We start from the raw sequence: 115,343 nt of genomic DNA, 5'->3' as shown, positions 1-115,343 counted from the left end.
TGACATTGACCAACGTAATGCAGTGCTGATTTTGCGTCCTCGTAGTCAACCTTGATATACTGAGTTTTTGCTCCCAAGCTATCTCAATTATGCAGCCAATGCGCCTAGCCAAATACCTGAGCCACTGTGGCGTCTGTTCACGCCGTCAGGCCTCTCGGCTGATCGACGCAGCAGAAGTCAGAGTAAACGGTCACCCGGCAAATCACATTGATCATGTTACCGATGCCGACCATATTACCGTCAGTGGTACACCGGTCACCGGCCCGGCCCCTAAACAATTGTATCTGTACCACAAACCTGTGGGCATTGATTGCAAATTGCGCGCGGACGATCCGAGTAGTCTGATCCATCACCTCCCGCCAGGTTCGCGAGTCTATCCCATTGGTCGCCTGGATAAAGACAGTCGCGGACTGTTGCTGCTCACCAATGACGGTGAGCTATGCAACCGTCTCATTCACCCCGATCACCACCAGGAAAAAGAATATCGTGTCGTCGTCGACAGGCCATTTGATGCGCAGTTTTGCACCCGTATGAGCGCAGGTGTCCCCGTCGATGGCGTGATGACGCAAGCATGCTTGGTAGAACCGCTCACAGAGGACACCTTTACTATTGTCTTGAAGCAGGGGATGAATCGCCAGATCCGCAAAATGGCAAGGTATTGCGGCTATCGGGTGATCGATTTATATCGGACACGCATTGCTAACCTGGTACTGAATGCTGAAGTCCTGGCACCGGGGCAATATCAGCCTATCCCGTTCACGCAGCTGGTGTTAGAAGAAAAGAAAAAATAGTACCGCCCAACCAACATACTGGGCGGTAAAAGTAGCATCGGGTAACAGTATAGCGAGCTGCTGATAGCAACGCACTGCGGCATATTGTCGCACCACTACTTCTCCCTGTTATCCTGAATATTTTTCAAGGCACTGGTAATTCGCACTTTGCCCAGTTAGTTTCTGTGTTCCGATATCATCAGAGTTCATACCCTATGGAGTGGATAGCGTTTACCTGTCTGGCCGCATTTAGTCAGGCCTGGCGTAATGCACTGCAAAGTCGCCTCAGTGAACATGCCAGTGTGGCCAGTGTGACACTTGCCCGCTTTTTGCTTGCCACACCGATGGCAGCTCTTTACCTGCTTGGTCTGTACCAATGGCAGGTAGTTCCGATGCTGACCATAACGCCATCATTAATCAGCTATGTACTGGGTGCCAGTGTCATGCAGATCATTGCCACCGGACTGATGGTGATGCTATTCAAACGCAACAACTATGCCGTCGGTGTGGGCCTGGCTAAAAGCGAAGCCTTGCTTGCAGCAGTATTGGGAATGGCTTTTTTTGGTTCACATCTCAGTCCACTGGGCTGGCTTGGCGTTCTGCTCGGTGGTGTGGCTGTCCTGTTGCTCAGCGGCGTGACGTTGCGCCACTTTGCCCCCTCCACCGCACTGCTAGGACTCGCCTGCGGTGGCGCGTTTGCGCTGACCTCATTGTGGGTCAGAGAAGCCAGTCTCGCCACCGGGTTACCCTTTCCCCATAGCGCTGCCTGGGTGCTGTTATTGGTGCTTTCTTGCCAGACCTTACTATTGGCTGGCTACCTGAGTTATGCGGAACAAGACGCCTGGCATACGTTGTGGCAGCAACGCAGACTGACCAGTGCCATCAGTCTTACCAGCTGTATCGGATCTATTGGCTGGTTTAGTGCCATGAGCCTGCAACATGTGGCCTATGTCAAAACGCTTGGCCAGATTGAGGTCTTCTTTACTCTGGCCATTGCTTTTTGGTGGTTAAAAGCCCCCGTTGCCAGGCGTGATACTCTGGGACTACTGCTTATCGCACTCGCTGCCATTTTAGTAATGATGGGCTAGGTCCATGGTCTAAAGTAAATTTTCGGGGAAAAATAGCTAGCACTTCCTATACTGAAGATATCGCAACAATTATGACTGAGTGCCTTACGTGCCGATTGCACAACATTTTTATAGTCAGCCTGACGAGGTTGAACTGGTCAAAGTGAAACTGTTTAAGCAGGTCGCTTACTACTGTCTATGCTTACATTTGCTGTTTATTTTTGCCTTCTGGTATAGCCATGTTTATATTCTGGCTATCGCCAATATCGCCAGCGTTGCGGCCTGGGCTGCGGGTATTTATCTGCTCAACCAGGGGCACAGTCATCTGGCCCTCAGGGTGTTTTGTATTGAGGTGACCGCGCATTCAGTTCTGGTCTGCGCTACGCTTGGAATGGACTATGGTTTTCAGTATTACCTGTGGACCATAGCCTGCATGTTATTACTGGATATGCAACTGAAACTGCGACTCGCGATTACCCTGTCTTTAAGCTTGATTGTGTTATTTGCAGTCTTGTTTGAGCTTTACGACACGGTCAATACCACCTTTGTATTTCGCGACTACGCCCGTCCCATCCACTTTATCAATGTATTCATCTGCGGCCTGCCCATGATTTACGTCATTGGACAGATACGCGAAAGCACCTTTATTCAGCGTCGGCAGCTGGCAACTCTGGCCGCAAGAGATCCACTCACTAACTTGTTTAATCGCCGTTATGCAAAAGAGTTGATCTTAAGAGCTCATGCCAGTTGTGCGCACAATGATCAGCCTCTATGTGTCGTAATGGCCGACCTGGATCATTTCAAACAAATCAATGACCAGCTTGGTCATGATATGGGCGACGAAGTCCTGCAAACCGTTTCAGATATTCTGCATAAACATGTAACTGATCAAGATATTGCCGTGAGGTGGGGTGGGGAAGAGTTTCTGTTAGTGCTGGTCGACTGCAACCTGGAGCAAGCAGTGCATCGTCTGGAAACACTGCGCCAAACACTTGAGAGACAAAAGTTCAACGGCAATGAGCTCACTGCAACCATGAGCTTCGGAGTGGCCCTGTGGCACACCGCCCTGCCCTTTTCAGTGGCATTACAATTAGCCGATGACGCGCTGTATACCAGCAAGGCGCTGGGCCGCAATCGCGTGACAACGGCCCAGTCCAGTTAGTTCGCGGGGGTAAAGGTAATGCGGTGGCTAATTTTACCCGGTAACAAGGGAACCGCTTCACCTTGTGCATAACCACTAAAACCAGCCCGATAAAACGGCGATAAAGGATGGCCACTTTGGCCACCAGCAACACTCATGATCGCTTTATCAAGATGCCCTGGCTGGGCAATAAAGCGTTGGGAAGCGCCAAATGCGGGTTTTTGTACTGCTGGCATATAGCTGTCACCAAACCCTGCCACCACTGGCATATCGAGCAAACCACTAAGCAGTGGGATCTGCCGGCTAAATGGGTGTTTGACTTCAAGTTGATTCACCCGCCCCCATTGCCATGCTGCCATTTCGCTCCCCTCAGACTCGCGCAATTGCACTTTGGCCGCCTCATATGCTGCAAATAACAGTGCGTCCCAGTCACTGTATTTTTGCAGCCACTGTGAAGGTTGCTGAGATATCAACTGCCACACGGCTGGCTCAAGGTATCGTTTAAGAGGCGACAAGCTCCCGTCAGCCTGTTGCAGAGTATTTTCCACCGGGGAAAACAACACGTCGATAGTCTGATCACGGAACCGTCTGACCAGTGTATAACCGACTGATTCCGGACAGGCACATGCCTGCCAGTCAGCCAAATATGCAAGGTCACGTGAATAGTGCGCTTTGCGGCTGTGCAATAACTCGCTCAACAGCTGGTGCCAGGGCATCAGAAAGCGTGCCTCGTTATCGAGTTGCAGGCGCATAAAGTCGGCTTCGTTAAACTGTGATTGTGCCATCAGCCGGTCGCGGATCTGCTGAGCCCGAGCCCCCAGTGCGTAGCCCCCATCACCAAATCGTTGGTGCTGTTGTGCCGATACAACCCGGGAGTTAGCAGTCCAGATCTTACCATCCGCGGGATTTTTCACGACCGGACGGTGCGCTTCATTATGCTGCCAATCCGCGCTGTAATCCTGACTGGTAACGGCCAAATCACTGGGGGACTGTCGGGCCGGCACTGCACCTGTCGGGCGCCATGCCGCATTTCCGAGCGCATCGACAACCACCATATTCTGAACCGGAATAGCGATATGCTCAGCCCGCAGCAATGCGTCATCAACGGACATGGCTTGTTCCAGCCCAGTCAAACCAAGATTAACCGCGTAATCCCGATGTGCCACCCAGCTTAATGCATACGCTTCGCCGTGGATCTGCTTAACTGGTCCGTAGTTACTCAATGTCAGGGCAAATTCTCGACTCTTACCACCCGGTAATCGCAACACTTCAGTAACCTGCCAGGTTCTGTCACTGTGAGGGTCAAGCTTGATCCAGTCAGCGGTATCCAGGTAACCATTCGTAAATCCCCAGGCAATATGATTATTACTGCCTACGACAATTGCGGGTGCCCCTGGCAAAGTAACACCAGATACCTGCACGGGATTACCGGTAGCTGTATTGTAATTAAGTTGTGCCCTATACCAAATAGCCGGAGCGTTCAGACCCAGATGCATATCATCCGAAAGCATTGCTGCCCCTGTATCAGTATGCTTCCCGGTCACAGCCCAGTTATTGCTGCCATAAAGCGGCAGCTCCTCAATATTACGTAATACGTCAAGTTGAGCTATGTCGCCTATTTGAGGTATTAAAACATCATTTATATGGACTTCACTCCCATCAAGCGCAGCCTGGTAATTGCTAGGCTGAATAATAAAATCCACCATTTCTTTACCAAGTAAAGACTCAACCAAAATAAGTGACTCATCTCGCTTTAAGGTACTTTCTTGTAAATCCAGGTACATACTAAAAATAACCAACAGGCTGTCTTCTGGTTGCCAGGGTCTGACATCTGCGCCTAACAAAAGATATTCAAACCCCTTCACACCGCTTTGTGCTTGCCCTTCATTCACCCCCTGAGAATAACGTGCAAGCAAGGTTTGATCTGACTGAGGCAGTTGCTGCAAGATAGTCTGGCTGAGCGCACGAAACTGGTGAAATCGTAAACGCTTATCAAGCTCAATGGCCGCTTCTCCAAATAATTCACTCAGCTCTCCTGCGGCATTTCGACGCAACAAATCCATCTGAAAGAAGCGATCCTGACCATGTGCAAAACCCAGCGCATACGCGGCATCATCACGATTCTGCGCGGTGATCACACTTTGACCCAACGCATCACGCTCCAGCGCCAGCGGTGCGCTTATCGCCGTTGATTGGCCCTGCCCGTCGAGCGCAGGCAAGCTCAATGATAAGATCCCGTACACGACCGCACTGGCAGCCAGTACCAGCAAAACCAGGGTCGCCACAGTACGTCTTAACCAAGTCAGCATACTCTCTCCTTATTATGAGTGATTAATGACCTAGCCAGCTTAGCGCTAAATATTCCGGATTGCATTATCGTATTGCATGACAAGTCTGTGACTCCCCATTGAGACATATCCTTGCCGGCGATAAAAAAGCACCACCACAACAATCACTTCAGTTCGTGCGCTAAGTCACAGCACGAGTGCTATCAGCATCGACAGGATTTTTAGGCATAAATTACCTCGGGTCTTGGCGAGTTTTCATACAGACAACTATAGTTAAATGATTCAAGGATACTTTTTCACGTTTACATGCAGACCATACACGTGCTGTCGTCAAGGAAAGCTTTTTTAACCCGCTTTATAGTGGGGGCACTTTTATTGGTGATCCTGGCAGCTGGCTGGTACATCGATGGCATCAACGAACGCCGTCTGATAGAGGTTGAGAAAAACCGCACATATGAAGAGCTGAATGTTTATCGTACTCAGATAGAAGGCACATTGGCTGCCAATATCCAGCTGGTTCGAGGACTCGCTATTGCCTTAGCGCCTCAACCAAACTTGGATCAGGCGCAGTTTGAACGCTTTGCGGCTCCCTTGTTCGAGACCAGTCAAGTATTACGTAATGTGGGGGCAGCACCGGATATGGTGCTGCAAATGGTGTATCCACTCGAAGGAAATGACAAAGCCATTGGGCTCAATTACCTCACCCACCCACAACAAAAAAAAGACGCAATTAAAGCCAGAGACACTCGCAATATCGTTCTGGCAGGTCCGTTAGAGCTCATTCAGGGCGGTACGGCGTTGATCGCACGGGTCCCCGTGTATGTTGACAAAGACAGTTTCTGGGGACTTCTTTCGGTCGTTATAGATATGCCCAAACTGTATGAGCAAGTATCACTGAACAAACTAGAAGGCGACTATCTGATAGCGATTCAGGGCCGAAATGGTCTGGGTGACAGCGGTGAGTATTTCTATGGCTCACCCACCATTCAGGAGCACAACCCATTGGCATTCACCATTCATGTGCCATCAGGTAGCTGGGTGATGTACGCAGCTCCGCGCTATGGTGGAAGGCCTCATCTGCGGCCTTATGGCCTTTTCGACTGGCATTATTGACTATAGTTGTATTCTTCTTTTGCGCGTTTTCATTTTACACACGCTTGCTTTCGGAACTAAAAAATAAAACCAATGCGTTGACCAATATGGGCTCGCTGGCCAAAGTGGGAGCCTGGTCGGTTGACCTGGCGTCTCATCACATCACGTTGTCGGATGTAACACGCCAAATCTTTGCCGTACCATCACACTATCAACCTACCTGGATGAGTAGTACCGAGTTTTTCAAAGAGGGGCCCCATCGCAAGAAGTTTCAGGATCATATGACTCAGGCGATCAAATATGGCAAACCCTTTGAAGATGAATTCATTGTCCAACCACACAAAGGTCAGGAATGCTGGGTATTTATCAAAGCTCAGGCAAAACAGCACAATGGCTGGACCTCTCAGGTATTTGGTTCAGTGCAAAACATCAATGATCGCAAGCTAATGGCAATAGAGCATGAAAAAGTGGCCAGAAATAATGAGCTACTAGCACAACTCAGTACCCATGAAGCCATACTTAATAATCACACCGATCGCGCCCAGGAATTGTGTACCGACGCCGTTTGCCAGGCCGCTCGCGCGTCGCGCGCCAGTATTTGGCTGCTCAGTGACGATCACTCTCTGCTTTACCCAACCTGTTTCAGCAATACCCGAAGAGACAGCCTTCAGCATTTCCCTCCATGGCGTAAGGCGACCTTGCCAGGGCTGTTTTCTGCGGTACTCAGCAAACAAGTTATAGAAGCAAGTACAGCAACCAAACACCCGATCACCCGGCCTCTGGCCGACCAATACCTTGACCCGTTTGAAGTTGAAGCGATGCTCATCACGCCCATTCTGCATCGCGGCGCTGTGTGCGGGATACTCTGCACAGAATACGGTGATCCTTACCCGGACTGGACAGACAGTGACAGACGCTTTGTACATGCCATTGCCGCTATGTTGGCCAGTTTGTTCAGCGGGCAACAGCAGCAGCAGGCTAAACGCAAAGCCGTTATAGAAAAAGAGCTGGCCGAACAGTCTGCCAAAATTAAGGCTGATTTTCTGGCCAGTATGAGCCACGAGATCCGCACCCCGATGAACGGCATTATTGGCATGCTGGAGATACTTGGCAATTCGCAACTCACCGACACCCAACAGCGCAACCTGTCGCTTGCTCAAAGCTCGGCAGAATCACTGCTCACTATTATCAACGACATTCTGGATTTCTCTAAAATTGAAGCTGGAAAACTGAATATTGAGCAAATTGAATGCGACCTGATCCAAATTATCAGTGACTGTTTTGCAGCCTTTGCGCCACGAGCCAATGACCAGCAAACAGAGCTCTTTATCGATAGTCGTAATATGCAATATCAGTATGCTAAGACAGATCCGCACAGGCTCAAGCAAGTGCTCAACAACCTGCTCAGCAATGCCGTCAAGTTTACCGAAGGCGGTAAGGTGACTCTGACATGCTATACCGAGCGCACCAGCGACCAGTCTCGCTTGTGGTGCAGTGTAGAAGACACGGGCATAGGGATCAGCAAGCAACAGCTGAGTAAAATTTTTGATTCTTTTACACAGGCCGATCCTTCCACTACGCGCAAGTTTGGTGGCACTGGGCTTGGGCTCACCATAGCCAGACAGTTGTGCGAACTCATGGGGGGCGCTCTCAATGCATACAGTAAACCCAGTATTGGCAGCACCTTTACGTTTTATATTGAGCTCAGCGATCCACAACCAATCCGGGCGCTGGACGCCAAAAATGACAGCCTGTTTGTTATTGATGCGCACTCGCCCTCTGATCTGGCTGCACGGCATATGCTCGATGCCTGGCATATCCCAACCGAGCACTTTGAGAACGTGGCGCAAATGCTGGAGTTTTACAACACCAAAGAATCACATAAGCCCGCTCTGATCATTGCCACACAAGTGCTTAGCCGCTCGCCGGACTCAGACATACAGAGCCTGATAAAGCTGATAAAAGTAAAGCAGCTCAACTATGCTCTGTTGTGCCACACGATGCAGGAAACCGAAGCCTTCCCTCAGTTTTCATCCAATAACCTACTGCTTGCGCCCCTGACCCCGGCCAATGCTTTATCATTAGTGAAACGCAAAGAACCGATTGCCGCAAAAGTCGCCGAAGACGTCTGCCTGGATGTCGATATCCTGCTTGTAGAAGACAACAAGATTAACCAAACCGTTGCAACCACATTGCTTGAGAAACTGGGTGCCCATGTCACCTGCGCACACAATGGCCTGGCGGCGATTGGCCACCTCAAAGTACGAGAAGAGCCCTATGCTATCATTCTCATGGATTGCCAAATGCCCGAGATGGATGGCTACACTGCCACCAAAGAGATCCGTGCAGGCATTGCCGGCGAGCAACATCAGCAAACACCTATCATTGCGCTGACAGCGAATGCCATGGAAGGTGACGAAGAAAAGTGTCTGGCAGCCGGTATGGACGCCTACCTTAGCAAGCCCATCAATTTCAATGCACTGAGTAAAATGTTGCAGCGCTGGGTCGATGAAGCCAAAACCTGCTGATAAGGCTGACAAAAGTACACGTCATTCACCTGAGGCCACTATGCAAGGCCGTTCAAATCGCATAGAGTAAAGTCATGAAAAAACCTGATCTGCTGCACACTACCAGCAGCACATCTACTAGGGAAAAGATATGAATTTATCCAAGATCGAACAGCGGATCATTGGCTGTCTGCTGGAAAAGCAAACGACAACGCCAGATCAGTACCCACTCTCACTCAATGCACTGACCAATGCGTGTAATCAGAAATCGAACCGGGAGCCGGTGATGTCTCTGACCGAGTCTGACGTACTGGACACCCTGGCTCAGCTTGAACAAAAGCGCATCGTCGTTTGTGACGAAGGGCTATCCGGCAGGGTAAACAAATATCAACACCGCTTTTGCAACAGCGAATTTGGCAGCCTGAAACTGACCGAACAACAACGCGCCATTGTCTGCTTGTTGTTATTACGCGGCCCCCAGACCCCGGAGAATTACGCACTCGCAGTGGCCGACTAGCAGAGTTTGCGACGGTTGGCGAAGTAGAAACTGCACTGAATGAGCTGCAACAACAAGAACTCGCCATGCGCCTGGCCCGAGAGCCCGGCAAACGAGAATCACGCTACCAGCACCTGTTTGGCAACCCAGAGGATTACGAACAAACGGAGGTGAGTGCTTCAGAACCAAGCGTGAATCTGGATGAACTGCTGCTGGAAATCGATCAGCTCAAGCAGGAGCTGCAAACCATCAAGCAACATCTGGGTCTGTGAAAAACAGCTCAGTGCAAGAAACAGATCTAATCTGTAACAAATTAAAGTAAACTTAGAACAATCAGACATAATTGGACCAGCCGTAGAATACGGGTGGTAAGAGGAAACCCCATGCGTGAAGCGATCATCGCTGAAATGAAAGTTCAGCCTACCATTGATGTCGCGGCGGAAGTCGCCCGACGTGTTCAGTTTATTAAACAGACGCTGATTTCAGCCCATTGCCATAGTCTGGTTTTGGGGATCAGTGGGGGTGTTGACTCCTCAACCTGTGGCCGTTTGTGTCAGCTGGCAATTGACGAGCTGAATGCCGAGCAAGGTTGTCAGGGTTATCAGTTTATTGCCATGCGCCTGCCATACGGCACTCAAGCTGACGAAGAAGAGGCGCAGCAGGCGCTGGAATTTATTCAACCCAGCAAACGCTTAACTGTTAATATCAAAGCGGCTGCTGATGCTATGCACGAACAGGCACTTCAGGCTATGCAAGACAGTGACACCACAGTGCCCAATGCAACCCTGGTTGATTTTGTCAAAGGCAATGTCAAAGCCAGACAGCGTATGGTTGCACAGTATGAAATCGCCGGCCTGACACGAGGCCTGGTGGTCGGGACCGACCATAGCGCAGAAAATATCACCGGCTTTTATACCAAATTTGGCGATGGCGCCTGCGACCTGGCGCCTCTGTTTGGCCTTTCCAAACGACAGGTAAGGGCGTTAGCCGACTATCTGGGTGCCCCACAGTCTCTGGTGCATAAAACCCCAACTGCCGATCTGGAATGCGATCGCCCGGGGCTTGCTGATGAGGAAGCACTAGGCCTGAGCTATGATGACATTGATGACTTCCTGGAGGGCAAACCTGTCAGTCTGGATGTTGAGCAACTACTCATCGGCATTTATCAGAAAACACAACACAAGCGTCAACCTATCCCCACCATTTACGACAGTGAATAAGTGACAGACGTAACACCCTGTGATCTGGTCTGCGTTATCTCACGTACAAGGCCAGACGCACAACGCGGGTCTTAACTCGGGCGCTCTCTACTTGCGCGCCCTAAAACGCACTTTACTCGTTAAATCTGCAAAGAAGGATACATGCCAATGACATCGCCGATTTTGATTACCGGAGCCGCACAACGCGTAGGACTGGCGATGGTTCAGCACTTTATTGCTGAAGACATCCCCGTGATCATGACATATCGCACAAAACATCCGATCATCGATACGTTGATTGAACAAGGTGTGACTTGCATACAGGCCGACTTTAATCAGCCGGATGCCATTACAACTCTGATTGCACAAGTCCAGCAACATACCAACGCGTTAAGCGCAGTGATACACAATGCATCGAGTTGGGATTGTGAAGCAAGTAATCCAGATCACGATGCACTATTCGATACCATGATGCACATACATGCCAAGGTCCCTTATCTGCTTAATTTGGGGCTGGCACCTTTGCTGGAAAATCATCAAGGCACGGCCGATATCATTCACATCACAGATTATGTAGTCGAGAAAGGCAGTCCGAAACACATTGCTTATGCCGCCAGTAAAGCGGCACTGGATAATCTCAGTCGCTCTTTTGCCGCCAAGTATGCACCTAAGATTAAGGTCAATTCAGTGGCACCGTCGCTGATCATTTTCAACGAGGATGACAGCGAAGAATATAAGGCCAAGACACTGAAAAAATCCATCATGGGCATTGAGCCGGGCTGTCGAGAAGTGATCGACGCCGTCGAGTTGCTGCGTAAAAGTAATTACATCACCGGTCGCACCTTGGCCGTTGACGGAGGCCGCCACCTGAAATAGCAGGCCTGAGCGAATCAACTACAGTGAGTTTTATTATGCATGAAGAATTAAAAAGCAGTTTCCAGCAAATTATCACCGCCGTTGGCGAGGACAAAGATCGTGAAGGGCTGCTTGATACCCCGAAACGTGCAGCCAAGGCCATGGAATACCTGACTCAGGGCTATCGCCAGGAGCTAAGTGATGTGACCAACAATGCCGTGTTTAGTTCGGATGCTGATGACATGGTCCTCATCCAGGACATTGAGCTTTATTCAATGTGTGAACATCACCTGCTGCCATTTGTTGGTCGCGCGCACATCGCTTACATCCCCAATGGCAAGGTGTTAGGCTTATCTAAGTTTGCACGTATTGTGGATATGTACGCGCGCCGCTTTCAAATCCAGGAACAATTAACCCATCAGATTGCACAGGCAGTTGAAGAGGTTACCGGAGCCCGCGGTGTGGGCGTGGTGATCGAAGCCAAACACATGTGCATGATGATGCGTGGGGTTGAAAAACAAAATTCACAGATGCGTACTTCAGTCATGCTGGGTAACTTTCGTGAAGACGCCAAAACCCGCAATGAATTCTTACAACTACTAAAACGCTAAGGACCGCTTATGCACACGGCGATCATCAATATTACCAATCTAAGGTTACGCACTTTCATCGGTTTCAATCCCGAGGAGAGAGAGAAAAAGCAGGACGTTGTGATCAATATCGAGATCCATTACCCCGCTGATGCGGAATGCTTATTTCATGATGAAGTGGGCCATGCGCTGAACTACAAAACCATCACCAAAGCCGTGATCGCCAAAGTGGAAGACGGCCACTTTCTTTTGCTGGAAAAGCTGGTTGCAGACATTTTAACTGAATGCCACCAGCATCCGGATGTTAGTTATGCCAAAGTAAGAGTCGATAAGCCACATGCACTGCGTTTTGCCGATTCAGTCTCCTTAACGCTGGAGTGGCGTAAACCAGCATGATCTCTCTGGCAGCGGTTTACACTAACCCCGCTGCCAGTCCTATCACCACGGCATAGCGTAAGCCTTTACCTAAAAACACCAGTAACAAAAAAAGCCCAAAGCGAACCCGAAATACCCCAGCAATCAGGGTCAATGGGTCGCCAACTATGGGTAACCAGGCAAACAACAAGCTCAAGGTGCCATATTTTTGAAACTGTCTTTGCGCTTTATCCATTGCCTGTCTGGAAACCGGAAACCAGCGCCGCCCTTCAAACCTGCTAACAGCCGTTCCCAAATAGTAATTGACCACACTGCCCAGCACATTACCCGCTGTTGCACTTAGCCATAAACCCCATAAATCTCCTTGTCGCTGCACAACCAGTCCTGACAACAACAGCTCCGAAGAAGCCGGTAGCAAAGTAGCGGAAATAAAGGCAGATAAAAACAACGAAGCATACAACATAATAATGGGTGTCTACCAATGGCCTGTGTGAAACCAATTTCACTTAATACCTGTTCAATTTGAAGGAGCAAATATGGCGCTAACGGCGTTAAAAATTTCTTATTTAGAGCAACTAAATAGCAAAATTTTTGCCTTGTTATCGACCCTGTTTTCTCGCCTCAAAATAGAACACTTAATTAAGCAAATTGGTGTAATTCTGAGTTGGTCTGTTTCTGAAGAGGGCAAGCGGATACACCGCTGAAACTTGCGCTCACCTGAAAAATACGCATTAATGAACGTATTGTAACGCAAGGACCATAATAATGATAAAACGTCTCGCAATGGCCTCTTTAGTTGTCGCACTCGGCGCTCAACTTAGTGCCTGTAATGCTACACCCAGTCCCGCTCCTCACAGCAATGGCTATGAAACCTATATCCAGTCCGGGGAGCTGTTCAAACATACTCAGCTGACCGATATTGATGGGCAACCTGTGCAGTTAGCACAGGGCAAAAAGCTGGTCATCCTGTTCGCCACCTGGTGCTCTGATTCCCGGCGAACCTTAACTGAATTGAAAGCCTCTAACCTACTGGCAGATCCCACACTTCAGGTCGTAGCCATTGGCCGGGAAGAAGACGACAAAACACTCAAAGCATTTCGTGAGTCATTCTCAGTGGACTTTACACTGGTTGCAGACCCGGATAGACAAATTTATCAGCACTACGCAAATAAAGGGATCCCGCGTCTTATTCTACTGGATGAGCACAACAAGGTGGTCAAAACACTCATTGGTGAGCAGCCCGGCATTATCGAGCAGGTTCGCTGGTAATGAGTACAGATGTTGTCAGTATACTGACCATGGCCAAGGTGATCCAAACTGCCGTAGCACCGGTGTTTTTGATCACCGGTATCGCGGCGACATTAGGTGTATTATCGAATCGCCTGGCACGCATCACCGACCGCGCCAGGTTGCTCGATCGTAAGCTAAACAATAGCCAGGATGAAGAGCTCAAAAGCCACCTTACCCGCGAAATGCGCACCCTGCTCAAACGCTCTCGCTGTATTCACGTCGCGTTTAGTATGAGTGTTCTGTCTGCTTTACTGGTCTGCGCCGTCGTTATGGTGTTATTTGTCTCTCACCTGTACACGCTGTCATTGGGTGTTACCCTCTCAAGCTGTTTTATTGGTGCCATGTTGTTATTGATCTGCGCATTTGTCGCATTGCTGGCCGAAGTCTTTCTCGCCACTCGCAGTATGCGCCGGGGCATGATCTTTAAAGATATTGGCGACTAATGCCAATCCGTATTAATACCAATTTGCTTAATTAAGTGTTCTATTTTGAGGCGAGAAAACAGGGTCGATAACAAGGCAAAAACTTTGCTATTAAGTTGTTCTAAATAAGAAATTTTTAACGCCGTTAGCGCCATATTTGCTCCGTCAAATCGAACATGTATTAAGTGCAATTGGTATAATACATAATCATGTTAGACGCATTGGTGTAACCGCACAGTCAAACATTCTGCGTGTATTGGCTCAAAAGCTGTCATTGAATTGCTCAGACTGAAGCGCCAGTCTGAGCGACCGCCCCAGCCATCACCTCTTTCATTGAGCCGACACCCGCTCCCTAAATTGTCAGGCGACCTCCTTGTGATAGCAATCCGTATCGCATGCCACACTCAGAGTAGCGCCTTCATCCAGTTCATAATCAGCGTCCTGTTTTATTAAGGGACACATATAAAAAAAACCGCCCCGGGCGAACCCGGAGCGGTTTTTCAACTAATACTTAGTTAGTTGCTTACTTACGCTTACGGCGACGTAGTGCTGCAAACGGTGCTGCAAGTAACGTCAACCAAGCCAGTGAACCTGAATCGTCGTCATCATTGTCATCACCACCGGTTACGTTAGTCACGTTAACACGTACAGTTACAACCTCTGATACAAATTGTGCAGAGTCTTTCGCCTGAACCTGGAAGCTAACTTCTTTTTCGAATTCGAAGTCAATTTCACCGCTCACACGGATGGCGCCATCAGCGTCAACAGTGAACAGGTTGGTACCAGTTACGATGAACTCAGTCACAGGTGATACGTCTGCATCTGGGTCAGAGTAAGCCAGTCTGCCGATAACAGTACCCAGCTGAGCGTTCTCTGTTACAGAGAAGATTTGACCGTGGTCAACCACTGGTGCGTGTAGTGAAGGATTAAGTACTACATCAACAGTGACTTCAACCATCTCAGACTTCAGACCTACGCTGTCTTCAACCATCACTTTGAACGTGTAGCTTGGTACTGCCAGCTGGTTGATTTCGGCTGTTGTTACCAACTCACCTTTCTCGTTGATTTCGAACAGGTCAGTGCCTTCTACTTCACCGCCAACAATGCCGTCAGCTGCGCTTTCAAAGACAGAGTAGTCAAGCATGCCAACCACAGTACCCGCTGGAGCACCGTCCATCATGCTGAACGTTTGACCGTGCGCAACCACTGGCATTTCGTCATGCTCATTGGTCACTTCGATTTCAATGTCAGTCATAGTCGAAGAACCCATAGTGTCCATCGCCATTACTTTCAGCTCTACGCTCTCAACACCCATCTCAACGTCCAGGTACTCAGAGCTTACCAGAGAGATAACACCTTTGTTGTCGATAGCGAAGCTGTCCGCATACATGCCATCCAGACGGTAGCCCAGAATTGGGAACGCAGGAGACTCATCACCGAAGCTCACAGTGGCAACAGGCATTGGGTCAGCGTTTTCGCTCACGCTCAGGTCACCTTCAACAACCAGCTCAGGTAGTGCAGGTACGTCCAGGTCACCCGGAACAACTGCCATTACGTTTGTGCTCGCAGTTGATGTGAATGCAAATGGCATATCGAACTCAACAGTTGCTTTTGCACCTGGAGCCAGTTCTTTCAGCGCTTCGCCTTCACCGTCTTTCAGTGTCACAGTTGGGTTCATACCGAAGATGAAGCCGCCGCGTGCTGAATCCATTGGCGTACCGTAGATACCAGACTGCCAGTGAGCTTCACCAACGAATGCCTCAACACCAATTGGCATGCCAACCATATCTGCACTCAGACCTAACAGGTTAGAACACGCAGTGAAGGTCACTGTGTCTTCACCAGACTCGTGCAGCATAGGTGTACCCCACTCCCACTGGTCATCGCCATTGACGATTGAACCAATCAGTGTACGGCTACGACCACGTACAGCAGGGTTATTACCGGTATCGTTCAGTTTTGTCATGAACTTGTCAGCAACACCATCGTTGTTGAAGTCGAACTCAAGACGGTAGCCAGCCTGACGCAGGTGGTTAATGCCTTCTTGTAACTGCAGTGAGAAAGTAGTCGAAATACCAGAGTCACAGTTGTCGTTCAGGAACGCAGCCGTAGTCACTGCTTTGATGTCAAAGCGACGGTCATCATCTTCGCTGGTCAATACAACTTGCTCAGCTGTACCAGAGATAGCCACAGCACCGGTATTCTCAACCATCAGCGATGACATTTGCTCACCCGCTTCGATGCTGAATTCAGCTTCTTCTGCAGCTTTTGGTAGTACGTGGTATACAACGTGTAGGTCGTGGTCGCCTTCTGTTGCTTCATCATCAAAGATTAACGCACCGTCGTACTCAGCCAGGTCTAGCGCTTCAACATTTTTCGCCAGTTCATCGTTGTCGAACGGGTTCATGATGCCAAACTCAGGTAGCTTGTTTGGATCAATGGTCATTTCAACGTCAATCAGAATTGTCTGACCCGCAGGTACAACAACCTTTGCAGGATGTTCGAACGTTACAGCACCTGAATCCACATCGTTCTGATAACGGTGGTCCATACGTAGGTTATACGTACGATCTTCGTTCGAGTAGTTACGTAGTACTACAGACTTAGTATAAGTTTGTGTCTCAGAAAGGCGCTTAGCACCGAAAGACAGGGCTGCTTGCTTGGTGTCAAACTCAGGCAGGTCTACCCAAGCTGCAACCGGAGACGCAATGGCTTTTTCAACGTCAACCAGACCAGCACCGATGCGGCTGATAGGCGCCAACGGTGAATCAGGGTTTACGTTTGTTGATTCAACTGTGATGTTCAGGTCAGCGGTATTCATCAGAATCGCTTTAACTTCCAGAGCACTAAGCTCAGGACGCGCTTCTCTCACTAGCGCCAGTGCACCAGCTGTGATAGGACCAGACATTGAAGTACCAGACTTACGGTGTAGTTGATCACCCGTACCCGGAGCCGCAGCCAGGATGTTTGAACCCGGAGCCGCAATTTCAGGCTTCAGCAGGCCGTCCATTGAAGGACCACGTGATGAGAAGTCAGATACGCCACCAGGAGACGCTTTAACAACACCAGAAACACTGTAAGTGGCTTTACCGCCATCTTTCATTTGTTCTTTAAGTTTTGCACCTGCTGCGAAGTTCAGACCTGCTGACGGGATAGTCACGTTATCGTCGCTACCACCCATAGGTGCCGGCGTGCCGTCATCGTTGTTGTTCGCAATAAATACAAATACTGCGCCACGCTCTTGAGCATTCAATACTTTTTGAGTGAAGGCACAAGCACCACGGTCGATAAGTACCGCTTTACCAGTAAAGTCCATGTCTGCGAACGGGTTCGCTTCGTCGGCAAGGTCACAACCGTTTTGATTTGCTTCAGGGTAAACCAGCTCTGCAGTGTCTTGATTAAATTCGAATGCAACCTGAGGGCCAAAGCTTGCAGGCTGAACAATCGTTGCTTCACCAGCAACACTTGCGTCACCGAACAGACGCTCAAAAGTTGGGTGCGTCAAAGAAGCTACAGACAGTGCGTTAGGCGTTGTACTTGGGCCACCTACACGGAACGGAACATCATCATCGTTACCGGCAGAGATAATCATGTTTGTGCCTAGCTTAACAGCACGGTGGATCAGGTAGCCTGTACCAGAAGAAACATCAGTATCACCGAACTCACCACCCAGCGACATGTTCATCAGATCTACGCGGTCACTGATGTCGCCGTCACCATTTGGATCCATTGCTGACTCAAGTGCTTTTACCTGCGCATCGAAAGGACAACCGCCGCCACATACAGAGTAAACGTAAAGTTCAACGTCTGGAGCAATACCAGTTAAGTCGTGAGATACGTGTGTACCGTGGTCAGACAGCTCATCAGCTTCCGGGCGGTACGTAGGATCGTCTTCAATCGGATCAGGGTCATCACGCATGTGGTCGTAACCACCTACAACCATACCTTGTGGCCAGCTTACTGTTGTTGGATCTTCAGCAGCCGCTTTATAGTCATCCAGCGTACCAGCCGCTTCATTGAATACTTTGTGTGTGTAGTCGATACCAGTATCCAGTACAGCAACACGAACACCTTTACCTGTTACGTCTAAATCGTTACGTACTTTAGTAGCACCGATATAGTCAGAGCTTGCTTCAACAAACAAACGGTCTTCACGCAGCGGAAGAATACGGTCAACCATTGCGTTTTTGCTAAGCGCCTTTAATGCATCATCAGACGCTTGTACGATCAGTGTTGAGGCCAATACTTTCGTTGAGCCTAGGATTTTCACTCGCGGGTCTAGTGCACGCATTTGCTCTTTCATCTGGAACTGAGCTTGCTGCACTGATGAGAAAGTTTGTTTCGCAGCTTCAGCGCTGTACGTGCCCTCAGACATCAGGTCAACCGCTGTAGATTGCTTCAGAACAACTAGGAACGCTTCTGCTCTTTCCTGTTGCGGGTTGCCGATTGCTTCAGCTTGTACTTTCAAAGAAGCAGGAGCTGCTGGAAGCTGCGTTGCAGCCGTGGCAGATGCTGCCATCAATGCACCAGAGACAGCTGTTGCTACCGCGGTGGCTTTAAATGAATACTTGGCCATAGTTTCCCCTAGGACTTGTTGTTGAAATGATGTTTCTTTTAATTTTAGAGAGTAGATTCGCTCATCAATATAATGTGACTTCACGGTTAATTACAATATTAAACAAACAAAGAAGTTACAAATTTTGCAAGCAAATCACATGACACATCATAACTCCATGTTTATAAAGAAATTTGAAACTGTAAACAAACGTAAACCAACCCATCATCATGTTGTCACATTGATGAGTTTGTAAAACGTAATGAACAAAATACACACAAACCGACTATCTAATCTAGTTCAGAATTCCAATCTCGTCTAAGAGACTTGCAATATCTTTTATAAAGCCTTAGAACAGAGTCAGTTTTTTTTTATGAGGGGTCGAAATGAGAATCACACTTTTATTAACAAGCCTGTTAACTGGGCTGTCTTTGAATGTTCAGGCAAATTCAATATTCGAAAAGCCGGAAGATGCAATTGAATACCGTAAAGCAGCGTTTCAGCTGATCCGTTACCAGATTGGGGATATGGGCGACATGCTTAAAGGCAAAGTGCCGTTTGATGCAGAACGCTTTAAACAACGTGCGAACAATGCAGCCCAGTTGTCTGCCATGCCATGGGAAGCATTCCCGGCGGGTTCAGATAAAGGCGCAACAGATGCCCTGCCAGCTATCTGGTCTGACAGAGCAACCTTTGACAGTAAAGCACAGGCATTCGCAGATTATGCTCAAAAGCTAGCTGTAGCGGCGGAGTCGGGCGATAAGAAAGTCATTGGTGCAGCATTTAAAAACTGGGCGAAGGGCTGCAAAGACTGTCACAACTCGTTCAAAGATTAACAATCAACACAAGTAAGGCAGCGAATGCTGCCTTATCATTTAACGCTTAAACAAGGTAAACGTACCGCGAACCGGGGTTACCTGCATACAAGCTCAATCATCTAAGAAATCTAGATCATCCTCTCCCAGATTACGCTTCAGGCGTTTTTGTTCCAAGTAATCATCCAGACGACGCTTCACCCGCTTCTTTTGCTGGGCCTGCAACTCTTTGTCTAACGAGCCAAAGTCGTCTTCATAATCTTCATCTAACGGATCATAGGAAAATGTTTTACCCACGATAAGCTCCAAAACTTAAATTCGCTAATTAGTCCGGCAGTTCATGCAATGATGGCCTGCTTAAGAATAGTATTTAGCGCTAAATTCAGGCGCTGAAAAGCAAGACATTTTTATCTATACGATAAAAATTTTTTATTATGTGTTTGCGCAAAAAACACACTAGTCAAAAGCACCACTTTTTGGTCAGATTGATGAACAAAACAGCCAAAGCATCGTATAGAAAAACACAGCATTTCTATACTAATCAAAACCTTAATAAATTGGCACTGTTCTTGTTGGTTAACTTTCGTCATCAACACCCCAAGGACCACTATTATGAAAACTATACTGCTTGCTTCAACGTTGGCGTTATCTACCCAGGTAGCAGCCCACACAGATAACCATTTTTCTGTCAGCACGGATGAGTGCGCTGTTGATTTTAAAAACGACGTACAGATCACCCCTGATCAAGTCTATATCAAAAACGGTAATGGTCAGCCTGTGATGATAGATGCACAGGGCTTCCTGTTTATTGCAGATCAACCTGTTTCACTGGACCAGGATGAGCGCATGGCCATGCAGACATATGCCGATACGCTCAGAGCCGAGCTGCCCAAAGTGGCCAGTATTGCATTGCAGGGCGTAGAACTAGCTGGTGTCGCCATTGAGGAAGTGGCAACCGCATTTAATCTGCACAACTTCGATTCCTTGTCGGGCCTGATGGATGAACTGCATACAGAGATTGAAGGCGCGTTTTATCAGCAAGGCACCTTTGTGATGGGTGAGCAGGCTTTCAATGAATTCGGTGAGCAATTTGAACACCAGTTTGAAGAAAAAATAGAACAGGCAATAGAAGGCGCCATGATGGAGTCCATTGGCAGCCTGCTGGTCGCAATCGGCTCTGAAATGGTGAGCTCAGGCGGCGATATGGACCGCTTTGAGCAGCGCATGGAAAACCTGGGTGCCGAAATTGAACAAAAGATAGAGCACCAGGCAAAAGCGCTGGAGCAGCAAGCCGACGCCTTGTGTGGCAACTTCAAGACCATTGCAGAGCAAGAATCTCAGCTCAGCGCCATGATCCCCCAAATGAAAGGGTATCAGTTGTTCGCGTACCGCTAAACCTCGGTTTATCCCTGCACAGTCAGCCACACTTGCATAAGCTCAACACTTATCGCATGTGTGGCTGCTTTTTCGCTTGTGCCACCAGAGTGCCCAGCGTGCGCACATAACCTTCCATATGTTCACACCAGGGCAAGCCATAACTAATCCTCACGCAGCTACGGTAACGCTCATAGGCGCTGAATATGGCTCCCGGTGCGACGCTTATCCCAGCCTGAAGCGCAAGTTGAAAGAACAAGCCGCCATCATAGCCCTCCCCCAGGTCCAGCCACAATACACAGCCTCCTTTGGGATCGCTGACCCGGACGTGATCCGGAAAGTACTTTTGCACTGCCAGGCGCATTTTCTGCTTGTTGTCATAAAGTCGCTTACGTAACTGGCGCAGATGCCGCTGAAACTCGCCACTGGCCATAAAATCCGCCAGCGCCCATTGATTCATCATAGGAGCTGAACAACTCAGCGCACGCTTAAAGCGCTTTGCCCGGGCACTATATGGCCCGGCCAACATCCAGCCCACCCGATAGCCGGGCGCAACGGTCTTAGAAAACGACGAACAGGTCAATACTTCACCGGGCTGGGCAAAGCACTGTGCGGGTCTTATCCGCTGCTCGCCAAAATACAAGTCTCCATACACGTCATCTTCAATCAGTGTCACATCGTGAGCACGCAATAATTGCAATAACTGCTGCATCCGGGATTCAGGCATCTGGCTACCCAGCGGGTTGTTGATACTGGTAGAGAATACACAAGCTTTAATGGAATGGCGTGCCAATGCGGCACTAAGGTCGTCAAGCCACAACCCATCGTCCGGGCAGACCGGGATTTCAATCGCTTTCAGACCCAGGTTTTCGACCAGCTCAACAATGCCAAAATAACAGGGCGATTCTATCGCAACGATATCACCAGGCTGGGTCACACACTGCAGAGCAATGGCTATCGCTTCCTGCGCCCCGTTGGTGATGATCAGGTCATTGCTGTTCACGGTCAGTCCCAGTGCCAGATACTGCTGCACTATCTGTGTTTTTAGCATCATCAGACCATCAATGGCGCCATAATCTAGCATTCTCTCCTGAGCCTGACGCATGGCCTGGCGCATACTTCTGGCCAGGGCCTGTTGCGGACTGGCGGCAGCTACAGGGTTGGCAAGCCCCAGCGGGGCCACATCGGGAAGATGGATCCCCTCATATACCTGCTCAATCAGTTGCTGTTTATTCACCATCACCGGTTTTGCCGGTAACTTGCTGCGCTTGGGCGTGGCGGTGGGATGGCCGCTTTGCAAAAAGTACCCAGACTTTTCCCGGGCCACAACCTGACCCGACATCTCCAGCTGCTGGTAGGCTTGCTGTACAGTAGGAATACTGACGCGCAATCGGCCCGCCATCGCTCTGAGTGATGGCAGTTTATCACCCGGGCTCAGCAACCCCTGCTCCACCATCTCACGTATCACAGTGATCACTTGCTGATATAAATAATCGGGTTTAAGGCTTGGCTGGGTCATGACACGCTCAATCTGTATAGGTTTAAAAACACATTTTTTGTATCTGGCATATACAGAATATATCGTTAAACTGGCCACGCTGACTAGTCCTTGTTGTGAGAAGAAAGAATGAACAACGTCTTTTTGTATACGATCACTGTCCTTATCTGGGGCTCAACCTGGCTGGCGATTGAGTTTCAGCTGGGCACGGTCGACGAAGTGGTCTCTTTGTTTTACCGCTTTGCAATTTCTGCGGCCTGTATGTGGTGCTATGTGTTGATCAAGCGTCCTCCGATGCGCTACTCGCTCACTGATCATGGCTTTTTTATGCTGCTGGCACTGGGTAATTTTGGGCTAAATTATCTGCTGCTATACTGGGCGCAGGGCAGTCTGACTTCTGCCATGGCGTCTATTGCCTTTTCGTTGCTGCTGGTTGCCAATATCGTCAATACCCGGTTGTTTTTTGCCAAGCCCATCGCCGGGCGTATTTATATCGGTGCCACACTGGGGCTCGGTGGTATCGTCAGCTTATTCTGGCAGGACTTAGTAAGCGCCGATCTGAACAGCGAGGCATTCATTGGTCTGCTATTGGCACTGGCTGGCATGTTTACCGCGTCACTGGGCAATATGGTCAGTGTGCGTAACTCCAACCGCCAGATTGGCGTACTGCAGGGCAATGCCTGGGGTATGTTGTACAGTGCACTGTTTTTAGGCGGCTATGTAGCACTCAGCCCGCTACAATTTAGTATTGAGGCCAACGCCAGTTACTGGGGCTCTTTGCTATATCTGTCGGTATTTGGCACCGTTATTGCGTTTGCCTGTTATTTTCACCTACTCAAAAACATTGGGCCGGAAAAAGCCAGTTACCTAATAGTCCTGTTTCCTCTGGTGGCCGTCACACTCAGTACCTGGTTTGAAGGGTTTGTCTGGCAGCTTAACACCTTTATCGGATTTTCTCTGGTACTACTCGGCAACGCCATTGTACTCACACCCTATCAGCGTATTCGTGCCTGGATTAGTCCAGCAAGGACGACTCAGGCGGAATCCTGAGCTGCATGGCACCTTGGAGGCTACAGATTGTGACAGGTGTTTGCGCCACCAGGTCACCATCTGCCTCCACTATCAGGTTTGGTGTTGTAATGGTTAATTCAGCGCGTTTTTCACGATATACCCAGGGCAAGCGCTGGTGACATCCAACCAGCATCGCTGCAAATACCACTAGACGCTGCCACCAGACACTGGCGCTAAACCACATACATTCCAGTTGACCGTCGTGCAGCTTGGCACACGGTGCAGGCTGTAAACCAGCTGCAAAGTAACGACCATTGGCCAACAGCAACATCATCCCCCGCGTCAGCACTGGACCTTGCGACGTGGCAACGCTGATAGTCGGCGCGCAGAACAGCTGCCTGATCCCACCCCATACATAACTCAGCGCCCCGGCACGTTTGTTACCCCGCATGCCCTGTACCACCTCAGCATTAAAGCCAACCCCGGCAATATTGACGAAATAGCGCTCACCGATGGCGCCCAGATCTATCGATATACTGCGAGCAGAAAAAACAGCTGCTCTCCAGTGTCGCTCTGCGTAACCAAACTGACGGCAAAAATCATTTCCCGTGCCTGCTGGCAGGCACGCCAGTGTAACAGGTAAACCAACTATGGCATTGACAACCAAATTGATGGTGCCATCTCCGCCAACCACTACAACCTGTTGCTGGTCCTGTGCCTGCGCCCTGATCGCTTCGCAATCCTGCCCGTAGAAGCCACTCGTATCATACCAGCGAACGACCAGCTGACGTTGCTTTACCTGGGCCCGCAACCACTTTAACTGCCGTTGCAACTTCCGCCCACTTCCAGGCTTATAAACAACCAACAAAACACCCTCTCAAAAACAAAATCAACTTATCTGAATAATTACCCAAAAATAAAGGCGCAAAAAGAAAAGAATAAAAGCAAACACATGATAAAAAACAACTTAATTTAAATCCACCCATTCAAGAGATTGAATAAACAATCACAATGATGATTTACTCAAAGCAAAAACCCTGCATTTTCCATTAGTTTTTCTAATCCCTCAGCAGCAATTTTTATCGTTTTATTTTTAGTCACAATGCGCGCAAAATAACCATGTCGATACAGACAACATTGTTACTTTTAAGATTTTGAGGAGTCAGACATGCTTAATTCAGCTGCAGCGTGCAGCAACACGCAAACCACCCTAAACACAGCCACAGCGCCTGGTATCAAGCGCCGCGTTAACCTAAAGGCCTGGTTAAACACTGTGGGTAAACAACTGATGTTAAGTCAGGTGGTTATGTATAAGTAAGTCTGCCTCGGGCATGTTCCCCCCAACCGTACATGCCCTTTTTTCTGCACATCCCCCTTCACTCAATACCATAAAATACGCTTTATCGCCCAGATTTCATTCAAGGTATTAAAAAAAGCCACATTTGCGTACAAAAATTAAGCAAACAAATTAAAAACTATTTACAGCATCAAATTCGCTAAGTATTATCTTTGCCCATGGAGAGATGGCTGAGTGGTTGAAAGCACCGGTCTTGAAAACCGGCATACGTTAATAGCGTATCTAGGGTTCAAATCCCTATCTCTCCGCCATTTTTAAGTTTTTGCGCCGGAGAGGTGGCCGAGTGGCTGAAGGCGCTCCCCTGCTAAGGGAGTATAGGGTTTGTAGCCCTATCGAGGGTTCGAATCCCTCCTTCTCCGCCATTAATAATAAAAAAACCGCCTTATTGGCGGTTTTTTTATGCCCAAATTTTACCTCTTCACGAATGAGAAGGTGGGTGAGAACCCTCGACCAGGGTTCGACAATTTTGTCTGGAACAAAATTGAACGCACTTCAGTGCGGCCCGCAGGGCAAATACAGGACGTATTTTGTCATCCCTCCTTCTCCGCCATTGCTTTTAAGAGAACCGTCCCAATGTGGACGGTTTTTTTATGCCCAAAAGCGAATCCCTCACTCTTGTGCACACACCATTGCTTTTAAGAGAACCGCCTTTACTGGCGGTTTTTTTATGCCTGAAAGCGAACCCCTCACTCTTGTGTACACCGCTCTGAAGTCAACGAGCTTTCCTGCGAGCTTTCCTGGACACCCACCATAAAACGGAGAGAATTACATGTATATTGTATGCAATATTTGACAATGCGATCATAAACCGTTTATGGTTATTGGGTACGAACAGTACACAGGATTAATTTAAGGACAAAAACAATGAAACTAAAATTAAGCAGTAAAAAGCTCAAATCGCTGTCAGAACGGCACTTAGTAGAAAATAGCAATACACCGGCCATTGCGGGCGGTGCGAATACCTGGACATGCCTTAGCCACATTGGCCCACCGGGACCACCGCAACAAACCTGTAATGCGAGCGGATGGGGCAACTTTTGCTGATCGGGTTACTTTACCCTTTCGTTCAGCAAAAATAGTACAGCACACTTAGGCCCACTGGTCAGTAAATACAACCAGATACAGAAAAGCCCCGCACAATACCGGGGCTTTTAATATTGCATTGCCTGAATAGACATCATTAGAAGTCAATTGAATGCGCTAGTTTAAGTGGCTGTCCTTCAAGCTATTTTTATACCGAAGCCCTGGCTTACGCTTCAACGGCAATAATCAAACACCTTAGTTTTGTCTTGGATAAGCGCAATATTCGTGTGCGTTTTATGTATCGTCAGTCTAAGTTGCCAGTCTTCAAGTTTAGTGTCATCTGAAAGGGCATCCGCTGTATCACCAAAATAACCAAAGTTGACAGAAACAAGCACCAAATCATGTTTTTGACTCTGCTCATTATATTCCCGCGATACTTTCATCGACTGAAGCGCCGGAAAGAAGATCTTTTTAAAACAGGCATTTTTTATTGATAAAAACTGGTCCTGAGTTTCAACCTGAATTGACGCCAAAGTGTGATGGGTATTTTTTCTTACCGTATAAGCCGCGCCATCCTGAGCATTCATGGTGATACTTACAATATCCTCATGAAAGCCGTGAGGCCCTGTATTTTCGAACTCTGCGGACCTGACCACAGCGCTAAAGACAAAAAGAAGAAGTAACAATAACCTACGTCTCATACTTCCCCGCCAATATTTTAATAAACACGTTCAATTACAGAACTCCTTTGCATCAGTCATCGAGCACTTAGTATAAAAGCCTGGCGCCAGACTCACTCTCGTTCTGAATGGGCACCAACTTAACTACCCTAGCCAACTAAATCCCATCAACAGTTTCATATTCTCCTGCTGCTCTCAAAGTAAACTTAAGGTCTTCTTTGCCAACCACTTCTGAGTCAATTAAGACGTCAAAAGAAATAAAATTACCACCACTAAAGTCAAAGCATGTTGGCACTACAATTTGAAAAGCAGTCTCACCGCGAACAATGTAACTAAGATTGCATTGAGGAATACTATTTTTGTTATTTTTTCTAAATCTTTTTGGAACAATTTTAGGCGCTATTTGCTCTAGTCTCCCTTCAGAATACACAATGATGTTTGGCATTAATCCACTACTGTCAATCGTAAAGACAATACTGTAATTATCCCTTTCAAGCTTATAAGACATAACGATCTCTTTCTCAAGCTTAACCTTTGGGTTTTTGACCACTCCGCTAGCCACCTCAACAACTTTTTCGTTCCCCTCTAAAGAAATATAGCGAAAAGTATCTGTATACCGCTGGCATGACACCGTCAAAATTAAAAAAATGACTACGACTATACACCTCATGAAATGCAATCCTTTTTTCCTATACACTTACCAATTGAAAGCTTTCCTCTGGCTTAATAAAAATTTAAATGGACTGTTTGAGTACCACCATTTGCATGAACTCGGACTTACTTTAGAGATTCGATTTACAGCCTCCCCAAAATGCTAAACGGCCGTTGTGTTCCCACCCTCATCACACACCCGTATATCACTTTTTAAGTTTCTATATTGGTGCAATTCGCTGCGTTTGTGAAGTCACAAGCATCTGAGCCTGTTGTGTTTTTCATAAGAGCAATAATCACCACCTGCCGCGTACCGAGCCGCCAGTCTTAGCATCAATGCCCGGCTCCACACTCGTTGCACATTTCAGTGCTGGAATATCCGTATTCAAAAAGGGAGAGTCAGAGCGTGTCACTTTGTCTGTGTTTTAGGTCGTCAGGTTTTACCTGCGCCAGTAAGTAGCATGCACAAAACCGGCTATCTGATCACCGTGACAACCGAACACTGAGTAAAAGCATGACTAAGATTAATTGGCATTATGAGCAAATGACAAGTGGCGTTCACATTGCACTTCGTTCAGAAAAAGATTTGGTAGATGTAGAAACCGAGTTCCAGGATGTCAGCATTTTTGAAACCCGCCACCTGGGTAAAGTAATGCGCATTGACGATGGGATCCAGGTCACCACCAAAGGGGAGCACATTTATCATGAGATGATGGCACATGTGCCTATCCTCTTTCATGGTCAGGTCAAGAACGTGTTGATCGTTGGCGGTGGCGATGGCGGCAGCGCCCGCGAAGTATTAAAACACCAGAGCGTAAAAAACGTGGTCATGGTGGATATTGATGAGCAAATTATTCAACTGAGCCGCAAGTACTTGCCAGAAATTAACAATGGCGCATTTGATGATCCCAGGTTTGTACTGCGCATAGGTGATGGCGCTGACATTATCTCTCAGTACAGTGATTGCTTTGACCTGATAATCCTGGATGCGGCCGATCCGGATGGCGGTGCGTCGGAAACCCTGTTCACCCAATCCTTTTTTGGCAACTGCTTAACCGCACTAAAAGCTGACGGCATTTTAGTGGCACAAGGTGGTACGCCTTATTTTGAGCCCTATATGATGCAGTCGATGGTATCTCGTTTAACTCAGGCGTTTAACAATCCGGCAGGCATTTATATGGGCGGATGTTACGACTATTTTGGCGGCTCCCATGCGTTTATCTGGGCAACGCGCAGCGGCACCATCAACACACTGTCGCTCGCTGAACTCGAAACACGCTTTAATCAGGCCGACATTCAAACAAAATACTACTCGCCGGAAGCACACTTTGGCGCCTTCTTCTTATCTAAAGATATGCGGGATTACGTCAACCAGGCCGTAAACTGTGAAAACGTGGATGAACTGTCGATGCCTGCCGCTGGCGACTGGGATGACTATACGCCAGAAACCTCTAACCAAAATGAAGACGACTAGCGCTTAACCTGCTGATATAAAAGAAAATCAGTATACAAGTCAGAGCCACTGAAACGACCAGCGCCGTTGTCTCAGTGGCTTGTTTATTCCTGGCTCTGGCCAAACAGCCGGAGCGCAACCAGATACGTGCAGGTGCCACACAAAGCGATGAAGCCATTATTTACGCTATTTGAAAAAATAGGCCACAAAGACACATTCGACAGCCAGTTGCATGAGGCCGAACACAATCTTCCGTTTATCCGCCAGTGCGCCAAAGAGTTTTCTGGCTGGATAGCCGTTGCATTCATCATTTCTTTGCTGGGCGGCTTATTGCAAATTGTGACCTTTGACTTTCTGGGTGAGCTGGTCGACTGGCTGGATACCTCCGGTGACAAAACACACCTGAACAATAAAGGATACCAGCTGGCATTGTTCGCCGTGGCCATTGCCGTTGTGATCCCCGCACTCACCCTGGTTAAGAACCTGGTGTTTCATCAGCTGCTTGGGCCTAACCTGCAAAAAAACACCATTGTAAAACTGTACCGCACTTTAATAGCATCGCCTGCCAGTTATCACGAAGAAGACGACCCGGGATCCACAGCCATTGTGATTGTGGATACCTCCGAAGCCATCATTGATGTGGTGTTGCAGCTCTGTGGCTTTGCCGGATTTTTACTGGCATTTTTGGGCGCGCTGCTGTTTTACGTCGGCAATATAGATGGCTGGCTGACGCTGCCTTTCCTTATCTGGACAGGCCTGTTTCTGGCCTTGCTGTTTGGGCAGTGGATCCCCAACGCCAAAACCACTAACCGGCTGGAAGCCGAAAGCTGTGCACAGATCACCGGAAAATTGACTGAACGCTTTGCCCGGATCAGAACGATAAAGATGCTCTCCGGCAGCGAATACGAGCAACAGTTTGCTGAAAAATGGGCGACCCGACACCGCAGAGTGGTGGCAAAGGAATTTCGAGTTTTCTCTCATTTTGCCTCTGTGGTTGGCCTGCTAAATGGTACTTTGATTGTGGGCACAGGGGCACTGTGTATACAGCTCTGGCTCAATGGCAGCATCTCCGTTGGCGAGTTTTCTATGGTGCTGGCCCTGGTCTATCGGGTTATTTCGCTCTCGGAATGGTGTCAGGAAGAGTTTGACGCCTTTTTTGTTTCCTGGGGCCAGGTTACCGTGGGCAGAGAAGTGATTAACGAGTTTCTGGAAGATATTGAACCCATTGAAGACGCAGGTAAGTTCAATGTGTGCAGAGGAAAAATCACTTTTAAAAACGTCGAATTTGCGTATGAAAATAAAGCGCCCCTGTTCACCGATCTGTCGTTAAAAATCAAAGCCGGCGAAAAGGTGGGGATCATAGGCCCGTCAGGAGCAGGAAAATCGTCGCTGCTGAATATGCTTGCCGGCATTGACGAAATTGAAGCAGGGGCAATTTACATTGATGGCAAGAATATAGAAGACTACCCCACAGATCAGGTCTGTGGCGAGATCAGCTTTTTAAATCAGGATATTGGCCTGTTTAATCAGAGCATTTATGAAAACGTCGCATTTGGTTTAAATAACGTAAGCCGGGCGTCGGTCAGGCACGCGCTTGAACAGGCCAATGCCCTGGAATTTGTAGAAGCATACACAGACGCTCGCGGCCGTAGGGGGTTAAGCGCGTTTATTGGTGAAAACGGCGGACAACTTTCTGGCGGCCAGCGACAACGGCTGGCGCTGGCCAGAGCGATATTAAGAGATAAGAAAATACTGTTGCTGGATGAGGCAACCAGTGCCCTGGACCCGGCTTTAAAAGCCGAGTTTATCCGCTCACTTAAAACGCTGATGAAAGGCAAAACCGTCATTTCTGTTGCGCATTCTTATGATGTGCTCACCATGATGGACCGCATTATAGAGATTAAAGACGGCAAAATAATCAGAGATGGTAAACCTGCCGACGTTATCGATGCGGTTGTGTAGCACGCTTTTAGATTATTCGCTGCAAACCGACAGGCCAAACAAGCACTCCAGGCTATCGGGACAAGGTACTTTAATACACAAAGCTCAGGTGTACTAGCTCAGGCAAATGGCCTGGGCTTTTAAAGGGATTGAAACCAGGATTATTTTGCTTACTCCTTTTGCATTATGTAACGCGCCAGGCACGCCAAATCTCTCTTTGCAAACCCTTATTTTATTCAGCTCATCTCGTTGTTTTGCGATGGAACACGCTCACCATTGGACAGCTTAAACATAAACCCCAAATAACCGTAAAATCTTCGGGGTATTCCCGGTAAACTAATAAAGACATCAATGCGACTTTTTACTTAAATTAGCAAACAGTTGTGTCAGTCTACCCGCCTGAATTATAAGACAAAAGAATGAACCAAGATATCTTATCGCCTCTTCGATAAATCCTTTCACTTTAAGGTTAAAAAAGTGTAGCATTTGTGTATCATTGATTATGATACTATCTCTGCCAGCCCCTTTATTTATAGCAATTAGCCATAAAGTATAAGGTTAATAAAATTTTAATAGGGTTTTACCTGAGTTTAGATACAACACCGATAAAGACGCCAACATACCCAGCTCAAAACGAGGTCGCTTTAGCTGATCATGGTATGAAGCTTAGCGTGCTGACTGACACGCTTTTTCAGGGACAGAGACGTTTACATTAGCGGTAACGTGAACATCAAGATAATAAAAACGGAATACGAATTTGCCTTTAAAGCGCATTTTCTGATCCAACCACATTTTATTCTTACTGCTTTTTACTTCAGTAATATTAGGAGGATGCATGAATCAAAAGTCATCTCGAAGAGATTTTATAAAAAAAATGGGCATGGGTAGCCTGGTTGTTGGGTTTAACCTGCAAAGCCAAAGCTGGGCGAGCGAGCGCGATTTACTCAACTCATCACCCGAGGCGTTTGCCGAAAACTTTCCTGTGTTCGACGGCGAACTCATCACCGATGAAACCAGCCTGACTGAGGCCGCTGATGATTTTGGTCATATTCATCAATATGTCTCACGCGCGATTTTAAAGCCCGCCACCTACCAAGATATCGTCAATATGGTGACATTTGCCAATCAGCATAACGTAAAAATTGCGGTAAAAGGGCAAGGGTATTCGACCAACGGCGAAACACAAACCCAGGGCGGCGTGGTGATAGACATGGTTTCACTGGCTGAAGTCTATGACGTTCATAACCAGCAAATTACTGCTCAGGCAGGTGCTCGCTGGAGCGAGCTACTGGCAACCACAGTGCCTCAAAACCTGGGACTTCCTATCATCACCGACTTTATTGACTTGAGTGTTGGCGGCACCATTGCTGTTGGCGGGTTGGGCGCACAGTCTTATAAACACGGCTGTATGGCAGACAATATCTGCCATCTTAAAGTAGTCACAGGTAACGGGCGTTTGCTGGACTGCTCACCGTATCAAAACAGCCTGCTATTCCACTCAATGAAAGCTGGTTTAGGTCAGCTCGGGATTATCGTAGAAGCAAGCTTTGATCTTGAGCCAACACCCAGTACGGTCAGGGCATATCAACTGGTGTACGATAATCTTGAGCACTACTTAAACGACAACCAGCGCCTGTTAGATGAAGGGGTTTTTGAGGGCATTCAGGGTGGTGCAGAGCCGGATCCTGCCGGAGGCTGGCGTTATGTAATGCAGCTGGCTAAGTACTTTGAGCCCGACACACCACCTGTGGATACCGAATTACTTGATGGCTTAAATTTTGTGCCCGGAGCAGAAGTTATTCAGGATCTCCCCTACTTTACGTTTTTAAACCGTTTGGCCCCGGTTGTAGAGCAGTTAAAAGCAGCCGGGCTCTGGACTTTACCTCACCCCTGGTGTCCTTTGTTAATACCCGCCTCCAAAGCACACGCGTTTATTCAGGACACGTTAGCAAACACACCTGCCAATGATGTAGCCGGGCCGGTACTCATGTCGATGCAACAAAGAAGTGCCTTCAGTAGCCTGTTTTTCAGCGTACCAGAAGAAGAAAAGTTCGTTTACTTTTCTTTGATGCGTACCGCTATTCCGCCGACACCCGAGCGTGTTGAGCAGCTCACTCTGGCCAACAGAAGCATTTACGAAGGAGCACGCGAGCTGGGTGGCTTCCAATACCCGGTTGGCGCCATTCCCATGAGCTCAAGAGACTGGAAAAAACACTATCACAAAAAGTGGTTTTTACTGAAGCTACTGAAAAACTGGTTTGACCCTAATAATTTGTTAGGCCCGATGAGGGGAATTTTCAACAGATAAGCGGTTTCAACCAGCATGGGCACACGGCAGTGCCCTTTTTAGTTATTTGGGGCTTAGTGGGTAGTGGGATGCGTGGTAGTAATAGCAGTTAAAATAGCGTCTGATTTTATTGAATTACAACGCGTCACACTTAGTTGTTTTTAACTTCTTAGTTTAAGGTAGGTATCTATGCAAATTACTGCTCTAAATTTACAAAAATCCAATAGGTAGCCCATTTCTCGGAGTAGGGTTCAATCATATTGAGAGCACTTTTTTGACCCCCTATACTAAACAAACCCAAAATTTGTGGCTCAAGCCAAACAGTTGCCATACAGTCTTCGGGTATCGAGTCAAATTTAGTAATGAAAAGTAGCGGTGTTGCCCGCCTAAACTCATCACTTGACACAGGCCACCTCCCAATATTGTCTATATTCTCAGCATTCTTGGCTTTCCTCTGGTAGCTCCATACTTCACGAACCAATAGCGAAAATAGTGAAGTGTTATCATTAGCAATCGCCTCCCTTACGGATATAATGGATTCAAAATTTTCACCATTGATGTGCTGCCATTTCTTAATTTCGCTTTTCCAAATTGATGTGCACTTCCCTATATTTGCGAAGTGTTCCCTCATACTTTCATATTTTTTATCCGTGAATTTTTCTGTTTCACTTCCCAAGCTTTTGCAGGATAAAACCATAAAACAAAAGAATAGAAATACCCCTCTAATCATAAGGCCCTTATGGCTATGGTAACTCACTAGCCCTCTAATACACCTGTGCAGCATCGCGCTATAAGCTCTATGTACATAGCTATGAGTCAGCTTTCTTACTTCAAGATTGCTGTTGATCATGTATGCCGGATAACTCCTCTCCCAAACCGAACTAAAATCAATTGCTGAAAAGTTAAGCTGTTCCCCCCAATGAACATGCATTCATGAGGTTATCCCAAAGCCAGCATTCGCATACGCGTCGAAAAGCACTCCGGGATTTACTATTTGTGCTCCTTGCGGTCCCCAGCCAGGCGTCAGATAGCCACCATTTTTCTCCCCTAAACCTACGCCCCGGTCACTATCTTGTGTGCTTGTATCAGGGTAGCGCATTAACGCCGATTCAGAAGCCTCCATCTCATCACCCACCCAACAATCCAGGCTGATTGTCTACAATTTTGGGTGGTGTCCATGTGACTTCTCAGCTATATTTTATCTATAGGTTATCCCCTCACTACAACTAAATTTCGATAGAAAGTTAAGGAGCTCGATCATTTTATTTTGAACACCAGTTACCGATTTTAAGTCTTCAACTATCGCCACTTTCTCATCTATACCTATATCCTGTAGCAATAACACATACTTCCATTTATATGCTGCTGGCGAGTTCACTTTTACTTCCTTTCTTAGCACTTTGTGAATAGCTTCAATATCACATTGGTATGCAGAATCATACAATAGCTTTTCTTTCTCTTCCTTCGTGTAATTATCAAACATACCTTTCCGGTCACTATAAACAATTCTTTTGGCCGAAGAGAAACCTGCTTCCACAGCTTGATAAACAAACTTTTTATATTTCTCCGCATCGCTATGTTCTAAATTGAAGTGCACCACTATAGTTCAAGTTAGCTATTTTGGAGGTGCAAAATGGGTCAAAAATACTGTCATTTGAGTCATCAAGAGCGGAAGCTTATTTTTAATTGGTCTCACTATCAGGATAAAACGATACGTGAAATTGCACGTTTACTAAATCGCTCTCATTCCACTATTAGTAGAGAGCTCAAAAGGAATATCTATGACTATTACGTGCCAACATACTATCCAAATCCAGCTCATGATATGTACAAGGCCAGGATGAGTAAGCGTGCTCAACGTGAAAAGCTGAAGACTTCTGAGACACGGCTGTATGTGTTAGATAAGCTCAGGAAAGGCTGGTCCCCTCAGATTATATCAGGACGTCTCAAGCTTACTAATGAAGCTCCCTATGTGTGCCATGAATCAATCTATCAGTTCGTTTACAGTTCGCCTCCTGAACTCATAGCGTGCTTGGCTAGAAAACACAAAAAGCGCAGAAAAAAGTATCCATCACGTCGATATAGCAAAAAATGCTCAATGAAAACAAGCATCCTGGAACGGCCCACATTTATAAATGAGCGCTCCCAATTAGGCCACTGGGAGAGCGATTCCGTAGTATCTAAGCACAAGAAATCGGCACTGAATGTCATCATAGAAAGAGCAACACGGCTAGTGCATATAACCAAGCTAAGCTCCAAGAGTGCATTAGTAACAAGCAATGCAATAATAAAACGCCTAAGTTCACACCCCGCAGGATTTGTTCAATCGATTACTTATGATAATGGGTCTGAAAATGCTCAGCACATAAAGGTAAACGGGACATTGCAGTGTGATTCTTACTTTTGCCAGCCCTACCATAGTTGGGAAAAAGGAGCTGTTGAGCAGATAAATAGCCTAATTCGAAGGTATCTGCCCAAAGGTACTGATTTCTCAACTGTAACCAACAAACAGATTCAAGAAATAGAGCATAATTTAAACTCAAGGCCCAGGAGGTGCCTTGATTACAAAACTCCATTTGAAATCTATAATGAAAAAGTTGGTGCACTTCCAAGTTGAACCTGCCATACAGCCTGTACGCCAGTTTAGGGTGGATGTCCTTGTCCCTACTTGTCCCTAATACCTAACGTGGTTAATGGGAGTTTACAAAAAATGCAATCAACCAAGACGGCCGTCCTTGTTACTCCGTATATAGCTTTCTAAAAGCGCTAGATCTCTCTTTATAAACCCTTTTAGTCCATACGTTTTTCTTAGTTCATCTCTTTGTTCTTCAATATCATCCAGCGTAACCCCTTCACCATTAGATAACTTAAACATAAACCCAAAGTACACGCCTTGGTTCTTGGTAAGTGCTTCAAAAAAGTTCTCTTCAGGATTTAGAGGTTCCGGATAATTAAAGCTATTTAGCGAAGCAACATACTGTTCAACTAACTCAGCTTTTTTTCTATAAAGCTTTCTATGAAAGCCCTAAAGAATTTTTCATCAAAGATTTGCTCAATAGGCAGCACTCTGCCATCTCGCAAAACCCGATAATTCAATGGGTGTTGTATCGTTAAACAATAGTCTTCCGCCATGTCAAAATCACTCACTTCTCCCCATACCTTTGCAAGGCAGCGATCATAAATACCGTACTGAACTTGTGGTACTCTCCCTACTTTATGGTTAGATATAATTACCCCAATAGAGTATCGTTCATCGATACCATAAAAATATATAAGAGAACTATCAACCGACGGGCCTTTTTTAAACCCATAACTTTCAACAATTTTTCTAAGTTCTGTCTTTTTCATAACGTTAGTCGTGATCTTGGAACTGAACTCTAAAGAGCTCAACATTTGTTTTCCCTATTTTACCTAAAGGTAAAAATGTAGGTGATGGAGTTCTTGTGCAGTGGCACCTTCTGTTTGAATATTATTTTGAGTGGGTGTACATGTAACTCATCCAACTTCCCCGTTACTGAGTTCCTATTTTCTTTTGTGCATAATTTAGCTTCTTTAACTCAGCATCACTCAGTTCATCCTTTGCAGGCTCAAACAAAGCAATAACTTGCTTGTAATCTTTATTTTTCCATGCGGTTTGAGCATCGCTACGAATATGCAACAACTTGGTTTGCAACTCATAATCGTTGCATTCCTTTTCACGCTGAACAGAAAGTCTTTTATATGCAAACACATCATTACTTAAAAGGTCAGAGCCATATTGTGACAACTGAGAAGCCATCTTTGTTAAACAGTTTGCAACAGCTTCATGCGAGCTAGCTTGAACGGCAGAATGAATCCCAGCCTCTTTCAATTTATGAAGCCTTAACACTTCATTAAGACTGAAAGGCCTTTCTTGTCCGTTGAATGGTGCTTTTAATTGACCAATTTCGACGCCCAGTTCATAAGAACGGCTGGCGTCATATCTGATTGCAACAAAGATATCACTGCTTTCATAACGTACCGCCTCTAGAGAAGAGGAAACACAACTAAACCCATATTTATTTTCGAGAAATTTAAACTCGTTATTTACCAAGTTTTCAAAGTCGATTGAATTCATGCAAGCCTCCTTTTAACCCCCGCTTGGTGGGTGATGACATCTCTTTTTTCAAAGACACCCAACCATAAATTCATAGCCCAATTGTGGGCAGGTTCAACTTGGAAATGCAAGACTATTGAACATCGCGATTTTTATAAACTCTGAGCTGTGAAGTTCGTAAGTTTAAACTCGAAATTTCGAAAAATAATCGGTCTCAGGCAATACGAAAGCACACCTAAACCTGCATTTAGATAAATCGAAATAATACTGAAAAAGATTAGGTGCTAGCCCAGTAGGCGCTCACACTGCATCAGGTTAGTTCGTCGCTTTTTCTCCAAATGCTCACAGTAATCTGTCATTGCCTGTGTTCGCCCTACTGCACCATGGAACACTTTGGTAAATCGGGTGGTAAGTTTAAGCCAGTTGTCTGGCTCTATTTGCAATCTGGTCAGCAGCGGCTGGCTATCACTGATATATCCTCGTTTGTCTGCCCGCATACACCGGCCTGTTAATTCAACCAGCTGAATATAGTAGGTCAGTTCAAACGGGAGGCCACCTGGCATGTTTGCTCTGGGGTTGCCTGCAAAGCGTCGCAGGCTTTTAGGTTGCTTGCCCTGCCGAGCGCACTCAATGCGTTTTTTGATACTGGTATAATCCGAAGTTTCCGGAGTCTCTGCCATTTGGGCTCTGACTGGGTTCAGGTCAACATAGGCCATACATGCTGCCAGTGCCGCTTCATCCAGCAAGGCTTGTGACTTAAATCGCCCTTCCCAGAACCGACCTGTACAACCATCTTCTTTATTGGCTCTGCGGGCTATGTCTTCATTCAATACCCGCATAAACCAGCTGATACTCGCAAGGCGTATTCTGAACTCACTAATATCCGCATCCAGCATACTGCGCTCTGACTCGCTCAGCTCATCACCATTAACGAATTTTTGCGTCAGCCAGTTACCTTTAAACAACTTATGCCAGCGAATCACTATCGCTTTATCTGATAACCTTTGTGCTTTCTTATCATCCACATACAACACAAGGTGTGTGTGATTGCTCATCACCGCATAGCCACACACCTCAATACAAAACACTTTTGCCAGCATCAGTAGTTTTTCCTCGACCCAGTCTCGCCGGTGCTCATATGAGCGGCCTGTGAAGCGATCTTCGCCGCATAAAAATGCCCGACGAACACACCGAGAAATACAGTGATAATATTTGGTATCCGATAAACTGACCTGTCTCTTCCTTGCCATTGGCATAATCTAGCATCCTCAATCCATGAGTAATACCTAAAGGTAGACGGCGTAAACCCTGTACGCCAATTTTAGGTGGCTGCCCATGTAACTTTTGCTTTATTTGGCCATTCTTGTTCCCTGCTTTACCCCCAACTCTCAATAATTGCTGTTTTGCTGCGCATCGTGAATACCCATTCCTTGCCTGCTTTTTCTTTTTCAAACAAGTTAAGCTCAACCAGGCCGTTTAAGGCATCTCGTGCGGTATTGTATGAGCAGCCCAAGTTTTCTTTCACATTAACCGCTGTAAACTGCTTGGTCTTACCGCTTTTTGCTACCATAAACAGCGTTTTTTGTTTGTCACTGAGCTTACTGAACAGGCCCGAGTCCCATAGCCAGCGGGTGAACGCTTCAGATTCTCTCAGGTTATTCTCATAGGCGTGCTTAAACTCGCCAATCGCACGACCTACAATTTTGCACTGGTAGTCAATGAAGTAGGTTAGATCCAGGTCATCCGTTTCAGTGTATAAGTAGCTTTTTCCATATTGGATAGGGGCTGCTTTAAGTAGCACGCTGATGGCTATATACCTGAAAGCCGCATAGTCATTTTTGAACATGTACCAGTAAAATAACGAGCGCGCTACACGGCCATTTCCATCCCTGAATGGGTGCTCAAAGCCAATCACAAAGTGCATAACGATTGCTTTAATAAGTGGATGCAAATAGTGACTGCTTTCGACATCCTGATGGTCCTGATTTACCCAAGCAATAAACTGCTCCAGCCGCTCGTGAATTCGGTTGGCTGGCGGTGGGGTGTGTACCGTGTTGCCCTCAGCATCAGCCACTTCAACATCATCTGTCTGCCTGAACGCGCCGGGGTGGTATTTTTCATCATCTATCGACTCCACACCGATTTGGTGCATGGACTGAATAAGGTCAATAGACAACCGTTTGTGGCGGTTTTGCCAGGCGAATTGCATCATTTTAAAATTGCCAATGATCATTTTCTCGTCTGGCGTCCTTGGCTTTCTTGCTCGCTTGAGCAGATCTTTTGCCACTTTTGTTGTGGTAGCAGCCCCTTCCAGTTGGCTGCTACTAATGGCTTCGTCCTCGATCAGGTCATTAAGCAGATATTCAAAGTGTTTTTCTTCGCCTACTTTACTGCACATGTACTCGAGTGAGGCGCTGGTTGCATGCCTGTCAGCTTCTGAGATTGCCTTCTGCATGGTCGGTGTCAGATAGAAGCGGGCCTGACGCTCGGGTTCATCCAATGGCAGTACGGGGCTCAGCTGTTTACTTCTGGCTTTCTTGATAAGGCTCCAGGCAATGTCCAGTTCCAGCCCTTTTGGCAGACGAAACCGTAATTCGTCGTAGTGCAGATAGCGCCCCTTGTCATCAACCACGGAGGCGTGATCAAAATAACGGGAGAGCTCTTTAGGGGCATGCTCAGTGATCCAGGTCAGTGGATCAGTGTGAGTCAATTGCGGTGGATGCTTAATCATATACTTATCTCAAAAAACCTGGATTTTGAGATAAGTATATTACAAAGACAAAAGGCATGTCTCAAAAATATCAAAAATTGAGATGTAAACTCCTTTATGTGCTTGTTTTACGACCCGTCAGGTCGTTGTAGTCGTTGTCTATCAGGGTGGCGCATTAACGTCGATTTAGAAGCGTCCACCTCATCACCCACCCCAAAAATCCAGACTGGATGCCTACGATTTTGGGTGGGTGTCCATGTAACTCACAATTTAGAAGTGTCCACCACATCACCCACCCCAAAAATCCAGACTGGATGCCTACGATTTTGGGTGGGTGTCCTTGAAACTGACCCTGGTGTCCATGCAACTTCCTTTATTCAGTTATTTCTTAACTTCTACAGTGGCGTTAGGAAAGTTCTCTTTCAAAAAAACAAACATTGATTCAAACAAAACTCCAACCTCTTGTTCATTTACTTCGTATACTGAGATAATAAAACGCTTTTTATCCATTAAATCAGAAACTTTAAACAACCTAAGGCCATCTTTATTTCTAAGCTCGTAAAGTATCGAGTTTAAACCACTAGGAAACTTCTTCGACTCATCTTGAATTACTAACTGGTGTTTATCCGAAAACGCCTGTACAGCCTTAAAAAGCTCTGTAGAAGACTCTTGCTCAAACTCAATGTTTATTGAGCTATAAACATGAACATTTTCGTAAGAACACCCTAAATTAAACACAACAGAAAAAACCATAAAAATTTTAAACAATAAAAATGTACAAGTTTTCACAGCAATTACAATTCTAGGTATAATCATTAAAATGCGCTCCTAATGTTATTATCTAGACCGTCGAATCCAGCCTTATAAAGTTTCATGTTTAAAGTACCTCTTATCGCTCTAGAAATAGGTATCACACCACCTAGTCTAAATGTCCCCGGGCTGGTAATACCCTCCCCGATAGATTTAACGTACACAGAACCACCTCTAACATACACTGAACGGCTAACATACCCATCAGAAAAAATATGATCAGAATGTGTCATGTTGTAAAGAGTCATATTTTTATCATCAACAATATGGGAAACGGTCCCCCCACTCAAGAAAGCAAACTCAATCTCTGTCTCATCACCAGTTGCTACTTGTTTCGAGTTATCCCAACCCGGAGCAGGGTTTTTCTTTAATTCCCCCCAAACAGCTCCAGCAGAACAGCCCTCTGTTGATAATGAACAAATCTCATTATCCATTTCATATTTGTGATAATAAGGATCACTTTCGTCGTAAGAAAACTGCGCCTTTTGTGGATGCAACTCATCATTAAACCCCCTCGAAAATGCCGCTGTCACAGCACCATTAGCAAACTTCCCACCACTGATTTTCGAAGCAGTACCACCAACTATGGCCGCTGCTGCTATTCTTAATGGACTATGTTTAACACCCGGTTGAATGCGGCCGATCGCAGGGGCGAGCGCCTGTGTAAATCCTGCCGCGGCAAAGCCATGACCAAACTTACCTCCTTGTATCACAGACATGGTACCACCTACCAGACCATGTGCCGCAACCTTGCCAAAATAGCCAGCACTACCAAAGGAAGTGTTAACCCCTTCAAACGCACTCCCCACAGCATAAAACGCAGCAGCAGAAACACCTGAAACTGCACCAGCTTTGATTGCCGCTCCAAAATCCCCCGTTCGATAATAGGTATTTTGCGCTGATACATAAGCTGTCGCTACTATACTGCATGGTCCGCATATAGCACTTGATGCGATAGAGGCACTTGCTACATATAGCGTCGACAAAGTGCTACTGTTCGCAATAAAACGTTGTGTATGGTGTGCAACGATTGCCCCGATCAGTCCGTTGGTAGTAAACCCTATTACTTTGGTTAATTTATCGAAAATATACCCACTCGGATCTGTATAACTCAGCGGATTATTCAGCACGTATGTATAGGCGTTATAGTTCTGCAAATTATTCGGCGCCTGAACAAACGGATCCGCCTGCATAAATCGTCCGGTATCTGCATCGTACACTCGACCATTCATATGAATGATGCGGTTGTCTCCACCCAGCGTGATGGGCTCATGGCCGGTGTAGCTGCGGCTGTTTGCAGGCACCCGGGTGAATATCCCCATGCTTGCCGTGGACCAGTTGGCGTAGCTGGCGTCACTGTTGGGTGGCCTGACTATCTCGCTTTGTTTACCAAACACATCGTATTTAAAGCGCTTAAGGAACTTACCGGCGTTGTCGGTGATTGCCACCACGGAACCCTGATGGTCGGTGAACAGCCATTGCATGCTTGCCTGACCATTGGGGTGGTAGGTTTGCACCGCATCGCCGTTGATGCTGCGGCGTATGTACTTCTGGTTCGCAAATTCACCGCCGTCTGTGCCCTCGTCTACTATCTCCAGTGCACCTACGTAGTAGATGGTTTTATTGCCCTCGGTACGCTTATAACGGCGGTTATTGGCGTCATACGCAAAGGTGACTGTCTCGCCACTCTGGGTGATGGAAGTCACTTTATTACGGGCGCTGTAATCCAATGTGCGTGTGTGTACACGACCATTCAGGTGCACAGTGGCAGACAGCTGATTGCTATTGGCATCATAATCAAAGGTCTCGGTCTGCGCGCCTTTAACCCGCTCATAGATGGCATGTAAGGGTTCACCTGCCTTGCCATACTTTTGCGTCCAGCCATCTTTGTGCCTGAGATTGCCATTGGGGTCATAGACGTAGCGCTCAACACCATTGACTGTGGTAACGCGATTCAGTTTGTCGTAGCCAAAGGTGGTCGCCGTGTCTTCGGCGTTCAGCGCCCGGCTGGTCAGGTTCCCCATCGCATCAAAGGTGTAGCTGTGCTGCTGGATATAACGATAGGCACTCTCCTGAGCAACCCCCAGCGTGCTCAGCTGGCCGCGGCTGTCATAGCCCACCGCCATACTAAAGTGGCCTTTCTGGTAGCGGGTCACCCGCCCGGCTGCATCGTGCGAGTCGGCAACATAGTACAGCTGGCCACGGTCGCCCTCTCGTGCTTCCTGCTTTTTATCAACCTGTCCGGCGCTGTAATATAAGCGCTGGCCACGGGCCTCCACAAAGCGGCCGCGATCCCGGGTACGACGATAGTCATCAAACTGCTGGAACACCCGACCATATTCGTCAAAGGTGGTCAGCTGCACCACACATTTAGCGTTATGCACTGAGGCCAGCGCGTCTGTTATCCGCACATCTTTAGTAGCTGGCTCGTAGCTGACTTGACCTTTACAACTCAGGTCACTCTCCAGATCGGTGACCGATGCCACCTGACGCCCCAGACCGTCATACAGGTATGACCGCGACCAGCTGCCACGCACCTCCTGGTCCAGACGCCAGGGTTTGTCGGTGTCGTAATGCCACTCGCTGTCCACCACATTATTAATTTTGAGTGTGGTTTTACGACCAAGCGCGTCGTACTCAAAGCTCAGCTTATCGCCATTGGCATCGGTTTGCACAAGCAGCTCACCCAATGCATTGTAAGTGTATTGCCAGTGGCCCCGGTCACGGTCTTTGGTGCTGGTTTTACGACCCGTCAGGTCGTTGTAGTCGTTGTCTATCAGAGGGGTGCCGCCATCTGCCGACGACGACACGGTATCCAGCAGGCCCTGCGTGGTATAGGTATAAGTCAGCACCTGACCGGCAGGGTCGGTTACGGTGTGCTTTTCACCGTGCTGATTGTGCGTTACCACAGTCTCCTGGCTGCCACCCGGAATATTGCCACTGACGGTGGTCTTTGTTATGCGACCCGTCACGCTCAGCGTGGTGATCAGGCCAGACTGCTCATCGGTAACCTGAGTGACCCTGTCCAGAACATCGTACTGAGTCGACGTGGGTGCCTGACCTGCGGGGGTAACCACAGTGGCGCGACCATGCTTGTCATAATGGCTGACATCACGCAGCCACATTCCCTTGGATGTCAGACGCTCTTTGCCCAGAGTACGACCCAGACGGTCAAAGAAGCTGCGTGCCACTAGCTCGGTATTCACATAGCTTTCGCTGGCAAAGGCGCAGTATGCAGGTGCCCCTGCCGGGCACTCTGCCATCAGGGTACGCTGCTGTGCCCCGCTTGGCGAGTAGCTGCCAATTTCACCGCCGAATGCATCATACTCAGTAGACTGCACCACGCCATCGGCATTTTTAGCCTGAGTTACCTGACCATATTTGTTGCGCGACTCCACCAGCAGCGTAGTAAACAGTCCATTGTGTTGCTCCGTTACATAGCGTCCTTCGCCATCATAGGTGGTGGTGCTGGTTCGGCTGATTTTCTCCCCAGCCTTGTTACAGCCAGGTTTACTTTCTACCTGCTTGCTAAGCACGTTGCCAAAGACATCATGTCGATAGGTGGTTTTCAGATAGGTGTCGCAGCTGCCCTCTGGCTCCACCGTTTCGCTCTCGAGCAAACCGGCCAGCTCACCACTTTGTATGTAGGTGAACGCGCTGTTGCGTGTCACCGTATTCCCATCACGCTCATGCGTAACGGTTGCGCTTTTCAGGCGGCCCAATTGCTGCTCAGCCTCCGAGCCAAAGTCGTTCACTGTGGTCACCGTTGAGATGGCACCACTGGGCGCTGCGGCCTGTAAAAAGTCTTCCGCCGCGCCGTTGATACTATACTGGCTGACTTGCAGGTTGGTCACATTGCCATCGCTGTCCTGCGTGGTTAGTGTCTGGCTACAGTCATACCCGGCAATAAAGTAATCGCTGTCAACACGGGCGCTACAGGTGCGGCTGTCCTGGTTGTAGAGCTGATAAACTCGCTTGGGCTCGACCTGCTCAGGAGACACCTTATAGCTATCAACCGCATCGCTCAGTACACGGGGCTGACCATTCACATAGAGGGTTTTGGTGGTACGTTTTGGCATGCCCGTGCGCGGGAAAGCCTGCTCGTATTCAGTCCGGGTGGCTATCTGATGACCGTCTTTTTCGGTCACCGTCGTCAGAGCAGCAAAACCCAGCCAGCCGCGGCCGCCAAACTGTACCCGCGCACCTTCATATTCATAGGTGACGACCAGTGACGTATCGCCGGTTTGCGTATCCAGCGCACTGGTTTCAACCTCACGGACCAGCATTGACCCGCCAGCCAAATCAGTGACCTTCAGGCCGCTGTCTTGCTGCAATTGTGCCGTGACTGCGCTATCCCCCTGAGTGTATACGCTGGCGTCCGACATTGCAGCGTAGCGAATGGTGGTTTGATTGCCCAGGCCCTGCGTGATGGTACGCAGGCGCCCGGCAGCAGGCTGCTGAAAGGTTCTGCCATACTGCGTGATGCCAAAGCTATTCTGAGCCACAAGCTCAGGTATGGCGTCGCCATCCATATCGGCGAAAAAGACCGTATTATTGTAGGTGGGCGCCATGTTCAGCCGATAAGCGGCCCAGCTCGGGGTTATAAAGGACCGTGTTGCAGGGTCAAACTCATAGCGGTACAGGCCATATTCCATACTGTTGGTCTTTTTACCCGTCACATACAGTTCCGGGCGGCCATCGCCATTCAGGTCGGCCAGCTGTGGCGGCCACTTTGCTACCTTACTGTCTATGGTTACATTGGCCGGGGCGGTCAGCGTGGTGATCCCATCCCAGTCAAATCTAAACCCTTCTCCCAGTGACGGACGTACCAGGGCAACTTCCCAGTCTTCATCCTTATTTTGATACATCACATCCAGGGTGCCATCACCATTGACATCCATGGGCATCAGGCTGCTGTGGACCACCGCTTGTGAAGAGTAGGTGCCCACTTCAAATTTGTGCTCACGGTTGGCCGGATCATAGCGATTATAAAAGATAAATATATAGTCATACTTGCCCGGTTCAGTACACCCGCCCGTTGCACATTTTGAAGTCACCAAATCAGCTTTGCCATCAAAGTCCATATCGATTAAGTAAAATGGGGCATCGTTATCCAGCTTACGCAGGATATCCTGTTGGTAATCGAGGCTGATATGCTGATTTAGTGTCAGACGAAGTTCCTGATGAGCCGTGTTATCGGTAGACACCAAGTCAACCATCCCATCACCATTGACATCGCCAATACGAAGCTGGTTGAAGGTCATGCCACCCGGCAGCGCTTGCTCATTCCAGCGACTGCCATCATGGGTAAAGTATCCCCACTTGCTTCGGGCGTTGCCGCGAGATTCCGTTGTCTGGATCAATAACCCCTGTGTGCCATCTCCCTCCATATCAAAGGGCATCATCTTGACACTCTCAAGGCGAGTGTTGGTGTCTATCAGCTGGCAAGACGGGGTACGATTGCGGTCAATCAGGCACAACTCATGCTGGTAAAGATTTTCCTGCTGGATCAGCGTGACCAGTTCCGGTTCGCTATTGCCATCTGTATCCAGCACACTGGTTGCCACAATCTTTTCATTGCTGCCAGCGCCTATCAGCGTATGCGATGCACTCATCGATGGATAAGTTTTGGAATCTTCGTAGTCAAAGATGATGGGCTGTTTGCACTGGGCGCCGTAGGACGACACAGGCTTGTCACAATGGCGCACACTTTTAAGCTGACGCACACCATTGGCGCCGTTTTCAAACTCCAGATCGTAATAATGCAGTGGCGTTGCGCCTTTGCTGACCCGGATCCCGGTCAACTGAGCCTGTGCCTGCATTGGCAATGATACCACCTCAAGACTGTACGCCAGGTTGCGGACTGGCCCTGCCTGGTACTCAAAGGTCACGGTGTAACGGCTATAAGTAATTGACGATAAAACGGTTTCAAGTCGGCCCAGGGCGTTATCTTTATCGCCGTTCTCGCCGCCGTGACGATAGCGATACTTAATGACATTTACAGCGGGCTCAGAGGCAATGCTGTTTGCTGCCACACTGTCCATGCTCTGACGCAGTAGCCAGCTGGTAGGGTATCGCGGGCCTCCGGACTGGCTGTTTTCCGTACCGCCATAAATACGCTTACTGCCGTCTTTGCCGTATACCACAAACTGCACTTTATACGCTTCTTCACCGGATTCCACCACAATGCGTTGCTGAGAGTCGATCTCGGTACGATATTCGGCCCCGGCCTCACCGTGCGAGGTACCTTTGATTAGTATCAGGCGCTGGCCATCCAGGCAGTACCTATCTTCATTGTCGAGGCCAACAGAGACAGGCTTGAATGCGCCGTCCTGCGCCAACGTCTGACGACAGCGGGTAATGGCGGAGCCTGCCGACAACTGCCAGCCCTGCGCAATCATAGACTCGGGCTGCTGACTGTTATAGCTAAGACTGACCTCAGGGGTGACACCTGCGATCCCCTGTGGCACAGCAATAGGAATACTATAAGTGGCCGCACCCTGTTCATTGACCCTAAAACTTCCTGTTGTAAAACTGTATTTATGATGGGTCTGCAGGGCACTCTGGCTCACAGGTTTAACAGTTTCAGGCTTCACTGGCGCTGCATGGGGTGTTATCTGCCCTTCGGTCAGACTATCCAGCACAGTCACACTTTGCTGCGCCGAGCCAGTGGAGCAATATTCGGTCGTTACCCCTGGGGTCGTGGGATTCAGCGCCACATCAATACAGGCCTGAGCATAGAAACTGTGACTGCCATTGGGATAGATCAGTACCCCTTCGGCCTTGCGATTGGCGGCCGGATAGGTCGTGGGTGAGGTATTGCTTGCTACATCCACCAGCTTGAATCTTGCCAGATCACGGGAGTAGCTAAATCCCGCCTTAATGCGGCCTTCGCCCGTCAGCGTCAGGGTGAGATCCGGTGCATCTAATAGTCCGTCTCTGGGATCAAGTTTATTGGTGCCCAGCGCGGTTTCTGCCACATCACTGATGTTGTCGCCGTCCGAGTCTACCAGCTCGTTACATACCGCCTGAAGGTGACACGCGCCGTAATAATAGTACAAGGTGCTGGCCACAGCCCGATTGTACGTGTTTGCAAACCCGGATGACCACTGCACGTCTAGCAGGAACTGCGCTCTGGGCAGGCCGTTTTTCAGGCTGTTGATCCAGTGTGCTCTGTCATAGCCTGCCAGACCATTGGCCGACACATGATGCATCAGCTCAACCAGGCGATCGTAAAACTGCTCGTCACTCAGAGACAAGGCAAATCGACGTCTGCCTTCTTCAGAGGTTAGCATGGCTTGCGCCACTTCAAACAAGGTCACATTATGATGATCAACCGCATAGGCGAGGAAAGATAATTCATAGCGGGTCAAATCCCGTCCCAGCACCAGATAGCCCAGACGCAGCAAATGATAGGCCGATCTGAAATCAGTGTCCGGCGTCCAGCCAGAAGGAAAATCGCGATTCAGAGCACTGAGCAGCGCTGAGCTGTTCATATCACCCCATTGCAGAGGTTGCAGGCTGGCTGCGTCTCGGTCCAGCTTATGGACCTGACCATCCTGTGTGACCGCCCAGATCTGATTGCCGACCACAAAGGGTTTTTGGCTTACTGTGGCCCCTAACTTATACAGATACTCTATGGCACCGGTTTTGGCATTCAGCACATACAGCGCCCCATCGGCCGAGCCATAAAATAACTGTGCACTGAGCTGGTCATCACCCACTACCAGGCCTTCGGCCTCAACCGGCCCGCGGGTGGGGGTTTTCCACAACCGGGTACCTATCTGGCTCCAGGCATAGATATGGTGATCCTGCGAGCCTGCAAAGACCACATCACTGCCACTGCCAGAGACGGTGACAATCGGACGAGAGCTGAGCGTACCGCCTGTGCGACGATACCACTGAGTACGCTGATCCTTTTCTGCATAAATTGCGCTCCCCTTGCCCAGGTACTGCTGGCCATTAAAGCCCACCGTAGGCGTATAGTTGAGCGGATCATCCACCTGCCCGGAGGTGCTGTCGGCATTATAGGTAGCGTAACTGGCACCACGCAGTGCATTTTTTACGCCCACGACAAAACCACCGTTGGAATAAGCCGTGTCTATCGATGCGGGCACCTTAATCTTAAGCTCATGACTGCTGACATAGGTGATGTCGGCGGCACTCAGCTGATGGCTGATCCCGGTGGTATTTTGCTGCACCGAGACAATATTGCCCGTTGAGGCAAACGCCGCGCCTGAAACGATATACTCTCGTGTATTCGTGCCTTTGGTTACCCCAACGATTTTTGCATTGGTGTGCTGTACCGTCTGAGTGCTTGGGACACTCTGAGCACCATTGCGGTTATAGGCTGTGACCCGATACTGCACAACTTGATCGGCGGTGGGAGATGTCACCCGATAAGTGGCTTCCGGGCCATGCTCATTAAACCGGCTGACCGGGATTTTACTGACCAGTGTAGACCAGTAACCATCACCAATTTTACGTTCGAGCTTAAAGTACCACTGCAAGCTGCTCTGTGCGGTATAGGCCCGTTCAGACTCAATCTCTAAGGTGTAAGGTCCAAAGAAGTGACCAGCATTACCAAAGTAAGCCTGTGGCGGGGCTGTGCCCTCATTGCGGATCTGCGTCTGATCACAGTCCGCGTTACTGTATTTTAGTTCGCCGCTGTGATCGGTATTGGTGGCCACCGCGCAGTAAAAAGCATACTTATTATGATCAAGGGCAGATTTTTCGATGCTCGTTTGCAGCTCCAGGTTGTCTGCCGACAGTGTCGCTATGTGCTGCCATTTATTGAGCTGGGCAGGCGGCGCGGCTGAGGTGTTCTTCACATATTCGTAAATGTTGTAGCCCGTAGCATGGTCGCCACTTTGCCCGCCGTTACGCGTCAACGTAATGTCGATAACCCCGGGTTTCTTTGCCCCGTCATGCACCAGCTCAAGCCGCGGATTAACAGGCACCAAAGAGTTAAGTGTATACGAATAGGTTGCTGTGCTGTCGACAAAGCGATCTGCCTGCTCATCACATTGACTACCCGTGCGCAGATAAGCCCGAACTTTTACCGTCAGAGACTTAGGTAGCGCCAATCCGGGGGTCCATTTCATGGTGGCAGACACAGTAGCCGGGGAGTCTTCCAGCAAGGGGAGGGGTTGATCTATCTTCTTGCTGGCGAGCAGGACTCCGTTACTAGCCGTATTTGGCTCAACCAGCGCGATACGGCATACATGGCTGTGCTCAGAGCTGAGCGCGCCGATTTCGATTTGTTCGCTGTACTCAACGCCACGCGTGCGCTGTGTGTTACTGCTGCTGTAGTTTAGGGTAATTCCCGCACTTTTTTGCACGGTAAAAGGCACGGCAGACAGCGCTTGTGCTGCCTGGATGTTTGTGTCATCGGCCACAATCATCACCAGGGCATACTGGCCCGGTGCCGCGGTTGCGTTAAAGGTGGAGGTATAGATCCCCTCGCTACCTGTAAGGCGGTCTGCGCTAATTGGGGTTGCTCCCTCACAGCTGGTTACCTCTGCGCCACTTCCCGGTACCAGGCACAAAGAGAGCCTGCTTTTGTCAACCGGCTGGCCATCATCCCAGGCTTTCAGGCGCACCGCCATCGACGCATTAGGTAGTACCACATCGTCGCTTAGCTCAATATCTGTCAGGTTTGGCCGGGTGGCCATATTGAGTGTAACCGTATTGGAGGCTCCGCCACCAGCGAGCGACACAAACGAGGTGGTTTTAGTCAGCTTATGAGAGCGATAGCACTGCGTTTCTTTACGCCTTTTTTGTTGACCATTGTCACTAAAGCATGGCGCATCCTGCGCCTGACCGTTCAACGTGATCCTCCCCCCAGCAACGGCCAGGTGAGACCAGTTGCTGTATAACTCGCCGAGTTGGGCCAGTTGGGTTGCGTGGTATCAGCATCCTTAATCCTGGCAACCACCATCACATCTTGCTCACCAAACAGTGTGTGACCATCAGCAAGTGGCAGCCCGTCGGCGTCGTATAAACTCAGCTCTACGGTTGATTTGGTATTCGGTTCTGTGATTTGTTGTTGGGTAAATTCAGCGCGACCCGTTAGCCCAAATTTGTCCGTGGCAAATGCAACAAACCGCTGAGACTGATTATACGGCATATCATAAGTCACGGTGGCCGTGAGTTTTTCACCCTGGCATCGTCCATTACTCTCGCTGCTGCACGAGTAGATAGGTGCGCCAGTGCAATCCCCCCTGCTATTCGCTTTACAGATCTTGAGGGCCTTCAGATCCTTACCGGCATCTACCGCGGTGGCCGACAAAGTGATCTCAGTCTCCTTGTCGCCTGATACACTGCTACGTCCTAAAGAGACGGTGGGTACCGTTTTTGTCACCACTGATATTTGATTGCTACAATAGACAGTTGTTGCAAAAACACTATCTTCCCCGGGTTCAGAAGAAAGACCTATGGATTCGTTGTCATCACACCTTAGTGCACTTGGATCGCACCCCGAATCCCCCCGCCAGAACCTACGCCGCCGGAGCCCGTACCTGGATCACCAGTTTCATTACTTGTCCAGAAAAAATACTCTGCATTTAGCGTGTACGAGTGGGCCGCCGAGAGCTGTACCGTATAATTATGAGAATGTGCTCTGTTGCTACGGTGGAGTAACATGGTGGACTTGCCAGTGGTTACATCTATCAGAGATAACTCAAAGAAGTTTGCGCCCAGGCCCGGGTCATCTCCCCGGTTATCCACGATCTGCACAGGCACTTTCAGTACGCCACCATCATCCGGCAGGAGTTCAGTGTAAGATCTGTTTGTACAATATTTTTGCCTGTCCGCAATTTCGCGTTCCGTTAGTTTTGTGCCAGCAATCGCCGAGTTGCTTGCAAGCAACCCAAGCGCAAAGCCTATTATCCCTATAATCTTATTCATTGCCTGCTCCTGTGTCGTGTACCCACTCTACGGTGATCATGTTTTCGTTATAGGCGGCGTTTTGTATATCTCGCGCCAGCTGCTGCTCGGTCGGCAGGCGCATGGGCACAGAAAACAGGTCAATGGGATTACCGGGTCCGATCGGATCACGGGGATCGACAGGTAATATCGGACCACCCGGGTCGATGGGTCCGCCCGGCGTCGTGTCGTCAATGGCGCCCGGATCATCGATAGAAATGGCAGCGACACTGCGCTGGCCGGTGCTGGATTTAACAAATGGCAGGTACAGAGTACGCGCCTGCGCATCTGCCGACGGGGTCACAATCGAAGCGCTTTCACGCATTTGATCTGGCAGGTAAGCACTTTGATACAGCTTACTCAGGGCTCTGTCGTATTCCATAATCAGCCCTTTGTTGTCGATAAAGACAATTCCATAGTCGTTGAGCGGGACCGGTGGTAAAGCCGTCATTGTGCCAACACCAAAGGGCCCGTCTATGGGCTGTGACACAGTGCTGGTTCTGCGCACAACAGCGGCCCCGGCTACTACGCCATCACTGGTTGTTTTGCACCGGGCAGAGGTAGAGTAATAAACAGAAACACGGCACACTTCGCCACTGCCGTCTAGCTTACTGACACCAAAATACAGGCCGCTGCTAAACACCAGCGGCCGGTTAAGCACTTTTCCGCTTAGTTGCTGGGTCCAGACAACTTTGGCCTGCGCCGGCCGGTGATCAATCTTGTGCAGCGCATTTTGCTTATCTACCAGGAATAAATATTTGTCATCCACAGCAACCACAGTACGCGGCACCGGATCCAGTCCCAGAGATTGCAAACGCACTGAATAGGCGCCATGGTGGAGTGTGTCGGGATCGTCAACCTGCTGGAATACAAGCTGAACCTGCTTTTCAACCACACGGCGATTATGGCCCTCGGCCCGCAGCGTAAACAGCGCGCTTTGTTCAAGCTTAACCGCTTCGCTGCCCTTGTTCGGCAGGCCTGTTCGATATGAGCGGCCATTTTTGAGTAAAGTCACACGGTAAGCGCCGGCGACGTCCCAGCTGAGCTGAGCCTGCTCCCAGGGCAGCACGGTGAGTTTGTCGGTCTGAAAGGTTTCTATACCCAGATGGTACTGCTGCGCGTCGTATAACTCGGCAACAAAGCCTGCGCCGCAGTCCAGCTGATTGCAGGGTATTATCAGGTAACGGGCATCTGCAAACGGGGCATCCAGGGTGAAACTTGTGCTGTAACTTTTGTAGCGCCGTATAATTGCCGCACCGGAACCACTGAAGCCTGCGCTGGCAGCAGCCACCTGACTGAACGCTTGCGTGTCGTTGCCCATGATACCGTCACGTATCGCACTATCGTGACGCGCCTGATACACCTCATGGCCCTTATAGGCTTCGACATAGTAATACGTCGCGCCTGAAACCCCCGGCCAGCTTAGCTGATCCTGGTTGCCTTTGAGATGTATGCCCTTTGCATGTCGGGGTAATTGAGGTCCGTACTCATTAAAATTAGACCCAGACGTTTGCTGCGCATTGCCATGAGGTAGATACCCTACCAGCATTAACAACACCACGCACAAATAAAACCAATTCAAAACAACATCCTAATATGTGTTAAATTATTTGGGCGCGAATGTATCAATTAAAGGCACGCAAGAAAACCTTAAACGGAAACGCACGAACAAAAAACAAACAAAACAAGTGGCTTTATGATTATATTCATGGAAAGAAGGGGCTATCTTTACAATAACGTTAGAAAACAAGCATAAAAACAGCATCGCATTCCGGCTTCATTAACATATGATTTCGTTTTGCCTATCTGGTCAGATGTGTTACCAATAAGAGATGTGTCAGTGCAAATGAACCGTCCTTATGAAAATTCATATACTCGAAGGCTATATTCAAAATATCTATCTGGTGGCTTACCCGGATAAACTGTTGCTTTTGGATGGCTGCAGTCGCGCAGATGTTGCAATGATCTGTCAGTTTATTACCGATGAACTGCATCGCCCGCTCCATCAGCTGAGGTTGATTGTCGTCACCCATATGCACCCGGATCATGCCGGTGGGGCGCATTATTTGCGTAAATTAACGGGCGCACAGATAGCCACGGCCAATTGCCCGGGTCAGTGGTATCGGGGCCTGGATGGTATGCTCATGCATTTATCAGACATTGCACTGGCGTTATGGGTAGCCGGGCGCAAACGTAAAGCACGGAAAAACCTCTGGTATGCGCGCACTCTGAAACCCGATGTGTATCTGCCCGATGGCACCGAGTTGCCGGGCTTTGAAGATTGGCAGGTATTACACACCCCCGGCCATACAGACAGAGACATCAGCCTCTATCATGCACATCGCAGTACAGTGTATATCGCCGATGTGATGGTGCAGGTACGCGGCAAACTCATCCCGCCTTATCCGGTGTTTTACCCAAGGTTGTATCGCTCGACTTTGCTTAAACTACAGCAACTGGCCCCCGCCACTGTGATGCTGGCACATCACAGTGAACTTGCGTTTGCCGACATTGATTTTGCGCAGCTGCTAGAGCTGGCTCCCAAGCAGCCCGTCACCCACTGGCGTTCGGTAAAAACCAAAACCAGGCGGGCACTTGGGCTGGGTAAACGCCGCTCAGGCTGATACGGCGCGGGTAAAGACCTCAATAAAAGCGTCGATGTCCTGCCCGGTATTGTAGATATGCGGTGAAACCCGGATCCCCGGCTTACGCGCATCGACCGCTATATTTGCCTCTTTTAAGGCCGATAATACCGAGTCCTGCGCCTCACCGACGTTAAGGATCGCTGTGCCGGAGCAGCAATTTGCATCGGTCGGTGCGATATACCAGGGAGCCAGCTGCGCCTGTAAGCGTGCCAGCAAGGTCAGGTTATGCGCTCTGACCCGTGCCACACCCAGATCGGCAAAGTAATGAATGCTGTGGGCTGCAAATATATAGGCGGCCACAGACGGTGTGCCGCCCCAGAAACGCAGCGCACTATCGTGGGGCGCAAAGTGATGAATATCAAACTCCATCGGGTTGTGGTGAGAAAACCAGCCAACGTCTTTGGGCTGACAGTGTGGCAGAATATCGGGATTGACCCAGATAAACCCGGCACCGGGTCCGCCACACAGCCATTTCACGCAAGAACCTAACACACAATCCGCCGCACAGTCTGACAGATCTATGGGGATCACACCCGCAGCCTGCGCAATATCGACAATCACCCGGCAACCTTGCGCTTTGGCAAGTGCCGTGATGGCTGCAACGGGTGCCTGTTGGCCGGTGTTAGAGTACACCTGACTGACGAACACCCAGTCAATCTCGCCGTGCAGATGCTGCTGCCAGACACTCAGATCGGACATATCCAGATGCGCGGGAATAAAGTGGATCTCGACATCCGCAACGGCCTGCTGAAGTACAAACCCCATGCTGGGGAAGTCACTCTCACTCATCAGCACACGTACCGTCTGACGGCCCGTTTCTGGCAGGCTCATCACAAATTTAGTTAACCCACTAGAGAGGTTGCTTTGCGGGCAAAAATAGTCTGCCTGACTGTTGAACAGCCTGGCCAGCGCCGAGGTAAACTGCTGCATGCCATCAAGCCACTGATACCAGGGCTCATGGTTGTCGCCCGCCCAGGGGTCAAAGTAGCGCTGCATAAAGTCCTGCCCGGCTGTTGCCAGCGGTCGGCCTACCGAGTGGCTGAGCAAATAGTGACCCTGAGGTAAGGAAAAGTCTGCCTGTTTCATTGTGTGCCCTTCGCGATACTGCGACGCAGTGTGTTTAAGTCATCAAAGCGGGTAAATACGTCTTCACGTTTTGCCGCTGCCCGCTTGTCTCGTAACAATGCCAGCTGATTCAAAAGCACAGGCAACGGCGGTCCGCTGGCCGTGACTTTGTCGAGGTGCTGGGTATTCATATCGCCCGATGGCTGGGCAATGTACTTTTCTACCAGCTGATTATGATGCTGAATAGCGGTATCACCGTGCAACTTACACACCTGGACAAATGCACTGACGGCTTCCTGATACCAGCTGCTGCTGTGGTGCTGTTCGGCCGCCGCGACAAAGGCATCCATCAAATTGGGTAAACGCATGCATTCGCGCAGTGTCGCCTGATCCTCGGGCATCATATACAGGAACTTGTCCACCAGCATCTGAGCGTAGTTCACGTCGTTGGCCTGGCACAAGCCCAGCATCATATCTATCACGTTGATCCCGGCGAAATCCCCGGCATTCGCTCCGCGGTAGACTTCTTTGCCCACCCGGTAAGGTTTGTAATAGGGACGGACAACATAAAAGAACGCATCGGTATCCAGCTGTTCAAACAAGCACTGGTTAGAGCGGATCACATCTAACAAAGCCTCTTTGACCTGTGTCAGCAGCAACGGTGTCATGGGGTGTGAAATACCCAGCGGCTGGATTTTTAATAAGCATTCTGCGGCACGCTTATAAGCCAAAATAGCCCGGGTGTTGTAATCAATAAACAGCTGCTCGGCCGGGTGACTGGTAAAGCGTTTATACACGCCGTTCACTGCGCGATTGTGTGTGGTCAGATGCGCCGTTGCAAAGCGCGGTGTGACACCGATGGATGCGCCAATGTGCATCGCCAGTGCCGACGCCTCCTTTAGGGGTGAGTACTGCTCCCGGCTGGGCTCTGTGAGTTCGTGCCGGCGACAGGCTGCCATATACAGGCCCACGTTGCCCAGCAGGTCGAACGCATTGTCGAAGCCCTCGTCGGTATTGCCTTCAGCCAGTAACGCCTGAATATGTTGCTGACCTTCATTTAATAGTTGGTGTTTTGTCTCGTCTTCTACGCCCTCAACATTGGCCTTGTCCTGTTGCTGCCAGTACGCAGCTTCCAGCTTGTCGTTGAGCGTAACAAAATCACTGCGGATCCAGTGATCAAATGCGTGTGTGAGTGTGGTCATCGGTAGCTCCCCAAATTATGAGTCTCAGGCTACCAAACCTTATGCGCTAAAAGTTGCTAAAATTTATGTGAACGCTAGACTAGATTAGTAACAATTAAAAAAATAAACCGAATCATTAGCAGAATTCACTACTATGGCGCACTTGGATAACAAAGATCGTATTCTTCTGCGGGCATTGCAGGACAACGCCCGACTCAGTAATGCTCAACTAGCTGAACAAGCCAGTTTGTCTGACACCCCTTGCCTCAGGCGCGTCAAAAAGTTACAACAGGATGGGGTAATTTTAGGTTACCACGCCAATTTGGCACCGCAGTCACTAGGCTATACTGTACTGGTGTATGCGTTTATTCGCCTGAGTGAGAACTCTGCGCAGGCCGCCACCCAGTTTGAGTCTCATGCAGAGCAACTGCAACAGGTCCTCAGCTGCTCAGTGGTCTCTGGTGCGCATGATTACTTGCTCGAAATCATTGCCGAGGATTTGCCCAGTTACGAGCATTTTGTCAAACATCGTCTTGGCGCCATCGGCTGTATTGCAGGGATTGAGTCAACCATCGTTTTAAAGCAAACGTTTAGCAAACGACCCCTGCCAGTTTAACGCAAAGGATTCGATCCATATGCAGTTCCAATTTCGCACAGTGCATCATCAGTGGGTTGCTTATGTGCTAATGACACTGAGCTATTTTGCGCTGGGCAAAGCCCTGACCGCATTTGCGTTTCAGGATCAGGTGCTGCCCATCTGGCTGCCGGCGGGCGTCGGTCTGGTGGGTGTGCTGATTTGGGGATGGCGTTTTCTGCCTGGCTTATTCTTAGCCTCAGCGCTGTTTAACTGGACCACGGCCCATGGTTATACCTTTAGTCAGGCAACCTTATCGCAATGTCTGCAGGTCTCCATTATCGCATTGGGTGCCTGTCTGCAGGGGTTAGCTGGCGGATTACTCCTGCGCCACTGGCTCGGCGACCCATTGCGAATGCGCTCTCGCAAACACATTGCCTATTACATCTTTTTGGTTGGCATAGTCGCAAACCTGATCTCCGCGAATATCGGTGTATTCTCGCTTAGCTTGTTTAACCCCCAATATCAATTCAGCCATCACTGGCAAAACGTGGTGGCCTGGTGGCTGGGCGACAGCCTCGGCATACTGATTTTTACTCCCCTGCTGCTGCTTATGCTCGATGCATGGGCGTTTGAGCAACGCAGCTATCACCGCAGTCGCAACGTTTTTGCCACCAGCTTTGTACTGTTTTTATCTGTGGTACTGACAACCTATTTATATAATCAGGGCAACATTCAGGCTGCAAAGCGAGAAGCACAAAGAGAATTAAGACTGATAGAGAACCTGCTGTTGCAACAGGTCAACCTCAGCATGCTGGCAGTGCAAGGGGTATCTGCAAAGCTGCAATCGCTTAATGAGGTGAACGCTAAGGAGTTTCATCAGATAGCGCAGCAACAGCGTACCCGCTACCCGTTCTTGCGTGCTATTTCGTGGAATATCAGGCTCGAACAAACACAAGGGAACGCGCTTCAGCGCCACTTTGATGCGATATATGAAGGCCGTGTAAAACTCAAAGGATTGCCGCTTGGGCCCGATGATCCACTGGTTGTTGTCACCTATATTTCACCACAGGCCGAGAATTTCAGTGCGCTGGGTTTTAACGTGTATTCACGCGAAAACCGTAAGCTGGCGTTAGAAAACCTTGCCATTGCTGTACAACCTCAGGCAACAGATATCATACAACTGGTGCAAAGTGATACCCCATTGCACGCCTATTTGTTGTTCTCTCCGGTGTATCAACGTGGAGAAGTCGATACTCACTCTGGTATTCTCGGATATGCGACTGCAGTTGTACAAACCGACACTTTACTGGGTTCTGTGTTGAAAAAGTCTCAGGCTGATAGCTACAATGTTGCCATATTCGATGGCAACAGCCCGGATCCCTTCTACCGCAATCGCTCATTCTCGGCGACCCAAATGTCTGCAGACAACCTGTTTGAGACCCGCATTCAATTTGGTGGCCAGATCTGGCGTATTCAACTTGAACTCAGGGCGGATTTTGTCGCCAGTCTCAACCATCAACAAACGGTATTATTGTTGATGTTACAGTTGAGCATTACCGCATTGATCACTTTTATTGTGCTGCTCAACAACTATCAGCATTACGAGCTTAATCACTTAGTGGAACAACGCACCCAGTCGCTGCGCAAGGCGGTTGAGGATGCCCAACGAGCGAACCATGCTAAAAGCCGATTTCTGGCCAATATGAGCCACGAGCTCCGTACACCGTTAAATGCCGTGGTGGGATTTGCCTCCCTGATGAAGACAACCCACTCATTTGAAACCCTTCAGTCTTATGCCGGTCGTATCGATATGGCTGCAAAAACACTGCTGAATCTGGTCAATGACATTCTTGATATCGCCAAGATTGAGTCCAACCACCTGGTCATCGAGCGTCATGATTTTGATTTACAAGAGTTGCTGGGCCGGATTGATAGCCTGTTCACCACCAGTGCCGCAGATAAAGGGTTGCAATGGCAGCTGAATACCAACATAAGTGGTGCCTGCTGGCTCAAGGCGGATGAACTCAGGATGGAGCAGATCCTGCTTAACCTGTGCAGCAATGCCATCAAGTTTACCGATAGTGGTAAGGTGACTTTGCATTGTGAAGTGCTTCATGGTGACAGTGACTACCTACTTACTTTTTCTATCATCGACACCGGTATCGGTATCGATCCTCAAAAGCAGCAGCTGATTTTTGCACCTTTCACACAGGCCGACGCTTCGACTTCCCGACGCTTTGGTGGCACGGGTCTGGGTCTGGCTATCAGCAAAGAACTGGTGGCACTGATGGAAGGAGAGCTCACGGTACAAAGCGAACCGGGCCAGGGCAGTACTTTCACTTTTTCTTTACGCTGTCCATTTGGCGATGCCCTGCTGGCAGACCAAGCCGAGCTTGACCATACCTTACTCAAAGGTATGCATGTGCTGGTTGCAGAAGACAACCCGGTTAATCAGCTTGTGATTAAGGCCATGCTACAATCTATTGAGGTTGAATTTGTGCTCGTGAATGATGGCCAGCAAGCCGTCGACGTATGTGGTGAGCAGAACTTTGATCTGGTGCTTATGGACTGTCAGATGCCGTTGTTAGACGGTTATCAGGCAACCGCGCTATTACGTAAACAATTCAGTCAGCAGCAATTGCCCATTATCGCATTGACTGCCGACGTGATGCCTGAAGATAAGGCTTATGCGGTCGCTGTCGGATTTAATAGTCACCTTGCAAAACCACTGGAGCGCGATAAGCTGGTGCAATGCTTAATACAATATCGACTGTCATGATAAAAAAGGGTATTTATTTTTCATACTGACCAGCCTGGTGCAGCTTGCTCCCACACCAACACAGGCACAGACCTGTCTGGAGCAGGTCAGCGATCTACCACGCTATCAGATCAACGCACAGCAGGGCACCTATCGCTATGCCAATGACGCAGGTCCAGCTGTATTGGATATTCCCGAAGCGCAGCCATACACAGCCTACCTCAGAGCAACCCGGGCGCTGATCCTGGCACGCAACCCTAAAGCCACACTCCGCTGTGAACTGGCAACCAAAGTGTCGGCGCAGCTCAGCGAGCCCGCAACTCAGATAGCAGATTACGTTGCCCCTTTTCAGTTAACACATCCGAACAACCAAAAGGCTGTACTACTGATCCATGGATTAACCGACTCGCCCTTTATTTTTCACACTCTGGCTGCGGATTTGTATGCCCGGGGCTATGACGTCAGGACCATGTTGCTACCAGGCCATGGCACAGCAGCCAGCGACCTGAAAGAAGTCGATTACCGGGACTGGCAGCAGCATGTGCGCTATGCCATATCTCGAACAGCCAGTGATTATAGCCAGTTTGCAGTGCTTGGTTATTCAACCGGCGCGGCCCTGGCTACCACAGAAATAGCCGAGCGTCGGCCCGATAATCTGGCGGCATTGGTGCTCGTTGCGCCGGCCACGCAAAGCCACAGCGAAGTGGCCTGGCTGGCAAAATGGCTGGACTGGCTGCCCTGGGTTGACTGGGTTGATAAAGAAGCCGATCTGGATCTGGCAAAATATGAGTCGTTTCCTTTACACGCGGTCACACTGGTAGAAGAAGCTATGGCCGATATGCGAGCTGCTAAATTACCTGCCTCACTGCCAACCCTCGCCATTGCCAGCGATGTTGATACTACCATTGACACTCAGGTGACCTATGAGTTGCTGACCCGCTGGGCACAGGATCGCACCGCCCCGCTGGCACTGCGCGTCTATGCCCCAAAGCCCATTGCAACATTACCTGATTCAATTAGCGTAACTGCAGTCAGTGCACTCGACGACGTCATTGATATGTCGCATATTGGCATGTTAAATCCATCGGATCATCCTTATTACGGCAAAGCGGGGAGCTTTCGCAATTGCGATAGCTATCTGGAGGACATCGCGGCCTTTACTCACTGTAAGACGACCGAGAAACCGTATTTTGGTGAGCGCAGTGCAGCAAACCTGACACAATATACGCCGCTGGTCCGGGTATCCTTTAATCCGGATTATGATCCTATGGTTTTGCAACTGATACAGTTTTTGGGCGAGGCAATGCCGTAGACTATGTATCAACATCGTTTTATCACGCAACTTTCGGCACTGACTACCGCAGAGCTTACAACACTTTCAGGCCAGTCTCCGTTTAGCAGTATTGCCTGGTTGGAAGCTCTGGAACACAGCGGCTGTGTTGGTGAGCAGACAGGCTGGCTGCCCTATCACCTGCTTGTGTATCAGGATAACCAATTGGTCGCGCTACTGCCTGGCTATATCAAGCTTCACTCGTATGGCGAATATGTATTTGACTGGGCCTGGGCCGAAGCGTATGAGCGCCACCAGCTGCCCTATTATCCCAAGTGGATCTGTGCCATTCCGTTTACGCCTGTGGTGGGGAGTCGCGTTTTATCCAACAACCCGATATCCGATGCGCTTTATGACTATGTAACGGCTGCTCTGCACCAGGAGGCAAGGCAACAGAGCTGGTCGGGCTGGCATATTAATTTCCCGATACAGCGGGCAGGCTGGCAACGCCAGAACCTGATGGAGCGCCACGGTGTACAGTTTCACTGGAAAAATCATGACTATTCGGATTTCGACGACTTTCTTGGCGCAATGACGTCTCGCAAACGTAAGTCTATCAATAAGGAACGCAAAGCAATCCAGGATCAGGCGCTTACGATCCGCTGGTATCAGGGAGACGAGGTAACGGATGAAATAAGGCAGGCATTTTACCTATGCTATGCCACTACCTATCTCAAGCGTTCGGGACATCATGGCTACCTGAACGACGCTTTTTTTCAGCGTATCTGCGAGACCATGACAGATCAGGTTGCTATTGTATGTGCATTATTGCAGGAAAAAATTGTGGCCGCGAGCCTGTACTTACACGATGAGCATACCCTGTATGGTCGTTACTGGGGTGCACTACAAAGTCATAACCACCTGCACTTTGAACTGTGTTATTACCAGGGAATTGAGTATGCCATCCGCAACAAATTGCTCCGCTTCGACGCCGGTGCACAGGGAGAACACAAGCTGGCACGGGGTTTTGAACCGGTTATTACTCACTCTTATCACCATATCCGTCAGCCAGATTTTGCGCTGGCAATCGATGACTACCTGGCCAGGGAGCGTTTACATATGTCGGAATATCACAGCCAATGTGAGAGTTTACTGCCGTTTAAAAATCAGTAAGCGGTTATTCGCAGGCATTGTATAGTCTTCCAGTAACACCAGCTCAGCTTGTGTGGCAAGAGAGCAAATCCATTCTATATTGCGGATCCCGCTGTGCGGATCGCGACTGCGCAAAAAGGAATCAAAGTCCTTGTTGCTGGGTGAGGTAAACTGACCATTATAATTAAAAGGCCCATAGATCATCAGCAGCCCACCAGTGGCCAGGTGCTGCCTCACTTCATCAAAAAAGGCTTGGACCAAAGTTTCAGACACAATATGTAAGGTGTTCGCGGTATAAATCGCGGGGACTTCAGCCACTGGCCAGGGTGTGGATGCCAGGTCGAGTGTAAGTGGTGCTGGCAGATTACGCGCGTCACTGTCTTCACTCCACATCAGGATCCCTGCATGATTGACGGCCAGGTCACTACACTGCCAGGTTAAATGAGGCAACGCAGTCGCAAAACAAGCGGCATGTTGCCCAGTACCGGACCCGACTTCCAGTACAAACATGACCTCTGTTAAATAAGGGCGTATTTTTTCGAGTATTGGCAGCTTATTATTCTCACATGCCTGAGAGTAAGGTTTATCCATCTTGCACCTCTGTGATCCAATTTTGCGCTCTATTGATGCAATCCTGTCGCTAAAATGCAAGCGGTTTTAAATTGTATAACCTTAAACACATAAAAAACATACAATTTTATCCTTGGTATAAAGCATGCATTGTCTATACTGAAATTTCGACACAATGCTTGGAGCACATTATGACAACCTCAGATCTCTCTCATTTACCTTTAACAAGCCGTGGTCTGATAGACACGGACGCAGAACCTAATTTGCTGGAAAGCAAAGACTACTGTCAGGAAGTAGCGGACCTGCTGACCAGCCCGGAGCAAGAACGCGAGAAAACGGCACAGCAGTTTTTGCTTGGGTATAATTAACCCGCATAAGCCCTGCACATAATCAGGGCTTGCTAACTCGCCCCTTTAGTGTAATGATAATTATTATCGTTACACTAAAGGATACTCCACTATGCTGACACCGCTTGCGCTTATCAATTTTAAGCCGCACCTGAACGCACACTGCGCCCGTCCTTATCTAGATGCACCTCAGCAGGTCGCTGAATTTATCAGTGCCGGGTGCGATATAGCAAAATGGTACGAGCGACAATCCTGTGCATTGCTTCAGGAGCTGTATCTCAGGCGAGTATTCTTTGAATTGCTAAACCACATCGCTGATCCTCTGGTACACACCTGTGTACGACAGCAGTGCCTGGAACAAATCTATAAGCCACTGCTCGCTCTGAAGCGCTACTACAAAGCAAAGCGCAGAGGCCTACATAAATTTTACCTGCTCGAGCGGGAGGCCAGGATCATCAGCCATGAATTTAATCCGTACAGCTAGGAGTAGTTATGAGCGAATTTCGACAAGTTTCAGATAGCATGGGCGTGTTAGACGTGCCGCAAGATGCGCTTTATCAGGCACAGACTCAGCGTGCTATTAACAATTTCCCAGTCAGTGGGTTAACACTGCCAGGCGGATTTATTCGTGCGCTGGCTTACATCAAACAAGCAGCCGCAGAATCTAATCAGGAGCTGGGGCATCTGGACTCAGATAAGGCTCAGGCAATTGTTGCTGCCTGCCAGCAGATCATTGATGGCAAACACTTATCACAGTTTCCTGTCGACGTCTTTCAGACCGGATCAGGTACGAGCTCGAATATGAATGCCAACGAAGTGATCGCATCTTTGGCCAGTCAGCTTAGTGGCGAGACAGTCCACCCCAATGACCATGTAAACATGGGACAAAGCTCTAACGATGTGATCCCAACGGCAATTCATGTGAGCAGTGCCATTTTGGCGGTGTACGAGCTACTGCCCGCGCTTAAACATCTGTCTCAGGTGATTGAGCATAAGAGTAAAGAAGTCGGCCATCTAGTAAAAACAGGCCGCACCCATTTGATGGATGCCATGCCTGTAACTTTTGCACAGACACTCAGTGGTTGGCAGCACCAGGTTGATTCTGCCTGCGAAGGCATAGTACAGGCACTCGAGAAGGTCTATGAATTAGGACAAGGCGGCACTGCCGTTGGCACCGGGGTGAATGCCGATGAGCGTTTTGCCGCGACCTTTAACAGCTATCTGAGCAGTAATGTAGGGATCCGCTTCACACCCAGCAAAAACTTCTTTTATAACATAGGATCGCAAGACGCCATCGTCGCGCTATCGGGCCAGTTAAAAACGCTCGCAGTGGCCAATATGAAGATTGCCAACGATTTGCGCTGGATGAATTCTGGTCCTCTGGCAGGCCTGAGTGAAATAGAATTGCAGGCTTTGCAGCCTGGATCTTCCATTATGCCAGGTAAAGTCAACCCCGTGATCCCGGAAGCCGCAGCCATGGTCAGTGCACAGGTGATCGGCAATGACGCTACTATCACCGTAGCAGGTCAGTCAGGAAATTTTGAGCTGAATGTGATGCTGCCCGTTATTGCCTATAACATTTTACAGAGCATCGAGCTGCTGGCTAATATGTCACGCCTGCTTGCTGACAAAGCCATTGCGACCTTTAAGGTCAATGAACCCAGACTACAAGAAGCACTCACTCGTAATCCAATCTTAGTCACAGCTTTAAATCCGGTGATCGGATATGAGAAAGCCGCCTTCATCGCTAAACAGGCTTATCAACAAGGCCGCCCTATCATTGAGGTCGCTGCCGAGCACACTGATTTAAGTGAAACTAAGCTACGTGAATTACTGGATCCTCAAAAACTCACCCTTGGCGGGTTGTAACCGTATCACGCGCCAATAAACTTGGCGCGTGAATCTTGTCACAAGAGAAAAAGCGCGGCACACTGAAAGAAAAATAGACAGGATCTGATATGAACGCGTTTCAACTCTCTCTTTGTAGTTTGTTTTTCATTGCCGGCTGCAGTGCTTCAGGTAACGACCCCGTGAATAACGAGGAAGCCAGGAACGCTCAGCAGAGTACCGCAGACGAGCGAACGGTTGCACCAGTCAAACTACAAACTAAATCTGCTGTCAGGCATGATGTTGGGCACAGTAAACCTACCCCGGCAGACAAAGTGCACAAGGCAGAACCCATCGCCCAGATAGATGACGACGCGATCAGCGAAGCCAGGCTGAAAAACCAACGTGCCTATCTTAAATTTATTACCAAAGACAAAGAGTGTGACACCACTACTCAGTGTCAGGTGCTTCCGGTTGGCAGTCGGGCATGTGGCGGCCCCTCAGATTATGTCATATTCTCTACAAAGACGGCTGACCCAGAGAAAGTGAAAGAGCTGGCCGACAAGTTGACACATACCGAAGCCGCCTATAATGCCAAAAATCAAATGGTCAGTATTTGCCAACATTTGACTGTGCCTGCAACTCAGTGCGTTAACAATAAATGTGTTAAACTCGAGCATTCAAACCAGGCAACCTACTAGGGATTTTCAATGAAGTATCAGTGTTTGGCACTTTTTCTGCTCACAGGTTTACTGACTGGCTGCAGTAGTACACAGTCCACGCGAGCAACCGATAATGATGATAATCAGGCGCTGTCGGAATTAGTGGCTGATAAAGGATGCGATGCAAGCTTTCAATGCAAAGTAATCGGAGTAGGAGAGCGGCAAACCTGTGGTGGTCCAAGCCAGTATGTTGTTTATTCGGTACGCAATGTAGAAGAAAGCCAGGTAGAGCAGAGGGCTTTAGCAATAACACGGCAAGAGCAAGCACTTAACCAACAAACTCCACCCAGTGATGTTTGCAAGCAGGTGTTGCCTATTCAGGCGTTATGTATCAATAGTCAATGTCAGGCAATCACATTGAAATAATCCGGCAATTCGTTTCTTGACTGTCAGAAGACCTGATTCATCTGGCAGTCCATCACGTCTCCTATGTCAGCCCTAAAGCAACCATTGGCTCAACAATGAGATAGGTATTATTAGCAACGCACACAGGCATGCCCACCATACATACCGGATCTCAATCTGCTTCTTTACCCAATAGCAATAAATAAACTTCACCAGATAAGTAGAGGCACACCCAAACAGGGCAAAGATAACAAGCAGAACGAGTAAATACAGAGACACAATCAGCTCAACACTACGGCAATGAACATTTATCATAACGGCTCATTGCACACAGAGCAATGCAAGATAGCCTGTGTCCGAGACAAACGGTCGTGTCCCTGCCATATTCCTGCAATCGCTTCACTGACTCACCCCTCTTTGCGCTCAGTCGCGAAGTCGCTAACCTTCAAAAAGCTCGGCGTATAAAGCTGTACAACATACACCACTTTTAATTCACTCCAACCACGAATTCAGGCTCACCCTGCTCTACGACATTTGCCAACAACTCAGTCGCCATCCCCCACGCAATGCGGCCGCTGTTTAAACCAGTTTTCGGTGTTGAGTAGGTTTGCTCTGGTATATTTGTCATGCCAACGGTGTGGCCATTCAGCAGTGACTACAGGTTTACCCTGCTTTACCACACCTCCAACAGCAACTCCGTCATCACCCCGCACGCGATGCAGGATCCATTTAAACCAGATTTTCAGTGCTGAGTAGGTTTGTTTCAGTGTACTTGTTGTATGAGCGGTGTGGTCTCCCGCATCAAGTGCGCTAGTGTAGATCTGTTTGAATGGAGAAATGTCAGCGTTCTCATCTAAAATATTTTTAAACCCAAACGCAAAAAAGCCCGACTCTTTCGAATCGGGCTTTCTTTTATTGGGAGCTTGGCAATGTCCTACTTTCACATGGGAAACCCCACACTATCATCGGCGCTATTTCGTTTCACTACTGAGTTCGGCATGGAGTCAGGTGGTTCCAAAACGCTATGGTTACCAAGCATAAACTGTTGTGCAAGACGTCTCTCAACATCTCACTAAAATCTGGAAAAGCGTATTAAATTCTGTCGTCTACTTTATTTCTTAACTTCTAACAAACAAAACCACTTTGGCGTTGTATGGTTAAGCCTCACGGGTAATTAGTACGAGTTAGCTCAATGGCTCACACCACTTCCACATCTCGCCTATCAACGTTGTAGTCTTCAACGGCCCTTCAGTTAACTCTAAGTTAAAGTGAGAACTCATCTCGAGGCTCGCTTCCCGCTTAGATGCTTTCAGCGGTTATCGATTCCGAACGTAGCTACCGGGCAATGCCATTGGCATGACAACCCGAACACCAGCGGTTCGTCCACTCCGGTCCTCTCGTACTAGGAGCAGCCCCTCTCAATTCTCAAACGCCCACGGCAGATAGGGACCGAACTGTCTCACGACGTTCTAAACCCAGCTCGCGTACCACTTTAAATGGCGAACAGCCATACCCTTGGGACCGACTTCAGCCCCAGGATGTGATGAGCCGACATCGAGGTGCCAAACACCGCCGTCGATATGAACTCTTGGGCGGTATCAGCCTGTTATCCCCGGAGTACCTTTTATCCGTTGAGCGATGGCCCTTCCATTCAGAACCACCGGATCACTATGACCTACTTTCGTACCTGCTCGACGTGTCTGTCTCGCAGTTAAGCTGGCTTCTACCATTACACTAACCGTACGATGTCCGACCGTACTTAGCCAACCTTCGTGCTCCTCCGTTACTCTTTGGGAGGAGACCGCCCCAGTCAAACTACCCACCAGGCACTGTCCTCAACCCCGATTAGGGGCCTAAGTTAGAACATCAACACTACAAGGGTGGTATTTCAAGGTCGGCTCCACAGAAACTAGCGTTCCTGCTTCAAAGCCTCCCACCTATCCTACACATGTAGGGTCAATGTTCAGTGCCAAGCTGTAGTAAAGGTTCACGGGGTCTTTCCGTCTAGCCGCGGGTACACAGCATCTTCACTGCGATTTCAATTTCACTGAGTCTCGGGTGGAGACAGCGTGGCCATGGTTACACCATTCGTGCAGGTCGGAACTTACCCGACAAGGAATTTCGCTACCTTAGGACCGTTATAGTTACGGCCGCCGTTTACCGGGGCTTCGATCAAGAGCTTCGTCCGAAGACTAACCCCATCAATTAACCTTCCGGCACCGGGCAGGTGTCACACCGTATACGTCATCTTACGATTTTGCACAGTGCTGTGTTTTTAATAAACAGTCCCAGCCACCTGGTCACTGCGGCTCTCGTCTGCTTACGGAGCAAATCCTTCACAAACAAGAGCGTACCTTCTCCCGAAGTTACGGTACAATTTTGCCTAGTTCCTTCACCCGAGTTCTCTCAAGCGCCTTAGTATTCTCTACCTGACCACCTGTGTCGGTTTAGGGTACGATTCGATATAAACTGAAGCTTAGAGGCTTTTCCTGGAAGTAGGGCATCAACAACTTCACCACCGTAGTGGCTCGTCTCGACTCTCAGCCTTAGCGACCCGGATTTTCCTAAGTCACCAGCCTACAGCCTTTCACATGGACAACCAACGCCATGCTTGCCTAGCCTGCTCCGTCCCCCCATCGCATTTATACCAAGTACGGGAATATTAACCCGTTTCCCATCGACTACGCTCTTCAGCCTCGCCTTAGGGGTCGACTCACCCTACCCTGATTAACATGGGATAGGAACCCTTGGTCTTCCGGCGTGCGGGTTTTTCACCCGCATTATCGTTACTCATGTCAGCATTCGCACTTCTGATACGTCCAGCAAACCTTACAGTTCACCTTCAGCCGCTTACAGAACGCTCCCCTACCCCGCGAACTAAGTTCGCAGCCGTAGCTTCGGTGGTATGTTTAGCCCCGTTACATCTTCCGCGCAGGCCGACTCGACTAGTGAGCTATTACGCTTTCTTTAAAGGATGGCTGCTTCTAAGCCAACCTCCTAGCTGTTTTAGCCTTCCCACATCGTTTCCCACTTAACATACACTTTGGGACCTTAGCTGACGGTCTGGGTTGTTTCCCTCTCCACGATGGACGTTAGCACCCACCGTGTGTCTCCCGGATAGTACTTTACGGTATTCGGAGTTTGCAAAGGGTTGGTAAGTCGGGATGACCCCCTAGCCTTAACAGTGCTCTACCCCCGTAAGTATTCGTCCGAGGCTCTACCTAAATAGATTTCGGGGAGAACCAGCTATCTCCCGGTTTGATTAGCCTTTCACTCCTAGCCACAGGTCATCCCCTAACTTTTCAACGTTAGTGGGTTCGGTCCTCCAGTCAGTGTTACCTGACCTTCAACCTGCCCATGGCTAGATCACCGGGTTTCGGGTCTATACCCTGCAACTTAAGCGCCCAGTTAAGACTCGCTTTCGCTACGGCTCCCCTAAATGGTTAACCTTGCTACAGAATATAAGTCGCTGACCCATTATACAAAAGGTACGCAGTCACATAACAAGTATGCTCCTACTGCTTGTACGTACACGGTTTCAGGTTCTATTTCACTCCCCTCACAGGGGTTCTTTTCGCCTTTCCCTCACGGTACTGGTTCACTATCGGTCAGTTGGGAGTATTTAGCCTTGGAGGATGGTCCCCCATATTCAGTCAAAGTTTCACGTGCTCCGACCTACTCGATTTCACTTTAAATAAGTTGTCGTGTACGGGACTGTCACCCTGTATCGTCATACTTTCCAGAATGTTCCACTAACTACATTAAAGCTTAAGGGCTAATCCGATTTCGCTCGCCGCTACTTTCGGAATCTCGGTTGATTTCTTTTCCTACGGGTACTTAGATGTTTCAGTTCTCCGCGTTCGCTTCGTTAACCTATGTATTCAGTTAACGATGACCCAAAGGGCCGGGTTTCCCCATTCGGAAATCCTAGTCTCAAGCGCCTCTTACTGGCTTGACTAGGCTTATCGCAAGTTAGTACGTCCTTCATCGCCTCCAACTGCCAAGGCATCCACCGTGTACGCTTAGTCACTTAACCATACAACCCAAAATAGTTTTGAATTGTACTGCTAAAGACAGTTTTAACTTCGCCAGAAGTTAAGTAATACTAAAGTAGACGCTAATAAATTCTTACGAATTTATCGGCATTTTTCTTTCGAAAACTCTATAGAACAACAATTTTCATTGTTATTCCGAGAATTTAATATCAGCTTTCCAAATTTTTAAAGAGCAAGAGAATTACTTCTCAGAGTTAAAAACTCTCAGTTTCTTATTTAAAGTCACTGTCTTAAGAGTGTTTATCTATGAGGAGTAGGTAGTAAAGTGGTGGAGCTAAGCAGGATCGAACTGCTGACCTCCTGCGTGCAAGGCAGGCGCTCTCCCAGCTGAGCTATAGCCCCACATTACTAGGATAACATTGTTCTGAACCAAGCTTCTTTTCGAGGCCAGGCATAAAGTGAGGACGTTTAGTGTTTTCTAAACGACGAACTTAATAACGCAGCATCGGGAAGAAGTGGTGGGTCTGAGTAGACTTGAACTACCGACCTCACGCTTATCAGGCGTGCGCTCTAACCAGCTGAGCTACAGACCCAAACAATGTTTGTGTTCTCTAATTCTAATCAACAATCATCTGTGTGGACACTTCGAACAAATCAGTTCTAAGTCGATAAGGAGGTGATCCAGCCCCAGGTTCCCCTAGGGCTACCTTGTTACGACTTCACCCCAGTCATGAATCACTCCGTGGTGAACGCCCTCCCGAAGGTTAAGCTATCCACTTCTGGAGCAACCCACTCCCATGGTGTGACGGGCGGTGTGTACAAGGCCCGGGAACGTATTCACCGCGGCATTCTGATCCGCGATTACTAGCGATTCCGACTTCATGGAGTCGAGTTGCAGACTCCAATCCGGACTACGACATACTTTAAGTGATTCGCTTACTATCGCTAGTTCGCAGCACTCTGTATATGCCATTGTAGCACGTGTGTAGCCCTACACGTAAGGGCCATGATGACTTGACGTCGTCCCCACCTTCCTCCGGTTTATCACCGGCAGTCTCCTTAGAGTTCCCGACCGAATCGCTGGCAACTAAGGATAAGGGTTGCGCTCGTTGCGGGACTTAACCCAACATCTCACAACACGAGCTGACGACAGCCATGCAGCACCTGTATCAGAGTTCCCGAAGGCACCAAACCATCTCTGGTAAGTTCTCTGTATGTCAAGTGTAGGTAAGGTTCTTCGCGTTGCATCGAATTAAACCACATGCTCCACCGCTTGTGCGGGCCCCCGTCAATTCATTTGAGTTTTAACCTTGCGGCCGTACTCCCCAGGCGGTCTACTTAATGCGTTAGCTTTGGAAAAGTTGTCCGAAGACCCCAGCTCCTAGTAGACATCGTTTACGGCGTGGACTACCAGGGTATCTAATCCTGTTTGCTCCCCACGCTTTCGTACATGAGCGTCAGTGTTGACCCAGGTGGCTGCCTTCGCCATCGGTATTCCTTCAGATCTCTACGCATTTCACCGCTACACCTGAAATTCTACCACCCTCTATCACACTCTAGTTGACCAGTTCGAAATGCAGTTCCCAGGTTAAGCCCGGGGCTTTCACATCTCGCTTAATCAACCGCCTGCGTACGCTTTACGCCCAGTAATTCCGATTAACGCTCGCACCCTCCGTATTACCGCGGCTGCTGGCACGGAGTTAGCCGGTGCTTCTTCTGTCAGTAACGTCACAGCTAGCAGGTATTAACTACTAACCTTTCCTCCTGACTGAAAGTGCTTTACAACCCGAAGGCCTTCTTCACACACGCGGCATGGCTGCATCAGGCTTGCGCCCATTGTGCAATATTCCCCACTGCTGCCTCCCGTAGGAGTCTGGACCGTGTCTCAGTTCCAGTGTGGCTGATCATCCTCTCAAACCAGCTAGGGATCGTCGCCTTGGTGAGCCGTTACCTCACCAACTAGCTAATCCCACTTGGGCCAATCTAAAGGCGAGAGCCGAAGCCCCCTTTGGTCCGTAGACATTATGCGGTATTAGCCATCGTTTCCAATGGTTGTCCCCCACCTAAAGGCATGTTCCCAAGCATTACTCACCCGTCCGCCGCTCGTCATCTTCTAGCAAGCTAGAAATGTTACCGCTCGACTTGCATGTGTTAGGCCTGCCGCCAGCGTTCAATCTGAGCCATGATCAAACTCTTCAATTAAAAGTTTTTTGAAACCGAAGTTTCGTGCTCAATGAATTCTGTATAAATTGACTATGTTAGTCACTCATAAGAAATTGAGACTCTAAATTTTTGTGCGTCATCTAGCGAACTAGAATCTGCTGTTAGAACTCAACCTGTACGAGTGCCCACACAGATGATTGCTTCATATTTTTAAAGAACTGTGCGACTTAATGTCGCTGCGCTGTTAGCGCTGAGGGTTGTGCATTCTAATCACTTCCCATTTTATGTCAACACTTAATTTTGATTTTTCTTTCGAAAAATTAAAACCTAAGTTTTATTTGACTCCCAACTCGTTGGCTCGTTGCTTTTCAGCGTTGTGCCCCGTGTCGGTGGATGCGCATTATAGGGAAATCGAATAACGATGCAACCCCTTTTTTCATTTTTCTCTCGATAAATTGTCACCACCACCCACCACTGCAAATACACACAAAAGACAAACAAGATACGCACAATCAAATGTGGATAAGTTTGTAAATAAACAACAGTACAGGCAAAATAGTGAAAGACGATCAGAATGAGTCTTCAGTTTCTTATTCTGCTCAGGGATATAAAACTGTACGTAAATAAAGCCATAAAGGTTGATAAAAATTGCATCGGTGGGCTTTAGTCATTTTGCTTCCTGTACTAATAACACGCTGAGCAAAGAATACCTTCAACATCCGTGTTATTAGCAGTGGTTCTTCTTATTCATGTGGTCGATGTGGTACGTGCCCGAGCCATTCTCTGATACTACTTGTCTTAAATCTACGAAAAGCTTTAGGAATAAAAGACTACATGAATGGACATCGGTAAATCTGTTTAATTAAGAGTCTTGTGGTGCTCGCCAGGTTCAGGGACTATGGGTACAAACTATATAGCCAGCCTGCAGTTGCCGTATTAAATGCAGGATGTATTATTGAAATTACATGGCACTTCGTCATAAGTCGTTCAACACCCAATATGGGAGTATGGAGCATGCTCAGTATGAAGTGTTAGCCAGTTAATCATCCGCAAGCCCTGGCTCGTGGACAACAATAGTGCAAACTGTAAAAATGGAATATAAACGGCTTATTCAAAAAAGCGCAGCATATACTGGGTTTGTAATCCATACCCAGCAGCAAATCCAGGTTGACAAAGCTCTACCCCACCTTCAACAACAACTCCCTCTTCTGCATCACGCCGTGCGATGCTGTTTAAACCAGTTTTTCGGTGTTGAATAGGTTTGTTTCGGTGTATTTATCATGCCTACGAAGTAGCGTTCCAGCAGCAACTCCAAGTTTATGCCAATTTGATTAAATTTATGATCTAATATCAAAATCCAATTTTCATCGTTGTGATAGTGATTTTGCAGCCCTCTGAATTTATTAAGCTCTCCAAACAGACTAAAGACCCAAGAAAGAAAGTGCGTATACTCGCACTGGCTCATTTCTTTGAAGGTAAATCTCGCTATCAGATTGCTGAATATTTAAAGGTCAGTCGTACTAGCGTAAACAAATGGGTCAAAGACTATCTCGATTATGGATTGGAGGGCCTGGAAGACCTGCCTCGCTCGGGCCGTCCTTGCAAACTGGATGGTGCACAACTGAAGCAGCTTAAAGCATATGTACTCGACTCTATAGACCGCACGGAAGGTGGTCGGCTAACATTAGAAGATATTCAGCAGTATATATCTGAGTCTTTTCACATTGAGTACGAGTTATCAGCTGTTCACAGATTGTTGAAAAGACAAAACTTCTCATGGATCAGCAGCCGGTCAATACACCCTAAAGGAAACCAGGCTCACCAAGAAGCTTTTAAAAAACTTCGAGCTGGAAACGATCCTTCACACCTCGGGACACCTGCTTCCTGAACGCATTGATGTGTGGTTTCAGGACGAAGCACGATTTGGTCAGCAAACTTCAACAACAAAGGTTTGGGCTGAAAAAGGCTCACGTCCAAGAGTTGTAAAGCAGCAACAATTCGAATATGCCTATCTATTTGGTGCAGTGTGTCCAACAACTGGTGAAACAGAAGCACTCATCTCACCTATAGTGAATAAAGAAGTCATGTATTCTCACCTGGAGCAAATATCACAAAGGACTCAACCAGGAAGAATGGCTGTGGTCGTCATGGATCGCGCAGCCTGGCACTTCAAAGATGGTTTGGTAAAAGGCCTGGAGAATGTAGTGATCATTAGGCTGCCACCTTATACCAATTTCACTTAATACCTGTTCAATTTGACGGAGCAAATATGACGCTAACGGCGTTAAAAATTTCTCATTTAGAACAACTAAATAACAAAATTTTTGCCTTGTTATCGACCATATTTTCTCGCCTCAAAATAGCACACTTAATTAAGCAAATTGGTATTATTCGCCAGAGTTAAACCCCATAGAACAAGTGTGGAGTTGGCTCAGACAACATAAGTTATCAAACAGAACCTTTGCAAACTACGATGACATTCTGGATCAGGTCAGCGAAGCATGGAATGCGTTTATCTCATGTGCTGACAGGGTGAAATCATTGTGCTTTAGGGACTGGATAAATGTGACCAGTTAATTATTCAAAATGGTATCATTGTGCTTCAGGGACTGGATAAATCTGACCAGTTAATTATTCAAAATGGTATAATTAGGAGCTTGGCAATGGTCCGGTTGGCGGCCAGAGGCCTTAGCGTTCAGTCGGTGGAAAGTGAAATTGTTCACTTTCCATAATCCGCCTTCACCCTACTTTCACATGGACGAAATGAGACCGAAGCACCGCTTCGCAGCTCACTGAGATGAGCGCAAGGACCCACATGGATGTGGGGAAGTAGAATAATGCAGGAGCAATTATCGAGATGCGCGATGGGACCCAGCTTCATGGATGAATAGGCGATGCTATTCTATCTACAGCTACAGCTCATCAGCACTTTCTTAATCACACATAGCAAAAAACCCGCCGCATTGCTGCAACGGGTTTCTCTTATAAGGCCCTGGCGATGTCCTACTTTCACATGGGAAACCCCACACTATCATCGGCGCTATTTCGTTTCACTACTGAGTTCGGCATGGGGTCAGGTGGTTCCAAAATGCTATTTTCACCAGGAAATTCTGTATGCAAGACGTCTCTCAACATCTCACTAAAATCTGGAAAAGCGTATTAAATTCTTCGTCTACTTTATTTCTTAACTTCTAACAAACAAAACCACTTTGGCGTTGTATGGTTAAGCCTCACGGGTAATTAGTACGAGTTAGCTCAATGGCTCACACCACTTCCACATCTCGCCTATCAACGTTGTAGTCTTCAACGGCCCTTTAGTTAACTCTAAGTTAAAGTGAGAACTCATCTCGAGGCTCGCTTCCCGCTTAGATGCTTTCAGCGGTTATCGATTCCGAACGTAGCTACCGGGCAATGCCATTGGCATGACAACCCGAACACCAGCGGTTCGTCCACTCCGGTCCTCTCGTACTAGGAGCAGCCCCTCTCAATTCTCAAACGCCCACGGCAGATAGGGACCGAACTGTCTCACGACGTTCTAAACCCAGCTCGCGTACCACTTTAAATGGCGAACAGCCATACCCTTGGGACCGACTTCAGCCCCAGGATGTGATGAGCCGACATCGAGGTGCCAAACACCGCCGTCGATATGAACTCTTGGGCGGTATCAGCCTGTTATCCCCGGAGTACCTTTTATCCGTTGAGCGATGGCCCTTCCATTCAGAACCACCGGATCACTATGACCTACTTTCGTACCTGCTCGACGTGTCTGTCTCGCAGTTAAGCTGGCTTCTACCATTACACTAACCGTACGATGTCCGACCGTACTTAGCCAACCTTCGTGCTCCTCCGTTACTCTTTGGGAGGAGACCGCCCCAGTCAAACTACCCACCAGGCACTGTCCTCAACCCCGATTAGGGGCCTAAGTTAGAACATCAACACTACAAGGGTGGTATTTCAAGGTCGGCTCCACACAAACTAGCGTCTGTGCTTCAAAGCCTCCCACCTATCCTACACATGTAGGGTCAATGTTCAGTGCCAAGCTGTAGTAAAGGTTCACGGGGTCTTTCCGTCTAGCCGCGGGTACACAGCATCTTCACTGCGATTTCAATTTCACTGAGTCTCGGGTGGAGACAGCGTGGCCATGGTTACACCATTCGTGCAGGTCGGAACTTACCCGACAAGGAATTTCGCTACCTTAGGACCGTTATAGTTACGGCCGCCGTTTACCGGGGCTTCGATCAAGAGCTTCGTCCGAAGACTAACCCCATCAATTAACCTTCCGGCACCGGGCAGGTGTCACACCGTATACGTCATCTTACGATTTTGCACAGTGCTGTGTTTTTAATAAACAGTCCCAGCCACCTGGTCACTGCGGCTCTCGTCTGCTTACGGAGCAAGTCCTTCACAAACAAGAGCGTACCTTCTCCCGAAGTTACGGTACAATTTTGCCTAGTTCCTTCACCCGAGTTCTCTCAAGCGCCTTAGTATTCTCTACCTGACCACCTGTGTCGGTTTAGGGTACGATTCGATATAAACTGAAGCTTAGAGGCTTTTCCTGGAAGTAGGGCATCAACAACTTCACCACCGTAGTGGCTCGTCTCGACTCTCAGCCTTAGCGACCCGGATTTTCCTAAGTCACCAGCCTACAGCCTTTCACATGGACAACCAACGCCATGCTTGCCTAGCCTGCTCCGTCCCCCCATCGCATTTATACCAAGTACGGGAATATTAACCCGTTTCCCATCGACTACGCTCTTCAGCCTCGCCTTAGGGGTCGACTCACCCTACCCTGATTAACATGGGATAGGAACCCTTGGTCTTCCGGCGTGCGGGTTTTTCACCCGCATTATCGTTACTCATGTCAGCATTCGCACTTCTGATATGTCCAGCATGCCTCCCGGCACACCTTCAGCCACTTACAGAACGCTCCCCTACCCCGCGAACTAAGTTCGCAGCCGTAGCTTCGGTGGTATGTTTAGCCCCGTTACATCTTCCGCGCAGGCCGACTCGACTAGTGAGCTATTACGCTTTCTTTAAAGGATGGCTGCTTCTAAGCCAACCTCCTAGCTGTTTTAGCCTTCCCACATCGTTTCCCACTTAACATACACTTTGGGACCTTAGCTGACGGTCTGGGTTGTTTCCCTCTCCACGATGGACGTTAGCACCCACCGTGTGTCTCCCGGATAGTACTTTACGGTATTCGGAGTTTGCAAAGGGTTGGTAAGTCGGGATGACCCCCTAGCCTTAACAGTGCTCTACCCCCGTAAGTATTCGTCCGAGGCTCTACCTAAATAGATTTCGGGGAGAACCAGCTATCTCCCGGTTTGATTAGCCTTTCACTCCTAGCCACAGGTCATCCCCTAACTTTTCAACGTTAGTGGGTTCGGTCCTCCAGTCAGTGTTACCTGACCTTCAACCTGCCCATGGCTAGATCACCGGGTTTCGGGTCTATACCCTGCAACTTAAGCGCCCAGTTAAGACTCGCTTTCGCTACGGCTCCCCTAAATGGTTAACCTTGCTACAGAATATAAGTCGCTGACCCATTATACAAAAGGTACGCAGTCACATAACAAGTATGCTCCTACTGCTTGTACGTACACGGTTTCAGGTTCTATTTCACTCCCCTCACAGGGGTTCTTTTCGCCTTTCCCTCACGGTACTGGTTCACTATCGGTCAGTTGGGAGTATTTAGCCTTGGAGGATGGTCCCCCCATATTCAGTCAAAGTTTCACGTGCTCCGACCTACTCGATTTCACTTTAAATAAGTTGTCGTGTACGGGACTGTCACCCTGTATCGTCATACTTTCCAGAATGTTCCACTAACTACATTAAAGCTTAAGGGCTAATCCGATTTCGCTCGCCGCTACTTTCGGAATCTCGGTTGATTTCTTTTCCTACGGGTACTTAGATGTTTCAGTTCTCCGCGTTCGCCTCATACAGCTATGTATTCACTGCATGATGACCCAAAGGGCCGGGTTTCCCCATTCGGAAATCCTAGTCTCAAGCGCCTCTTACTGGCTTGACTAGGCTTATCGCAAGTTAGTACGTCCTTCATCGCCTCCAACTGCCAAGGCATCCACCGTGTACGCTTAGTCACTTAACCATACAACCCAAAATAGTTTTGAATTGTACTGCTAAAGACAGTTTTAACTTCGCCAGAAGTTAAGTAATACTAAAGTAGACGCTAATAAATTCTTGCGAATTTATCGGCATTTTTCTTTCGAAAACTCTATAGAACAACAATTTTCATTGTCATTCCGAGAATTTAATATCAGCTTTCCAAATTTTTAAAGAGCAATATCACTCAGCAAGTAAACTCACCAAGCAACAATCATCTGTGTGGACACTTCGAACAAATCAGTTCTAAGTCGATAAGGAGGTGATCCAGCCCCAGGTTCCCCTAGGGCTACCTTGTTACGACTTCACCCCAGTCATGAATCACTCCGTGGTGAACGCCCTCCCGAAGGTTAAGCTATCCACTTCTGGAGCAACCCACTCCCATGGTGTGACGGGCGGTGTGTACAAGGCCCGGGAACGTATTCACCGCGGCATTCTGATCCGCGATTACTAGCGATTCCGACTTCATGGAGTCGAGTTGCAGACTCCAATCCGGACTACGACATACTTTAAGTGATTCGCTTACTATCGCTAGTTCGCAGCACTCTGTATATGCCATTGTAGCACGTGTGTAGCCCTACACGTAAGGGCCATGATGACTTGACGTCGTCCCCACCTTCCTCCGGTTTATCACCGGCAGTCTCCTTAGAGTTCCCGACCGAATCGCTGGCAACTAAGGATAAGGGTTGCGCTCGTTGCGGGACTTAACCCAACATCTCACAACACGAGCTGACGACAGCCATGCAGCACCTGTATCAGAGTTCCCGAAGGCACCAAACCATCTCTGGTAAGTTCTCTGTATGTCAAGTGTAGGTAAGGTTCTTCGCGTTGCATCGAATTAAACCACATGCTCCACCGCTTGTGCGGGCCCCCGTCAATTCATTTGAGTTTTAACCTTGCGGCCGTACTCCCCAGGCGGTCTACTTAATGCGTTAGCTTTGGAAAAGTTGTCCGAAGACCCCAGCTCCTAGTAGACATCGTTTACGGCGTGGACTACCAGGGTATCTAATCCTGTTTGCTCCCCACGCTTTCGTACATGAGCGTCAGTGTTGACCCAGGTGGCTGCCTTCGCCATCGGTATTCCTTCAGATCTCTACGCATTTCACCGCTACACCTGAAATTCTACCACCCTCTATCACACTCTAGTTGACCAGTTCGAAATGCAGTTCCCAGGTTAAGCCCGGGGCTTTCACATCTCGCTTAATCAACCGCCTGCGTACGCTTTACGCCCAGTAATTCCGATTAACGCTCGCACCCTCCGTATTACCGCGGCTGCTGGCACGGAGTTAGCCGGTGCTTCTTCTGTCAGTAACGTCACAGCTAGCAGGTATTAACTACTAACCTTTCCTCCTGACTGAAAGTGCTTTACAACCCGAAGGCCTTCTTCACACACGCGGCATGGCTGCATCAGGCTTGCGCCCATTGTGCAATATTCCCCACTGCTGCCTCCCGTAGGAGTCTGGACCGTGTCTCAGTTCCAGTGTGGCTGATCATCCTCTCAAACCAGCTAGGGATCGTCGCCTTGGTGAGCCGTTACCTCACCAACTAGCTAATCCCACTTGGGCCAATCTAAAGGCGAGAGCCGAAGCCCCCTTTGGTCCGTAGACATTATGCGGTATTAGCCATCGTTTCCAATGGTTGTCCCCCACCTAAAGGCATGTTCCCAAGCATTACTCACCCGTCCGCCGCTCGTCATCTTCTAGCAAGCTAGAAATGTTACCGCTCGACTTGCATGTGTTAGGCCTGCCGCCAGCGTTCAATCTGAGCCATGATCAAACTCTTCAATTAAAAGTTTTTTGTTTGAAGTAAACTTCAAACGTGCTCAATGAATTCTGATTTTGTCTGCTTCTACTTTTCAAAAAAGTAAAATCAAAACGAATTGACTATGTTAGTCACTCAGTTCAGTTGAGACTCTAAATTTTTGTGCGTCATTCAGTAAACTGAAATTCGCTGTTAGAACTCAATCTGTACGAGTGCCCACACAGATGATTGCTTCATATTTTTAAAGAACAGTATAACTAACCTTAATTAGTTACCGCAGCCTTGCTGCGAAGTGGAGCGCCATATTAACCGCTTCACTTTTAAAGTCAACTAGAAAATTTAATTTTTCTTAATTAAGCTTTCCGTTTGGCTTTCCCTTCACTTGGCTCGTTGCTTTTCAGCGTTGTGCCCCGTGTCGGTGGATGCGCATTATAGGGAAATCGAAACCCAGCGCAACCCCTTTTTTGAAGAAAAGTGAGAAAAACGGTGTGTTCGAATGAAAATCATACCAAAAGGCGCAAAAATGCATGTGAAACATGCAATGTTGCGCTTTTTACGGGGCTGGAGATCTATAGAGTAAAGCTCTACACTGAACTCAGTACCGAGAATAGCAGTCACAGCAGGTAATAAAGGGATACTAAAATGACAAATGAGTACAAAGGCAGAAGTTATAAAGGCAAAACCCCAAAATTAGCCGCCGGCGTGTATGTGGATGAAAGCGCCGTTCTGGTTGGCGATATAGAAGTAGGAGAAGACAGTAGTGTCTGGCCTTTGGTCGCAGCGCGAGGAGACGTTAACTATATAAAGATTGGCAAACGCACTAACGTTCAGGATGGCAGCGTGTTACATCTTACTCGTTCCAGCGCTTCAAACCCGGATGGTTACCCCTTGATCATTGGAGATGATGTGACCGTTGGCCACAAAGTGATGTTACATGGCTGCCAGCTGGGCAATCGCATTTTGGTAGGTATGGGTGCAATTGTCATGGATAATGTCGTAGTAGAGGACGACGTGATCATAGGTGGTGGTGCATTGGTCCCACCCAATAAACGCCTGGAGTCGGGCTACCTGTATGTTGGCAGCCCAGTTAAGCAGGCTCGGCCACTTAACGAGCAGGAAATCGCCTTTTTAAAAACATCGGCGCAGAACTATGTCGAGCTAAAGGATGATTACCTTTCAGAGCTGGACTAATTCAATTTCCCCCTGGGCCGAGTACGCCTCTTCTTCTATTTGCTGTTCGGCCTGCATTTCATAATCAAACTGGTGTGCTTTAAAATGTGTGAGCGCCTGCTCTTTTGGAAGCGTAGTCGCAATCACGCAAGAAACCAGCACCCCCGATACCATCGCTGTGAATATCAGGCACTTGCGCGTGTCATTGTAGTGAATATCATCATTAATCAGGATCTGCTGATTCATAGCCTACCCTCTTTCATTGCATTGAGTACCGGGACAACCTCAGGCATTTGACCTCGCCACAATGCAAACGCTTCAGCGGCTTGTCCTACCAGCATGCCCATACCATCCACACAGTGCGCTTTCGCATTATACTCAGCGACCCAAGCCAAAAAGGCTGTTTGCTGATCGCTATAAAACATGTCATACGCCAGTTCGCAGTTGCTGACGTGCAGAGGATCAATGTCTGGCACCTGCCCTGTGACACTCGATGATGTTGAGTTAATCACCAAATCATAAGCCCTATCTGGAATGTCATTTAGTGCAACGCCCTGAACTTCGCCATATTCAGCAAACAAATGAGCAAGTTGCAGTGCCTTTTCTGCGGTACGATTGGCAACCACCACAGTGGCCGCCCCAGCCTGCAAAAGTGGATATACACAACCACGCGCAGCACCGCCCGCGCCAATCAGCAGTATTCTGGCGCCTGATAAGGTTTCTGTATGACGCAGTAAATCTGCAACTAAGCCAGCTCCATCTGTATTGTCACCCAGTACTGAACCATCTGGCTGAAGCATCAACGTATTGACCGCACCGGCTAACCTGGCGCGATCCGTCAAATGGCCAGCCATTTGATACGCACGCTCTTTAAAGGGTAAGGTGACATTGGCACCCAGGCCACCTTGGGCAAAGAATTCCATTACCGTCGATTCGAATTCAGATAATTCAGCCAGAACGGCCCGGTACTCAATGACCGAATTAAACTGACCCGCAAATTGCGTATGAATGGCAGGAGATTTAGAATGCTTAATCGGGTTTCCAAAAACCGCGTATTTATCCATTGAACGGCCTAACGATATAGTGATGTTATATGAAGCAGTTAATTAAACGCATCTTTAATCAAGATGCAAGTGACAATCCATCCTCAGATGAAACACACCAGGCTCCGACGCCCGAGAAAACGCCTTACGAGATCATCGGTGGCGAAGCTGGCACTCGAGCGCTCGCCAACCGTTTCTATGACATTATGGAAAGCGACCCTTACGCTAAGCCTTTATACGATATGCACCCGTTACCATTGGATCGCATCCGGCAGGTATTTTTCGAGTTTCTATCTGGCTGGCTCGGTGGCCCGGACTTATTTGCAGAGCAATATGGTCATCCCAGACTCAGAATGCGCCATATGCCATTTACGATAAATAAAGACCTACGTGATCAGTGGATGTACTGTATGGACAAAGCCCTTGATCAGGAAGTAGACAACCCTTTGTTACGAGAAGGGTTGCGTAAATCGCTGGCTCAATTAGCCACACACATGATAAATCACGACTAAAGTATTAATTTTATATTAAATTAGCGCAATAATTTTTTGCGCTAAGTCAAACTGCCCTGGTTACTAAACACGCATAATAGCGGCTCTGCTTTTTTTAGGTGCGATGCGTGTGAAATCCATTCAACATAAAATTTATGCGTTGCTTGCCATTACAGGCGTACTGGTGCTGATCGCCAGTATTTTAAGTAACTCAAGCCAACAAAAACAACTGGCCGAAGAGACCGTCGAGACCAATATTCGCTTATTGGCAGACAATTACTTCGATTCTATCAACACCATGATGCTTACCGGCACCATGGCAAACCGTGAGATCCTCAGCGATAAGATGCGCAATCATGACAATATTGAAGATGCACATATCATTCGGGGCGATAAAATCAACAAGTTGTATGGCATGGGTAATCCCAATCAGCAACCCACTAGTGACGTAGAGCGAGCTGCATTGCAAGGTGAAGAAACCCTTGTAATTGAACATCGTGACGGCAAACGCATCATGACTTACCTCAAGCCCATGGTTGCAAGAGAAAACTACAAAGGGACTAACTGCTTAGGGTGTCATCAGGCGCAAGAAGGCGATGTGCTTGGCGCGGTACGGATCAGTTACTCACTTGAGGACATTGACGACACCGTACACAGCAACACCTGGCTGAGCACAGGCTTACTGACGGGTATTTTTGCCACGACGTTTGTCATTTTGGGTGTTATCTTTCGCAAGCTCTTTATTGTGCGCCTGAAAACGCTGGGTCGCACAATGCGCCTGGCAACCCAGAACAAGGACCTGTCATTGCGTATCGACGATACCATAGATGATGAACTGGGCCGGCTGGCCATTAACTTTAATAAAATGATGGCCTCATTCAAGGAAAACATCGCCCAGGTGTCAGCCTCGTCGCATGTCTTGATCCAATCTGCCGAGCAAATCTACAACGCCGCCGACACCACTGAGCAGGCTATTCAGGAGCAAAAGCAAGGCACGGATTCAGTCGCTGCCGCTATCAACGAATTAGAAAGCTCATCCAGTGAGGTAAAGAACACCACTCATTTTGCCTCTGAAAAGTCTGACAGCAGTAACCATCTGGCTGAACAGAGTATGGCTGTCGCTGAGCGCACAGAGCAGAGCATCAATCAGCTGGCACGCGATGTACGTCAGGCAGCCGATCAGGTCAGTCAGCTACAGACCCAGACACTGGAAGTAGGAAAAGTCTTAGAAGTGATCAGCAGCATTGCCGAACAAACAAACTTACTGGCACTGAATGCCGCCATCGAAGCGGCACGAGCCGGAGAGGCAGGCCGCGGGTTTGCTGTGGTTGCTGACGAAGTGCGTACCCTGGCCACCCGAACGCATGATTCAACCGACGAAATCAAACGCACTATAGACAAACTGCAAAACGAAGCAGCACAAACCGTGAGTGCCATGAGCGCGTCTTGTGAGGAAGCGGATGATCGCGCCATGCAGGTGAAGCAGGTGGCACAAGCACTCAAGGACATTTCAAATCAGATGCATGAGATCAACGCATTGAATGTGCAAATTGCCGATGCAACGGAGCAGCAGAATCTGGCCGCAGAGGAGATCAATCAAAGTGTGGTGGCCATCCGTGACAATGCGGAACAGTCCTTAATTGACGCCCATGGCAGCAAACAGATCAGTGAAAACCTGCTGGAGCTTGCCCGCTCTTTAGATGAGCAGGTACGTAGTTTTCGATTGGAGTAACACTACCCTGATACAAAAAAGGCGCCACCGGCGCCTTTTTTATTACGTGATCGAGCTAGTCATCTAGCGTAGACATCGCCAGCCAGTCTCTTGGGCGCAAAAAGTGCTTGTACAACAAAGCCTCAGGCGCGTCATCGGCTGGCGTAAAATCATATTCCCAGCGTGCCAGCGGTGGCATCGACATCAGAATAGACTCTGTCCGTCCACCCGTTTGCAGGCCAAATAAAGTGCCACGGTCCCAGACCAGGTTAAACTCCACATATCGGCCACGACGATATAACTGGAACTGACGCTGCGCTTCACTGAACGGCGTGTCTTTACGCTTTTCCATGATTGGCACATAGGCATCCAGGAAGCCTTTGCCTACCGCTTGCATAAAGGCAAAGCTGGTGTCAAAACCCCACTGGTTCAGATCGTCAAAGAACAAACCTCCCACACCCCGGGTTTCTTTGCGGTGCTTGAGATAGAAGTAATCGTCACACCATTTTTTATAGTCATCATAGACCTGCTCTCCAAATGGGTCACATACCTCTTTGGCAACAGTGTGCCAGTGCTTGACATCCTCAAGCACCGGATAGAATGGAGTCAAATCGAATCCGCCACCGAACCACCAGATAGGTGCTTCGCCTTCTTTCTCTGCGATGAAAAAACGCACGTTCGCGTGACTTGTGGGAATATGCGGATTTTTGGGGTGGATCACCAAAGATACACCACAGGCGTGAAAGCTACGCCCTGCCAGTTCAGGTCGATGGGCTGTGGCCGAAGCTGGCATTGACGCGCCATAGACGTGGGAGAAGTTCACTCCCCCCTGCTCTATCACCGCGCCGTCGCGCATTACACGTGTACGACCACCACCGCCTTCTTCACGCTGCCATGCGTCTTCAATAAACTTGCCACTGCCGTCCGCTTGTTCCAGTCCCTGACAAATTTCGTCCTGCAGGGCAAGCAAGAAGGCTTTAACAGATTCTAGGTTCACCTGACTCAAAGTCATTAACTCCTTATGATTTTGCCACTTAAGGCATCACGGATCTGACTTGGGCTAGTTTGTTTACCCAACTCACCCGCCTGATAAAATGTCACCCGATCACCAAATGCAGCCTGAGCTTCAGCCAAGGTCTTAGCCGGCTCTTCACCACTGAAGTTGGCACTCGTAGAAACAATCGGTTTGCCAAATGCCTGACACAACTCTTTCACTACAGGGTGATCGGTCACGCGAATTGCAATGCTCGGGTTGCCGCCCGTCACCCACACAGGTGCGTTCGCTTTTACTGGTAACAACCAGGTCACCGGGCCGGGCCAGGAAGAAAATATCTCTGCACGTTTATCCTGCGGGATTTTACTGTCATCGACGTACGGCAAACACTGGGCAAAATTGTCGGCGATCAGGATCAGTCCTTTTTCTACTGGGCGGTCTTTCAGTGCCAGCAGCGCATGGACGGCTTGTTCGTTATCGGGATCACAGCCCAGACCAAAAATGGCTTCGGTCGGGTAACAGATAAGCCCCCCTTGTTGTAATGCTTCGACGGCATTTTGGGGTAACTGGCGTTGCGTGTCTTGTTCGCTCACTGAGGCTCCTCAATTGTATGCTGACAAACTTTCTGCGGGCATTGTAGCACAGCTTTTCCAGCCCGGTGTTTTTGCACCATGACGGGCCAGCCGCACGCCTCACAAGGGTGTGCAATCGGCGGATGATTCACACTGTACTTGCACTGCGGGTATGTATCACAGGCATAAAAAAACTTGCCGTACTTGTTCTTGCGTTTATGTAAGGTGCCTTTATGGCATTTGGGGCAGGACGGGCCCGGTGCTTCTTCTGGCTCTTCATCGTGGGCAATATAGTGGCACTGAGGATAACCTGTGCACCCGATAAACATCCCGTAGCGACCATTACGCACTACCAGCGGCTCGCTACACAAAGGGCAGGCACTGTCTTCGAGCACCTTGATATCATGGTTATCATGATGGGCGATGGCGCGAATATAATCGCACGCGGGGTAACTGGCACAACCAAGGAAAGGGCCCGACTTACTGTGTTTGATCACCAGTTCAGAGCCACACTTGGGGCATACTTCGTACTCCCGCTCCAGGGCATGCTGGTCTGCATTAAACAATGAATGATCTATTTTACTCATAACAAGTCCCCGTCCACTTCACCCCAATGGTTTTGCGCCCATAATAGTATCAAGGGAAAGTGATATAAGGAACAAAGAAGCGCCAGTCAGGCTATACGCCTGACCTAACGAAGCTGTGATCCTCAATAAATGTAAGGGGATTAATGCAACGGACCTGTGGGTTCTTCGAAGATCAGGTCTTCCATCTGGGCATAGGCATGTTCTTTACCAGGCACATTAAACAGTACCATCAGGATCACCCATTTTAAATCGTCCAGACAGATGGCCGGTTTATCGAGTGCACATAGGCGGTCTATGACCATTTCACGGGTGGTGCTGTCTATCACCCCAATTTGCTCAACAAACATTAAAAAGCCCCGGCACTCAATGTCCAGCATGGCACATTCTTGCTCAGTGTAGATCCGGATCGCACTGTCCGGACGCGCATTTAAATAGGGAATTTCATCTGACTGCTGTAAATCGGCTAGTTGCTCCAGCCAGTCCAGTGCTTTATAAATCTCGTCTTGATTAAAACCGGCCCCGACCAGTTCATCTGTCAGTTCATTTTGCTCGACGAAGATATCCGCTTCGCTGTGAATATAGTTTTCGAATAAATACATAAGGATATCAAACATAATTAACCCCTCGCTAATTTGATGTAGCCGTCTAATACGCGTTCTACTTTGTCTTCAAGCTCAAGGTCCAGCAGTCTGGCAAGCACCTTCTCTACTGGCCACTGGGTCCTCTGCGATAAGGTATCTACACTGGTTACCTCAAAGCCGAGATTTTGCAATACGGGGCAGTGCTCCTGTTTTTTGTCACTTTCTACTATATATAGACCGTTTTCGGAGAAAAATCTTACCTCTTCGAGAATATCCTCGACTCGCTCCGTTAATTTTGCGCCGTCTTTCAATAAATGATGACACCCCTGAGATAAGGGGTTGCGGATCGATCCGGGCACCGCAAATACTTCTTTGTTTTGCTCCAGCGCATATCGCGCTGTGATTAAAGAACCACTCTTTATTTCGGCTTCTACAACCAGTACCCCTAATGACAGCCCGGAAATAATTCGGTTACGACGAGGAAAGTGCTCTGCCTTGGGCTGGCTGCCGGGGAGAAATTCGCTGACTAATAGCCCCTGCTCCGCTACCTGTTGATATAGCCGGTTGTGTCGGCGCGGATACACCACGTCGACTCCGGTACCAAGCACAGCCAAAGTCGCCCCTCCCTGACTCAGTGCGCCCTGGTGCGCCGCGCCATCGACGCCCCTGGCGAGCCCGGAAGTCACAGCCATACCCACATCACTGAGCGCGCGACCAAACTCTCTGGCTATATCCAGCCCGGTAGCAGTAGCATTACGACTGCCCACAATGGCAATCTGCGGCTGAGATAATAAAGACAACCGCCCTTTGCAAAAGAGCATCAACGGTGCACTACTGATCTGTTTTAATAATGGGGGGTAGGCGGCATCAAAGTAGCCGACCAACTGGATATGCTGTTCTATACATTGCTGAATCAGAGTATCGATAAAATGCCAGTCTGGCGCTTGCAGGTATTGGATTGCATCCTGAGGCAACCCGACTTCGCGTAATCTGCGTGGTGACACAGTAAAGAGCTCGGCGGGCATGATATGTTGGACAGCCCGCTCCAGCGTGTTGCTACCCAGCCCAGGACATATCCTCAGTGCCAGGCTGTGTCGTAAATCCAATGGTGTCATGCTCCCTCCCTGAGCTTGTCGTAGTACTGAAGCTTAATTTATTAAGCTTTCCCCGGACAAGAGAGGGACCTTAGCGACTGCTAACAGAGTCTCCCACTCGCACGGGCTGACGTGTTTTTGTGACCATGGCATAACTGATGTTGTCATACACTTTGAACAGCATTAGCTCGCCAACCTTTTCCTTAGGCATGTGCCAAACGACGCTATCTTCATCATTATCTTCGCCAAACCATTCACTGACTTCGGTGATAACTTTATCCAGGCTGCTGGCATCTTCGATATAACTGGGGCCAGTCTCCTTTTCAATCACTGTAGGTGACTGACGATGGATTGCAAGTACGTTCCCCTCTTGCAAGTCGTCTTTACGACCTAAGTCGATAACCACAACAGCCATGGTACTGAACTCACGTAGTTTGTTACTGCTAGCTATGATATTGCCCGAAATAGCCTGCACAGGTTGTGTCATTTTGAAATTTGCTGAATAAGTTTGTCCACTGGAGATAGGCATCAGTACATCACTGGGCTTCACTTCGCGACGGACCGACTCAATCTTAACGGTACTTGGCTCACCGGCTTCAATATTGCCAGTTCTGACCACCCGGCCGGTCCCGACCAAAATCGACTCGTACGCCAATATCGCGCCATTATCAGGATCCCGATAGGCATCTCCCTTACGGTAAATACCATAATTACCGCCACGAGGCAGATCCCCTTTAACATACAAAAGATGACCTTCAATGTTCATTTTGTAGTTGAAATTAGACCCCAAAACCATAGGCAATTGGTCAAAGTCTGATTCCCCCAACGCCTGCTCAAAGCGCATAAAGGGCTCCATAACCGCCAAAGGAAGAGTGGGAATAGCCTGATTTTTATCGCTTATCACTCTGGCCTGAGGGGATAGCCGACGCACCCCTTTTGCCACACTCAGACGCGGGTTACCCTCGCTGTCGTAATGTAGCGATAAAACGTCACCAGGATAAATCAAATGCGGGTTGTTGATCTGGGGATTCCACTGCCATAATGCAGGCCACTTCCAGGGACTGTTCAGATACAGGCTAGAAATATCCCACAGGGTATCCCCTTTTTTAACAACATAACGCTCAGGCGCACTGGTTTTAACCGCCAGCGTTTGTGCTAGGGCAGGAAAAACAGCACTCGTTGCCAGCAAAAGGGCGGCAATATGAGATTTCATGCAGGCTTCCTTGAGTTATTTTTCGATATTATCCACCAAAACCTGTTAAAGGGGAACGTGAATGGCTAAAATAAGAGCATACATTACCCCATTTAATTCAAGTGTAAAAGGTATCTATGGCTAAGTTAGCAGTACTAAGTTTTCCTGATGAGCGTTTGCGTACGGTTGCGAAACCGGTTGCTGAAGTAAATGACGAGATCCGCCAGATTGTCGCGGACATGCTGGAAACTATGTATGAAGAAAATGGTATTGGCCTTGCTGCTACGCAGGTAGACATCCATCAACGTATTGTAGTGATCGACGTGTCAGAAGAACGCGATGAACCTCGCGTGCTGATCAACCCAGAGATCATTGCCAAAGATGGCTCTACTATCAGCGAAGAAGGCTGCTTATCTGTGCCTTATTCCTATGCCAAAGTAGACCGCGCTGAAACCGTGACGGTTAAAGCCCTTAATGAACATGGCGAAAGCTATGAGTTTGACGCAGATGGCTTGTTAGCTGTTTGTGTTCAGCACGAACTGGATCACCTGCAAGGCAAGTTATTCATCGATTACTTGTCGCCGCTGAAACGTCAGCGGATCCGTAAAAAAATCGAAAAAGAAGCCAAACTGGCGGCGCGCGCGTAAGCGTGCCGTTTCCGACTACAATTACTACCTAACTGGAACCTCAAGTGAGCAAATCTCTGCGTATTGTCTTTGCGGGCACCCCGGATTTTGCTGCCAAGCATTTGGCAGCGCTAATCGCATCACACCATGACGTTGTCGCTGTGTACAGCCAGCCTGACCGCCCAGCCGGTCGCGGCAAAAAACTCAAAGCCAGCGAAGTAAAAACTCTGGCGCTGGAACACAATCTGCCCGTCTATCAACCACAATCACTCAAGTCTGACGACGCACAGGCTGAGCTTGCTGCGCTGAATGCCGATGTCATGGTGGTAGTGGCTTATGGCCTGCTGTTACCCAAAGCCATTTTGGATACACCACGACTTGGCTGCCTGAATGTACATGGTTCAATTCTGCCACGCTGGCGTGGTGCTGCACCAATCCAACGTGCTATCTGGGCTGGCGACAAAGAGACAGGCGTCACCATTATGCAAATGGATGAAGGTCTGGATACCGGCGACATGCTGCACATTGCTACCTGCCCGATTGACGAGAATGAAACCAGTGCCAGCCTGTATAACAAGCTGGCCGAACTGGGACCAGGTGCATTAGTAGAGACACTGGACAAGCTAGCCGAAGACAAGCTGAGTGCCGAGCCGCAGGATGATGCGCTGGCCAATTACGCTAAAAAGCTGTCTAAAGAAGAAGCCAATATAGACTGGGCAATGGACGCAACACAAATTGAGCGTAACATCCGCGCCTTCAATCCCTGGCCTGTCTGCTACACTCAGATGCAGGGACAAACGGTTAAGGTTTGGCAGGCAACGGTTGTATCGCAGCAAGGCACGCCCGGTCAGGTACTCAGTGCCGATAAAACCGGTATCACCATTGCTTGTGGTGAGCAAGCACTGACTATCACGCAGCTTCAGCCTCAAGGTAAAAAGCCCATGTCAGCGCAGGATTTCCTGAATGGTCGCAGCGACTGGGTAACCCCTGGTAGTCAGGTGGGTGCCTGATGGCCAACGTACGCGCGCTCGCCGCGCAAACGCTGTTTCAGGTTGTTGATAAAGGTCAGTCTCTGACAACCCAACTGCCCTATGCCAGCCGTCAGTTGCCGGTAAAAGACCGCGCCCTGCTACAACAGATTTGCTATGGTGTTTTGCGATATTTGCCCAGCCTGGAGCATTATTGCCAGCAACTACTTGAGCAACCACTTAAGGGCAAGAATCGGGTGTTTCAGTTTTTATTGTATGTCGGTATTTACCAGCTACAACATATGCGGGTTCCCTCTCACGCAGCCGTCGCCGAAACCGTCAATGCGGCCAATAAGCTGCAAGCACCAGGTCTGAAAGGACTGATAAACGCGGTATTGCGTAACTTCCAGCGTGCCCAGGAAACGTTAGAAGCCAGTGCCAATGCCATCCCTGTATGCAAATACAACCATCCGGGCTGGTTTATCAAAAAGCTACAGGCAGCTTACCCTGAACATTGGGAAGAGATTTTAACAGCCAACCAGCAGCAAGCACCTATGTGGTTACGCGTTAACCAACGCCAGTCGAGCACCACAGACTATGCCGCGCGCCTCGATGCCGAAGGCATTGCACATACTTTGGATGCGGACTTTGTGGATGGCATTTTGCTGACCAAGCCTGTAGATGTGCAGCAGTTACCAGACTTTGCTCAGGGTGCCAGCTCAGTGCAGGATGCCGCAGCACAAATGGCAGCTCGCTTACTGGACCCACAGGATGGCGAGCATATTCTGGATGCCTGTGCCGCCCCCGGTGGTAAAACCTGCCATATTCTGGAACTGGCCGATGCCAATGTGATTGCTTTGGATGCCGACGGTGAACGTCTCAAACGCGTCGACGAAAACCTTAAACGTCTGCATCTCAGCGCCCAATGCCTTGAAGCCGATGCTGCAAATCCGGATAACTGGTGGCAGGGCAAGCAGTTTGACCGTATTTTGCTGGATGTGCCCTGCTCGGCAACTGGTGTGATCCGCCGCCACCCGGACATCAAATGGTTGCGTCGTGCCACCGATATAGAAGAGCTGGCGGCGCTACAGGCCAGTATTTTAGATAGCATCTGGCCACTGCTGAAACCAGGTGGTACGTTAGTGTATGCAACCTGCTCCGTGCTGCCTCAGGAAAATACAGAGCAAGTTACCGCATTTTTAACACGTACTCAGGATGCTCAGCTTAAACCTTTGCATGATCAAGACACGCCGGAAAAACCTGGCTTGCAACTGCTACCAGGCCATACCGATGGCTTTTATTACGCACGGCTGAAAAAACAATAATAGCGCTAGACTAGCTTATGAAAATCATCATCTTAGGCGCCGGGCAAGTCGGCGGCACACTGGCCGAAAACTTGGTCGGCGAACAGAACGAAATCACCGTGGTAGACATTGACGGCGAACGACTGCGGGAATTGCAGGATAAGTACGACCTGCAAGGCGTGACCGGACACAGTGCACATCCGGATGTACTCAGGCAGGCCGGTGCCGAAGATGCCGATATGGTTATTGCGGTGACCAGCTCGGACGAAGTCAATATGATTGCCTGTCAGGTGGCCTATAGTATTTTTAATACGCCAACTAAGATTGCTCGGATCCGTTCTGAGCAATACCTGAAGTATAGGGAGAAGCTGTTCCATAATGATGACCTGCCAGTCGATCACTATATCGCACCGGAACAATTGGTCACTCGTTACATTCGTCGCCTGATCGATTACCCAGGTGCATTGCAGGTGCTACAGTTTGCTGATGGCATGTTATCGCTGGTCGCCGTTAAAGCCTATTATGGTGGTCTGCTGGTTGGCTATGCTCTGTCTGCGCTGAAAGAGCATATTCCCAATGTTGATACCCGGGTGGCAGCAATTTATCGCCAGGGTAAAGCCATCAAACCTTTGGGTACCACAGTGATAGAGGCCGATGATGAGGTATTCTTTATCGCGGCAACCAAACACATTCGTGCAGTTATGAATGAGCTGCAGAAACTCGAACGTTCATATCGAAAAATTATGATTGCCGGTGGAGGTAATATCGGCGCAGGATTGGCGAGATCATTGGAGAAAAACCACAGCGTGAAGCTGATTGAGCGCAATCTTGACAGGGCCTCTTCTCTGTCTGAAATGCTCGACAACACGGTGGTATTCTGTGGTGATGCCTCTGATCAGGAGTTATTATCCGAAGAGCATATCGAGCAGGTCGATGTCTTTATTGCGGTAACCAATGACGATGAAGCCAACATCATGGCTGCCATGCTCGCCAAACGTATGGGTGCGCAGAAAACCATGGTCCTCATCCAGCGAGGCGCTTATGTTGACCTGGTGCAGGGGGGAGAAATCGACATTGCTATCTCACCTCAGCAGGCGACTATCTCAGCCTTGCTTACGCATGTCAGACGTGGTGATATAGTAAACGTTTACTCACTTCGTAAGGGCGCTGCTGAAGCCATTGAAGCTGTTGCCCATGGTGACGAAAACACCTCTAAAGTGGTCGGCCGTGCGATTCGAGACATCAAGTTGCCAGCAGGCACCACCATTGGCGCCATAGTTCGTGACGACGAAGTACTGATCGCCCACGATGACACCATTATCTTGTCGGGTGACCATGTCATCATGTTCCTGATCGACAAAAAGCAAATAGGTGTGGTTGAAAAGCTCTTCCAGGTCAGTGCACTGTTTGTGTGACCGCTTAACTATCTAGCTGGTCAGGCTTTGCACCGATCAGCTAGCTCTCCCCTTCATCAGATAAAATAGACAGATCGATCAGATAGTCTTTTAGCACCGCTTTAATAGTCGTGTCCGGGCCCACTACCTGGATCCCTAAAGACACGTTACCCTCTGCACTTTCGATAATACGACACACTTTGCCTTTAATCGCCGATGCATTGTCATCTTTACCTTCAATCAGCACTTCACAGTTTTCTGATTCCAGGTCATCGGGTAAATGCTCTTTTTGAATATCGAACATCATACCCGACAGAGAAATGTCTTTGATCACACCCACTTCATTGTAGTCTGATAACTGTAATATGGCAGGTATAAGTGCTGGTACGCGGGTTTGGGCACGCAGTTGATAAGTTTGTACTTCATGAGGGTAGAAAAGAAAAATAAGCCGCGCGGGGTGATTACTAATGGCTTTAATGTTCTCTTTGAAAGCAATGATCTGACCATCGCTGTCTTCTGGCAGGGCCCGGACGATGATTTCCGTCCCCGTCTTCACATAATCTGCCGCCGCGCCGAGTCGCTTAGGGTTGGGATAATTTAAAATAATATACTGGTCTTCAAGCACCCCGATAAACTCTGTACGGACGCGTTTGCGACTAGCTGGCATCACAATTTCAATATCAATCAAACTGCCTGCCGGGATCTGCGATAAGTGCTTCCTGCTCCGTTGCGTTTTACGCCTTAACATCTTGTAACCCTACTAACGACTCTGCCCATAGTGTAGCAGCAAAATCCCTTTTAGATAACGGTAAGTACCCAATAAAGGAGCTGATTTAATCTTATTGCAGGTATCCCTTTAATAATACAGCAGCATCTCTAAGCGTCATCATACGGCTTTGCGCTTCCAACGTACTTAACGCCAGATGCTGCTCATAGTGCTCTGTGAAAAACAACATAGGTTCGGCATTGCGCTTCGTGATAAAGGTAATCCCAAGCGTTTGTTCATGCCCATTGCATGTCAGACGACCAGTTTGGTTCTTCATAACCAAAGGTGGCAAAGTGCGCGTTTGCCACAAGGCATTCTCGGAGATGATACCAATCACACACTCGCTGACTTCGACACCATCATAACGCAACAGTGGCACGTTGCCGTGAGCAGACGGAATGCCGTTATCATACTGTAGACATCCAGCTCCACTCATATACTGATTTAGCTGAGCCACACAGTCAGTTAAGTCACTGGCGCCGTCGCACAGGTTTACCTGGCTGACTATCCCTGCTTGTATTGCTTTATATTTATTTTGATGTGACATGGCAAACATCTCGGCCATTCCTCATAGTTTTGTTATCTGGCAACACCCACCATCCTGTGTGGGTAGACTATAAAAGTAGGGGATTTAACCCTGACGATACAAATATGACATCAGCGCTAATGAAAAAATGCATTTTTTGCACTTTTTTATATATTTTTTTAACCGCAATTAACCAAAGAAAGGAAAAAATTTACACACCAAGACGTAAACCACTGATTTTAGTTGATTCTTACTTTTTAAAAGTTAGATTGAAAAATATAAAAAGTGCGTTTAATTCACAAATATACCTTTATCAGGGCCTTCAGAAAGAAGTCAACTTGGGATATGTGCAAGTGGTAGTAGAAACTCCAAGTCTTCCACGGCGGTGTATTGTGGCTCGACCATCCAACTGAGATTAGTGCAGAAAGCCATCCATGGCGGTGTATTCCGGCTCGGCCATCCACGGCTCGGCGCCCCCGGCCTCGCGTTCGGCCAGCTAATTTAGATTGGTGCAGAAAGCCATCCGTGGCGGTGTATTTCGGCTCGACCGTCCAAGGTCTCGCGTTCGGCCAGCTGCGATATGCCACTGGCATATCGGTCTGACCTCACCCACGCCAGAACGTGGGGGTAAACAGGACCAGCAAGGTGAAGATTTCCAGGCGTCCAAAGACCATGGCGATGGTCAGGATCCATTTTGCAGAATCGGGAATATCGCCGTAATGTGCGGCTACATCACCCAAGCCCGGGCCCAGGTTATTCAGACAGGCCGCAGTGGCAGAGAAAGCAGTAATGTTATCCAGACCAGTGCCCAATAGCGCAATCATGATGATCACAAATACCAGCGCATAAGCTGAAAAGAATCCCCATACCGCTTCTACGACTTTATCAGGTAACGCTTTACGGCCCAGCTTAATAGAATAGATAGCACGCGGATGAACCAGGCGGTTAAGCTCTCGGATCCCCTGCAGATAGAGTAAAAATACCCGCACTACTTTCATACCTCCGCCCGTAGAGCCTGCACAACCACCAATAAAACTGGAAAAAATCAACAAAATTGGCAGGAACAAAGGCCAGGCAGCAAAGCTGTCAGTAGCAAAGCCCGCAGTGGTACTGATAGAAACCGCCTGAAACAGAGCATGATCCAGAGTCTCGTCTCCATTGCTGTATACCTGCTTGGACGACAGTACAGCAAAACACAGCACCACCAGCGCCAGCTGAATAAACAAAAAGACTTTGAGCTCGGGGTCCCTAAAATAAACTTTGATATTTCGGCCCGCCACGGCCGCATAATGCAAGGAGAAGTTCGCCGCAGCAATAAGCAGGAAGAACACGCAAATGGCGTTGATCATCGGACTGTCGAAGTAACCTATCGAGGCGTCATAGGTTGAGAACCCACCGATGGCGATGGTCGCAAAGGCATGGCAAATAGCATCAAACCAGCTCATACCCGCCCAGGCATACGCCAACGTACAGGCCAGTGTCAAAGTCACATAGATATACCATAAATGCTTGGCGGTATCGGCAATGCGCGGCGTCATCTTGGAGTCCTTTACCGGCCCTGGCGTTTCAGCCCGGTACAGCTGCATGCCACCTACGCCGAGCATAGGCAGTACGGCAACGGCCAGTACAATGATCCCCATACCGCCGAGCCACTGTAGTTGCTGACGATAGAAAAGCACCGACTTAGGTAAATACTCGATACCTGTCAGTACCGTCGCGCCTGTGGTTGTCAGACCGGAGAACGCCTCGAAGACGGCATCGGCAAAAGACAGGTTAGGCTCACTTAAGAAGATCAGCGGCACGGCCGCGAAGGCACCCAGTACCAGCCAGAACAAAACCACGATCAAAAAGCCCTCTCTGGCCTTCAGGTCGCCCTGCTCTTTGCGGTTCGGGTAGTAGGCCATCAGGCCAATCAGGACACTAAAGATAAATGCCAGAACAAACGGCACACCGCCGCCGTCCTTGTAGATCAAAGACACCAGAGCCGGAGGCACCATAGTCAGACTAAAGAGCGCAACGAGCTGTCCGAGTATCTTTATAATGGTACGAAATTGCATGGCGCGATTCGCGAGTTATTGTAATTACACCTGATTGTCTAATACATCACTCGGTTAGTAAACCGCGAAACACCGCTCAGGGCTGTTTGATCGTCAGCGAGACGGCACCGTGAGTGAGATCGTACACCGACGCCATGGCCGTTTTAGCTTCCCGGCTGTCTAGTTCAATTTCCCAGCGGATCGTCGCGCCGTACTGTTTATCTATATTCAGCACAGTGTACTGGCTACTGAGGTGCTGCTCTATACTTCCTTGCAATGCATAATCAGATTCACCCACCAGCTTACTTGCCGGGATCTTGATTTGTGTTGGCAATGTATCCAGAGCATTATTGAGTGTCCCGCCATAGGCTCTCACCAAGCCGCCTGTCCCCAGCTTAATCCCGCCAAAATAGCGAGTTGTTACTGCGGTGATCTCTCCCAGACCGGAGCCAAGTAGCACATTCAGCATCGGCTTACCTGCGGTACCATTGGGCTCCCCATCGTCTGAAAAGCCCAATACATGACTGCCGCCCGGTGCACCCGCGATATGAGCCCAGCAATTATGTCGCGCATCCGGATACTGCTCGTTAATAGCACGAATAAATGCCTTGGCATCAGCAATTGTAGGCGTATGGGCAATATGCACAATAAAGGTGCTTTTCTTGATTTCTTCGTGATGGGAAATGGGACTACTGGGAATGGCGTATTCAGACATGAGTATTCAACAAAAAGACAGGGAGCACTTGGCTCCCAGTTTAACACAGTTTAGTTTGGTGCAGAGTAAAGCCTAGTCCAGCGCCAGATCCCGAGTCATATTTTCGAGACGATCATCATGAACAATAATATTGTCCTCGATGCGAATGCCACCATACGGCTTAAACGCGTCAACCTTGTCCCAGTTTACATACTGTTTGTTGTCGGTTTGTGCCAGGTCGCCCAGCAGTGAATCAATAAAATACAGACCAGGTTCAATCGTGAACACCTGGTTGGCTTCAATCTTACGCGTACAGCGCAGGAACGGATGCCCTTCCGGCGGTGCCTGATGCGTGCCCAACTCATCTGCCATAAAGCCACCCATATCGTGAACCTGTAAGCCAAGGTGGTGGCCCAGGCCATGCGGGAAGAAGGTCGAGGTTATGCCCTGATCCAGGATCCCTTCTACACTCAAACCACGCACAATATCGAAATCGATCAGCACCTGCGCAACGCGCTTGTGGCAATCCAGGTGTAGCTCGCCATACAGTTTACCTGGCTGTAATGCCTGGCCCAGTTCAATCTGGTGGGTGTTCATGACCTTGATCAGATCGGCAAACTCGCCCTTACGGGCAAAGTCATAGGTACGAGTAATATCCGATGCATAGCCATTAAAGTTGGCACCGGCATCGATCAAAAACGACACATGCTGCTGCGGGGCGCGGCGCTCAAAATGGGTGTAATGCAAAATGGCACAGTTCTCGTTCAGTGCCACAATGTTGCCGTACGGCGTGTCGTTTTCCATATGTTCTGTGGCCTGCAGGTACGCCTGCTGAATGCCATACTCAGACTCTTTGGCATAAAAAGCGTCACGCGCGGCCTTGTGACCCAGCACAGCCAGGCGGTTGGCTTCACGTAAACAGGTCAGTTCATAACTGGTCTTGTAGGCACGGTGAAAGTGCAGATAGTTCATCACCGGCTCAGGGTTCATCTGAGTAAAGCCCAGTGCCTGTGCCACCTCAAGATACTCACCAATATACGCCAGGCTGGCTTTATCGTAAGGTAAGAATTGTTCAACCTGGTCGGGCTGAAGCAGCAGCTGAATATCAAAATAGTCAGCCCAGAAGTCGCTTGGCTCATCCGGTACTTTGTGCCAGAAATCCACCGGACGGTAGAAGATCAGCTTAGGCTTATCTGTGCCATTAACCACCAGCCAGCAGTGTGGATTATCGATGACCGGTAACCACGCTTTAAATTGTGGGTTCACCTTGAACGGATAATACATATCATCCAGAAACTGGCGCTTGGCTTGCCCTGAGTGGATCACGAGTCCATCGAGGTTCTCACGTTCAATAATGGTCTTCGTACGCTGTTGCAGCGTTGCAATATGCTCGGCATACAAGTTTGCTAATTGTTCCATTGGTGTACCCATTTTTATTTAATTCGCTTGTGACTGAGTCTAACATAGCGCCACCGGTTTAAAGAAGTAAAGTAGCCCGCGGTCAGCCCCGCTATCGCAAGACAGACCAACAAACCCGCCCTTCTACTTACCGCCGATCTGCATATCCAGGATCCCGGCCAGAATGTTGCCCTCACGCCCTAACTTGGTGTGATAGACCTGCCGATACGCCATCACGTTTTTTACGTAATCACGGGTTTCCCGATAAGGGATCAACTCGATCCATAATTCCGCTGGCATGGCCTGTTGCGGGATCCAACGCTTCACCCGGTGAAAACCGGCATTGTAAGAAGCCGTAGCAAGGATCTCATTGCCCTTATTCTTACCCTTAAGGTAATCGAGGTAATCCGTACCAAGGCGAATATTGGTGGCAGGCCTCATCAGCTGACGCGTCGATACCCTTGATTTAGCAACATATTTAGCTGTACTGGGCAGGAGTTGCATCAATCCATATGCATCGGCATGCGAGCGGGCATCCGGGGCGAATGAACTTTCTCTGCGGGCGATCGCAAAACTCCAAGCCAGATCCACGTCATTACGCTCACTGTAGCGTTCAAACAAATCATCAAACGCCATTGGGAATCGCAGGTCGACATAGTTCCAGGCTTTTATCTGCGCCAGGGTATAAATGGTACTGTCGTACCAGTCAAGCTCTGCAGCCAATACCGAGGCTGCCAGCTTTTCCGCCGTACTTGAGGTGTTAGTCAGATAGTTCCACTCACGCCGCGCAGCGGTAAAGCGCTCCAATTCATAAAGGGCTTTCGCCCGCTTAAATCCGGGCGCCTGCGACACTTTTGCAACGATGCTGGGTGGCACATTGAGTGGCTCGGCATTGAGTTGCGCAGGTAAGCCCAGTCTTGCAGCGGCAAGAAAACCATAGTAATCACGTTTTGGGGCAATCTCCTGCCACAAGGCCTGAGCCTTCTCCATCTGATTACGTTTGGCATAACTGTAGCCCAGCCAGTATATTTGCCCGTTACTTAAGTTATCCATACCCGTGAACAACACCGCGATCCCTTCCCAGTCCTGTTCTTTGAGCATGTTACTCATCAGCCACTGGCGTAGCTTCTTATCCTGCATCTCCTTAGGAACTTTATTCAACCAGAACTTCGCCTGATCGTGCCCTTTAGACGCCAGTGCTAAGGCAAAGCGATAGGCTACACTGTCCTGCTGCGCCTGAGTAAAGGTAAACATCTCCTGCAATTTGTCCCAGGCCCGCAGTGCCAGCTTAGGATCGCGCCAGATCAAGCGGCGCACACCATACACGGCAATTTCAGCCTCTCTGGGGGTACGCTTCTTATAGCGGTATAAGCCTGCTGAGGCGCTGGGATCGCGACGCACCTTAAGATACAGATCCGCCAGGTAGGCTTCATTGCGCGGCAGCAGGGTTTTCAGATACTTCAGCAAAGAGGACTGGCCACCCTGCGCTGCGTGGGTGATCCTTTGCCATACCAGCTCTTGTGTCCGATACCCGGCTTTTTGCCATTGACTAAACAACTTGTCGCAGGCTTTCGGCTGTGATTTACCAACCACCCATAAAGGCTCCACCTGATCCAGAATGGCTTTTTCCGGCGCCCCCAGATCAAGTTGAAACTGTAAATAGGTACATTTCAGCTCTGCATTACTGGTGTCCTGATAGTGCTCAATAAATAAGGCTTTTTTGTTGCGCCGCTTAAGGTAATCCAGCCAGCTCTTACGCACCATCCAGTCCAGCGGCGTGTGATCGTACACAGATAAAAAGCGCCCTATCTCGTCCTGATATTTAAGTTTGGGGTGACGCTTATAGAAAGTCGCCTCGACATAAGGCTTGAGCGGATGATCGAGCTCGCCAAGCGAGCGCTTAAAGGCCTGATAATTACCACTCCAGGCCACCCGCTCTGCGTCTTTAAACGCCTGATGCGAGTCGGCAGCCTGACCCAGGTGACTCCAGGCACCACTGCACACCGCAAGACAGGTGGCAGCAATACGACTAAACCATAATTTCATAGTGCTTTAACTTTCATTCTCTTGATTGGCAGTCAATGTTCTGGGGCGTTTAAAATGCATGAAAATAAGGCCCACTCCAAAACACCTTCCTTTCTCTGAGTTCCCTGCCCGGGCGCACTGTGTGCGCACTGAACAGCCCTGTGTTTCACACCAGACTATTGTGCGGCAACTTGCCCGAAGCTTAACGTCCGGACGAACTCGTCACCCGGAAAATATTCAGCCAAACCACCTTAGCATTGTGCCTAACCCTTTGCAGTAAACCTGCGGTAAATTTTTCATTGCAATTTTCTTTTAAAGACGCCACACTGGATGAAATGACAACTCATCGTACCAGTGTAAAAACACGGGAGAACATGTATGTTAATGAAACGCGAGTCCTTTGTAGTGGATTTCTGCAAAGGCAAAATCGCTGAGTTTAAATTTTGTATGCCAGGTTCGGTCAACAAATTGTCTCAGCAAACCCTGCAAGATTGTCATGCGGCGCTCAAAGAGTTGGCGCAACGCGATGACATCGACGGCCTGATCTTTAGCTCCGACAAAGACCACTTTATTGTTGGCGCAGACATCTTCGAATTCCTGCCTACCTTTGACCGCCCGGAAGCTGAGCTGGTTGAGTGGATCAAAGCGGCCACTGACGTATTTGACGCGTTAGAAGATTTACCATTCCCAACTCTGTCAGCAGTCAATGGCCTGGCACTGGGTGGCGGCTGTGAGTGGGTACTTGCTACCGATTATCGTATTGCCTCTGACAGCGCCAAGATTGGCCTGCCGGAAGTAAAGCTGGGCATTATGCCGGGCTTTGGTGGTACTGTGCGTCTGCCGCGTCTGATTGGTGCAGACAACGCGATGACCTGGATCACCACAGGTAAAGAGAACCGCGCAGCCGATGCCCTGAAAGTAGGCGCAGTAGATGCTGTGGTTGCTCAGGATAAGCTGATGGACGCGGCACTGCGTACCATGGAACAAGCGGCAGCTGGCAAACTGGACTGGCGCGCCAAACGTCAGGTTAAGCTTGACCCGCTGAAAATGAACCGCGTTGAGCAAGGCATGAGCTTTGCAATGGCTGAAGGCATGGTAATGGCCAAAACCAAAGGTCACTACCCGGCACCTGTGATGGCGGTTAAAACCATCAAGACTGCTGCCAATATGAGTCGCGACGAAGCCATGGCCGTTGAGAACGCGAGCTTCGCCAAGCTGGCCAAAACCGCTGAAGCGGCGGCGCAAACCGGGATTTTCCTGGCCGATCAGTACATCAAAGGTGTTGCTAAGAAACAAGCTAAGCAAAGCCAGACTGATATCAAACAAGCTGCGGTACTGGGCGCTGGCATCATGGGTGGCGGTATCGCTTACCAGTCAGCGTACAAAGGCACGCCGATTGTCATGAAAGACATCAGCCAGGGCGCACTGGACTTAGGCATGGGCGAAGCGGCCAAACTGCTGGGCAAAAAAGTCGAGCGTGGCCACATGAAGCTGGACAAAATGGTCGGCACACTGGCGCAGATCAAGCCGACGCTTAATGACCGAGACCTGGAAGGCAGCGACATCATCGTTGAAGCAGTTGTCGAAAATCCGCAGATCAAGAAAACCGTTCTGGCCGGTCTTGAAAAACAATTGCCACAAGGCACTATCCTGACTTCAAATACCTCAACCATTCGCATTGACGAACTGGCTGAAGGACTGGAGCGTCCTGAGCACTTCTGTGGTATGCACTTCTTTAATCCGGTACCAAAAATGCCACTGGTTGAAATCATTCGTGGCGCGAAAACGTCGGATGAAACCGTTGCCGCGGTTGTCGACTATGCACTGAAACTAGGCAAGTCGCCGATTGTTGTGAACGACTGTCCGGGCTTCTTCGTGAATCGCGTACTCTTCCCTTACTTTGCCGGTTTCAGCCAGCTCGTCGTGGAAGGTGCTGACTTCACACAAGTCGATAAAGTGATGGAAAATGTCTTTGGTTGGCCTATGGGTCCGGCTTACCTGCTGGACGTTGTGGGTATCGACACAGCCAATCACTGTACTGGCGTGATGGCGGATGGTTTCCCAACCCGCATGGCACGTCAGGAAAAAGATCCGGTTGCCCATCTGGCCAACGCGAATCGCTATGGACAGAAAAACCAGAAAGGTTTCTACCAGTATGCGCCTGATCGCAAAGGTCGCCTGAAGAAGAGTAAAGACGCTGACGCCGTTGCCCTGCTGAGCGAGATCTGTGATGCGCCGGCACAATTTGACAAACAAACCATCATCGAGCGCTGTATGGTACCGATGATCAACGAAGTCCTGCTGTGTCTGCAAGAAGGCATTGTTGCCTCACCACAAGAAGCCGATATGGCACTGATCTACGGTATTGGCTTCCCGCCGTTCCGCGGTGGTGCATTCCGTTATCTGGACCAACTGGGTCTGGCAGAGTTCGTAAAAATCGCCGATAAGTACGCACACTTAGGCGAAATCTATCAGGTGTCGGAGCAAACCCGTGAGTGGGCAGCTGCCGGTAAAGTATTCTACAAAGTGGAGGGTCAATAACATGGAACAGGCAGTAATCGTAGATTGTATTCGTACGCCGATGGGCCGCTCCAAAGGCGGTGTGTTCAAACACAAACGTGCTGAAGACCTCAGTGCCCACCTGATGAAAGGCCTGCTGGATCGCAATCCGGCAGTGGCACCGGATTCCATCGATGACATTTACTGGGGGTGTGTACAACAAACTCTGGAGCAAGGCTTTAACGTCGGTCGTAATGCCGCCCTGCTAGCTGGCATTCCACACACAGTACCAGCGGTCACGGTCAACCGCTTATGTGGCTCATCCATGCAGGCACTGCATGATGCAGCACGTGCGATTATGACTGGCGCCGGCGATACCTACCTGATCGGGGGTGTTGAGCACATGGGCCACGTTCCTATGACGCACGGTAATGACTTCCACCCGGGTCTGTCGACTTCAGTTGCACAAGCCGCCGGTGTTATGGGTCTGACTGCGGAATACCTGGCCACCCTGCACGGTATTAACCGTGAGCAACAGGATGCCTTTGCAGTGCGCTCACATCAGCGCGCCCATGCAGCCACGGTTGAAGGCCGTTTTGCGCGTGAAATTTTACCAATGGAAGGTCACGATGCCGATGGTGCGCCAGTACTGGTTGAACACGACGAAGTGATCCGCCCGGAAACCACCATGGAAGGCCTGAGCCAGCTTCGCCCTGTATTTAACCCGGCTTCGGGCACAGTCACAGCTGGTACATCATCAGCTCTGTCGGATGGTGCTTCAGCCATGCTAGTCATGAGTGAAACGAAAGCCAAAGAGCTGGGCCTGCCAATTCGCGCACGCGTTAAGTCGATGGCGGTTGCAGGTTGCGATCCATCCATCATGGGTTACGGTCCGGTTCCTGCCAGCCAGAAAGCGCTGAAGCAAGCAGGCCTGAGCATTGAAGATATCGATGTAGCAGAACTGAATGAAGCCTTTGCTGCACAGTCTTTACCGGTACTGAAAGACCTCGGTTTGCTGGATGTGGCAGATGAGAAGGTGAACCTCAATGGTGGCGCGATTGCGCTGGGTCACCCGCTGGGCTGTTCAGGCTCACGGATCAGCACCTCTTTGATCCATATAATGGAAGACAAAGGCGCGAAGTATGGCCTGGCGACCATGTGTATCGGTCTGGGTCAGGGTATTGCAACCGTTTTCGAGCGTGTTGAAGACTAAGCTAAAACGACATTCCCTAAGATTTAACTTGGTGACCAAGGCAAGCTGCTTCGTGTAGCTTGCCTTTTTTCGTGATCGGGTATCTGAACTTGGATATTTATTTGTCACTTCAGGCGCGCTAGAATAGGCGCTTTATTTTTAAAGGGTACCGCCATGAACTTTGACAACACTGACCACACTCTCGATGCGATTGGCTTACGATGCCCTGAGCCCGTGATGATGATCCGTGGCAAAGTGAGGAAAATGCAAGAGGGTGAAACTCTGTTGATCCTGGCAGACGACCCGTCTACTACCCGGGACATTCCCAGTTTCTGTGAGTTTATGGATCACACGCTGGTGGCGAAAAAAGTGGATAGCGTCCCTTATCGCTATCTGGTGAAGAAAGGGAAATAACCGCAAAGCTGGTGCAACAACCCCACCAGCTATTTTTATTCTCAGACTACACGAGAATTGGACATTCAACGCAAGAATACCAACCACGATGCCAGGTCGCTAATTCTTGTTGCGGATTACCACCATTGATTGCCGGTGTCGCCTGCTCTGCCAGAACTTGCTTGCCAGAAAGTTGTTTGACTGCTTTTTTATTTAGTTTGATTTTCATTGTATTTCCTTGTTTTTATATTGTTTAACTCTGAATTAACAATAACAGAACAATTCAAAAAGCTCAATATTCGAGCAAAATAAATTACGCAACAAATATCCCTTTCCCGATATTAATGCGAACCGGTATTAATCACGCTGCACAATGATCTGTGGAGTTGCTCCTCTTAAATCCAGCGAAATTCGATACCAGCCCTTTCTGTCAGGCATAAATCCAAAGTAATTGTACACAGTGTCACAATCCGCGATAACCGGTTTACCCAGGCTCACTTTGCCATCATAGCGAAAACCGCAGTTATAACCTGGTGTCCATTTCGCATCGGCAATTTTAAATTCGTACACTTTTCCCGGACTCATAAAGCGTACTCGTACACTGTACAATCCCGTCTTAGCCTGTGTTAGCCGATAGACTTCGTCTGCATCCCACAAAGTAAAATCGCCACGCAAATACATCGGCCTGTCCATCACAAGAGATGCACCGGTACTTGTTGTCACCTGCCCAGAGGAATTATCCACTGGCTGATGTGGGGCCGTCGAACAGGCGCTTAAACCCAATGCCATTACCAAAGCGATGATGTGCTGTTTCATTTTTAATCCCGATCACAAAAATAAAAGCCAGCACGAATGCTGGCTTGTTTTAAGATTGGCTGTCTTAGTTTTGTAAGACAGAGATATCGGCCGTGTTGAGGAACAAACGGCTCAGCTGGCTAAGCAGTGCGAGGCGGTTTAGCTTAACCGCTTCGTCGTCTGCCATTACCATGACGTTATCAAAGAAGTTGTCTACTGCTTCGCGCAGGCTTGCCAGACGCGTCAGTGCTTGCTGATAATCGCCTTGCGCATAAACCGGTGCCAGTTCATCAGTCAGTGCCGCCACTTCTTTCGCCAGCTGCTGCTCGGCGGCTTCTGACAACAACGCCGTATTGATCTCAGCATCGCTGGTCACATTGTTTTTCGCCAGAATATTATTAACACGCTTATTCGCAGCAGCCAGTGCATCTGCCTGCTCCAGCGTTCTGAAGTGACTCACGGCTTTCACGCGACGGTCAAAATCAACCGGCTGAGAAGGACGACGTGCTAGTACGGCCTGGATCACATCAACAGCAATTCCCTCATCCTGATACCAGGCACGGAAACGGCCCAGCATGAACTCAAATACATCTTCAGCTACATTGTCGTTGCTCAGCTTGTCGCCGAACAATGTACGAGACTTTTCGACCAGTGCATGAATGTCCAGCTCGAGCTCTTTTTCAACCATAATACGCAATGCACCAATGGCAGCACGGCGCAGGGCAAACGGGTCTTTATCACCTTTGGGGATTTGGCCAATGCCAAAGATCCCAACCAGAGTATCGAACTTGTCTGCCAGTGCCACGGCACAACTGATTGGGTTTGACGGCAGGGCATCGCCCGCAAAGCGCGGCATATATTGCTCATTCTGTGCAACAGCGACCTCTTCGGCTTCACCGTCGATGCGTGCATAGTGCATGCCCATCACACCCTGCACATCGGTGAACTCCATGACCATTTCAGTCATCAGATCCGTTTTACTCAACAAACCAGCGCGTTCAGCCAGTGCTTTATCTGCACCCAATTGCTCAGCAATAAAGCCAGCCAAAGCAGCAATACGCTCGGACTTGTCTTTTAATGTGCCCAGTTGCTTTTGGAATAACACAGTGCCTAGTGACTCCAGACGACTCTCCAGAGTTTTCTTCTTATCTGTCTCAAAGAAGAACTGCGCATCCGCCAAACGCGGACGAACTACTTTCTCGTTACCTGAAATAACAACGCTCGGATCTTTACTTTCGATGTTCGAGACAAACAGGAACTTGTTGATCAGCTTGCCTGCTTTATCCAGTAGCGGGAAGTATTTCTGATCGTCTTTCATGGTGTAGATAAGCGCTTCCGCAGGAACCGACAGGAACTCTTCCTCGAAAGACGCCACCAAAGTTACCGGCCACTCAACCAACGCCGTCACTTCTTCAAGCAGGTCTTCATCCATTGCCACAACCGCACCCAGCTTGTCTGCTTCTGCATTGATCTGCTCACGGATAAGTGCTTTACGCGCTTCGTAGTCGGCAATGACATACGCCCCTCTCAGGGTCTCAAATGCTTCATCGGCGTGATTAATGCTCACTCGTTCAGGGTGGTGAAAACGGTGACCCTGCAGCTGGTTTGAAATGGCTTTACCTAATACTTCGCCTGTTACAACTTCACTGCCGAGTAACGCAGCCACTGTGTGTACCGGGCGAATAAATTGCGTTTTGTTAGCGCCCCAGCGCATAGGTTTTGGGATAGGTAGTTTTGCTAATGACTTGGCAATGGCATCAGACAACAAAGCACTGGCCTGCTGACCCGCTACGGTTGCGCGATGTAACAACCAGGCACCTTTGTCGGTTTCCAATGTCTCGGCTTCTGATACTTCAATACCACAACCACGTGCCCAGCCCATTGCAGCTTTAGTCGGATTACCGTCGGCATCGAACGCCGCTTTTGTTGCCGGGCCTCTTTTTTCAACGACTTTATCCTGCTGCTGGGTTTGTAAGTTAGACACTTTTAAACCTAAGCGACGCGGTGACGCGTACCAGCTAATATTTTCAAATGCCAGCTCAAGACCGGTCAGTTCTGCCTGCATATTCTCGGCAAATGACTCTGCCAGCTTGCGTAAGGCTTTCGGCGGTAACTCTTCAGTTCCAATTTCAACTAATAGATTTTCTGTGGTCATGATTAATCCTTACAAAGCGGGAATCCGAGTGCCTCACGGGCCTCATAATAAGCCTGTGCACAAGCCTTAGACAGCGCACGCACGCGCAAAATATAGCGCTGACGTTCTGTCACAGAAATCGCATGACGGGCATCTAACAAGTTAAATGCGTGTGATGCCTTCATCACCTGCTCATAGGCCGGCAATGGCAGCCCCGCTTCGATCAGTTTCTGACTTTCCAGTTCACACTGATCAAACTGCTTGAACAGCGCATCAACATCCGCATGTTCAAAGTTGTAGGTTGATTGCTCGACTTCATTCTGGTGGAACACATCGCCATAAGTCACGCGGCCCATAGGACCATCAGTCCAGACTAAGTCATAGATACTGTCTACACCTTGTATATACATTGCAAGTCGCTCTAAACCATAAGTGATTTCACCCGTAACCGGCGAACACTCCAGGCCTCCTACTTGCTGGAAATAAGTGAACTGAGTCACTTCCATACCATTGAGCCAGACTTCCCAACCCAGACCCCAGGCACCCAGAGTTGGTGACTCCCAGTTGTCTTCAACGAAACGTACTTCATGAGTCAGAGTATCGATGCCAAGCGCTTCCAGAGATCCCAGATACAGCTCCTGAATGTTTTCAGGTGATGGCTTCAATACCACCTGGAATTGATAGTAGTGCTGCAGGCGGTTTGGGTTTTCACCGTAACGACCATCGGTCGGGCGACGACAAGGTTGTACATATGCGCTCGACATTGGCTCCGGGCCAATAGACTTGAGAAAAGTCAGCGGATGAAATGTCCCCGCACCCACTTCCATATCCAGTGGCTGCGCGATCACACAGCCTTGCTGTGCCCAATAGTCCTGTAAAGCCAGGATCAACCCTTGGAAGGTTTTGATATCGTATTTTTGCATAGTTGGCTTATTTTTGTATGGTACATGGAACCCGATTTGCTCAATAAAAACCGCAAAGCATCGGGCTAATTATGTCTGAAAATTATGCTCAGTATACCGCGAGCGCCGCGCTGTTTTAAGCGTTATCACTAAAAAAGCGTGTAAAAATACCGCTCACCCGCACTCTGATTTATGTAAGGTTTGAGAAGTTACGCTTTTATCCTTTGCTCACAATGCTCATCACAGAGCGCAAAAAAGCCACCCCTGAGAGGTGGCTTTTTATCGAGTGTCATGAATTGTGAGAATCTATATCATCAATGATGAGCACTCACACACACTTGTTTATACATCCAGGTTTACAACACGTAGCGCATTTTGCTCGATGAAATCGCGGCGAGGTTCAACCTGATCACCCATCAGAGTTGCGAACAACTGGTCGGCCGCAATGGCGTCTTCAATGGTCACTCGTAACATACGACGAGCTGTAGGATCCATAGTAGTTTCCCACAACTGATCAGGGTTCATCTCACCCAATCCTTTATAGCGTTGTGTATACAAGCCACGCTTAGATTCAGCAATCAGCCAGTCCAGTGATTCTGCGAATGTTTCGACAGGTTGGGTCTTTTCGCCCCGCTGAACATAGCCACCTTCGCTGATCAGATTAGCTACGGCCTTACCTGTATTCACGATACGTGCATAATCTTTCGAGGTAATGAAGTCATAATTCAGTGTATATGCTTTATCTACGCCGTGCTGACGGATATTGACCACTGGGTAGTACATATGACGCTCATCATCGTAGCTCACTTCAGCGCTGTAGATAGTGGCATCTTCATCATGTTTATCCAGATCAGCAACAAACGCCTGAATCCAGCTTGTTACTTTTGCTTCATCACTCAGATCGGCTTCGCTCAGCTCATTCTGGTATAACAGACGAGACATCATGGCACGCGGATATTTACGCGTCAGGCGGTCGATGACATTCAGAGTTTTCTGATAATCATGCACCATATTTTCCAGACGGTTACCTGAGATGGCCTCTGCACCTTCACTTGAGTAGATGCTTGCGCCATCCAGGGCTAAGGTCGTCAGGTAATCTGTCAGTGCACTGTCGTCTTTAATATAGCGCTCTTGTTTGCCTTTTTTCACTTTATACAGCGGCGGCTGAGCAATATAAACATAACCACGCTCGATGATTTCCGGCATTTGACGATAGAAGAAGGTCAACAGCAGCGTACGAATGTGCGAGCCGTCGACGTCCGCATCGGTCATAATAATAATACGGTGATATCGCAGTTTTTCCGGATCGTATTCGTCACGGCCAATACCACAACCCAATGCAGTGATCAGTGTAGCAACTTCCTGAGAAGACAGCATCTTATCGAAACGCGCCTTTTCAACATTCAGAATTTTACCTTTCAGTGGCAAAATAGCCTGATTCTTACGGTTACGGCCCTGCTTGGCCGATCCACCCGCTGAGTCACCCTCCACGATGTAGAGTTCAGATTCAGCTGGGTCGCGTTCCTGACAGTCAGCAAGTTTGCCAGGCAAACCTGCTAAATCCATAGCACCCTTACGACGCGTCATTTCACGGGCTTTACGCGCCGCTTCACGGGCACGTGCCGCATCAATGATTTTGCTTACAACTGTTTTAGCATCACTCGGGTTTTCTAGTAGATACTCTGTTAGCTTTTCAGCCATAGCTTGCTCAACAGCACCCTTCACTTCACTTGAAACAAGCTTGTCTTTAGTCTGAGATGAAAACTTTGGATCTGGCACTTTAACACTCACTACAGCAGTTAAGCCTTCACGTGCATCATCACCTGTCGCGTTGCTTGCTGTTTTAGCTTTCTTGTTAAAACCTTCTTTTTCCATGTAGTTGTTTAGCGTACGAGTCAGGGCACTACGGAAACCCGCTAAGTGAGTACCGCCATCACGTTGAGGAATGTTGTTAGTAAAACAGTAAATATTTTCCTGGAAGCCATCATTCCACTGCATGGAGACTTCAACACTTATACCGTCTTCACGTTCTGAAGTGAAATTGAATACGTTTTGATGAACAGGTGTTTTTTTGCGGTTCAAGTATTCAACGAATGCCTGAATACCACCTTCGTACTTAAAGTGGTCTTGCTTATTGTCTTCTCGCTCATCGCTGAGAATAATGCTCACACCAGAGTTCAGGAAAGACAGCTCACGTAGTCGCTTTGCTAAAATATCGTAGTGGAAGTTGGTATCAGAGAAAGTCTCGGCACTTGGCCAGAATCTCAGCTCAGTTCCGGTGCTCTCAGCTTCGCCAATCACTCCCAGTGGCGCATCAGGCACACCCATAGTGTATTTCTGCTGATGCACTTTGCCATCACGGCGAATTGTTAGTTGTAGTTTTTCTGAAAGTGCATTTACAACAGAAACACCTACACCGTGTAGGCCACCTGATACTTTATAAGAGTTGTCATCGAACTTACCGCCTGCGTGTAGCACGGTCATGATGACTTCTGCCGCAGATACCCCTTCTTCTGGGTGCAGTTCCGTTGGGATACCACGGCCATTATCGCGTACTGACACAGAACCATCAGTATGGATGGTAACGAAGATATCGTCACAGTGTCCTGCTAACGCTTCGTCGATTGAGTTGTCAACGACTTCGAAGACCATGTGATGTAGTCCAGTACCATCATCAGTGTCCCCGATATACATTCCTGGACGCTTCCTTACCGCATCCAATCCCTTCAGTACTTTAATACTCGATGAATCGTAATTATCAGACATGGTGTATTCCAATTATTTTGTTATTAAGCGGCCATGTTCCACGTGGAACATCTCAACATTTCGTTTCATGGGTTCCACAATGGCCTGGATACTTTCGGAGCTTATTGCAGTAATAAACAGCTGTGACTGACATTCTGCAAGTAACTGAGCGATACTGAGCATCGTATCCTGGCTTAGCTCCGAAGGTAAATCGTCGATCAGCAATATGGATTGCTTCTCGGTCTCGGCCTCAATCAAATTATTCTGTGCAATCTTTAACGCATAAAGAGTCAACTTTAATTGACCCCGAGACAGTATATTTTCAACCCCGTGACCGTTTGCATAGAAATTAAAATCAGCTTTATGCGGCCCTTTAGTTGTATAGCCAAGCTTGCTATCTCGCTCCAGTTGGGCGTTTAGCACATCAGCCAAGTCCCCTTTCCAGCCAGCGTCATAGCGCATTTCAAGGCCTTTAAAGATGGGGCTTATATCCCCTATCTTATCAAAAAAATGGCGCTCAAACCTACTTATATACGCCTTTCTGAACATATTTATTTGCTCTGCCAGACGTATAAACTCTCTGTCCCAGGTACGTATCTGAAGCTGGTACTGAGCAGGCTTCGATTTAAGTAAAGCATTGCGCTGCTTGAGCACCTGATTGAAGTTTTTCCAGACGCTATAAAATTGATGTTCCACGTGGAACACTCCAAGATCTAGAAACTTTCTCCGCTCTTTTGGACCTCCAAAAAACAATTCATAGCTTTCTGGTGTTATCACCTGTGTTGGTAAAATCTGCGCCAATTCAGCGATTTTTCGACTCGACTGTCCTTGGATCCGTAACTGGGTTTCGCCTTGAAGATCTTTACTAATTCCAATGGGAATGGACAAACTATGAAGTTGTTTTTTTCCATGAACGACACACTTAGCCTGCTCATGACGGATCATAAGCTTGTGTTTGTTAGTTCTGAATGAGCGCCCATTGGAAAGAAAATAAATGGCTTCAAGCAGGCTGGTCTTACCGCTGCCGTTCTCACCCAAAATGATATTGATCTGATCGCTTGGCGAAAAAGAAAGGGCCTCAATATTACGAAAATCATTGAGGCAAATTTGGATTAAACTCATTTAAGAGTGCACACCTGATTCTAAAGGCGCATTGGCATAACGACGTACATAGCTGAATCGTCGCTCGCCCCTTCAATCAAGGCACTACTGTTAGTATCAGCTAATGTAAATTGTACATCTTCCGTTTTAAGCGTGTTTAATACATCCAGCAAGTATGACACGTTAAAGCCAATTTCCAGGTCATCCCCCTGATACTCAACTTCTACGGTTTCTTCCGCCTGCTCCTGCTCAGGGTTATTAGCACTGATCTTTAACATACCATTCGACAGATTGAGACGTACACCTCGAAACTTTTCGTTCGACAGGATGGAGACTCGCTGAAACGCACTACGCAGCCATTCACGGTTCGCATTCACAAGCTTATCACCTCCGCGGGGCAATACTCGGCGATAGTCAGGGAAGCGACCATCCACCAGCTTACTGGTCAAAGTAAACTCGGGATCCAAAATACGAATATGATTGCTACCAAATTGAATGGTCAAAGGTTCATCGTCAGCTGGCAACAAACGCATGATCTCTTGAACCCCCTTACGCGGGATGATCAACTGACGCTGTGTATTAAGTGATTCCGACAACTGATGTTGTGCAATCGCCAGACGGTGACCATCGGTCGCAACCGTTTTAATTTCACTGTTGTCGACCTCAAAGGACATCCCGTTCAGATAGTAACGTACGTCCTGGTTGGCCATTGAGAAGTGCGTCGCTTCTAACAGTTGGCGTAGTTCCAACCGCGTGATCTGAAATTCAACCTCACCATCCCACTGCTCAAGATTTGGAAAATCTTCCGCAGCCAAAGTTGTTAAAGAGAAACGGCTTTGGCCACTGGTCAAAAGCAATTGATGTTCCTGACTGCTTAATTGCAGTAAAGATCCATCCGGTAAACTCTTACAGATATCGAGCAATTTTTTTGCAGGCAAAGTAATACTTGCATTGGCAACTTGCTCTTCCAGCGTGACGTTCGCAACCAGTTCAATCTCTAAGTCAGTGCCCGTCATAGACAACACACCTTCTTTTACCTCAACCAAAACGTTGGATAAAATAGGCAGTGTGTGTTTTCGCTCAATGGCTCCCGAGACCTGCATCAAGGGTTTTAAAAACTGTTCTCTTGAAATCGTAATTTGCATACTAGGCCCTTAAGACGACAATGTTCTGATCAGGTTTTGATAATCTTCTTTCACTTCGTGACTTTCATCACGCAGTGCTTTCACTTTGCGACACGCGTGTAGCACGGTTGTGTGATCGCGCCCGCCAAAAGCATCACCAATTTCAGGCAAACTGTGATTGGTTAGTTCTTTAGACAGCGCCATCGCCACTTGTCTTGGTCGAGCAACTGATCGACTCCGACGCTTAGACAATAAGTCAGACACTCGGATCCGGTAGTACTCGGCCACTGTACGTTGAATATTATCAATCGTGACCAGCTTATCCTGAAGTGCAAGCAAATCGCGCAGCGCTTCTTTTACAAATTCGATGGAAATGGGTCTGCCGGTAAAGTTCGCATTAGCAATCACCCGGTTCAGTGCCCCTTCCAACTCACGCACGTTGGAGCGTAATTTTTTGGCAATAAAAAAGGCGACTTCATGGGGCAGATTGATATTACTCTGCTGTGCCTTTTTCATAAGAATGGCAACTCTTGTTTCCAATTCGGGTGGCTCAATGGCAATCGTCAGGCCCCAACCAAAACGAGACTTAAGTCTATCTTCAACCCCTTCGATTTCTTTTGGATATCTGTCCGACGTAAGAATGATCTGCTGATTGCCTTCTAATAAGGCATTAAAAGTGTGAAAGAATTCTTCCTGCGAACGCTCTTTATTAGCAAAAAACTGAATGTCATCGATCATTAGCGCATCAACACTGCGATAGTAACGCTTAAATTCTTCAATGGCATTGTTCTGTAACGCTTTAACCATGTCCTGAACAAAACGCTCAGAATGCATGTAGACAATTTTTGCGTCTGGCTTCTTATCTATGATGCCATTGCCTACCGCGTGTAACAGGTGAGTCTTGCCCAGGCCTGTACCGCCATAAATAAAGACCGGATTAAACGCAGAGCCCGGGTTATCAGCAACCTGAGTTGCAGCAGCTTTTGCCAGCTGGTTCGATTTACCCTCAACAAAATTATCAAACGTATAGTTTTCTTTGATGTTGGACTTAACCCCAGATTTTGGGGCGGGCTCCACTTTAGCCGGGCTAGAGGCACCCACTGGTGATGCCGCCGGCTTATTCACCGCTCCGGCTTGTGTACTCAGACTACTTTCACCTGAAGCAGGCGCACTATTGACCGCGCCAATAGGTTTACTACCTACATCAAATCGCAGCTCAGGTGCTTCGTCACCACAGATCTCTGTCAGTAGTTCACTGATGCGATTTAAATACTTTTCTCTCACCCAGTCCAAAACAAATCGATTTGGCGCATAGATGGTCAAGGTATCTTCGGTACTTTCTGCTTGTAGTGGCCGCACCCACATATTGAACTGCTGAGAAGGCAGCTCATCTTGCAAAACATATAAACAACTTTGCCAAACCGACAGATACACGTCGCACTCCGAAATAGTTAATATTCCCGTACATAAAAACTCAGGATATCGCAGGATTTACCAACAAGGTTATACACAGCTAATCCAAAGGATCGACGG

88 protein-coding genes, 4 tRNA genes, 6 rRNA genes and 2 pseudogenes (1 of these 100 running past the window's edge) are annotated in these 115,343 nt (G+C 48.7%); 47 read left to right on the top strand and 53 right to left on the bottom strand.

The genetic code is table 11. The features are described from left to right. The 4 genes from ELR70_RS05390 to ELR70_RS05375 form a co-directional block, all read left to right on the top strand. Nucleotides 1-55: the final stretch of a retropepsin-like aspartic protease gene (locus tag ELR70_RS05390; RefSeq protein ID WP_054017382.1), read on the top strand. Its footprint begins 1,079 nt before the window's first position; the window shows 55 of its 1,134 coding nt (coding positions 1,080-1,134); its start codon lies beyond the left edge, outside the window; its stop codon occupies nucleotides 53-55. A gap of 31 nt (nucleotides 56-86) precedes the next feature. Further along, nucleotides 87-791 carry an RNA pseudouridine synthase gene (locus ELR70_RS05385; RefSeq protein ID WP_128064522.1) on the top strand — a complete coding sequence of 235 codons (705 nt, stop codon included), beginning with the start codon at nucleotides 87-89 and terminating at the stop codon, nucleotides 789-791. 194 nt (nucleotides 792-985) lie between these two features. Then, nucleotides 986-1,858: a multidrug transporter gene (locus tag ELR70_RS05380; protein WP_054017380.1), complete on the top strand. Its 873-nt coding sequence runs from the start codon at nucleotides 986-988 to the stop codon at nucleotides 1,856-1,858. Between the two features lie 88 nt (nucleotides 1,859-1,946). After that, nucleotides 1,947-2,999, top strand: a complete 1,053-nt coding sequence (locus ELR70_RS05375) for a GGDEF domain-containing protein (protein ID WP_235577145.1) — start codon at nucleotides 1,947-1,949, stop codon at nucleotides 2,997-2,999. Here the strand turns inward: ELR70_RS05375 and ELR70_RS05370 are convergent. Further along, nucleotides 2,996-5,287 (bottom strand): penicillin acylase family protein, encoded by a 2,292-nt coding sequence (locus ELR70_RS05370; RefSeq protein ID WP_054017379.1) that lies wholly within the window; start codon nucleotides 5,285-5,287, stop codon nucleotides 2,996-2,998. The genes ELR70_RS05375 and ELR70_RS05370 overlap by 4 nt on opposite strands. Before the next feature lie 339 nt (nucleotides 5,288-5,626). Here ELR70_RS05370 and ELR70_RS25335 point away from each other — a divergent pair, with 339 nt between their 5' ends. The 7 genes and pseudogenes from ELR70_RS25335 to folX all read left to right on the top strand — a co-directional run bounded on the left by ELR70_RS25335 (nucleotide 5,627) and on the right by folX (nucleotide 12,401). Further along, nucleotides 5,627-6,379 carry a CHASE domain-containing protein gene (locus ELR70_RS25335; protein ID WP_241566354.1) on the top strand — a complete coding sequence of 251 codons (753 nt, stop codon included), beginning with the start codon at nucleotides 5,627-5,629 and terminating at the stop codon, nucleotides 6,377-6,379. Next, nucleotides 6,376-8,886: an ATP-binding protein gene (locus ELR70_RS05365; protein ID WP_241566353.1), complete on the top strand. Its 2,511-nt coding sequence runs from the start codon at nucleotides 6,376-6,378 to the stop codon at nucleotides 8,884-8,886. The genes ELR70_RS25335 and ELR70_RS05365 overlap by 4 nt, the downstream gene beginning before the upstream one ends. Before the next feature lie 130 nt (nucleotides 8,887-9,016). Then, nucleotides 9,017-9,633 (top strand): annotated as a pseudogene (locus tag ELR70_RS05360) (YceH family protein). A 111-nt stretch (nucleotides 9,634-9,744) separates the two neighbouring features. Continuing rightward, entirely contained in the window at nucleotides 9,745-10,581 is an 837-nt protein-coding gene (gene nadE / locus ELR70_RS05355) for an ammonia-dependent NAD(+) synthetase (RefSeq protein WP_054017376.1), read from the top strand. A 147-nt stretch (nucleotides 10,582-10,728) separates the two neighbouring features. Beyond that, nucleotides 10,729-11,436 carry a dihydromonapterin reductase gene (gene folM / locus ELR70_RS05350; protein ID WP_054017375.1) on the top strand — a complete coding sequence of 236 codons (708 nt, stop codon included), beginning with the start codon at nucleotides 10,729-10,731 and terminating at the stop codon, nucleotides 11,434-11,436. A gap of 35 nt (nucleotides 11,437-11,471) precedes the next feature. Further along, on the top strand, nucleotides 11,472-12,026 hold the full coding sequence (gene folE, locus ELR70_RS05345) for a GTP cyclohydrolase I FolE (RefSeq protein ID WP_054017374.1): 555 nt from the start codon (nucleotides 11,472-11,474) through the stop codon (nucleotides 12,024-12,026). A gap of 9 nt (nucleotides 12,027-12,035) precedes the next feature. Beyond that, complete coding sequence (gene folX / locus ELR70_RS05340; RefSeq protein WP_054017373.1) at nucleotides 12,036-12,401, top strand: dihydroneopterin triphosphate 2'-epimerase; 366 nt, start codon at nucleotides 12,036-12,038, stop codon at nucleotides 12,399-12,401. A gap of 16 nt (nucleotides 12,402-12,417) precedes the next feature. Here the strand turns inward: folX and ELR70_RS05335 are convergent, their stop codons facing one another. Beyond that, nucleotides 12,418-12,843, bottom strand: a complete 426-nt coding sequence (locus ELR70_RS05335) for a YqaA family protein (protein ID WP_054017372.1) — start codon at nucleotides 12,841-12,843, stop codon at nucleotides 12,418-12,420. Between the two features lie 302 nt (nucleotides 12,844-13,145). Here ELR70_RS05335 and ELR70_RS05325 point away from each other — a divergent pair, with 302 nt between their 5' ends. Together ELR70_RS05325 and ELR70_RS05320 are read left to right on the top strand one after the other, a co-directional pair. Next, the gene (locus ELR70_RS05325; protein WP_054017371.1) at nucleotides 13,146-13,649 is read left to right on the top strand and encodes a TlpA disulfide reductase family protein; all 504 of its coding nucleotides are present in this window, start codon (nucleotides 13,146-13,148) and stop codon (nucleotides 13,647-13,649) included. Beyond that, nucleotides 13,649-14,113, top strand: coding sequence for a DUF2721 domain-containing protein (locus ELR70_RS05320; RefSeq protein WP_054017370.1), 465 nt, complete (start codon nucleotides 13,649-13,651; stop codon nucleotides 14,111-14,113). Before ELR70_RS05325 ends, ELR70_RS05320 begins: the two co-directional genes overlap by 1 nt. Nucleotides 14,114-14,615: 502 nt before the next feature. Here ELR70_RS05320 and ELR70_RS05315 read toward each other — a convergent pair. Beyond that, nucleotides 14,616-18,668, bottom strand: a complete 4,053-nt coding sequence (locus ELR70_RS05315) for a S8 family serine peptidase (protein ID WP_054017369.1) — start codon at nucleotides 18,666-18,668, stop codon at nucleotides 14,616-14,618. 365 nt (nucleotides 18,669-19,033) lie between these two features. Between ELR70_RS05315 and ELR70_RS05310 the strand changes: the two genes are divergently transcribed. Then, on the top strand, nucleotides 19,034-19,483 hold the full coding sequence (locus ELR70_RS05310; RefSeq protein WP_054017368.1) for a cytochrome c: 450 nt from the start codon (nucleotides 19,034-19,036) through the stop codon (nucleotides 19,481-19,483). A gap of 93 nt (nucleotides 19,484-19,576) precedes the next feature. Here the strand turns inward: ELR70_RS05310 and ELR70_RS05305 are convergent, their stop codons facing one another. Continuing rightward, nucleotides 19,577-19,759 carry a hypothetical protein gene (locus ELR70_RS05305; protein WP_054017367.1) on the bottom strand — a complete coding sequence of 61 codons (183 nt, stop codon included), beginning with the start codon at nucleotides 19,757-19,759 and terminating at the stop codon, nucleotides 19,577-19,579. A 315-nt stretch (nucleotides 19,760-20,074) separates the two neighbouring features. On the opposite strand from ELR70_RS05305, the gene ELR70_RS05300 reads away from it, so the two are divergent. Then, a complete protein-coding gene (locus ELR70_RS05300; RefSeq protein ID WP_054017366.1) occupies nucleotides 20,075-20,857 on the top strand; it encodes a YggN family protein in 783 nt (260 codons plus the stop codon). A 49-nt stretch (nucleotides 20,858-20,906) separates the two neighbouring features. Here the strand turns inward: ELR70_RS05300 and ELR70_RS05295 are convergent, their stop codons facing one another. Continuing rightward, a complete protein-coding gene (locus ELR70_RS05295) occupies nucleotides 20,907-22,355 on the bottom strand; it encodes a PLP-dependent aminotransferase family protein (protein ID WP_164881433.1) in 1,449 nt (482 codons plus the stop codon). A 108-nt stretch (nucleotides 22,356-22,463) separates the two neighbouring features. Here ELR70_RS05295 and ELR70_RS05290 point away from each other — a divergent pair, with 108 nt between their 5' ends. Further along, nucleotides 22,464-23,384 (top strand): EamA family transporter, encoded by a 921-nt coding sequence (locus tag ELR70_RS05290; protein WP_054017364.1) that lies wholly within the window; start codon nucleotides 22,464-22,466, stop codon nucleotides 23,382-23,384. Here the strand turns inward: ELR70_RS05290 and ELR70_RS05285 are convergent. Further along, a complete protein-coding gene (locus tag ELR70_RS05285; protein ID WP_268795180.1) occupies nucleotides 23,350-24,210 on the bottom strand; it encodes a diacylglycerol kinase family protein in 861 nt (286 codons plus the stop codon). The genes ELR70_RS05290 and ELR70_RS05285 overlap by 35 nt on opposite strands. Before the next feature lie 303 nt (nucleotides 24,211-24,513). On the opposite strand from ELR70_RS05285, the gene ELR70_RS24780 reads away from it, so the two are divergent. The 4 genes from ELR70_RS24780 to ELR70_RS05270 all read left to right on the top strand — a co-directional run bounded on the left by ELR70_RS24780 (nucleotide 24,514) and on the right by ELR70_RS05270 (nucleotide 25,746). Next, nucleotides 24,514-24,663, top strand: a complete 150-nt coding sequence (locus tag ELR70_RS24780) for a hypothetical protein (protein WP_160317423.1) — start codon at nucleotides 24,514-24,516, stop codon at nucleotides 24,661-24,663. A 199-nt stretch (nucleotides 24,664-24,862) separates the two neighbouring features. Next, nucleotides 24,863-24,953 (top strand) — tRNA-Ser (locus ELR70_RS05280). Nucleotides 24,954-24,971: 18 nt separating this feature from the next. Further along, nucleotides 24,972-25,064, top strand: a tRNA-Ser gene (locus ELR70_RS05275). Nucleotides 25,065-25,566: 502 nt separating this feature from the next. After that, complete coding sequence (locus ELR70_RS05270; protein WP_128064521.1) at nucleotides 25,567-25,746, top strand: hypothetical protein; 180 nt, start codon at nucleotides 25,567-25,569, stop codon at nucleotides 25,744-25,746. Nucleotides 25,747-25,958: 212 nt separating this feature from the next. Here ELR70_RS05270 and ELR70_RS05265 read toward each other — a convergent pair whose 3' ends face one another. Beyond that, on the bottom strand, nucleotides 25,959-26,426 hold the full coding sequence (locus ELR70_RS05265) for a hypothetical protein (RefSeq protein WP_128064520.1): 468 nt from the start codon (nucleotides 26,424-26,426) through the stop codon (nucleotides 25,959-25,961). Between the two features lie 136 nt (nucleotides 26,427-26,562). Then, nucleotides 26,563-26,913, bottom strand: coding sequence for a hypothetical protein (locus ELR70_RS05260; RefSeq protein WP_128064519.1), 351 nt, complete (start codon nucleotides 26,911-26,913; stop codon nucleotides 26,563-26,565). 657 nt (nucleotides 26,914-27,570) lie between these two features. Here ELR70_RS05260 and speE point away from each other — a divergent pair. The 3 genes from speE to ELR70_RS05245 all read left to right on the top strand — a co-directional run bounded on the left by speE (nucleotide 27,571) and on the right by ELR70_RS05245 (nucleotide 32,758). Then, nucleotides 27,571-28,530 carry a polyamine aminopropyltransferase gene (gene speE / locus ELR70_RS05255; RefSeq protein WP_054017360.1) on the top strand — a complete coding sequence of 320 codons (960 nt, stop codon included), beginning with the start codon at nucleotides 27,571-27,573 and terminating at the stop codon, nucleotides 28,528-28,530. Between the two features lie 147 nt (nucleotides 28,531-28,677). Beyond that, nucleotides 28,678-30,471 carry an ABC transporter ATP-binding protein gene (locus ELR70_RS05250; protein WP_054017359.1) on the top strand — a complete coding sequence of 598 codons (1,794 nt, stop codon included), beginning with the start codon at nucleotides 28,678-28,680 and terminating at the stop codon, nucleotides 30,469-30,471. Nucleotides 30,472-31,285: 814 nt separating this feature from the next. Further along, nucleotides 31,286-32,758: an FAD-binding protein gene (locus tag ELR70_RS05245; protein WP_054017358.1), complete on the top strand. Its 1,473-nt coding sequence runs from the start codon at nucleotides 31,286-31,288 to the stop codon at nucleotides 32,756-32,758. A gap of 175 nt (nucleotides 32,759-32,933) precedes the next feature. On the opposite strand, the gene ELR70_RS05240 is transcribed toward ELR70_RS05245, so the two are convergent. Beyond that, a complete protein-coding gene (locus tag ELR70_RS05240) occupies nucleotides 32,934-33,587 on the bottom strand; it encodes a hypothetical protein (protein WP_128064518.1) in 654 nt (217 codons plus the stop codon). Between the two features lie 348 nt (nucleotides 33,588-33,935). Next, a complete protein-coding gene (locus ELR70_RS05235; RefSeq protein ID WP_128064517.1) occupies nucleotides 33,936-34,334 on the bottom strand; it encodes a hypothetical protein in 399 nt (132 codons plus the stop codon). A 36-nt stretch (nucleotides 34,335-34,370) separates the two neighbouring features. Between ELR70_RS05235 and ELR70_RS05230 the strand changes: the two genes are divergently transcribed. Continuing rightward, nucleotides 34,371-35,354 (top strand): IS30 family transposase, encoded by a 984-nt coding sequence (locus ELR70_RS05230; RefSeq protein WP_054016738.1) that lies wholly within the window; start codon nucleotides 34,371-34,373, stop codon nucleotides 35,352-35,354. Between the two features lie 368 nt (nucleotides 35,355-35,722). Here the strand turns inward: ELR70_RS05230 and ELR70_RS25330 are convergent, their stop codons facing one another. The 9 genes from ELR70_RS25330 to ELR70_RS05185 form a co-directional block, all read right to left on the bottom strand. Then, the gene (locus tag ELR70_RS25330) at nucleotides 35,723-36,085 is read right to left on the bottom strand and encodes a hypothetical protein (protein WP_235577159.1); all 363 of its coding nucleotides are present in this window, start codon (nucleotides 36,083-36,085) and stop codon (nucleotides 35,723-35,725) included. A gap of 163 nt (nucleotides 36,086-36,248) precedes the next feature. Beyond that, nucleotides 36,249-36,833, bottom strand: a complete 585-nt coding sequence (locus ELR70_RS05220; protein ID WP_054017733.1) for a hypothetical protein — start codon at nucleotides 36,831-36,833, stop codon at nucleotides 36,249-36,251. A gap of 263 nt (nucleotides 36,834-37,096) precedes the next feature. Beyond that, on the bottom strand, nucleotides 37,097-38,068 hold the full coding sequence (locus ELR70_RS05215) for a transposase (protein ID WP_128064516.1): 972 nt from the start codon (nucleotides 38,066-38,068) through the stop codon (nucleotides 37,097-37,099). A 119-nt stretch (nucleotides 38,069-38,187) separates the two neighbouring features. Continuing rightward, nucleotides 38,188-39,543, bottom strand: a complete 1,356-nt coding sequence (locus tag ELR70_RS05210) for a Fic family protein (RefSeq protein WP_010387415.1) — start codon at nucleotides 39,541-39,543, stop codon at nucleotides 38,188-38,190. A 360-nt stretch (nucleotides 39,544-39,903) separates the two neighbouring features. Then, entirely contained in the window at nucleotides 39,904-40,338 is a 435-nt protein-coding gene (locus ELR70_RS05205; RefSeq protein ID WP_054017711.1) for a hypothetical protein, read from the bottom strand. Continuing rightward, nucleotides 40,338-50,162, bottom strand: a complete 9,825-nt coding sequence (locus tag ELR70_RS05200; protein WP_128064515.1) for an RHS repeat-associated core domain-containing protein — start codon at nucleotides 50,160-50,162, stop codon at nucleotides 40,338-40,340. The genes ELR70_RS05205 and ELR70_RS05200 overlap by 1 nt, the downstream gene beginning before the upstream one ends. After that, on the bottom strand, nucleotides 50,159-50,698 hold the full coding sequence (locus ELR70_RS05195) for a hypothetical protein (protein WP_128064514.1): 540 nt from the start codon (nucleotides 50,696-50,698) through the stop codon (nucleotides 50,159-50,161). The genes ELR70_RS05200 and ELR70_RS05195 overlap by 4 nt, the downstream gene beginning before the upstream one ends. 92 nt (nucleotides 50,699-50,790) lie before the next feature. Next, nucleotides 50,791-51,240, bottom strand: coding sequence for a hypothetical protein (locus ELR70_RS05190; protein ID WP_128064513.1), 450 nt, complete (start codon nucleotides 51,238-51,240; stop codon nucleotides 50,791-50,793). Beyond that, nucleotides 51,233-52,840, bottom strand: coding sequence for a hypothetical protein (locus tag ELR70_RS05185; RefSeq protein WP_128064512.1), 1,608 nt, complete (start codon nucleotides 52,838-52,840; stop codon nucleotides 51,233-51,235). Before ELR70_RS05185 ends, ELR70_RS05190 begins: the two co-directional genes overlap by 8 nt. 277 nt (nucleotides 52,841-53,117) lie before the next feature. Here ELR70_RS05185 and ELR70_RS05180 point away from each other — a divergent pair, with 277 nt between their 5' ends. Then, a complete protein-coding gene (locus ELR70_RS05180; RefSeq protein ID WP_054017708.1) occupies nucleotides 53,118-53,882 on the top strand; it encodes an MBL fold metallo-hydrolase in 765 nt (254 codons plus the stop codon). Here the strand turns inward: ELR70_RS05180 and ELR70_RS05175 are convergent. Continuing rightward, nucleotides 53,874-54,989 carry an aminotransferase class V-fold PLP-dependent enzyme gene (locus ELR70_RS05175; RefSeq protein WP_054017707.1) on the bottom strand — a complete coding sequence of 372 codons (1,116 nt, stop codon included), beginning with the start codon at nucleotides 54,987-54,989 and terminating at the stop codon, nucleotides 53,874-53,876. The genes ELR70_RS05180 and ELR70_RS05175 overlap by 9 nt on opposite strands. Further along, nucleotides 54,986-56,170: a monodechloroaminopyrrolnitrin synthase PrnB family protein gene (locus ELR70_RS05170; RefSeq protein ID WP_054017706.1), complete on the bottom strand. Its 1,185-nt coding sequence runs from the start codon at nucleotides 56,168-56,170 to the stop codon at nucleotides 54,986-54,988. The genes ELR70_RS05175 and ELR70_RS05170 overlap by 4 nt, the downstream gene beginning before the upstream one ends. Nucleotides 56,171-56,303: 133 nt before the next feature. Between ELR70_RS05170 and ELR70_RS05165 the strand changes: the two genes are divergently transcribed. The 4 genes from ELR70_RS05165 to ELR70_RS05150 are packed head-to-tail and all read left to right on the top strand — an operon-like array spanning nucleotide 56,304 to nucleotide 61,927. Next, complete coding sequence (locus ELR70_RS05165; RefSeq protein ID WP_054017705.1) at nucleotides 56,304-56,765, top strand: Lrp/AsnC family transcriptional regulator; 462 nt, start codon at nucleotides 56,304-56,306, stop codon at nucleotides 56,763-56,765. A gap of 19 nt (nucleotides 56,766-56,784) precedes the next feature. After that, nucleotides 56,785-59,505 (top strand): ATP-binding protein, encoded by a 2,721-nt coding sequence (locus ELR70_RS05160; RefSeq protein ID WP_054017704.1) that lies wholly within the window; start codon nucleotides 56,785-56,787, stop codon nucleotides 59,503-59,505. Between the two features lie 37 nt (nucleotides 59,506-59,542). Continuing rightward, nucleotides 59,543-60,796, top strand: a complete 1,254-nt coding sequence (locus ELR70_RS05155) for an alpha/beta fold hydrolase (protein ID WP_164881432.1) — start codon at nucleotides 59,543-59,545, stop codon at nucleotides 60,794-60,796. Nucleotides 60,797-60,799: 3 nt separating this feature from the next. Next, complete coding sequence (locus tag ELR70_RS05150) at nucleotides 60,800-61,927, top strand: GNAT family N-acetyltransferase (protein WP_054017702.1); 1,128 nt, start codon at nucleotides 60,800-60,802, stop codon at nucleotides 61,925-61,927. Here ELR70_RS05150 and ELR70_RS05145 read toward each other — a convergent pair. Continuing rightward, the gene (locus tag ELR70_RS05145; RefSeq protein WP_054017701.1) at nucleotides 61,904-62,497 is read right to left on the bottom strand and encodes a DUF938 domain-containing protein; all 594 of its coding nucleotides are present in this window, start codon (nucleotides 62,495-62,497) and stop codon (nucleotides 61,904-61,906) included. The genes ELR70_RS05150 and ELR70_RS05145 overlap by 24 nt on opposite strands. A 170-nt stretch (nucleotides 62,498-62,667) precedes the next feature. Here ELR70_RS05145 and ELR70_RS24775 point away from each other — a divergent pair, with 170 nt between their 5' ends. The 5 genes from ELR70_RS24775 (at nucleotide 62,668) to ELR70_RS05125 (ending at nucleotide 65,738) form a co-directional block, all read left to right on the top strand. Further along, nucleotides 62,668-62,844, top strand: a complete 177-nt coding sequence (locus tag ELR70_RS24775; protein WP_160317432.1) for a hypothetical protein — start codon at nucleotides 62,668-62,670, stop codon at nucleotides 62,842-62,844. Between the two features lie 91 nt (nucleotides 62,845-62,935). After that, nucleotides 62,936-63,307 carry a hypothetical protein gene (locus tag ELR70_RS05140; RefSeq protein WP_054017700.1) on the top strand — a complete coding sequence of 124 codons (372 nt, stop codon included), beginning with the start codon at nucleotides 62,936-62,938 and terminating at the stop codon, nucleotides 63,305-63,307. An 8-nt stretch (nucleotides 63,308-63,315) separates the two neighbouring features. Continuing rightward, on the top strand, nucleotides 63,316-64,692 hold the full coding sequence (locus ELR70_RS05135) for a class II fumarate hydratase (protein ID WP_054017699.1): 1,377 nt from the start codon (nucleotides 63,316-63,318) through the stop codon (nucleotides 64,690-64,692). A gap of 89 nt (nucleotides 64,693-64,781) precedes the next feature. Further along, nucleotides 64,782-65,351 (top strand): hypothetical protein, encoded by a 570-nt coding sequence (locus ELR70_RS05130; RefSeq protein ID WP_054017698.1) that lies wholly within the window; start codon nucleotides 64,782-64,784, stop codon nucleotides 65,349-65,351. A 9-nt stretch (nucleotides 65,352-65,360) separates the two neighbouring features. Further along, nucleotides 65,361-65,738, top strand: a complete 378-nt coding sequence (locus ELR70_RS05125) for a hypothetical protein (RefSeq protein WP_054017697.1) — start codon at nucleotides 65,361-65,363, stop codon at nucleotides 65,736-65,738. A gap of 466 nt (nucleotides 65,739-66,204) precedes the next feature. Here the strand turns inward: ELR70_RS05125 and ELR70_RS24770 are convergent, their stop codons facing one another. The 6 genes from ELR70_RS24770 to ELR70_RS05095 all read right to left on the bottom strand — a co-directional run bounded on the left by ELR70_RS24770 (nucleotide 66,205) and on the right by ELR70_RS05095 (nucleotide 71,914). Next, entirely contained in the window at nucleotides 66,205-66,345 is a 141-nt protein-coding gene (locus ELR70_RS24770; protein WP_160317431.1) for a hypothetical protein, read from the bottom strand. Between the two features lie 293 nt (nucleotides 66,346-66,638). Continuing rightward, nucleotides 66,639-66,753 (bottom strand): 5S ribosomal RNA (gene rrf / locus ELR70_RS05115). Nucleotides 66,754-66,870: 117 nt separating this feature from the next. Further along, nucleotides 66,871-69,753, bottom strand: a 23S ribosomal RNA gene (locus ELR70_RS05110). 285 nt (nucleotides 69,754-70,038) lie between these two features. Next, nucleotides 70,039-70,114 (bottom strand) — tRNA-Ala (locus ELR70_RS05105). Nucleotides 70,115-70,228: 114 nt separating this feature from the next. Further along, nucleotides 70,229-70,305, bottom strand: a tRNA-Ile gene (locus tag ELR70_RS05100). Between the two features lie 76 nt (nucleotides 70,306-70,381). Continuing rightward, nucleotides 70,382-71,914: ribosomal RNA gene (locus tag ELR70_RS05095) — 16S ribosomal RNA — on the bottom strand. The 16S, 23S and 5S rRNA genes sit together here with 2 tRNA genes alongside, the layout of an rRNA operon. A 1,402-nt stretch (nucleotides 71,915-73,316) precedes the next feature. Between ELR70_RS05095 and ELR70_RS05090 the strand changes: the two genes are divergently transcribed. The 3 genes and pseudogenes from ELR70_RS05090 to ELR70_RS05080 all read left to right on the top strand — a co-directional run. Continuing rightward, complete coding sequence (locus ELR70_RS05090) at nucleotides 73,317-73,763, top strand: IS630 family transposase (protein WP_164881431.1); 447 nt, start codon at nucleotides 73,317-73,319, stop codon at nucleotides 73,761-73,763. Between the two features lie 10 nt (nucleotides 73,764-73,773). Next, nucleotides 73,774-74,118, top strand: a complete 345-nt coding sequence (locus ELR70_RS05085; protein WP_164881430.1) for a transposase — start codon at nucleotides 73,774-73,776, stop codon at nucleotides 74,116-74,118. Nucleotides 74,119-74,263: 145 nt separating this feature from the next. Beyond that, nucleotides 74,264-74,452: pseudogene (locus tag ELR70_RS05080) on the top strand (transposase); the annotation flags it as partial. Nucleotides 74,453-74,865: 413 nt separating this feature from the next. On the opposite strand, the gene rrf (ELR70_RS05075) reads toward ELR70_RS05080, so the two are convergent. From rrf (ELR70_RS05075) to ELR70_RS05065, 3 genes are all read right to left on the bottom strand, one after another. Beyond that, nucleotides 74,866-74,980, bottom strand: a 5S ribosomal RNA gene (gene rrf / locus ELR70_RS05075). A 114-nt stretch (nucleotides 74,981-75,094) separates the two neighbouring features. Beyond that, nucleotides 75,095-77,978: ribosomal RNA gene (locus tag ELR70_RS05070) — 23S ribosomal RNA — on the bottom strand. A 269-nt stretch (nucleotides 77,979-78,247) separates the two neighbouring features. Beyond that, nucleotides 78,248-79,780 (bottom strand): 16S ribosomal RNA (locus ELR70_RS05065). A gap of 615 nt (nucleotides 79,781-80,395) precedes the next feature. Between ELR70_RS05065 and ELR70_RS05060 the strand changes: the two genes are divergently transcribed. Next, on the top strand, nucleotides 80,396-80,944 hold the full coding sequence (locus ELR70_RS05060; RefSeq protein ID WP_054016229.1) for a gamma carbonic anhydrase family protein: 549 nt from the start codon (nucleotides 80,396-80,398) through the stop codon (nucleotides 80,942-80,944). Here the strand turns inward: ELR70_RS05060 and ELR70_RS05055 are convergent. Together ELR70_RS05055 and aroE are read right to left on the bottom strand one after the other, a co-directional pair. Beyond that, nucleotides 80,930-81,169, bottom strand: a complete 240-nt coding sequence (locus ELR70_RS05055) for a DUF1488 domain-containing protein (protein WP_054016228.1) — start codon at nucleotides 81,167-81,169, stop codon at nucleotides 80,930-80,932. The genes ELR70_RS05060 and ELR70_RS05055 overlap by 15 nt on opposite strands. Continuing rightward, nucleotides 81,166-81,987, bottom strand: coding sequence for a shikimate dehydrogenase (gene aroE, locus ELR70_RS05050; protein WP_054016227.1), 822 nt, complete (start codon nucleotides 81,985-81,987; stop codon nucleotides 81,166-81,168). Before aroE ends, ELR70_RS05055 begins: the two co-directional genes overlap by 4 nt. Before the next feature lie 29 nt (nucleotides 81,988-82,016). On the opposite strand from aroE, the gene ELR70_RS05045 reads away from it, so the two are divergent. Together ELR70_RS05045 and ELR70_RS05040 are read left to right on the top strand one after the other, a co-directional pair. Further along, the gene (locus ELR70_RS05045; RefSeq protein ID WP_054016226.1) at nucleotides 82,017-82,478 is read left to right on the top strand and encodes a group II truncated hemoglobin; all 462 of its coding nucleotides are present in this window, start codon (nucleotides 82,017-82,019) and stop codon (nucleotides 82,476-82,478) included. Nucleotides 82,479-82,581: 103 nt separating this feature from the next. Then, nucleotides 82,582-84,189 carry a methyl-accepting chemotaxis protein gene (locus ELR70_RS05040; RefSeq protein WP_054016225.1) on the top strand — a complete coding sequence of 536 codons (1,608 nt, stop codon included), beginning with the start codon at nucleotides 82,582-82,584 and terminating at the stop codon, nucleotides 84,187-84,189. A gap of 55 nt (nucleotides 84,190-84,244) precedes the next feature. Here the strand turns inward: ELR70_RS05040 and hemF are convergent, their stop codons facing one another. The 6 genes from hemF to ELR70_RS05010 all read right to left on the bottom strand — a co-directional run bounded on the left by hemF (nucleotide 84,245) and on the right by ELR70_RS05010 (nucleotide 89,209). Further along, nucleotides 84,245-85,180 (bottom strand): oxygen-dependent coproporphyrinogen oxidase, encoded by a 936-nt coding sequence (gene hemF, locus ELR70_RS05035; protein ID WP_054016224.1) that lies wholly within the window; start codon nucleotides 85,178-85,180, stop codon nucleotides 84,245-84,247. After that, complete coding sequence (locus tag ELR70_RS05030) at nucleotides 85,180-85,755, bottom strand: Sua5/YciO/YrdC/YwlC family protein (protein WP_054016223.1); 576 nt, start codon at nucleotides 85,753-85,755, stop codon at nucleotides 85,180-85,182. The genes hemF and ELR70_RS05030 overlap by 1 nt, the downstream gene beginning before the upstream one ends. Continuing rightward, nucleotides 85,752-86,321, bottom strand: coding sequence for a topoisomerase DNA-binding C4 zinc finger domain-containing protein (locus ELR70_RS05025; protein ID WP_054016222.1), 570 nt, complete (start codon nucleotides 86,319-86,321; stop codon nucleotides 85,752-85,754). Before ELR70_RS05025 ends, ELR70_RS05030 begins: the two co-directional genes overlap by 4 nt. 140 nt (nucleotides 86,322-86,461) lie before the next feature. Then, nucleotides 86,462-86,935 carry a DUF494 family protein gene (locus tag ELR70_RS05020; protein ID WP_054016221.1) on the bottom strand — a complete coding sequence of 158 codons (474 nt, stop codon included), beginning with the start codon at nucleotides 86,933-86,935 and terminating at the stop codon, nucleotides 86,462-86,464. A 2-nt stretch (nucleotides 86,936-86,937) separates the two neighbouring features. Beyond that, complete coding sequence (gene dprA, locus ELR70_RS05015) at nucleotides 86,938-88,017, bottom strand: DNA-processing protein DprA (protein WP_054016220.1); 1,080 nt, start codon at nucleotides 88,015-88,017, stop codon at nucleotides 86,938-86,940. Between the two features lie 70 nt (nucleotides 88,018-88,087). After that, complete coding sequence (locus ELR70_RS05010) at nucleotides 88,088-89,209, bottom strand: LysM peptidoglycan-binding domain-containing protein (RefSeq protein ID WP_054016219.1); 1,122 nt, start codon at nucleotides 89,207-89,209, stop codon at nucleotides 88,088-88,090. 116 nt (nucleotides 89,210-89,325) lie between these two features. Here ELR70_RS05010 and def point away from each other — a divergent pair, with 116 nt between their 5' ends. From def to trkA, 4 genes are read left to right on the top strand one after another with little or no spacing between them, the layout of a single operon-like run. Further along, complete coding sequence (gene def, locus ELR70_RS05005; protein WP_010384826.1) at nucleotides 89,326-89,835, top strand: peptide deformylase; 510 nt, start codon at nucleotides 89,326-89,328, stop codon at nucleotides 89,833-89,835. Nucleotides 89,836-89,879: 44 nt separating this feature from the next. After that, a complete protein-coding gene (gene fmt / locus ELR70_RS05000) occupies nucleotides 89,880-90,824 on the top strand; it encodes a methionyl-tRNA formyltransferase (RefSeq protein WP_054016218.1) in 945 nt (314 codons plus the stop codon). Next, nucleotides 90,824-92,107, top strand: coding sequence for a 16S rRNA (cytosine(967)-C(5))-methyltransferase RsmB (gene rsmB / locus ELR70_RS04995; RefSeq protein WP_054016217.1), 1,284 nt, complete (start codon nucleotides 90,824-90,826; stop codon nucleotides 92,105-92,107). Before fmt ends, rsmB begins: the two co-directional genes overlap by 1 nt. Nucleotides 92,108-92,124: 17 nt before the next feature. Then, nucleotides 92,125-93,501, top strand: a complete 1,377-nt coding sequence (gene trkA, locus ELR70_RS04990; protein ID WP_054016216.1) for a Trk system potassium transporter TrkA — start codon at nucleotides 92,125-92,127, stop codon at nucleotides 93,499-93,501. A gap of 40 nt (nucleotides 93,502-93,541) precedes the next feature. Here trkA and ELR70_RS04985 read toward each other — a convergent pair whose 3' ends face one another. From ELR70_RS04985 to ELR70_RS04960, 6 genes are all read right to left on the bottom strand, one after another. Then, a complete protein-coding gene (locus ELR70_RS04985) occupies nucleotides 93,542-94,228 on the bottom strand; it encodes a flagellar brake protein (RefSeq protein WP_054016215.1) in 687 nt (228 codons plus the stop codon). A 91-nt stretch (nucleotides 94,229-94,319) separates the two neighbouring features. Beyond that, nucleotides 94,320-94,802, bottom strand: coding sequence for a hypothetical protein (locus tag ELR70_RS04980; protein ID WP_054016214.1), 483 nt, complete (start codon nucleotides 94,800-94,802; stop codon nucleotides 94,320-94,322). Nucleotides 94,803-95,377: 575 nt separating this feature from the next. Continuing rightward, on the bottom strand, nucleotides 95,378-96,829 hold the full coding sequence (locus ELR70_RS04975) for a TrkH family potassium uptake protein (protein ID WP_046004757.1): 1,452 nt from the start codon (nucleotides 96,827-96,829) through the stop codon (nucleotides 95,378-95,380). 76 nt (nucleotides 96,830-96,905) lie between these two features. Further along, nucleotides 96,906-97,523, bottom strand: coding sequence for a YigZ family protein (locus ELR70_RS04970; RefSeq protein WP_054016213.1), 618 nt, complete (start codon nucleotides 97,521-97,523; stop codon nucleotides 96,906-96,908). 72 nt (nucleotides 97,524-97,595) lie between these two features. Then, nucleotides 97,596-98,921 (bottom strand): Xaa-Pro dipeptidase, encoded by a 1,326-nt coding sequence (gene pepQ, locus ELR70_RS04965; RefSeq protein WP_054016212.1) that lies wholly within the window; start codon nucleotides 98,919-98,921, stop codon nucleotides 97,596-97,598. Between the two features lie 123 nt (nucleotides 98,922-99,044). Then, on the bottom strand, nucleotides 99,045-100,946 hold the full coding sequence (locus ELR70_RS04960) for a transglycosylase SLT domain-containing protein (RefSeq protein WP_054016211.1): 1,902 nt from the start codon (nucleotides 100,944-100,946) through the stop codon (nucleotides 99,045-99,047). A gap of 357 nt (nucleotides 100,947-101,303) precedes the next feature. On the opposite strand from ELR70_RS04960, the gene fadB reads away from it, so the two are divergent. The 3 genes from fadB to tusA all read left to right on the top strand — a co-directional run bounded on the left by fadB (nucleotide 101,304) and on the right by tusA (nucleotide 105,030). Continuing rightward, nucleotides 101,304-103,466 carry a fatty acid oxidation complex subunit alpha FadB gene (fadB, locus tag ELR70_RS04955; RefSeq protein ID WP_054016210.1) on the top strand — a complete coding sequence of 721 codons (2,163 nt, stop codon included), beginning with the start codon at nucleotides 101,304-101,306 and terminating at the stop codon, nucleotides 103,464-103,466. 1 nt (nucleotide 103,467) lies between these two features. Further along, nucleotides 103,468-104,637 (top strand): acetyl-CoA C-acyltransferase FadA, encoded by a 1,170-nt coding sequence (fadA, locus tag ELR70_RS04950; protein ID WP_054016209.1) that lies wholly within the window; start codon nucleotides 103,468-103,470, stop codon nucleotides 104,635-104,637. Between the two features lie 153 nt (nucleotides 104,638-104,790). Further along, nucleotides 104,791-105,030 (top strand): sulfurtransferase TusA, encoded by a 240-nt coding sequence (gene tusA / locus ELR70_RS04945; protein WP_054016208.1) that lies wholly within the window; start codon nucleotides 104,791-104,793, stop codon nucleotides 105,028-105,030. A 46-nt stretch (nucleotides 105,031-105,076) separates the two neighbouring features. On the opposite strand, the gene ELR70_RS24765 is transcribed toward tusA, so the two are convergent. From ELR70_RS24765 to dnaA, 8 genes are all read right to left on the bottom strand, one after another. Then, complete coding sequence (locus ELR70_RS24765) at nucleotides 105,077-105,238, bottom strand: hypothetical protein (RefSeq protein ID WP_160317403.1); 162 nt, start codon at nucleotides 105,236-105,238, stop codon at nucleotides 105,077-105,079. Nucleotides 105,239-105,366: 128 nt separating this feature from the next. Continuing rightward, nucleotides 105,367-105,825: a hypothetical protein gene (locus ELR70_RS04940; RefSeq protein WP_054016207.1), complete on the bottom strand. Its 459-nt coding sequence runs from the start codon at nucleotides 105,823-105,825 to the stop codon at nucleotides 105,367-105,369. A gap of 64 nt (nucleotides 105,826-105,889) precedes the next feature. Then, on the bottom strand, nucleotides 105,890-107,959 hold the full coding sequence (glyS, locus tag ELR70_RS04935) for a glycine--tRNA ligase subunit beta (protein ID WP_054016206.1): 2,070 nt from the start codon (nucleotides 107,957-107,959) through the stop codon (nucleotides 105,890-105,892). A gap of 2 nt (nucleotides 107,960-107,961) precedes the next feature. Then, the gene (gene glyQ, locus ELR70_RS04930) at nucleotides 107,962-108,861 is read right to left on the bottom strand and encodes a glycine--tRNA ligase subunit alpha (RefSeq protein ID WP_054016205.1); all 900 of its coding nucleotides are present in this window, start codon (nucleotides 108,859-108,861) and stop codon (nucleotides 107,962-107,964) included. A gap of 321 nt (nucleotides 108,862-109,182) precedes the next feature. Next, nucleotides 109,183-111,606, bottom strand: coding sequence for a DNA topoisomerase (ATP-hydrolyzing) subunit B (gyrB, locus tag ELR70_RS04925; protein WP_054016204.1), 2,424 nt, complete (start codon nucleotides 111,604-111,606; stop codon nucleotides 109,183-109,185). A gap of 12 nt (nucleotides 111,607-111,618) precedes the next feature. After that, the gene (gene recF, locus ELR70_RS04920) at nucleotides 111,619-112,707 is read right to left on the bottom strand and encodes a DNA replication/repair protein RecF (protein WP_054016203.1); all 1,089 of its coding nucleotides are present in this window, start codon (nucleotides 112,705-112,707) and stop codon (nucleotides 111,619-111,621) included. Nucleotides 112,708-112,727: 20 nt separating this feature from the next. Continuing rightward, the gene (dnaN, locus tag ELR70_RS04915; protein WP_054016202.1) at nucleotides 112,728-113,831 is read right to left on the bottom strand and encodes a DNA polymerase III subunit beta; all 1,104 of its coding nucleotides are present in this window, start codon (nucleotides 113,829-113,831) and stop codon (nucleotides 112,728-112,730) included. 9 nt (nucleotides 113,832-113,840) lie between these two features. Further along, a complete protein-coding gene (gene dnaA / locus ELR70_RS04910) occupies nucleotides 113,841-115,244 on the bottom strand; it encodes a chromosomal replication initiator protein DnaA (RefSeq protein WP_054016201.1) in 1,404 nt (467 codons plus the stop codon). Between the last annotated feature and the right edge of the window lie 99 nt (nucleotides 115,245-115,343).

It is taken from the genome of Pseudoalteromonas sp. R3 (genome assembly GCF_004014715.1).
Lineage (GTDB): Bacteria > Pseudomonadota > Gammaproteobacteria > Enterobacterales > Alteromonadaceae > Pseudoalteromonas.
This window is presented reverse-complemented; position numbering and strand designations above follow the sequence as displayed.

Coding starts and splice junctions, on each gene's coding strand:
- ELR70_RS05250 (WP_054017359.1), top strand. CDS start 28,678: ATGAAGCCATTATTTACGCTATTTGAAAAAATAGGCCACAAAGACACA.
- ELR70_RS05325 (WP_054017371.1), top strand. CDS start 13,146: ATGATAAAACGTCTCGCAATGGCCTCTTTAGTTGTCGCACTCGGCGCT.
- ELR70_RS05290 (WP_054017364.1), top strand. CDS start 22,464: ATGAACAACGTCTTTTTGTATACGATCACTGTCCTTATCTGGGGCTCA.
- ELR70_RS04980 (WP_054016214.1), bottom strand. CDS start 94,802: ATGTTTGCCATGTCACATCAAAATAAATATAAAGCAATACAAGCAGGG.
- ELR70_RS05190 (WP_128064513.1), bottom strand. CDS start 51,240: ATGAATAAGATTATAGGGATAATAGGCTTTGCGCTTGGGTTGCTTGCA.
- dnaN (WP_054016202.1), bottom strand. CDS start 113,831: ATGCAAATTACGATTTCAAGAGAACAGTTTTTAAAACCCTTGATGCAG.
- ELR70_RS05165 (WP_054017705.1), top strand. CDS start 56,304: ATGGCGCACTTGGATAACAAAGATCGTATTCTTCTGCGGGCATTGCAG.
- ELR70_RS05150 (WP_054017702.1), top strand. CDS start 60,800: ATGTATCAACATCGTTTTATCACGCAACTTTCGGCACTGACTACCGCA.
- ELR70_RS05215 (WP_128064516.1), bottom strand. CDS start 38,068: ATGCCAATGGCAAGGAAGAGACAGGTCAGTTTATCGGATACCAAATAT.
- ELR70_RS05130 (WP_054017698.1), top strand. CDS start 64,782: ATGAACGCGTTTCAACTCTCTCTTTGTAGTTTGTTTTTCATTGCCGGC.
- ELR70_RS24775 (WP_160317432.1), top strand. CDS start 62,668: ATGACAACCTCAGATCTCTCTCATTTACCTTTAACAAGCCGTGGTCTG.
- ELR70_RS05270 (WP_128064521.1), top strand. CDS start 25,567: ATGAAACTAAAATTAAGCAGTAAAAAGCTCAAATCGCTGTCAGAACGG.
- rsmB (WP_054016217.1), top strand. CDS start 90,824: ATGGCCAACGTACGCGCGCTCGCCGCGCAAACGCTGTTTCAGGTTGTT.
- ELR70_RS04970 (WP_054016213.1), bottom strand. CDS start 97,523: ATGTCTGAATACGCCATTCCCAGTAGTCCCATTTCCCATCACGAAGAA.
- speE (WP_054017360.1), top strand. CDS start 27,571: ATGACTAAGATTAATTGGCATTATGAGCAAATGACAAGTGGCGTTCAC.
- ELR70_RS05025 (WP_054016222.1), bottom strand. CDS start 86,321: ATGAGTAAAATAGATCATTCATTGTTTAATGCAGACCAGCATGCCCTG.
- nadE (WP_054017376.1), top strand. CDS start 9,745: ATGCGTGAAGCGATCATCGCTGAAATGAAAGTTCAGCCTACCATTGAT.
- folM (WP_054017375.1), top strand. CDS start 10,729: ATGACATCGCCGATTTTGATTACCGGAGCCGCACAACGCGTAGGACTG.
- ELR70_RS24765 (WP_160317403.1), bottom strand. CDS start 105,238: ATGAAAATCAAACTAAATAAAAAAGCAGTCAAACAACTTTCTGGCAAG.
- gyrB (WP_054016204.1), bottom strand. CDS start 111,606: ATGTCTGATAATTACGATTCATCGAGTATTAAAGTACTGAAGGGATTG.
- ELR70_RS04940 (WP_054016207.1), bottom strand. CDS start 105,825: ATGAAACAGCACATCATCGCTTTGGTAATGGCATTGGGTTTAAGCGCC.
- ELR70_RS05335 (WP_054017372.1), bottom strand. CDS start 12,843: ATGTTGTATGCTTCGTTGTTTTTATCTGCCTTTATTTCCGCTACTTTG.
- fadB (WP_054016210.1), top strand. CDS start 101,304: ATGTTAATGAAACGCGAGTCCTTTGTAGTGGATTTCTGCAAAGGCAAA.
- ELR70_RS05125 (WP_054017697.1), top strand. CDS start 65,361: ATGAAGTATCAGTGTTTGGCACTTTTTCTGCTCACAGGTTTACTGACT.
- ELR70_RS05055 (WP_054016228.1), bottom strand. CDS start 81,169: ATGAATCAGCAGATCCTGATTAATGATGATATTCACTACAATGACACG.
- glyS (WP_054016206.1), bottom strand. CDS start 107,959: ATGACCACAGAAAATCTATTAGTTGAAATTGGAACTGAAGAGTTACCG.
- trkA (WP_054016216.1), top strand. CDS start 92,125: ATGAAAATCATCATCTTAGGCGCCGGGCAAGTCGGCGGCACACTGGCC.
- hemF (WP_054016224.1), bottom strand. CDS start 85,180: ATGACTTTGAGTCAGGTGAACCTAGAATCTGTTAAAGCCTTCTTGCTT.
- ELR70_RS04975 (WP_046004757.1), bottom strand. CDS start 96,829: ATGCAATTTCGTACCATTATAAAGATACTCGGACAGCTCGTTGCGCTC.
- recF (WP_054016203.1), bottom strand. CDS start 112,707: ATGAGTTTAATCCAAATTTGCCTCAATGATTTTCGTAATATTGAGGCC.
- ELR70_RS24770 (WP_160317431.1), bottom strand. CDS start 66,345: ATGACAAATATACCAGAGCAAACCTACTCAACACCGAAAACTGGTTTA.
- ELR70_RS05320 (WP_054017370.1), top strand. CDS start 13,649: ATGAGTACAGATGTTGTCAGTATACTGACCATGGCCAAGGTGATCCAA.
- ELR70_RS24780 (WP_160317423.1), top strand. CDS start 24,514: ATGCTTAATTCAGCTGCAGCGTGCAGCAACACGCAAACCACCCTAAAC.
- ELR70_RS05220 (WP_054017733.1), bottom strand. CDS start 36,833: ATGAATTCAATCGACTTTGAAAACTTGGTAAATAACGAGTTTAAATTT.
- def (WP_010384826.1), top strand. CDS start 89,326: ATGGCTAAGTTAGCAGTACTAAGTTTTCCTGATGAGCGTTTGCGTACG.
- ELR70_RS05010 (WP_054016219.1), bottom strand. CDS start 89,209: ATGAAATCTCATATTGCCGCCCTTTTGCTGGCAACGAGTGCTGTTTTT.
- ELR70_RS04960 (WP_054016211.1), bottom strand. CDS start 100,946: ATGAAATTATGGTTTAGTCGTATTGCTGCCACCTGTCTTGCGGTGTGC.
- folE (WP_054017374.1), top strand. CDS start 11,472: ATGCATGAAGAATTAAAAAGCAGTTTCCAGCAAATTATCACCGCCGTT.
- ELR70_RS05040 (WP_054016225.1), top strand. CDS start 82,582: ATGCGTGTGAAATCCATTCAACATAAAATTTATGCGTTGCTTGCCATT.
- ELR70_RS05245 (WP_054017358.1), top strand. CDS start 31,286: ATGAATCAAAAGTCATCTCGAAGAGATTTTATAAAAAAAATGGGCATG.
- ELR70_RS05310 (WP_054017368.1), top strand. CDS start 19,034: ATGAGAATCACACTTTTATTAACAAGCCTGTTAACTGGGCTGTCTTTG.
- ELR70_RS05140 (WP_054017700.1), top strand. CDS start 62,936: ATGCTGACACCGCTTGCGCTTATCAATTTTAAGCCGCACCTGAACGCA.
- pepQ (WP_054016212.1), bottom strand. CDS start 98,921: ATGGAACAATTAGCAAACTTGTATGCCGAGCATATTGCAACGCTGCAA.
- tusA (WP_054016208.1), top strand. CDS start 104,791: ATGAACTTTGACAACACTGACCACACTCTCGATGCGATTGGCTTACGA.
- ELR70_RS05300 (WP_054017366.1), top strand. CDS start 20,075: ATGAAAACTATACTGCTTGCTTCAACGTTGGCGTTATCTACCCAGGTA.
- ELR70_RS05260 (WP_128064519.1), bottom strand. CDS start 26,913: ATGTCTTATAAGCTTGAAAGGGATAATTACAGTATTGTCTTTACGATT.
- ELR70_RS05060 (WP_054016229.1), top strand. CDS start 80,396: ATGACAAATGAGTACAAAGGCAGAAGTTATAAAGGCAAAACCCCAAAA.
- ELR70_RS05135 (WP_054017699.1), top strand. CDS start 63,316: ATGAGCGAATTTCGACAAGTTTCAGATAGCATGGGCGTGTTAGACGTG.
- ELR70_RS05160 (WP_054017704.1), top strand. CDS start 56,785: ATGCAGTTCCAATTTCGCACAGTGCATCATCAGTGGGTTGCTTATGTG.
- glyQ (WP_054016205.1), bottom strand. CDS start 108,861: ATGCAAAAATACGATATCAAAACCTTCCAAGGGTTGATCCTGGCTTTA.
- ELR70_RS05240 (WP_128064518.1), bottom strand. CDS start 33,587: ATGATCAACAGCAATCTTGAAGTAAGAAAGCTGACTCATAGCTATGTA.
- ELR70_RS25330 (WP_235577159.1), bottom strand. CDS start 36,085: ATGAAAAAGACAGAACTTAGAAAAATTGTTGAAAGTTATGGGTTTAAA.
- ELR70_RS05180 (WP_054017708.1), top strand. CDS start 53,118: ATGAAAATTCATATACTCGAAGGCTATATTCAAAATATCTATCTGGTG.
- ELR70_RS05230 (WP_054016738.1), top strand. CDS start 34,371: ATGGGTCAAAAATACTGTCATTTGAGTCATCAAGAGCGGAAGCTTATT.
- fadA (WP_054016209.1), top strand. CDS start 103,468: ATGGAACAGGCAGTAATCGTAGATTGTATTCGTACGCCGATGGGCCGC.
- ELR70_RS05380 (WP_054017380.1), top strand. CDS start 986: ATGGAGTGGATAGCGTTTACCTGTCTGGCCGCATTTAGTCAGGCCTGG.
- ELR70_RS05170 (WP_054017706.1), bottom strand. CDS start 56,170: ATGACCACACTCACACACGCATTTGATCACTGGATCCGCAGTGATTTT.
- ELR70_RS05315 (WP_054017369.1), bottom strand. CDS start 18,668: ATGGCCAAGTATTCATTTAAAGCCACCGCGGTAGCAACAGCTGTCTCT.
- ELR70_RS04985 (WP_054016215.1), bottom strand. CDS start 94,228: ATGTTAAGGCGTAAAACGCAACGGAGCAGGAAGCACTTATCGCAGATC.
- ELR70_RS05045 (WP_054016226.1), top strand. CDS start 82,017: ATGAAGCAGTTAATTAAACGCATCTTTAATCAAGATGCAAGTGACAAT.
- ELR70_RS05265 (WP_128064520.1), bottom strand. CDS start 26,426: ATGAGACGTAGGTTATTGTTACTTCTTCTTTTTGTCTTTAGCGCTGTG.
- ELR70_RS05020 (WP_054016221.1), bottom strand. CDS start 86,935: ATGTTTGATATCCTTATGTATTTATTCGAAAACTATATTCACAGCGAA.
- folX (WP_054017373.1), top strand. CDS start 12,036: ATGCACACGGCGATCATCAATATTACCAATCTAAGGTTACGCACTTTC.
- dprA (WP_054016220.1), bottom strand. CDS start 88,017: ATGACACCATTGGATTTACGACACAGCCTGGCACTGAGGATATGTCCT.
- ELR70_RS05205 (WP_054017711.1), bottom strand. CDS start 40,338: ATGATTATACCTAGAATTGTAATTGCTGTGAAAACTTGTACATTTTTA.
- aroE (WP_054016227.1), bottom strand. CDS start 81,987: ATGGATAAATACGCGGTTTTTGGAAACCCGATTAAGCATTCTAAATCT.
- ELR70_RS05145 (WP_054017701.1), bottom strand. CDS start 62,497: ATGGATAAACCTTACTCTCAGGCATGTGAGAATAATAAGCTGCCAATA.
- ELR70_RS05175 (WP_054017707.1), bottom strand. CDS start 54,989: ATGAAACAGGCAGACTTTTCCTTACCTCAGGGTCACTATTTGCTCAGC.
- ELR70_RS05210 (WP_010387415.1), bottom strand. CDS start 39,543: ATGATTAAGCATCCACCGCAATTGACTCACACTGATCCACTGACCTGG.
- ELR70_RS05370 (WP_054017379.1), bottom strand. CDS start 5,287: ATGCTGACTTGGTTAAGACGTACTGTGGCGACCCTGGTTTTGCTGGTA.
- ELR70_RS05295 (WP_164881433.1), bottom strand. CDS start 22,355: ATGACCCAGCCAAGCCTTAAACCCGATTATTTATATCAGCAAGTGATC.